At 36.5% G+C, this 82,111-nt stretch carries 82 protein-coding genes, 5 pseudogenes, 1 riboswitch and 1 other annotated feature (1 of these 89 cut by a window edge); of the genes and pseudogenes, 60 read left to right on the top strand and 27 right to left on the bottom strand.

The genetic code is table 11. The features are described 5' to 3' along the window. The 5 genes and pseudogenes from thiO to JCM9157_RS25620 all read left to right on the top strand — a co-directional run. Positions 1 to 128 carry the 3' portion of a glycine oxidase ThiO gene (gene thiO, locus JCM9157_RS02240; protein WP_369384678.1) on the top strand. 769 nt of this gene lie to the left of the window's left edge, so only the last 128 of its 897 coding nucleotides appear in the window; its start codon lies beyond the left edge, outside the window; its stop codon occupies positions 126 to 128. A 59-nt stretch (positions 129 to 187) separates the two neighbouring features. Continuing rightward, complete coding sequence (gene thiD, locus JCM9157_RS02245; protein WP_035661617.1) at positions 188 to 985, top strand: bifunctional hydroxymethylpyrimidine kinase/phosphomethylpyrimidine kinase; 798 nt, start codon at positions 188 to 190, stop codon at positions 983 to 985. A gap of 242 nt (positions 986 to 1,227) precedes the next feature. Continuing rightward, on the top strand, positions 1,228 to 1,809 hold the full coding sequence (locus JCM9157_RS02250) for a hypothetical protein (protein WP_035661619.1): 582 nt from the start codon (positions 1,228 to 1,230) through the stop codon (positions 1,807 to 1,809). Positions 1,810 to 1,847: 38 nt separating this feature from the next. Continuing rightward, positions 1,848 to 2,534 (top strand): annotated as a pseudogene (locus JCM9157_RS25615) (DUF1385 domain-containing protein); the annotation flags it as partial. A gap of 72 nt (positions 2,535 to 2,606) precedes the next feature. Next, a complete protein-coding gene (locus JCM9157_RS25620; RefSeq protein ID WP_035661831.1) occupies positions 2,607 to 2,939 on the top strand; it encodes an MTH1187 family thiamine-binding protein in 333 nt (110 codons plus the stop codon). Positions 2,940 to 3,107: 168 nt separating this feature from the next. Here JCM9157_RS25620 and JCM9157_RS02260 read toward each other — a convergent pair whose 3' ends face one another. From JCM9157_RS02260 to JCM9157_RS02270, 3 genes are read right to left on the bottom strand one after another with little or no spacing between them, the layout of a single operon-like run. Next, on the bottom strand, positions 3,108 to 3,533 hold the full coding sequence (locus tag JCM9157_RS02260) for a GNAT family N-acetyltransferase (RefSeq protein ID WP_035661620.1): 426 nt from the start codon (positions 3,531 to 3,533) through the stop codon (positions 3,108 to 3,110). A 6-nt stretch (positions 3,534 to 3,539) separates the two neighbouring features. Continuing rightward, positions 3,540 to 4,055 carry a YjcG family protein gene (locus JCM9157_RS02265; protein ID WP_035661622.1) on the bottom strand — a complete coding sequence of 172 codons (516 nt, stop codon included), beginning with the start codon at positions 4,053 to 4,055 and terminating at the stop codon, positions 3,540 to 3,542. 12 nt (positions 4,056 to 4,067) lie between these two features. Beyond that, positions 4,068 to 4,799, bottom strand: a complete 732-nt coding sequence (locus tag JCM9157_RS02270; protein ID WP_035661624.1) for an esterase family protein — start codon at positions 4,797 to 4,799, stop codon at positions 4,068 to 4,070. A gap of 190 nt (positions 4,800 to 4,989) precedes the next feature. On the opposite strand from JCM9157_RS02270, the gene JCM9157_RS02275 reads away from it, so the two are divergent. Further along, complete coding sequence (locus JCM9157_RS02275) at positions 4,990 to 5,175, top strand: hypothetical protein (RefSeq protein WP_035661626.1); 186 nt, start codon at positions 4,990 to 4,992, stop codon at positions 5,173 to 5,175. Between the two features lie 55 nt (positions 5,176 to 5,230). Here JCM9157_RS02275 and msrB read toward each other — a convergent pair whose 3' ends face one another. From msrB to JCM9157_RS02290, 3 genes are all read right to left on the bottom strand, one after another. Further along, positions 5,231 to 5,665 carry a peptide-methionine (R)-S-oxide reductase MsrB gene (gene msrB, locus JCM9157_RS02280; protein ID WP_035661629.1) on the bottom strand — a complete coding sequence of 145 codons (435 nt, stop codon included), beginning with the start codon at positions 5,663 to 5,665 and terminating at the stop codon, positions 5,231 to 5,233. A gap of 1 nt (position 5,666) precedes the next feature. After that, a complete protein-coding gene (gene msrA / locus JCM9157_RS02285) occupies positions 5,667 to 6,200 on the bottom strand; it encodes a peptide-methionine (S)-S-oxide reductase MsrA (protein WP_035661632.1) in 534 nt (177 codons plus the stop codon). Positions 6,201 to 6,263: 63 nt separating this feature from the next. After that, positions 6,264 to 6,740, bottom strand: coding sequence for a hypothetical protein (locus tag JCM9157_RS02290; RefSeq protein ID WP_035661634.1), 477 nt, complete (start codon positions 6,738 to 6,740; stop codon positions 6,264 to 6,266). A gap of 272 nt (positions 6,741 to 7,012) precedes the next feature. Between JCM9157_RS02290 and JCM9157_RS02295 the strand changes: the two genes are divergently transcribed. The 12 genes and pseudogenes from JCM9157_RS02295 (at position 7,013) to JCM9157_RS02345 (ending at position 17,917) form a co-directional block, all read left to right on the top strand. Further along, positions 7,013 to 8,731, top strand: a complete 1,719-nt coding sequence (locus tag JCM9157_RS02295; RefSeq protein ID WP_035661637.1) for a BCCT family transporter — start codon at positions 7,013 to 7,015, stop codon at positions 8,729 to 8,731. Positions 8,732 to 8,911: 180 nt separating this feature from the next. Further along, positions 8,912 to 9,265 carry a hypothetical protein gene (locus tag JCM9157_RS02300; protein WP_035661638.1) on the top strand — a complete coding sequence of 118 codons (354 nt, stop codon included), beginning with the start codon at positions 8,912 to 8,914 and terminating at the stop codon, positions 9,263 to 9,265. A 138-nt stretch (positions 9,266 to 9,403) separates the two neighbouring features. After that, positions 9,404 to 9,781, top strand: a complete 378-nt coding sequence (locus tag JCM9157_RS02305) for a spore coat protein (RefSeq protein WP_052012895.1) — start codon at positions 9,404 to 9,406, stop codon at positions 9,779 to 9,781. A gap of 175 nt (positions 9,782 to 9,956) precedes the next feature. After that, the gene (locus tag JCM9157_RS02310) at positions 9,957 to 10,421 is read left to right on the top strand and encodes a spore coat protein (RefSeq protein WP_035661641.1); all 465 of its coding nucleotides are present in this window, start codon (positions 9,957 to 9,959) and stop codon (positions 10,419 to 10,421) included. Positions 10,422 to 10,533: 112 nt separating this feature from the next. Beyond that, complete coding sequence (locus JCM9157_RS02315; RefSeq protein WP_035661643.1) at positions 10,534 to 11,382, top strand: manganese catalase; 849 nt, start codon at positions 10,534 to 10,536, stop codon at positions 11,380 to 11,382. A 144-nt stretch (positions 11,383 to 11,526) separates the two neighbouring features. After that, positions 11,527 to 13,353 (top strand): PAS domain-containing sensor histidine kinase, encoded by a 1,827-nt coding sequence (locus JCM9157_RS02320; RefSeq protein ID WP_052012896.1) that lies wholly within the window; start codon positions 11,527 to 11,529, stop codon positions 13,351 to 13,353. Between the two features lie 179 nt (positions 13,354 to 13,532). Next, positions 13,533 to 13,679 (top strand): hypothetical protein, encoded by a 147-nt coding sequence (locus JCM9157_RS24845; RefSeq protein WP_162831747.1) that lies wholly within the window; start codon positions 13,533 to 13,535, stop codon positions 13,677 to 13,679. Positions 13,680 to 13,980: 301 nt separating this feature from the next. Then, positions 13,981 to 14,772 (top strand): annotated as a pseudogene (locus tag JCM9157_RS23190) (transporter substrate-binding domain-containing protein); the annotation flags it as partial. A 91-nt stretch (positions 14,773 to 14,863) separates the two neighbouring features. Beyond that, the gene (locus JCM9157_RS02330; RefSeq protein ID WP_035661646.1) at positions 14,864 to 15,520 is read left to right on the top strand and encodes an amino acid ABC transporter permease; all 657 of its coding nucleotides are present in this window, start codon (positions 14,864 to 14,866) and stop codon (positions 15,518 to 15,520) included. Next, positions 15,513 to 16,235, top strand: a complete 723-nt coding sequence (locus JCM9157_RS02335) for an amino acid ABC transporter ATP-binding protein (RefSeq protein ID WP_035661649.1) — start codon at positions 15,513 to 15,515, stop codon at positions 16,233 to 16,235. Before JCM9157_RS02330 ends, JCM9157_RS02335 begins: the two co-directional genes overlap by 8 nt. A gap of 160 nt (positions 16,236 to 16,395) precedes the next feature. Next, on the top strand, positions 16,396 to 17,364 hold the full coding sequence (locus JCM9157_RS02340; protein ID WP_035661652.1) for an aromatic acid exporter family protein: 969 nt from the start codon (positions 16,396 to 16,398) through the stop codon (positions 17,362 to 17,364). Positions 17,365 to 17,401: 37 nt separating this feature from the next. Then, positions 17,402 to 17,917, top strand: coding sequence for a L,D-transpeptidase (locus JCM9157_RS02345; protein ID WP_035661654.1), 516 nt, complete (start codon positions 17,402 to 17,404; stop codon positions 17,915 to 17,917). 66 nt (positions 17,918 to 17,983) lie between these two features. On the opposite strand, the gene prli42 is transcribed toward JCM9157_RS02345, so the two are convergent. Next, positions 17,984 to 18,073 carry a stressosome-associated protein Prli42 gene (gene prli42, locus JCM9157_RS24520; protein WP_156321466.1) on the bottom strand — a complete coding sequence of 30 codons (90 nt, stop codon included), beginning with the start codon at positions 18,071 to 18,073 and terminating at the stop codon, positions 17,984 to 17,986. 151 nt (positions 18,074 to 18,224) lie between these two features. Here prli42 and mce point away from each other — a divergent pair, with 151 nt between their 5' ends. The 8 genes and pseudogenes from mce (at position 18,225) to JCM9157_RS02385 (ending at position 26,969) form a co-directional block, all read left to right on the top strand. Next, positions 18,225 to 18,638, top strand: coding sequence for a methylmalonyl-CoA epimerase (mce, locus tag JCM9157_RS02350; RefSeq protein WP_035661657.1), 414 nt, complete (start codon positions 18,225 to 18,227; stop codon positions 18,636 to 18,638). Between the two features lie 73 nt (positions 18,639 to 18,711). Further along, the gene (locus JCM9157_RS02355; protein ID WP_035661659.1) at positions 18,712 to 19,836 is read left to right on the top strand and encodes a M20/M25/M40 family metallo-hydrolase; all 1,125 of its coding nucleotides are present in this window, start codon (positions 18,712 to 18,714) and stop codon (positions 19,834 to 19,836) included. Positions 19,837 to 20,227: 391 nt separating this feature from the next. Continuing rightward, positions 20,228 to 21,417, top strand: a pseudogene (locus tag JCM9157_RS26180) (DNA polymerase IV). Between the two features lie 176 nt (positions 21,418 to 21,593). Continuing rightward, complete coding sequence (locus tag JCM9157_RS02365; RefSeq protein WP_052012897.1) at positions 21,594 to 24,197, top strand: hypothetical protein; 2,604 nt, start codon at positions 21,594 to 21,596, stop codon at positions 24,195 to 24,197. Continuing rightward, positions 24,194 to 24,493, top strand: a complete 300-nt coding sequence (locus JCM9157_RS02370; protein WP_173401243.1) for an EscU/YscU/HrcU family type III secretion system export apparatus switch protein — start codon at positions 24,194 to 24,196, stop codon at positions 24,491 to 24,493. Before JCM9157_RS02365 ends, JCM9157_RS02370 begins: the two co-directional genes overlap by 4 nt. Positions 24,494 to 24,581: 88 nt before the next feature. Continuing rightward, positions 24,582 to 25,004 carry a flagellar export chaperone FliS gene (fliS, locus tag JCM9157_RS02375; RefSeq protein WP_035661660.1) on the top strand — a complete coding sequence of 141 codons (423 nt, stop codon included), beginning with the start codon at positions 24,582 to 24,584 and terminating at the stop codon, positions 25,002 to 25,004. 29 nt (positions 25,005 to 25,033) lie between these two features. Then, positions 25,034 to 26,410 (top strand): flagellin N-terminal helical domain-containing protein, encoded by a 1,377-nt coding sequence (locus tag JCM9157_RS02380; RefSeq protein WP_035661663.1) that lies wholly within the window; start codon positions 25,034 to 25,036, stop codon positions 26,408 to 26,410. A gap of 121 nt (positions 26,411 to 26,531) precedes the next feature. Continuing rightward, on the top strand, positions 26,532 to 26,969 hold the full coding sequence (locus JCM9157_RS02385; RefSeq protein WP_035661664.1) for a YaaR family protein: 438 nt from the start codon (positions 26,532 to 26,534) through the stop codon (positions 26,967 to 26,969). A gap of 88 nt (positions 26,970 to 27,057) precedes the next feature. Here the strand turns inward: JCM9157_RS02385 and JCM9157_RS02390 are convergent, their stop codons facing one another. Beyond that, on the bottom strand, positions 27,058 to 27,663 hold the full coding sequence (locus JCM9157_RS02390) for a CPBP family intramembrane glutamic endopeptidase (protein WP_035661667.1): 606 nt from the start codon (positions 27,661 to 27,663) through the stop codon (positions 27,058 to 27,060). Positions 27,664 to 27,698: 35 nt separating this feature from the next. On the opposite strand from JCM9157_RS02390, the gene JCM9157_RS02395 reads away from it, so the two are divergent. From JCM9157_RS02395 to cysC, 7 genes are all read left to right on the top strand, one after another. Further along, a complete protein-coding gene (locus tag JCM9157_RS02395) occupies positions 27,699 to 28,136 on the top strand; it encodes an SRPBCC family protein (RefSeq protein ID WP_035661669.1) in 438 nt (145 codons plus the stop codon). A gap of 53 nt (positions 28,137 to 28,189) precedes the next feature. Continuing rightward, a complete protein-coding gene (locus tag JCM9157_RS02400; RefSeq protein WP_035661672.1) occupies positions 28,190 to 28,429 on the top strand; it encodes a hypothetical protein in 240 nt (79 codons plus the stop codon). 94 nt (positions 28,430 to 28,523) lie between these two features. Continuing rightward, positions 28,524 to 29,294: a DUF4097 family beta strand repeat-containing protein gene (locus JCM9157_RS02405; protein WP_035661675.1), complete on the top strand. Its 771-nt coding sequence runs from the start codon at positions 28,524 to 28,526 to the stop codon at positions 29,292 to 29,294. A gap of 238 nt (positions 29,295 to 29,532) precedes the next feature. Then, complete coding sequence (locus tag JCM9157_RS02410) at positions 29,533 to 30,240, top strand: phosphoadenylyl-sulfate reductase (RefSeq protein WP_035661677.1); 708 nt, start codon at positions 29,533 to 29,535, stop codon at positions 30,238 to 30,240. 75 nt (positions 30,241 to 30,315) lie between these two features. Further along, the gene (gene sat / locus JCM9157_RS02415; protein ID WP_035661845.1) at positions 30,316 to 31,458 is read left to right on the top strand and encodes a sulfate adenylyltransferase; all 1,143 of its coding nucleotides are present in this window, start codon (positions 30,316 to 30,318) and stop codon (positions 31,456 to 31,458) included. A gap of 18 nt (positions 31,459 to 31,476) precedes the next feature. Further along, a complete protein-coding gene (gene cysP, locus JCM9157_RS02420; RefSeq protein ID WP_035661679.1) occupies positions 31,477 to 32,553 on the top strand; it encodes a sulfate permease in 1,077 nt (358 codons plus the stop codon). Between the two features lie 40 nt (positions 32,554 to 32,593). Beyond that, complete coding sequence (gene cysC, locus JCM9157_RS02425; RefSeq protein ID WP_148296790.1) at positions 32,594 to 33,196, top strand: adenylyl-sulfate kinase; 603 nt, start codon at positions 32,594 to 32,596, stop codon at positions 33,194 to 33,196. Positions 33,197 to 33,291: 95 nt separating this feature from the next. Here the strand turns inward: cysC and JCM9157_RS02430 are convergent. The 3 genes and pseudogenes from JCM9157_RS02430 to JCM9157_RS02440 form a co-directional block, all read right to left on the bottom strand. Beyond that, positions 33,292 to 35,162 (bottom strand): annotated as a pseudogene (locus JCM9157_RS02430) (S8 family peptidase). 313 nt (positions 35,163 to 35,475) lie between these two features. Then, on the bottom strand, positions 35,476 to 36,090 hold the full coding sequence (locus JCM9157_RS02435) for a divergent polysaccharide deacetylase family protein (protein WP_369384679.1): 615 nt from the start codon (positions 36,088 to 36,090) through the stop codon (positions 35,476 to 35,478). 122 nt (positions 36,091 to 36,212) lie between these two features. Next, positions 36,213 to 36,518 carry a MerR family transcriptional regulator gene (locus JCM9157_RS02440; RefSeq protein ID WP_035661684.1) on the bottom strand — a complete coding sequence of 102 codons (306 nt, stop codon included), beginning with the start codon at positions 36,516 to 36,518 and terminating at the stop codon, positions 36,213 to 36,215. A 302-nt stretch (positions 36,519 to 36,820) separates the two neighbouring features. On the opposite strand from JCM9157_RS02440, the gene cobA reads away from it, so the two are divergent. The 4 genes from cobA (at position 36,821) to cobT (ending at position 40,840) form a co-directional block, all read left to right on the top strand. Beyond that, positions 36,821 to 38,269 carry a uroporphyrinogen-III C-methyltransferase gene (gene cobA / locus JCM9157_RS02445; RefSeq protein ID WP_035661686.1) on the top strand — a complete coding sequence of 483 codons (1,449 nt, stop codon included), beginning with the start codon at positions 36,821 to 36,823 and terminating at the stop codon, positions 38,267 to 38,269. 25 nt (positions 38,270 to 38,294) lie between these two features. Further along, positions 38,295 to 39,122, top strand: coding sequence for a sirohydrochlorin chelatase (locus JCM9157_RS02450; RefSeq protein WP_035661689.1), 828 nt, complete (start codon positions 38,295 to 38,297; stop codon positions 39,120 to 39,122). Continuing rightward, complete coding sequence (locus JCM9157_RS02455) at positions 39,119 to 39,748, top strand: precorrin-2 dehydrogenase/sirohydrochlorin ferrochelatase family protein (RefSeq protein ID WP_035661691.1); 630 nt, start codon at positions 39,119 to 39,121, stop codon at positions 39,746 to 39,748. The genes JCM9157_RS02450 and JCM9157_RS02455 overlap by 4 nt, the downstream gene beginning before the upstream one ends. A 72-nt stretch (positions 39,749 to 39,820) precedes the next feature. Beyond that, positions 39,821 to 40,840, top strand: coding sequence for a nicotinate-nucleotide--dimethylbenzimidazole phosphoribosyltransferase (gene cobT, locus JCM9157_RS02460; RefSeq protein WP_052012898.1), 1,020 nt, complete (start codon positions 39,821 to 39,823; stop codon positions 40,838 to 40,840). Between the two features lie 45 nt (positions 40,841 to 40,885). Here the strand turns inward: cobT and folE2 are convergent, their stop codons facing one another. Continuing rightward, a complete protein-coding gene (folE2, locus tag JCM9157_RS02465) occupies positions 40,886 to 41,770 on the bottom strand; it encodes a GTP cyclohydrolase FolE2 (protein WP_035661693.1) in 885 nt (294 codons plus the stop codon). A gap of 196 nt (positions 41,771 to 41,966) precedes the next feature. Here folE2 and JCM9157_RS02470 point away from each other — a divergent pair, with 196 nt between their 5' ends. From JCM9157_RS02470 to JCM9157_RS02485, 4 genes are all read left to right on the top strand, one after another. Then, positions 41,967 to 42,254: a hypothetical protein gene (locus JCM9157_RS02470; RefSeq protein ID WP_035661695.1), complete on the top strand. Its 288-nt coding sequence runs from the start codon at positions 41,967 to 41,969 to the stop codon at positions 42,252 to 42,254. Positions 42,255 to 42,266: 12 nt separating this feature from the next. Then, positions 42,267 to 42,896, top strand: a complete 630-nt coding sequence (locus JCM9157_RS02475; RefSeq protein ID WP_035661698.1) for a YgaN family protein — start codon at positions 42,267 to 42,269, stop codon at positions 42,894 to 42,896. A 314-nt stretch (positions 42,897 to 43,210) separates the two neighbouring features. Beyond that, complete coding sequence (locus tag JCM9157_RS02480) at positions 43,211 to 44,581, top strand: aspartate kinase (protein WP_035661700.1); 1,371 nt, start codon at positions 43,211 to 43,213, stop codon at positions 44,579 to 44,581. Between the two features lie 198 nt (positions 44,582 to 44,779). Beyond that, positions 44,780 to 45,271: a hypothetical protein gene (locus JCM9157_RS02485; protein WP_035661703.1), complete on the top strand. Its 492-nt coding sequence runs from the start codon at positions 44,780 to 44,782 to the stop codon at positions 45,269 to 45,271. A 44-nt stretch (positions 45,272 to 45,315) separates the two neighbouring features. Here the strand turns inward: JCM9157_RS02485 and JCM9157_RS02490 are convergent, their stop codons facing one another. Next, the gene (locus tag JCM9157_RS02490) at positions 45,316 to 46,137 is read right to left on the bottom strand and encodes an ion transporter (RefSeq protein WP_052012899.1); all 822 of its coding nucleotides are present in this window, start codon (positions 46,135 to 46,137) and stop codon (positions 45,316 to 45,318) included. Between the two features lie 181 nt (positions 46,138 to 46,318). On the opposite strand from JCM9157_RS02490, the gene JCM9157_RS02495 reads away from it, so the two are divergent. Next, complete coding sequence (locus tag JCM9157_RS02495) at positions 46,319 to 46,546, top strand: hypothetical protein (protein WP_035661705.1); 228 nt, start codon at positions 46,319 to 46,321, stop codon at positions 46,544 to 46,546. A gap of 206 nt (positions 46,547 to 46,752) precedes the next feature. On the opposite strand, the gene proC is transcribed toward JCM9157_RS02495, so the two are convergent. From proC to proB, 3 genes are all read right to left on the bottom strand, one after another. Next, entirely contained in the window at positions 46,753 to 47,535 is a 783-nt protein-coding gene (gene proC, locus JCM9157_RS02500; RefSeq protein ID WP_369384681.1) for a pyrroline-5-carboxylate reductase, read from the bottom strand. A 62-nt stretch (positions 47,536 to 47,597) separates the two neighbouring features. Then, positions 47,598 to 48,845 (bottom strand): glutamate-5-semialdehyde dehydrogenase, encoded by a 1,248-nt coding sequence (locus JCM9157_RS02505; protein WP_035661707.1) that lies wholly within the window; start codon positions 48,843 to 48,845, stop codon positions 47,598 to 47,600. Beyond that, a complete protein-coding gene (gene proB / locus JCM9157_RS02510; RefSeq protein ID WP_035661710.1) occupies positions 48,842 to 49,951 on the bottom strand; it encodes a glutamate 5-kinase in 1,110 nt (369 codons plus the stop codon). The genes JCM9157_RS02505 and proB overlap by 4 nt, the downstream gene beginning before the upstream one ends. Positions 49,952 to 50,033: 82 nt before the next feature. Continuing rightward, positions 50,034 to 50,237 (bottom strand) — a binding site (T-box leader). Between the two features lie 124 nt (positions 50,238 to 50,361). On the opposite strand from proB, the gene JCM9157_RS02515 reads away from it, so the two are divergent. Both JCM9157_RS02515 and JCM9157_RS02520 read left to right on the top strand, forming a co-directional pair. Further along, positions 50,362 to 51,138 (top strand): SDR family NAD(P)-dependent oxidoreductase, encoded by a 777-nt coding sequence (locus JCM9157_RS02515; protein ID WP_035661712.1) that lies wholly within the window; start codon positions 50,362 to 50,364, stop codon positions 51,136 to 51,138. Positions 51,139 to 51,583: 445 nt separating this feature from the next. Then, positions 51,584 to 52,486 carry an EamA family transporter gene (locus JCM9157_RS02520; protein ID WP_035661715.1) on the top strand — a complete coding sequence of 301 codons (903 nt, stop codon included), beginning with the start codon at positions 51,584 to 51,586 and terminating at the stop codon, positions 52,484 to 52,486. Positions 52,487 to 52,504: 18 nt separating this feature from the next. Here JCM9157_RS02520 and JCM9157_RS02525 read toward each other — a convergent pair whose 3' ends face one another. Beyond that, on the bottom strand, positions 52,505 to 53,233 hold the full coding sequence (locus tag JCM9157_RS02525; RefSeq protein WP_052012900.1) for a polyphosphate kinase 2 family protein: 729 nt from the start codon (positions 53,231 to 53,233) through the stop codon (positions 52,505 to 52,507). A gap of 235 nt (positions 53,234 to 53,468) precedes the next feature. Here JCM9157_RS02525 and asnB point away from each other — a divergent pair, with 235 nt between their 5' ends. From asnB to JCM9157_RS02570, 9 genes are all read left to right on the top strand, one after another. Further along, a complete protein-coding gene (gene asnB, locus JCM9157_RS02530) occupies positions 53,469 to 55,316 on the top strand; it encodes an asparagine synthase (glutamine-hydrolyzing) (protein WP_035661718.1) in 1,848 nt (615 codons plus the stop codon). A 109-nt stretch (positions 55,317 to 55,425) separates the two neighbouring features. Beyond that, positions 55,426 to 56,430, top strand: a complete 1,005-nt coding sequence (locus tag JCM9157_RS02535; protein ID WP_035661721.1) for a DUF3231 family protein — start codon at positions 55,426 to 55,428, stop codon at positions 56,428 to 56,430. 570 nt (positions 56,431 to 57,000) lie between these two features. Further along, the gene (locus JCM9157_RS02540) at positions 57,001 to 58,611 is read left to right on the top strand and encodes a GGDEF domain-containing response regulator (RefSeq protein WP_035661724.1); all 1,611 of its coding nucleotides are present in this window, start codon (positions 57,001 to 57,003) and stop codon (positions 58,609 to 58,611) included. Positions 58,612 to 58,628: 17 nt separating this feature from the next. Next, entirely contained in the window at positions 58,629 to 59,669 is a 1,041-nt protein-coding gene (locus tag JCM9157_RS02545) for a HEAT repeat domain-containing protein (RefSeq protein WP_035661727.1), read from the top strand. Then, positions 59,659 to 61,059, top strand: coding sequence for a glycosyltransferase family 2 protein (locus JCM9157_RS02550; protein ID WP_035661730.1), 1,401 nt, complete (start codon positions 59,659 to 59,661; stop codon positions 61,057 to 61,059). The genes JCM9157_RS02545 and JCM9157_RS02550 overlap by 11 nt, the downstream gene beginning before the upstream one ends. Positions 61,060 to 61,202: 143 nt before the next feature. Further along, positions 61,203 to 61,583 (top strand): response regulator transcription factor, encoded by a 381-nt coding sequence (locus tag JCM9157_RS02555; protein WP_035661733.1) that lies wholly within the window; start codon positions 61,203 to 61,205, stop codon positions 61,581 to 61,583. Between the two features lie 188 nt (positions 61,584 to 61,771). Next, entirely contained in the window at positions 61,772 to 63,268 is a 1,497-nt protein-coding gene (locus JCM9157_RS02560) for a phytoene desaturase family protein (RefSeq protein ID WP_035661735.1), read from the top strand. Beyond that, positions 63,265 to 64,722 (top strand): phytoene desaturase family protein, encoded by a 1,458-nt coding sequence (locus tag JCM9157_RS02565; RefSeq protein ID WP_035661738.1) that lies wholly within the window; start codon positions 63,265 to 63,267, stop codon positions 64,720 to 64,722. Before JCM9157_RS02560 ends, JCM9157_RS02565 begins: the two co-directional genes overlap by 4 nt. Next, positions 64,719 to 65,588 (top strand): phytoene/squalene synthase family protein, encoded by an 870-nt coding sequence (locus tag JCM9157_RS02570; protein ID WP_035661741.1) that lies wholly within the window; start codon positions 64,719 to 64,721, stop codon positions 65,586 to 65,588. The genes JCM9157_RS02565 and JCM9157_RS02570 overlap by 4 nt, the downstream gene beginning before the upstream one ends. An 81-nt stretch (positions 65,589 to 65,669) precedes the next feature. Here JCM9157_RS02570 and JCM9157_RS02575 read toward each other — a convergent pair whose 3' ends face one another. The 5 genes from JCM9157_RS02575 to JCM9157_RS02590 are packed head-to-tail and all read right to left on the bottom strand — an operon-like array spanning position 65,670 to position 69,715. Then, entirely contained in the window at positions 65,670 to 67,136 is a 1,467-nt protein-coding gene (locus tag JCM9157_RS02575; protein ID WP_035661744.1) for a phytoene desaturase family protein, read from the bottom strand. Further along, positions 67,133 to 68,233 carry a glycosyltransferase family 2 protein gene (locus JCM9157_RS02580; protein WP_035661746.1) on the bottom strand — a complete coding sequence of 367 codons (1,101 nt, stop codon included), beginning with the start codon at positions 68,231 to 68,233 and terminating at the stop codon, positions 67,133 to 67,135. Before JCM9157_RS02580 ends, JCM9157_RS02575 begins: the two co-directional genes overlap by 4 nt. Before the next feature lie 12 nt (positions 68,234 to 68,245). Then, on the bottom strand, positions 68,246 to 68,518 hold the full coding sequence (locus JCM9157_RS23195; protein ID WP_052012901.1) for a lysophospholipid acyltransferase family protein: 273 nt from the start codon (positions 68,516 to 68,518) through the stop codon (positions 68,246 to 68,248). Then, positions 68,512 to 68,943, bottom strand: coding sequence for a lysophospholipid acyltransferase family protein (locus JCM9157_RS23200; protein ID WP_052012902.1), 432 nt, complete (start codon positions 68,941 to 68,943; stop codon positions 68,512 to 68,514). The genes JCM9157_RS23195 and JCM9157_RS23200 overlap by 7 nt, the downstream gene beginning before the upstream one ends. Next, positions 68,936 to 69,715, bottom strand: a complete 780-nt coding sequence (locus tag JCM9157_RS02590; protein WP_035661748.1) for a carotenoid biosynthesis protein — start codon at positions 69,713 to 69,715, stop codon at positions 68,936 to 68,938. The genes JCM9157_RS23200 and JCM9157_RS02590 overlap by 8 nt, the downstream gene beginning before the upstream one ends. Positions 69,716 to 69,796: 81 nt before the next feature. Between JCM9157_RS02590 and JCM9157_RS02595 the strand changes: the two genes are divergently transcribed. Further along, entirely contained in the window at positions 69,797 to 70,537 is a 741-nt protein-coding gene (locus JCM9157_RS02595) for an SDR family NAD(P)-dependent oxidoreductase (RefSeq protein WP_035661751.1), read from the top strand. Positions 70,538 to 70,609: 72 nt separating this feature from the next. On the opposite strand, the gene JCM9157_RS02600 is transcribed toward JCM9157_RS02595, so the two are convergent. From JCM9157_RS02600 to sda, 3 genes are all read right to left on the bottom strand, one after another. After that, a complete protein-coding gene (locus tag JCM9157_RS02600; protein WP_035661752.1) occupies positions 70,610 to 72,133 on the bottom strand; it encodes a SulP family inorganic anion transporter in 1,524 nt (507 codons plus the stop codon). 11 nt (positions 72,134 to 72,144) lie between these two features. After that, positions 72,145 to 72,738 (bottom strand): xanthine phosphoribosyltransferase, encoded by a 594-nt coding sequence (locus JCM9157_RS02605; RefSeq protein WP_035661755.1) that lies wholly within the window; start codon positions 72,736 to 72,738, stop codon positions 72,145 to 72,147. Between the two features lie 96 nt (positions 72,739 to 72,834). After that, positions 72,835 to 72,936, bottom strand: a riboswitch (purine riboswitch). 129 nt (positions 72,937 to 73,065) lie between these two features. Further along, positions 73,066 to 73,209: a sporulation histidine kinase inhibitor Sda gene (gene sda / locus JCM9157_RS23790; RefSeq protein ID WP_081734008.1), complete on the bottom strand. Its 144-nt coding sequence runs from the start codon at positions 73,207 to 73,209 to the stop codon at positions 73,066 to 73,068. Between the two features lie 407 nt (positions 73,210 to 73,616). Here sda and JCM9157_RS02610 point away from each other — a divergent pair, with 407 nt between their 5' ends. From JCM9157_RS02610 to JCM9157_RS02635, 6 genes are all read left to right on the top strand, one after another. Next, positions 73,617 to 74,129, top strand: a complete 513-nt coding sequence (locus tag JCM9157_RS02610; RefSeq protein WP_035661757.1) for a PTS sugar transporter subunit IIA — start codon at positions 73,617 to 73,619, stop codon at positions 74,127 to 74,129. Positions 74,130 to 74,306: 177 nt separating this feature from the next. Next, positions 74,307 to 75,158: a BglG family transcription antiterminator LicT gene (gene licT, locus JCM9157_RS02615; protein WP_035661760.1), complete on the top strand. Its 852-nt coding sequence runs from the start codon at positions 74,307 to 74,309 to the stop codon at positions 75,156 to 75,158. Then, positions 75,155 to 76,099: a carbohydrate kinase family protein gene (locus JCM9157_RS02620; protein WP_035661763.1), complete on the top strand. Its 945-nt coding sequence runs from the start codon at positions 75,155 to 75,157 to the stop codon at positions 76,097 to 76,099. The genes licT and JCM9157_RS02620 overlap by 4 nt, the downstream gene beginning before the upstream one ends. A 346-nt stretch (positions 76,100 to 76,445) precedes the next feature. Next, on the top strand, positions 76,446 to 76,976 hold the full coding sequence (locus tag JCM9157_RS02625; RefSeq protein WP_035661765.1) for a DUF8052 family protein: 531 nt from the start codon (positions 76,446 to 76,448) through the stop codon (positions 76,974 to 76,976). Next, entirely contained in the window at positions 76,973 to 78,589 is a 1,617-nt protein-coding gene (locus JCM9157_RS02630; protein WP_035661767.1) for a carbon starvation CstA family protein, read from the top strand. Before JCM9157_RS02625 ends, JCM9157_RS02630 begins: the two co-directional genes overlap by 4 nt. A gap of 149 nt (positions 78,590 to 78,738) precedes the next feature. Next, on the top strand, positions 78,739 to 79,863 hold the full coding sequence (locus JCM9157_RS02635) for a metallophosphoesterase (RefSeq protein ID WP_035661770.1): 1,125 nt from the start codon (positions 78,739 to 78,741) through the stop codon (positions 79,861 to 79,863). A gap of 42 nt (positions 79,864 to 79,905) precedes the next feature. On the opposite strand, the gene JCM9157_RS02640 is transcribed toward JCM9157_RS02635, so the two are convergent. Both JCM9157_RS02640 and JCM9157_RS02645 read right to left on the bottom strand, forming a co-directional pair. Then, a complete protein-coding gene (locus JCM9157_RS02640) occupies positions 79,906 to 80,871 on the bottom strand; it encodes a TIGR03943 family putative permease subunit (RefSeq protein WP_035661773.1) in 966 nt (321 codons plus the stop codon). A 17-nt stretch (positions 80,872 to 80,888) separates the two neighbouring features. Then, positions 80,889 to 81,913: pseudogene (locus JCM9157_RS02645) on the bottom strand (permease). Between the last annotated feature and the right edge of the window lie 198 nt (positions 81,914 to 82,111).

The following is an 82,111-nucleotide window of genomic DNA, read 5'->3' on the forward strand; positions in this document are numbered from 1 at the left end:
TGTTCGCAACAGGACATTATCGAAACGGAATTCTTCTAAGTCCGATTACCGCTGTAGCAGTAGCGGACCTTTTAGATGAAAAACAAGCGTATTCCCCTCTACAATCCTGCAAACCGGATAGATTTTAAACCGAAAAGGTCGAACCTTAGCCTATTTAACTTTTTTATCAGGATGGGAGGAAAGAAAAATGACAATTGCTAAAGCATTAACAATAGCAGGTTCTGATAGTGGTGGTGGCGCTGGAATTCAAGCTGATATTAAGACTTTTCAGGAACTAGATACATTTGGAATGAGTGTTATTACGGCTTTAACAGCTCAGAATACCCTTGGTGTACATGGAGTGTTCCCACAATCACTTGAAGCAATTGAAGCTCAAATAGAAGCGGTTTTATCAGACATTGGGGCAGATGCTGTGAAAACAGGAATGTTATTCTCAGCTGACATCATTGGTCTTGTTGCCCAAAAATTAAAAAAGTACAGTGTGAAAAATATTGTTGTTGATCCTGTAATGATTGCTAAGGGAGGCGCTGCTCTTTTACAAGAAGAAGCTGTAAAAGCGTTGATAGGGGAATTATTACCAATAGCAACTGTAATTACACCAAACTTACCAGAAGCGGCGAAACTCCTTGGACGAGCTGAAATGCAAACGATAGAGGAAATGAAGCAAGCTGCTATAGACCTTCATTCGCTTGGGGCAAAAAATGTTGTTATTAAAGGGGGACATTTAACAGATGGCCCGGCCATTGATTTATTTTATGATGGTATCACTATTTACGAGCTTGAAACCAAACGTATCGAAACAAAACATACACACGGGACGGGATGTACCTTTGCTGCTGCAATAGCAGCTGAATTAGCAAAAGGAAGAACAGCTAAAGAGGCAGTAGAAAAAGCGAAATCATTTATTACAGCTGCTATTACTTTATCTTTAGATATAGGAAAAGGAATAGGTCCAACTAATCACTCAGCTCACCGTCGTCTATGAGGAAAGATTAGAGGCTGTAACATATTAAAGTGTTTAAATGAGCATACGAACGATTCAACCTTAGCGAAGCGACCCTCTTTTCGTTCGGATATTCTCGTTATTTTAAAACTCTTTTGTCCCAGCCTCTTATTTCTAGTATCCCTCATTTAAAGGGCTCTTTCGTTTCGCATACGACAAATATGCGTTTTAATTTGAGTCAATATAGTTTTGCAGAGTAAGTAGTAAGAAAGGAAAGAAAAGCGATGTTTCAAGGGAATAAACTAGTTCTTATCCTACCTGGGATTTTAATGCTTGTCATGTTAGTAGGAGGCTATCAATTTTTACAAGGCTCAGAAGCCATAACTAATGAAGAGCTAAAGGATATGGTTGAATATGAGGCAGAGATTCAAGAGACGGAAAGTGGCCTGTATATAGATGCTAATTGGGATTGGACAATTATGCCAATTGAAGGTTTGTACGGAGAAGATTATCTATCTGTATATTTTATGGATGGTGACAAGGTCAGGACAGATGTTGTAATTGAAAAAGCTGAATTGCAATTGTTACATTCCGATCAAATAATTGAAGTACAAACAGGAGGAAAAGTTGCTAATGGTGTCATTTTTAGCTTTTCGAATAAGATTGTTGAACATGAGAGCTTTGGAAATTTAGGTCAATTACAAGTTGTTGTTAGTGGCACCGACCTGACAGAAAATGATGTTAGAATTCAACTTCTTCATACATGGACTGAACATGCGCCCCTTGAAAAAGAAGATGCTACATTTTCAGCGCCTACTTTCACAAATGCAGCTAACGTACCTTATTGGATAAGAAAATTTCAATAAAAAAACTAACAATCAAGCATTAAAGGAATGATCTAAATTTGAAGATCAGAGGCTTATCCTATCAGAATGGAATTTTCTACATAGGGAAAAACCATGTCGCTTGTGCCTATCACGATAAGGGAGTATTAAATACATGGCTGAAACCGATTTGCGCTTCTACATTAATCCAAATGATGAAGCAAGTAATTTGGTCGATGCCGTTGTGGTATAAACTATTTACGGTCATATATTTGGGGCTCATTTTCTTACCAAAAATAATTGAATTATGGCAACCTTTACCGTGGAGTGGTTTACCGTTTTACACAGTCTTTTATTTAATGTTTGGGACTCATTTCATTTTTCCAAACGAGTTAAAAAAATATCATGGAGCTGAACACAAAGTGTTTAGTGCTAGAGGAGTAATTCGCCGGGCTCGATTATATCAGATTAATAAAGCGAGCATAACGAACAGGCATTGTTCTACTAATACTGTCGTGATTTATTTTATGTGTGTTTTAATAGGCACAAGCCTAATCGTACTTGCAACAAAACAACTCTCTTCGGCACTAGCTATAGCCTCATATGGTAGTTTGTTTGCTATTCCTATTATTCAAAGATTGATGGATGTTAAAGGTTTCGTTTTTTTGCGAAAGTCTATTTTAAGGTTATCGTACTGGTTGCAAATGTATGTTACGACAAAAGAACCAGATCGTATGCATATGATTGCGTCAATTGAGTCTTACCGGAAATTAGCAAAAGAAGAGTTTCCAGAGAGATTAATTGTGAGAAAAATACCATCTAAAAAGGAGGAGAAGCACTTGGCAATCGTAGATGTAACGGTTATTCCGATTGGTACTGAAACGGCTAGTGTAAGTATGTATGTAGCCGAAATGCAAGAAGTGTTAAAAACTTTCGATGGAAAGATAAGCTATCAATTAACTCCTATGAGTACATTAATTGAAGGGGAGTTACCTATTTTATTTGAAGTGATCCAAGCTATTCATGAAGTGCCATTTAAGAATGGTGTAAGCAGAGTAGCTACAAATATTCGAATTGATGATCGAAGAGATAAACATGCTACAATGGCAGGAAAGCTAGAAGCTGTAAAGGCCCATTTAAATTCTACTAATGAAAATGAACTGAATAACTAACGAAAAAAAGCTAATGTGGATTATTACTTCTCCACGTTTAGCTTTTTTTACATTAGGCTGTTTTCGAATCTTTTATTGTTTAGAAATGACGTGTTCGTTCCTTCGATCCACTTCACTAAGAGAAAACAACCATACTCAATTGCAACAAACATTAAGAACGGCTATCCATTAAAATGTTTTAATCATTGTTACATGCGGAATTCCAGCATCTAGAAACTCTTCTGAAACGGTCTCATACCCTAATTTTTGGTAAAATGGTTGAGCTTGAATCTGAGCATTTAACTTTGATTGAGTTGCGCCTTTTTGCTTAGCAACGTTTTCTATCTTCTCCATTAGTAATTTTCCAGTACCGGTTCCTCGTTGATTTTTTTGAATACAAATACGCTCAATTTTTCCGTATCCATCTACAAAACGAAGTCTTCCTGCACCTACAGCACTTTGTTGCTTATCGTAAACAACAAAGTGAATAGCCTCGTCTTCGTATTGGTCAATTTCTTCTTCCATCGGAACTCTCTGTTCTTCTACAAATACTTCCGTTCGTACTTTAAAAGCATCATCTAATTGTTTCTTTGTCTCAACTATTTCTACATACATGTTTAATTAAGCTTCCTTTCCAAGGTGAAATGTTTCATAAACAGTCCAAGAACCGTTCTCAAGTTGATAAAGTAATTGCATGCGATTAATTGTTTCCTGATGCGAAAAGGAACCCATCTTGAGTCTACCTACGACATCTGCATGCTCATCATTCGAAAGATCTTGTCCGATCGTTAGATGAGGGATAAATCCGTATTTAGGATTTGGTTCAAAAGGGTCACTATGTAAGGCTTCATAAAGATTAGTTAATGATACATCCTCTCGTATTTTAAAGAAAATGGTATTAGATTGAGGAGAAAACGTATCAACTTTATAAACTTCTATCAAAGCAGGCTCTGCATTTTTAGCGACCTCTCTAATATTTGCTAGAAGTTGGGGAAGGTCACTGTCATCGACCTCAAACGTTTCTTTTAACGTAATATGAGGTGGAATAAGGGCGTAGTGAGAATCATAACGCATTCGATAAGAGTTTGCTTGATCTTGCAATGGTTTTGATGGAAACAATGCAATTCCGTATTTCACAAATATTCCTCCTTAAGATAAGAGTGTTATTAAACCTCTAGGTAAGTCTTTTTGCCAGTGAGTCCAAGTGTGGTCGCCATCAAATTCAAAAAACGAATAAGTGAATGATTTCGTTCGGATAAGTTCAGACATTTCTTTGTTTGGAGTTATAAAATCTATGATTTGACCATCAGTTGTTTTTACGGCTGTTTCTTTGTTTCCAATTACATGATAGATACTTAGCAACTCCGGTTTCTGACAATCTTTAATTGCTTCTAAAACCGTTTCATTTACAAATGGTGAATGAAGCATAATTTGTCCAAATAGGCTTGGATAGCGTAAAGATGTTAATAATGATACAGTTCCAGCTAACGAATCACCTGCAAGAGTTCGACCTGAGGCTAGCTGGTGAGTTGGATAGGTATCTTCAATAAAGGGAAGAAGCTCATTTGCTAAAAAGCGTATGTAAGCTTCCACTTTTTCTCCATTAGGATGATAACGTTGCCTTCTTTCGCTAACAGAAGGGTAAGGAACACCAATTACAATTGTCTCCTTTATCTCTCCTTCTTCGATTAATTCTTCTATTTGCCTTGGGATTCTGCCGAGCTGAAAGTAATCATTGCCATCCTGACAAATAAGTATGTCATAAGTTTGCAAAGGAGTGAAATTTGGAGGAGTATAAATGAGTAATGACATCTCATCGTTTAGCTCTTCACTTCTAACTTTTTTTTCTGTTATAGCCCCAGCAATAGGTCTTTTAACCATCTTCTCATCCTTTCCTTTAAATCATTGATTATATTTTACCTAATGAATGCTAAGAATGCTATGTTAAGCCATTTTATTCTTGTATATAATATATATATACTAATCTTGAGAAGTAGAGATTTGCTATTTGAGAAGTAGACCATCATTTTGTAATATATCATAAAGGGTCGTCTAGAAAGGTAGAGAGATCATGAAAAAAGTGCCAAAGTGGATTTATTACAAACAAGTATTTCGATCAAAGTTTCAAGCAGGGTGCATTAAAGCTAAGATTGAAGATAATTGGACAAATGGTTATGAGATAGGTCCGTTAGTGGAAATTAAAAGATTACGAACAGACAAGTATGTCGTTCGTTACACGTATGACGAAATTGTGTAATAATGAACGACAAAAATAAAGCAATGTCTCAAGTGTAAAAACTTGAGACATTGTTTTAATCAAATAACTTCTGGTAAAGTGCATATCCTTCTTTTTCTAAGTCGGATTTAGGGATAAATTTAAGGGCTGCGGAATTTATACAATAGCGAAGTTGGGTAGGGCCAGGACCATCGTTGAAAACATGACCAAGATGAGCATCAGACTCCTTGCTTCGAACTTCTGTACGAACCATAAAGTGACTTCGATCTTCTTTCTCTAAAATTTCTTCCTCAGTAATTGGCTTTGTAAAACTAGGCCAACCACAACCAGCATCGTATTTGTCAGTAGAACTAAATAATGGTTTTCCAGAGACGATATCGACATAAATGCCCTCATCTTCTGTCTTATAGTACTCGTTTTGAAAAGGTGGTTCTGTTCCGTTTTCCTGAGTTACATGATATTGCATAGGTGTTAGGCGTTTTTTTAACTCTTCTTTTGATTCTTTGTTCATCTCATTTCCCCCAATATGTATTAATAAAAGCTTCACGTCCAGAACCGGTTTTATATCTCTGGTAATGAACAGGGTTTTTCTTGTAATAATCTTGGTGATAGTCTTCAGCCGGATAAAAAGGTTTTGCAGGCAATATTTGTGTGGCAACAGGTAGTTTAAACTTAAAGCTTTTGTTCAACCTTTCCTTTGATGCTTCGGCTAATTGTTTTTGCTCGTTTGTATGATAGAAAATAGCTGTTCGATAGGAATGTCCACGATCGAAAAATTGTCCGCCTGGATCTGTGGGATCTATTTGTCTCCAAAAAACATCTAGTAAGTTTTCATAAGAGAAAACAGACGGGTTAAAAATGATCTGAACGGCTTCGTAGTGTCCGGTTGTTTCGGAACACACTTCTTTATATGTTGGATTTTCTGTGTGTCCACCTGTATAACCTGATGTGACTTTCTCTATGCCATCAAACTGGTCAAAAGGCTTAACCATGCACCAAAAACATCCTCCAGCAAAAGTAGCGATTTCATAATTTGAATGATCCATATCCTACCTCCTTTAAACTAGTATACCAATTTGTCAATGGAACAAGAAACAAAACGCTTTCAACTATGTTTGGGGATCTACAGGAGAAACCTTAAGAATAATAGCTCTGACTACGATGCCGATTAAGTAGCCGCCAATATGAAAAAGGATTGGAAGCCAAATAACACCAAGGATGTGACCTGATATAGAAACGCTGTGTGAGTAGATGACTCCAACTGTGCCGCAATAGGCTGAAATAGCAAATGGAATTGCAGCATAGCGTACATCTTTTCCTCCAGCATCACGGTAAGCATCCCACATAGAAAATAAATAAATACATGGATAGAACATGATCCATTGATAATTTACTATTTCATTTGCAACATGCCCTTGTCCATAGAAACTAGGAATTATTGCTGCGTTTAAACGCGCTTGTACATTCACAATAATTTCCAATATAATGAAGACTAGGCCTTTCCCATATTTTTTATTTAAAAATTGACCAAAACCAGGGAAAGCAATACTCCAAAAAATGGCTTCGGTTTTACGCTCACGTCCCATTGACAACAACCTTTCAGATGATCATTTCATTTCATTTTGGTTTACTTTTTAAAGAGCTAACGAGGTTATTTAACTAAATGTAGGATACTTTTGTATCATGTAGTTTACCTTTCAAAAGAGGTTTTTACCCATAAAGTCTCAATAATTAATTCAACAACTTAATTTGCATATTTTTAGCAGCAATAAAATAAGATAAGGTTTAATTAAGAAGAAAAGAGGGAAGACATTACAGATAAAAGTTGCTGTTTGGTTATGAGGAAAGGAAGGTAGAAATGAGTCAAGTACATAATAACAATAAACCGGGTATGGTCCTCATCATCTCGGCTATTTTAGTTGGGATTTTCGTTTTATGGGGAGCTTTAGCACCGGGATCATTAAATGCAGCTGCAGGAGAAGGACTTGAATGGATGTTAAATAACTTTGGCTGGTTTTATATGCTTTCGACTGCTTTTTTTGTATTATTCGTTATGATCTTAGCGATTAGTCCTTTAGGAAAAATTAGATTAGGAAAACCAGATGAACGCCCAGAGTATTCATGGTACTCATGGATCGGAATGTTATTTGCGGCTGGGATTGGAGTTGGCTTTGTTTTTTGGGGCGTAGCAGAACCTGTCCTTTATTATTTCGATACTCCTATGGGAATCAATCCCGAAACACCAGAAGCTGCAGTGGCTGGATTACGTTACGCTGTTTTCCATTGGGGTTTACATCCTTGGGCCATCTTTTCAATCGTAGGGCTAACTTTAGCATATGTTCAATTTAGAAAGGATCGTCCTGCATTAATCAGCTCTGCTTTTTATCCGATCATCGGAGATCGAGTAAACGGCTGGGTAGGCAAATCTATTGATATTCTAGCTGTAATCGCAACGTGTACGGGTGTAGCAACGACATTTGGGTTAAGTGCTCTTCAAATAACGGGGGGGCTTTCTTATATTTCACCAATTCCAAATACGATTGTGACACAAACAACAATTATTGCAATTGTAACTTTTCTTTTTATGTTTTCGGCAGCAAAAGGTGTAGACAAGGGAATTAAACGCTTAAGTAATATTAATTTAGCAGTGGCTGGTATTTTGTTAGTATTTGTCATTGTAGTTGGTCCAACTTTATTTATATTAGAGAGTTTTGTGACTACTTTAGGTGGATACATCACGAACGTGGCTGCAATGAGTTTAACGATGACCCCTTTCACTGAAAGCACTTGGCTTGGAACGAATACGATTTTCTTTTGGGCTTGGCATATTGCCTGGGCTCCGTTCATGGGGATATTTATAGCCAGAATTTCTAGAGGACGTACAATTAGAGAGTTTATGGCTGGGGTTTTATTAGTACCATCTTTACTAGCTGTGCTTTGGTTTACTACGTTTGGAGGAACAGCTTTAAATTTGGAAATTGCAGGTGTTGCTCCAATTGGTGACTTAGTCATGAGTAATGTTGAGCTCGCTCTTTTTGCGACGCTCGGAGAACTTCCGTTAAGTGCTATCACAAGTTTTATTGCAGTCGTTTTAATTTTAATCTTTTTTATAACGTCTGCTGATTCAGCTTCTTATGTCTTAGGTGCTATGACAACAAATGGTAGCTTAAATCCTAGTCTGTTTGTAAAGATGTTGTGGGGACTTCTAATAGCAGGGACAGCAAGTGTTCTTCTCATAAGTGGTGATGGAGGATTAGGAGCTCTACAAACAGCTTCAATCATTGCCGCATTGCCTTTTGCTATTATCATGACAATTATGATTATCTCTATGTTAATGATGCTAGGAAAAGATTATCAAGCAGAAGGAAAGAAAAGAAAAAGGAAAAACCGAAAAGAGATAAAAGCAGAAATAAGAGAAGAAATGTATCAAGAAATTAAAGAAGAAGTATTAGAAGAAATGAGAGATGAAGTAATTGGAGAGATGAAAGAGGAAGTTTTGGAAGAAATAAAAGATGAGATTAAAGATAATCTGATTGATGAATTGAATCAAATGCAAGAAGATCAAAAGAAGAAATAAAAAGAAAATTTACGTAAAAGTGCTCCTAAAAAGGGCACTTTTTTTTGGACCTTTTGCTGTTGTTATTAATAATTTAAGATATAAACTGCCTAATCTCGCAAAACATTTACACAACACAAGCGCTTGTATCATAGTCTAATAATGCCATCAGGCTAGACTGAGGAGAAAGGATGCATTTAGATGAGTAATTATCAGCAAGATCTAATGGATATAATGGTCAAGAAGATTCTTAGCAAGCATAAAGTGAACCCTGCTTCAGATTTAACTGACGATGATAAAGAAAAAGTAAAGAAAGTAGTTGGAGAATTGCAATCAGAAGTGGAGAGATTCCTTGATAATCAGAATAAAACATTGAGTGAAAATGACTTTGCACAAACGAATCAAACTGAAGCAATTGAAGCAACTGAAGAGAATGCAACAGATAATACAGCTTCGAAGACAAATCCGGTAGTGAAAGAATCAATAAAAAAATTGATTGAAGGAAACAATGACTTACAAAAAGTGAAGACATTTATTAACAAATTAAATAAGTAAAACGTTGTGATGGCTTTTTAAAAAGCCATCACTTTTTTGTGTGAAATACAAATTAGGCGTTTTTCTTGGGACAAATGACCAAACATAATTTCAAAAAAATAATAAGGTAAATTAGAACCGTAAAGGAGGAATGGAAAAATGAGTCAAGTATTTACTCAAGAAGCTGATCAATTAAATAAAACATTACAGCGATCTGAGGAATTAATAATGGTGAAAGATTCTTGTGATGTTACAGTTAGTTCAACAGATACAAAAGCTGCTGTTTCACTTCAAGCCTCTTTACAAGCTGCGATTGCGTTAGTCATTAGCGTGTCAGTGGCAAGTGCAGATCAAGCAGAAAGAATTACTCAAGAATTGTTACAAACAACTAAAACGAAACAAGTTACAATCCAGAAAACAGTAATTGAAAATTCTAAGAATGTTGATGTTACAACTACTGATACCCAAGTAGGGGTGAACATCCAATTACTATTACAAATTCTTTTAGCTTTATTAGTAAACTTGGATGTTTTATAAAAAATTGAACGGAAAAAGTCGTTAGGGAGGGAGGTGACTTAAATAAGTCACCTCCTTCTTTTTTATGCTATTTATGGGACAAATAGGAAAATTAGGCGTTTTACCTGAGGCAAACGACCAAGCAAATCTGAGTACGATACATAGTGTAAATTAGAACGGAAAGGAGGAAATGAAAATGAATCAAGATGTATATTATTCAACGAAGAAGGAAGAAACAGCGTGGTCTGCTCTTGATCCAAAAGCATGCCATCCAACATCAGCAGGTAATGAGGACGTAGTACAGGAGGCTGGTCAAGTAGATAAAACTTTACAATTCTCAGAGGAGTATATCTTCATTAAAGATTCTTGTGATGTAACGGTGAGCTCAACAGATACAAAAGCGGCGGTGTCTTTACAAGCTTCATTACAAGCAGCGATCGCTTTAGTAATTAGTATTTCTGTTGCAAGTGCGGATCAAGCAGAACAAATCACTCAAGAATTATTACAAAGCACAAAGACAAAGCAAATGAACTACCAAAAAACTGTAATTGAAAATTCACGTAATGTTGAAGTAACAACAACTGATACACAAATTGGTGTTAACATTCAACTATTACTTCAAATTCTTCTAGCGCTACTAGTTAACTTAGATGTGCTTTAAACGGTAGAAGAAGGCAGGGCAGGGTCCTCTCTGCCCTTTTTTTTGTTCAGTAACCAAACGGAGGTCAGCTGAATAGATTAGCTATGTACGTATAATTAAAGGAGTTGAAATTATGTTTTATCATGTCGACCAATTGCAGTACAATGCTAAACCGACTAGACCAGATGCCGTCTACGCAAAGAAGCTACAAGAAATATTAGGGGGCCAATTTGGAGAAATCTCAGTTGCTCTCCAATATATGTTCCAAGGCTGGAATGTTCGCGGCGAAGAAAAATATCGTGATCTATTATTAGCAACAGGTACAGAAGAGATGGCTCACGTTGAAATGTTAGCTACAATGATTGCGCGTTTATTAGATAATGCTCCTGTTGGCGATCAAGAAGCTGCAGCTCAAGATCCAGTGATTGGAGCTGTATTAGGGGGGATGAATCCACAACATGCGATTGTTAGTGGCCTTGGTGCAATGCCAGCTGATAGTGTTGGAAACCCATGGACGGCAGCATATATTAATGCTAGTGGAAATTTGTTAGCGGATTTCCGTCTGAACTTAACGTATGAATCTCAAGGTCGTTTACAAGCGGTCAGATTATATGAGATGACAACAGATCCTGGTGTTAAGGATATGCTTTCTTTCTTAATTGCTCGAGATACTATGCATCAGAACCAATGGTATGCTGCTATTTGCGAACTAGAAGAAAAAGAAAATATTGTTGTCCCTAGTACGTTCCCACGTGAATTAGAAAAGTCAGAAGTAGCTTATGATTACTATGATTTATCTGGAGGAACTGCTTCTAAAGAGGGACGTTGGGCTTACGGGCGTAGTATGGATGGATTAGGTGAATTTAAGTATTACCACAACCCTAAGCCTTTTGGAAAAATACCTAAATTACGTCCAGCACCATTATATGTTCACAATACAGTGTTACCAAAAGGTCCACACTTACCTCCTAACATGGGGTAACGCTAGAAACGAGCTCCTGCTTATCAGTTAAGTGGAGTTCGTTTTAATACCCAACTCTAATTACATAATAGTTTGAAAATAAAAAGGGTTTTTGAGAATTTTGCAGAATTTTATCGGATAATAGAAAGTGTTAGGAGAATGTGAATGAATGGTTCTGTTTTTTCTTTATGTCTTGAAGCATCACTACAGGGACAAGCAGTAGTTAATAAAAAAGGAGAGTTTTTATTTGTAAATCAAGCATTTTGTGAACAATTAGGTTACTCAAAAAAAGATTTATTATTGTTATCTCTTGAATCTTTTATCATTAATGACGTTGAAGACGAATTATTGAAAGAAGAACCTATGCTGAAGAAAGGTTTTTACCAACAGCAACTCGAAAGAACGTTACTTCATGGCGCTGGTTATTTGCTTACTATATTATTTACTGTTACAGATGTAACTACGAATGACACGTTAACCTTTCATGTGCAACTGGATAAACTTAATACGAAGATTCAAAACAGGAACTATCCATTATTAAAAGCGAAGTTACATGAACGTGATGAGATTAAGATACCAAGGAAGATTTTAGACGGAATAAAAGATGCGATTATTGCTATCCGTTTAGATGGGCAATTCATTTTTGCAAATACAGAAGCAGAAAGAATTCTCACGCGAAAAGGTGAAACTTTAACAAACTGTGATTTCTGGTCAATTTTAAAGAAAAGTAATAGTGAAAAGTTGTTTCAAAAAGTGTATCAGCTGTTAGCTGGGGAAGAATATACGGAACTAGAAATCTATAAAGAAAGTTTTGATGAGTGGTATGACGTTAGAGCCTATCGTTCAGATAATCAAGTAATTATCTATTTTATAAATATTACGGTTAGAAAGAAAATGGAAAAGAAACTCAGAGAAAATGAAATGAAGTTTAGAAGTTTGGTTGAAAATACGCCCGAAACCATTTCTATTCATGATGGGAAGAATCTTATTTATATTAATCCTGCTGGAAAAAAACTTTTTGGTATGGATGAAGTGAATAAAGCTGGGTTAATTTTTAAGGCCATCGTAGCAGAAGATCATAATCGAGCGCGAGAAAATATTCGCTTACTCCTTAATCGAAAAAGAAAAGTAACCAGTTCAATTTATACTTTAACAAAGTGCAATGGAGAAAAGTTAGAAGTGGAAACAACGACGACACTTATTATGTATAAAGGGAAAACTGCATTTAGAACAATATTAAAAGATATATCAGAAAGAAAAAAGATGGACGATATTATTAGAAAATCGGATAAATTACAAGTCGTTGCTCAACTTGCTGCAGGAGTAGCACACGAAATAAGAAACCCTCTTACAACAGTAAAAGGTTTTTTGCAGCTATTTCAGAAAGAACAAAGCTACAATCCTGTTTATCTTAGTCTTGTTTTAGAGGAATTAGTTCGTGTTGAGTCAATTATCTTTGAATATTTAACGCTTGCTAGACCTAATTCTGAGCAGGAATTCAAAGAGATTGATGTTCATCAGCTAGTAAGTCAAGTATTGACGTTAACAAAAGCTCAATCAAATATGAATAATGTCACTGTTGAATTTGAGTATGAACAAGTACCAAATATTTATGGTCTAGAAAAGAAATTAAAACAAGTGGTAATTAACTTACTGAAAAATTCAATTGAGGCTTTTCAAGAATATGGAACTATTCATGTGAGGATCTTAAATTATCCAGATAAGCAAGTGTGTATTCAAGTCGAAGATAACGGGTGCGGGATTGCTCATGAGCGAATTGAGCGACTCGGAGAACCGTTCTATTCAACCAAAGAAAAAGGAACGGGTTTAGGTTTAATGGTTTGCCTTAAAATTATAGAACATCACAATGGGGTATTAAATATTTATAGTAGAGTAGGAATCGGAACTAGAATGGAAGTAATCATTCCTGCTGACAATAGATATGGCATCTCTGAAAATATAAAGAGACCGTATCAGCAAAGTGAAATATAAAAATGTATGAGTTCAAATATTGAAAAGTAACTAGTTCGATTGTGATAATGTCAAATCAATTTGTGAAAATTTGTAAAAGGAGAAGGATATCTTCTAACCTAGGTAGGAGTTTAGTAAGATGAGTACAGTTGGAAGCACAACAAGAAAAATCCAACTCAACTTTAAAGGAGGAATTTACGATGAGTAAGAAACTACTTTATACGATTTTAGCAGGGGCATTATCTGTAAGTGTTTTAGCAGCTTGTGGAGAGCCAGTAGATGAAAATGCACCAGTTGAGGATCCAGCTGTAATTGATGAGCCAGCTGAAGAGGAAACAACTGATTAAGAAGTAATGGGATAACAAGAAATATACTTAAGTAAACTGACTCGGTATTTTATGAACTGAGTCAGTTTTTTTCATTTTTTTTGAAGTGTAAGAATAAGATAGATATATACGAATATTATACAGAAAAAGCAAAATAGTCTGACAGAAAATATACATAACTAGTTGAAGGAGATCAACTGTTCTGCTATAAAATAATAGAATAAGATTACTAAAAAATGTTTCCATTCATAATAAGTATGTGTTAATATGCATGTACAAGAATAATTATTATATTAATAGAGAATATATGGGGGTATAAGTTATGAAAAAGAAATGGTGGAAGTTAGGGTTGTCTGCAGTTTTATCAGTAGGTTTATTAGCAGGATGTGGTGGTGACGATGCCGATCAGCTAGTAAGTTTTGCTATACCGACTGAAGGTGAGTTAGGATCTGCGATTGCGTTCCCTAAAGGCAGTGAGCTTGTTGAACCGTTTAATGAAAAGTTAAATGAGTTAGTTGAAAGTGGTAAAATGGATGAGCTAATTGTACAGTGGTTTGATGCTGGTGAGGCTGGAGAATCGGATGTAGCTGAGCCAACAGAAGGGTCAACTACTTTAGTGATGGGGACATCAGCTGATTATCCTCCATATGAATCTATTGATCTTGCAACAGGCGAAATTATTGGTTTTGATATTGATATTGCTAAGTACATTACAAGTGAATTGGGTTATACGCTACAAATTGAAGATATGGACTTTAATGCTTTAATTCCGGCTATGGAAGCAGGTCGTGTTGACTTTGTTTTAGCAGGGATGACACCAACAGAAGAGCGTAAAACTAATGTGGACTTTTCCGATATTTATTATGAAGCTGTAAACTTAATTGTTACCAAAGAGAAAACTAATGTTTCTACTCTTGAAGATTTAGCTGGTTTAAAAGTTGGGGTTCAATTAGGTTCGATTCAAGAAGGCGAAGCTGAAGAACTAGCTGAAGAGTATGGTTTTGAAGTGGTGAAGTTAAATCGTATTCCTGAAATTATGCAAGAATTAAATGCAGGAAGAATTGATGCAGTTCTTATGGAAGATACAGTAGCAGAAGGTCACTTAAATTCAAACTAATAACATCTCTAATCATACCCGCGTGCATATTTTGCCGCGGGATGTGTTATGTTTTAATAAGAAATAAAACAGGAAGGATAAATCGAACATGAATTTGGACTTTAGCCAAATCGTTCCCCATATTCCTTTTTTACTACAAGGGATAGGGGTCACGTTACAATTCGTATCAGCGGCATTAGTGTTAGGTCTCGTTTTGGGAATCATCTTGTCGATCTTAAAAATTGGCAGGTTTAGAGTGTTGCGCTGGTTTGCAGATGCATATACATCTGTTTTCCGTGGAACTCCTTTAATTTTACAATTATCTATTATTTATTTTGGAATACCGCAATTTGGGTTTGATATTTCAGCTTATGTAGCTGGGGTTCTTGCTTTTGGTTTGAACTCTGCAGCTTATGTGTCAGAAATTATTAGAGCAGGTATTCAAGCAGTTGATAAGGGACAAAAAGAAGCAGCTGAGGCTTTGGGAATTCCTTATCGCCCAACAATGTTAAGGATTATTCTTCCTCAAGCTTTCCGCAACATTTTGCCTGCGCTATTTAATGAGTTTATTAATCTTACGAAAGAATCAGCAATTGTTTCAATTATTGGGGTCATGGACTTGATGCGTCGTGCTCAAGTATTGAATGCACAAATCTACCGCTATTTTGAAGCTCTTCTTTTCGTTGGGTTAATTTATTACTTACTTGTAATGGTACTTACCATTATCGGTCGTCTCATTGAGAGGAGGTTGCAACGAAGTGATTAAGGTTGACGAATTGCATAAATCGTTTGGGAAAATTGAAGTATTAAAAGGAATTTCAACAGAAATAAAAAAAGGTGATGTTGTGGCCATTATTGGACCATCTGGTTCAGGGAAATCAACGTTACTTAGATGTATGAATTTACTTGAGAAACCTACCTCAGGAAAGATTTGGGTAGATGGTGATGAGTTAACAAATCCTAAAACTAATGTATTACGTGTACGTCAACAGATTGGGATGGTGTTTCAACATTTTCACTTGTTTCCTCATATGACGGTTTTAGGTAATTTAACTTATGCACCAATGACTGTAAAAGGAATTTCTAAGCAGGAAGCGACAGAGAAAGCTGAAAATTTACTGAAAAAAGTGGGACTACTTGAGAAACGTGATGAATACCCAAGTCGTCTTTCTGGAGGGCAGAAACAAAGGGTTGCAATCGCGAGAGCTTTAGCCATGGAACCTGAGGTTATGTTGTTTGATGAACCTACATCCGCGCTTGATCCAGAGATGGTAAAAGAAGTTCTTGAAGTTATGAAGAATCTTGCAAATTCTGGTATGACGATGGCCATTGTGACTCATGAAATGGGCTTTGCTCGTGAGGTCGCTGATCGTGTGCTATTTCTAGACCAAGGTATTTTAATGGAAGATGCGCCACCAAATGAATTCTTCTCATCACCAAAATCCGAACGTGCAAAGGATTTCTTGGAAAAAGTATTATAGATATGGTGTTAAAACAACGAACTAGGCGTAAATGGAAAACACATATTTTGTTCTGGGATTATCCTGAAGGTCAAAGGACTTTTAGGATAATCCCTTTTTAGATTATAGAGAATTAAGATTCATGATAAACTAAACAAAAGTTCATTTTATGGGGGAGTCTATGTCATTTAAAATTGGGTATAGAACACTAAAGACGGCCGTCGGTGCAGGCTTAGCTGTAGCCATTGCTCAAGCCTTAAACCTTGAATTTTATGGTTCAGCAGCTATCATTACGGTTCTTTGTATATCTGTTACACGAAGGGATTCACTTCAAGTGTCTTGGGCTCGGTTGGTAGCCTGTTTCATTGGAATCGCAATTAGTGGTACTTTATTTGAACTTATTGGTTATCACCCCTGGACATTAGCCCTTATTATATTACTGTTTATTCCTATTGTCGTTATGTTGAAAATGAATGCTGGAATTGCAACAAGTTCTGTTATTATCCTCCATCTTTACACAGTTACAGAAATATCTTTTGCTTTAATAGTTAATGAAATTTTATTAATTATTATAGGAATAGGAGTAGCCCTTTTAATGAACCTATATATGCCAAGTAGTGATTTGGCTTTAAGGCATTATCATCAAGAGATCGAAAACCATTTTAAAACGATCTTGTTTGAATTATCGGTTTACCTAAGGAAAGGAGAAAGTGAATGGGATGGGAAGGAGATACCGGAAACTGTAGATTTATTACAAAAGGGAAAGAACTTAGCCATACAAAACATTCATAACCATATATTGCGGTATGAAGACCAATATTATTATTATTTTAAGATGCGTGAAAAGCAGTTTGAGATTTTAGAAAGATTAATGCCATTTGTTTCAAAAATTCATCATACAGTAGAACAAAGTGAGACTGTTGCTAATTTCTTGGAAGAATTAAGCCGTTCGGTAAGTCCAGCAAATCGTGTTCCATATTTTTTAGAAAGACTAAGGTTAATGAGGAAAGGGTTTGAAGACATGCCTTTACCGACAACAAGAGAAGAATTTGAAGTGCGGTCAGCTTTGGTTTATATCATGCATGAACTAGAAGAGTATCTACATATTAAAGACAGATTATGGAATGAAGCGGATAAAAAGAAATTATAAGGAGAAACTAACAAAAAAGTTAAGGGAGGAATTGTTTATGAAACTCACACTCTTATCTTTGTTAACCATGTTAGTTGTCTCTCCTATCTGGCCACTTGGAGAAAATCCAACAGTTGGAGATCCATTTTTAATCGTAAACGTTGAGTCCAATGAATTAGCTTACATTAACGATGGTGATATTCAAGAAGTATACAAAGTAGCAACGGGTAAAGACGGAGACGAAACACCGACCGGTACTTTTTCAATCATTGTTAAAGCTAAAGATCCTTATTATCGAAAAAAAGACATACCTGGAGGAGACCCTAATAATCCATTAGGTACAAGGTGGATCGGTTTTAATGCCAATGATACGGATGGCCGAATTTTTGGGATTCATGGCACGAATCGTCCTGATTCAATCGGCCAAGCAGTTACAGGTGGGTGTATTAGATTACCTAACGAAATAGTTGAAAAGCTTTTTGATGAAATTCCACTAGGCACTAAGATCTACATCACTAATAAAGAGGAAACATTTATTGAAGTTGCACAATCTTTTGGAGCGATTGAATCTTAACGTGGAACGTAGAAACCCCCTGGTTCTAAATGAACCAGGGGGTTATTTCATTAATCAATCATTTTTTTAGAAGAAAGATACACCCATTAAAAGGGTACCAAGAACCATAGTGATAATCATAAGATAGATGACTGCTTTTTGAAATTTACGTGGCATAAGAAACCCTCCTTATTAATACCTTACTCTATTTTACTTGACTATTTGCTATAGGACAAGTGCTTATTATAAATACCAAATAAAAGCAGGAGATTAGTTGTTAATTAGAGAAAGATAATTGAATTAACTAGTTGTAAAAGGAGAGAGATCTTTGAGTAATAATAATCCGAAAAAAATCGACCATATTGGAATTGCAGTTATATCAATCGAAGAGTCGCTACCATTTTATACGAAACAATTACATTTACCTTTAGTTGCAATGGAAGAAGTTCATTCGCAAGGTGTGAAGGTAGCTTTTTTACAAATAGGAGAATCTAAGATTGAATTGCTAGAACCTTTGAATGATCAAAGTCCAATTGCTCAGTTTATAAAAAAAAGAGGAGAAGGCATTCATCATGTAGCATTGGGAGTGAACAACATCGAGGAAAGAATTGCGGAAATAAAAGAGTTCGGGCTTCAGATGATTCATGAAAATCCAGTAATAGGAGCAGGTGGAGCAAAAGTTGCTTTTCTTCATCCTAAATCAGCAAAAGGCGTATTGTATGAATTTTGTGAAAAGGAGTAAAAGCTTCTTCTTGCTTGCGCTTTCTAAATAAGACAGTTACCATTTAGTATGAGACTTTAATTGGAGGCCAATTATGATAAATGAAAAACGTTTAGTAGAGGAATTTCTTGAACTAGTTCAAATTGATTCAGAAACAAAGTATGAAGACATAATCGCACCTATTTTAAAAAAGAAATTTGAAGACTTAGGTGTACATGTCATAGAAGACGATGCAGCGAGCAAAACAGAACATGCTGCTGGTAATTTAATCTGTACCCTTGAAGGAACGTTAAAAGACACAGTTGATTCTATTTACTTCACTTCACATATGGACACAGTTGTACCAGGTGTTGGAGTTAAACCTTCTATTAAAGATGGATATGTTGTAACGGATGGGACTACGATTCTTGGTGCAGATGATAAAGCCGGAATAGCTGCCATGTTTGAAGCGATTCGTGTGTTAAAAGAGCAAAATATTGAGCATGGTACGATTCAATTTATTATTACAGTAGGAGAAGAATCAGGTTTAAATGGGGCTAAAGTTCTTGATCCTACACTATTAAAAGCAAAATACGGTTTTGCACTAGATAGTGACGGTTCTGTTGGAAACATTATTGTAGCAGCGCCTACTCAAGCTAAAGTTAAAGCAACAGTTCTTGGAAAGACCGCTCATGCAGGTGTTGCTCCTGAAAAAGGGATCTCCGCTATAACAGTTGCTGCAAAAGCAATTTCAAAAATGCCACTTGGTCGCATTGACGAAGAGACAACAGCTAATATTGGTCGCTTTGAAGGTGGAACCCAAACGAATATCGTTTGTGACCATGTTGCGATTCTAGCAGAAGCAAGATCATTGGTTGCTGAAAAAATGAATGCGCAAGTGGCTAAAATGAAAGAAGCATTTGAGTCTACAGCCAAAGAAATGGGTACAACGGCAGAAGTGGACATTGAAATTATGTATCCTGGTTTCAAGCTCGGTGACGGTGATGAAGTAGTAGAGGTAGCTAAAAAGGCTATGTCAGCTATTGGGCGAACTCCACAACTGCTTCAAAGCGGTGGAGGAAGTGACGCAAATATCTTTGCCGGACATGGAGTTCCGACTGTTAATTTAGCAGTAGGTTATGAAGAAATTCACACAAAGAATGAACGGATGCCAATTGCTGAACTAGTAAAACTATCTGAAGCAGTCGTTGCTGTAATAAAAGAAGTTGCTCAAAAATAAAAGTAAAGGTTATCTCGAAAGTCAGAAGACTTTCGAGATAACCTTTTTTATTTCAGTCAGGTTCAGTCATTAATGAATGGGCTTATACATTTGGTAGCGTCCATATTCCATGCTTTCTAAAAATATGTTCCTCGGGAGTCACCCGTTATTCCTGAGATTTCAGAAATAGTTAATGTTTTATTGTTTTTATGATAATGATTATGAATAAGTAAGATATGTTTGTATAAACCAGAATAATGGATAGACCCTTTTAGATCTTTTCTATTCCTTATCTCACTTCCTTTACTTTGACTTAATACAAACTTACTTTAAGGAACACAAGATATCAACTGTACACATCTTTTGTTATTAAACGTACGCTAGTTATAATAGTAGATGAGGAGGGGGAAGGATGAGTCACGTACGAGTAATCTTTCATTTAGATATGAATAGCTTTTTTGCCTCGGTTGAAATTGCTCATAATCCTACCTTAAAAGGAAAACCAGTAGCTATTGCTGGTAATCCAGAAGAGAGAAGAGGAATTATAATAACGAGTAGTTATGAGGCAAGAGCAAAAGGTGTAAAGACAACGATGCCACTTTGGCAAGCAAAAAAGCTCTGCCCTAATTTAATTGTACTTAAACCAAATGGTGATCGTTATAGAGAAGCTTCTAACGCGTTATTTAGTATTTTATTTTCGTATACTCCTTTAGTTCAACAAGTCTCGATTGATGAAGGGTATTTAGATGTTACATCTTACTTAAAAGAAATACATCCGGTTAAACTCGCTGAAGCGATTCAAGAAAGAATATCTTCTGAGCTAAATTTACCGTGTAGTATTGGGATTGCGCCAAATAAGTTTCTAGCCAAGATGGCAAGTGATATGAAAAAGCCGAATGGAATAACGATTCTTCGGAAAAGAGACATTGATAAGCTTCTTTGGCCCTTGCTATTCAAGAAATGCATGGAATTGGGAAAAGGACTGTTGATAAATGGATTAAAAATAATATTGTAACAATTGGTGATTTAGCAAGAGCTAGTGATGAACTGCTTAGTAAAAAGTTTGGAGATCGTGCGATGGAACTGAAAAGAAGAGCGAATGGTCATGATGATCGACCGGTTAATCCACATGCTTATTCAGATTATAAATCAATTGGGCATTCAACAACCTTAAGGGCAGATACAAACAATATGACGTTAATTCAATCGACTCTTGAGCAATTAGCAAAGCGTGTCCAAACTCGGTTAAGGAAAAAGGATCTCTTTGCTGGTGGGGTACAACTTACGATTCGTTATCACAATTGGAAAATGATAACCAAAAGTCGCAAGCTACTGAATCCAATCCAAAATGAAGAAGAGTTATTGAGAGAAGCTAGACTATTATTTAACAAAGCATGGAACGAAGAAAAAATAAGACTGTTAGGAATTAGTACTTATGATCTGATTGAAAAAAAACACGCTTATAAACAACTGGATCTCTTTACATATAAGGAAGATGAAAAAAGGCATGAATTGAATGAGACAATGATCAAACTTCAAGAAAAGTTTGGTGAAAACATTGTTCATAAAGGTTGGAAGAAACAAGAAGAGGAAAAAGGTTAACAAGTAAGTCATTCGTACCGATAATATCAGTAATAAGAAATACGGGTGCAATGATTTTCTCAAAAAAGACCTATGATTTGTAAAATAACTACTCTAGGACTTAATAAGGGATCGCTCATTGCATGTTCTTGGTAGAAGAACTTTAACAAGATTGAAAGAGCGGAGCGTGAACATACATGCAAATTCAACATCATCTTCACACATCTGGACAGCCAATAGATAAGCTACAACAAGTTAAGGATGGAGAAATATACCGAGCTACAGTGAAAGAACAAACGGGGAAAGATGAAGCAGTTCTTTCGATTCGTGGCCGTGAAGTCAATGTGAAGTTTGACGGTGAATTTCCTAAAACAGATAGGATATCCATACAAGTAGTAAACGCATCTAATGATGTAGTAGTAGTAAAGGCGATTGAAGAAAGTCGATCAATTCCTCAAGCACAGAAGATAGACCGGGAAAGTGTCAGTCAAAGTTTACGTTCATTGGGTGTGCAACAACCTACGACAGAATTGCGTCAAGCCGTTGCAATGATAATGGAAAAAGGAATGCCACTTTCGAAAGAGGCTGTTTCAGATCTACAAAAATTTCTAAATGAGGGAAAAACGGAAACACGTCTTCAAACTGTACAAGCAGTTGTGAATAAGCGTCTTGATATAACCCCGACTATTTTACGTAGTGTTCATGAATCGTTACATGGGAGACCTTTGAATGAAGTATTAAACGATCTTGCAAAAGAAATGGATCGAGATTTTAAAGTAGAAGCACCTGTTAGAGAACGAACGAATCAATCATCGGATCTGGTAAATGTTACTGACAGAAATCAGTCTAATAATAGAGGAAGTCAAGAGTTACAAGTCTCATCAAATGCACGTCAAAATCAAGTAACTAGTATACAAGATCAATTGAATCAAGCTAAAGATCTGATTATAAAAGATCCATCTGTTTCAAGAGCTGCTGATCGCGTTCAACAAACAATGAATAGGTTAGATCCGGATTCTAATCGTGTAATCGAGCGAGCAGTTACGGAGTCTAAATATCTTGATCAAGTATCAAAAGACAGAGTATTGCAGGTACTAAATCAAAGTGTTGATAAAACTAACCCTGTTGAGCAGGGGATTGTAAAAGAGGCAAATAAGTTAATTCAAAGAGAAGGATTAACTCAACCTGTTCGAGATCAGATTGATAAATTAACACGTGAAGGATTCGCTAAGGATATTCAAGAACAAGTGAGTAAAGTATTAAAACAATCAGAACAGTTGCAAGAGAATGCCAGAACGAGATTAGCTCAGGCAGTAAATCAAGTTACAACTAATTTAACTTCTAATGTGGTAGAATCAACTGTTTTACAGGAAGCAATAACAGAAAGTAAAAATGTTTTACAAAAAGAGGCGAATTATGAGAAAGCAGTTCAGAAGATTGATTTGTTGTTCAATACTCAATCTGGAAGTGTTAAATCTGAGTTGCTTCAAGTGTTAGAAACGGCAAAAGAGTTTCAACAACAAGGAAGGGAAATCAAAGCGCGACAAGAGATTGCTGCTTTTATTAATAGAGTCGAAGAGCAAATTAAATCGACAGAAGTAAATCGTCCACAAATGGATAATAATGCTTATATTAATAATGAATTGTTTCAAACGAGTGTAAATATGAGTAGTAAGTCAATTGCTGTTACAACGGTAACGGAGAAATTAGCTCAAATGACATCCGATTTCAAACAATTACAACGAGAAATTTCTAGAAATCTCGACCAAGTTAATAGACAGATTGAACAATTTCGCAATTTGGCACAGCCAGTTGCAAAACCACTATTAGAAACGACTATTAAAAAGTTAGATCAAGCGATTTTAAAAAGTGAAATGATGCAGTTAGCAGATATGAAAACGGAAAAGCAATTAATGGTTGCAAGTAGTCAATTAGCAGAAGCTAAAAAATTACTTTCACGTGGAAAGCATACAGAGGCAAATCGAATTGTCCAGGATGTGAAACAACTAGTCGATAAACTTATTTTTCAACCTTCAGATACAAAGGTGAAGCATTATACAGCTGCTAGTGAGAAAGCATTAAGTGACATGCAATTACCTAGACAAGCTTTTGCAAGTCAATATAGTGATTTGGCACGGGGACCAATACAAGAGGGGTCGCCTAGAGCCATGTTTGAAATGGTCAGAACGGCAGGCTTAAACCGTGACAGTGAATTAGCTCAACTTCTTGTTTCTAACAGAGAGCTTCAAGATTCGAGTGAACGAAATCTTAAATCGACTTTGATGCAATTAGCACGAGGTGAAGATGAAGGATCAAGAGCTCAACAACTTGCTTCACAAGCGCTATCTAATGTCACAGGACAACAATTATTAAGCCGATCAGATCAACAAGGTAATTTGCAGAGTATGGTTCTACAACTACCTTTTCTATTAGAAGACAAAGTCGAAAACCTTCAAGTGTTTGTTAATTCCAGAAATGAAGGCCAACAAGTGGACTGGGAGAACTGCAGTCTTTATTTTCTAATGGAAACCCCGAAAATGGGAGAAATAGGAATATCGGTATCGGCTATTGAAAAGCAGTTATCGGTTACCATTAAAAATGATAACCAGGATTTTCAATTCAAGATGGCTCCGCTTGTACAAATGACCGTCGAAAATTTAACAGAAATCGGTTATAGCATAAATGGGATTAAGTATGCCCAGCTAACAACAGAGGAAAAAATGCTGAATAACGAACAGCAAGAGCAAAAACTTCGTCAACAACCAGTATACACGGAGAAAGGGTTTGATTTTAAAATATGATGGTTACTAAACACTTTAATCATAAAGTACGAAAACAAATCAATGGACCAACAGCAGCAGTCATTCGTTATGACGAAGAAAATGGTGGTGCACCGAAAGTAGTAGCTCAAGGTAAAGGGCACGTTGCCAATCAGATTATTGAGTTAGCTAAAAAAAATCAAGTTCAAATGCAAGAAGATCCGTTGCTCGTCGAAAATCTACTTGATATGGATTTAGGGGATAATATTCCTCCACAACTATACTCAGTTATGGCTGAAGTTCTTCTTTTAATTGAAGAAATGGAAAAAAAGTATTAAACATTATCTATTACTCTCCGATACTATTAATAGAAGTTCTAAGAAGTAAAAAATACATGGAGTTTAATAATAGCTGGAGGTGGACGGTTTGACCACGTTCCTGACGAACGAAGCGCTTCATCAAAAAACATCACAAGAGTTAACCTCTTTATTATACGAAGCGTGTCTAACCAATTTAGAAACAGCAATCATTGAGATAAACAATAAAAATTTTATAGAAGTTAACGAGAAATTAAAAAAAGCAATCGACATCATTCATCGACTTGGTTCCGGCCTGAATTATGAAGCGGGGATTATTGCTGATCAATTAGATCAAGTTTATAACTATATCGCTGATAAAATCATTGAAGCAAATTTTACAAAAGATGCGAGCATTATTGAAGAAGTGATCAAGCTTGTGACGATGTTAATGTCTTCTTGGAATGAAGCAATGAAAACTAAACGTGATAGTTTGACGCAAGCGACGAAAAGAAAAGCTTTAGCTTATGAAAGTAGCTCCGTTTACGAATAAATAAAAAATGTTGAAGGGATGTCCTCTACGTGAAAATTAATAATAATATTCAAGCATTAAATGCTTACCGTAACCTACATCAAAATCAATTTAATACTTCCAGAAATCTTGAAAAATTATCTTCTGGATTACGTATCAACCGTGCTTCAGATGATGCGGCAGGACTTGCAATTTCTGAAAAAATGCGTTCACAAATCCGCGGCTTAAAAATGGCTGAGAGAAATGCAATGGACGGAATTTCACTTATGCAAACATCTGAGGGTGCGATGCAAGAAGCACACACTATGCTTCAACGTATGCGTGAATTAGCTGTACAAGCAGCAAATGACACAAACACAGCTTATGATCGTGAGCAAATTCAAAAAGAAATCGAGCAATTGAAATTAGAGATTGATGATATTTCAGAAAAGACGGAATTTAATACTCGTAAATTGTTGAATGGTTCTAGTGCGGTGTTGACGTCGATAAACGTTGATGCTGATAATGTGACAAAGGTAATGGGAGTGCCAAAAGTACTTGATGCTAATTTAAAAAGCGGCGAATATACTGTAAATGTTGTAAATAGTAGAGAAGTCGTTAAGATAAATCAACCGGTCGCTGGCTTAACTAACCCAGATTTTATAAAATTAGCTGAACCTAGCACTTCGCAAGCATTTGGAGAATACACAATTAACATTCGTGAGTTTGCGACTGACAACGGAGTTACCTCTGCTAGAATTGAAGTTGTCGGACCGGATGGATTATCTATTGAAACTAAGTCGGTGAATATGCCGACAGAACCAACTTTTGATACTATTGGTGGAGTTGCGATAGACATCTCAAGAGTGAATGGTAATGGAACAGTAAAGGTGTCGATAGAGCAAGAGGCGAGTTTAACTATCTCTAAAGATGGAAGTACTTTAACTGCTGCCAAGACGTTGACGAGTAACAACGGTGTTTTTCGTCATGGAGGAATGGAATTCTCATACAATAATGATATTGTCGATGGAAATACAAAATTCTCCCTAACAAACAACGCGCTAGCATTCCAAATCGGACCGAATACAAACCAAAATGTTATGATTGACATTCCTCGTATGGATGTTGTAACACTTGGAATTGAAGCGGTTGATGTTACAACAAACGACGGAGCAAATAAAGCCATTTTCCAACTAGATCAAGCTATTAACAGAGTATCTGAAGCTCGTGCAAAACTCGGGGCTGTTCAAAATCGTATGGAACACACAATTAATAACCTACAAGTAACTCATGAGAACTTAACAGCTTCTGAATCTCGAATTCGTGACGCTGATATGGCGCTTGAAATGACGGAATTTACTCGTAACAACATTTTGAATCAATCCGCTACAGCTATGTTAGCTCAAGCGAATCAATTACCTCAAGGCGTGTTACAACTTCTACAATAATATGAATGACGAGAAGAACCAAATTCTTCTCGTCGTTTTTCAATTTTAGCTTATTTCGGTTTAGATTATAAATTTGTGATACACTACAGTCAAAGATCGATATTTGAAAGAAGGTGTGAAAATGGATGTCCAACGAATAGGTAAAACAGGGTTGAATCGTGTTGAAAGCAAGAAAACAGGACCTGAAGCAAAAGTTTCCTTTCAAGAAGTGATGGGAAAGCAACGAGATGAAAAGGCATATGAGCGCTTGGCTCAATTGATGCATAAAATAGACGACCAAGGCAAAGTGTTAGCTGAAACAAGAACCGTTGATGAGCTTAGAAAGTACAAGCAGCTCGTAAAAGAGTTTATGGAGGACGCTGTTCAATTTGGCTTAAGCCTAGAGGAACGCCGTGGGTTTAATCGAAGAGGCCGTACAAAGATTTATAAAATTGTTCAAGAGGTAGATCGTAAGTTATTAGATTTAACGGATGCCGTCCTCGAGAAGCAAAAAAAAGGATTGGATATTTTAAATATGGTTGGTGAGATTAAAGGCTTGCTCGTAAACATATATGCTTAAAAAGGAGACTCAAACATGCATGAGTCTCCTTTTTTATTGAACGGATTGTAATGCTTCATATTACTAAATAAAAAAGTGCGAAAACCTATTAAATTAGAGGAAATAAAATTAAAAGCAATAAGTTAAACGTTACATGAGAAACAATGGGTACCCAGATGTTGTTTGTTTTTACATAGAGGAAACTCCAAATTAAACCTGCGATTAAGGCAGCTAATACAAGTAATAGACTTCCTGTGACTAAATGACAACCTGCATAGAGCAATGTCCCAATTAAAGCAGCGTGAATATCAGATGTTTGGTTCATTAATCTTTTAACGATAAAGCCTCGCCAAAACCACTCTTCTCCAGGTATGATAATGACAAATAAGAAGAGAAAGTTAAGAAAACCGGTTGGCTGCACTAATTGATAAAGAGTTTCAAGTTCAGTCAATAAAGGAATACCATTATAGAGGAGAAACCACTTACCAAGTGCAAAAAGACCATATAAGGCTAAACCTGTGCCCAATGCAATTGTAATCAAGGAGATTCTTGGAAAAGTTATATTATGCTTCTCAAAAATCCAACTCCAAATGGAGAGAAGGGAGAGTGCTATAGGAAAAGTAGTCCAAAACGCATTCAAGGTCAAATTAAAGCTTAAAGTCAATAATCCTAGTGCAAGAAGAATACCAATATAAAAATAACGATCTTGTTTCATGTTATCCACCTTTAGTAGTGAGTGAGGAGAGAGAAATGAGAAATTCTATTAATTTTACTTATACAACAAAGATTAATGCGCCAATCGAAGAGGTGTGGAGCTTTTTTTCTTCAGCTACTAATTTATCAAAAATAACGCAATTTCCGCAAGTAAACATTGTTTCCGATCCTAGAACGATGGAAGGAAATAAAATCGAAATGGTGCTTTCATTCGGTTGGATTAAAATGAAATGGGTCTCACTTATTAGAGATGTCCAAAAGCCTAACCAATTTGTTGATGATGGAATCAAGCTACCTTTTCCATTTATTCAATGGTCACATGTTCATGCATTTAGTCAAACAGGAAATACAACGCTTATGGAAGACCATGTCGTGTGTAAATCAGTACTCCCTAATTTTATGATAAAGCCTATTTTAAATGGAATGTTTAAAGGAAGGGAAAAAGCATTGCATACCCATTTTAAGTCATTTTAATCGTTTTAATCTAACTCTATCTGGTAAAGCTAGAACCAGAAGGAGTGGCTCTTATGCATTCAAAACAAACCGTAAAATATGTATGTAAATCTTATCCGTCAGGTAATCAATATTACTATAAGCTTGAGGTAATCACCCATGACTCTTGGGAAAAAATTGAATCCTTAGACTGGTCAGCACCAAGGCCAATATCTAAAAGTACGTTTGAAAAACGCCAGAAAGAAGGCTATAAAGTAGAATATATTAAAATGAGTAACCCTCCTGCAGAAGTAATTCCTTTTATTAAAAAGTGACTAAACAGTGAATTCCTTCTGTTTAGATAGCATCCTGTACTTATTTTCGATACACTAAAGGATATGTAACAAAAGACAGGAGAGAAACAAACTGATGAAACAAGTTATAAGTGGGTTACTAGTAGCCTTTAGCCTAATTGCTCTTACTGGCTGTAACATTATTACAGAAGAGTATGAGCAAACCTATACATTAGATGCAACGGACCTTATTGCCATTCAAATTAACCATGATGAGGGTGACGTTCGTATTACCGGGGGTGAGTCTGATCAGATTTCGGTTACTGCTACTTTCACAGCATGGAGCGATGAGAGCGCTGAACACGCACAAGATTTTATAAAAGAAAATCTAACCGTTGACTTAAGTGCAGATGGAAGTCAAGCTGTACTGAAAACTTCCGTTAAGCGGGGGAATAACCCAGAACAAGGTTTTATACACCTAAACATAGAGATGCCTAATAATTTAGTGGTAGATTATCGTCAAAACGAGGGTCAATTAAGAGTAGAATCTATGCGCTCTGATCTGAACATTCAACATGGAACGAATCATCTTTTTCTAAATGATATCATAGGGAATATAAAGATTACTGATGGAGCAGGGGATGCAACGCTAGAAGAAGTTGTCGGAGACATGATCATTAACAATAATGCTGGAATAACAAAGCTTGTCCAATCTGTAGGATCAGTCAATCTTATTGCAGGTTCTGGGCCGGTAGATATAGAAGAGCATGAAGGAGACATCACGGTAAGAAGTGGTGTTGGTAATATAAATATAAATCAGGTTATTGGAAATGTTACGATACTAGAAAGTCGGGATGGAACAGTAAATATAGATAATATTATAGCACCATTAGCCAACCGTAATTGATAAAAAAGTGTACAGGTTTGATCTGTACGCTTTTTTCTTATTTTAAAACTTCTTTATAGAGTGGAAACTGTATTGACTTTTTTGAATAGGATGGATAGAATACTATTAAACTAATAAAACATATCAAATTACATGGAATTAAAATAAATGTAAACTAAAGCAATATTAGTACGTATTAAGTTATTGTCGAGTATTTGACTCTGAATTAAAAATTTACAACGAAAAAAGGAGTGAAAGTATGAAGTTAAATTATAACAGCTTACAAACTGAAGATTACCAGGCTATTAATAAAGAACTAGAGAGAAAAGATTCATTAGAAGTTCTGAAATGGGCATATAACTCATTTGGAGATAAGCTTGTTTATTCCTGTTCGTTTGGTGCGGAAGGAATGGTATTAATTGATCTAATTAGCAAAGTAAAAAAGGATGCTACTATTGTCTTCCTTGATACAGACTTTCATTTTAAAGAGACTTATGAACTAATTGATAAGGTGAAGGCCCGTTATCCTTCGCTAAATATTGAGTTAGCTAAGCCGGAGATAACTCCTGAACAGCAAGCTGAGAAACATGGTGACCGTTTATGGGAACGTGACCCTGATGCCTGTTGCAATGTTAGAAAACTTGTTCCGCTTCAGCGTGAATTAGATAAGTATAATGCTTGGATTTCAGGTTTGCGCCGGGAACAATCTCCAACTAGAGTGAATACTCAATTCGTTAATCAGGATAACCGTTTTAAGTCGATAAAGGTTTGCCCACTGATTCATTGGACCGAGGAAGAGATCTGGATGTATATTAAACTGCACAAGCTTCCTTATAATGACCTGCATGATAAAAGCTACCCAAGTATAGGTTGTGAATATTGTACGAAGCCTGTTGCTGAGGGAGGAGATCCGAGAAGTGGTCGCTGGGCTAACTCAGAAAAAACAGAATGTGGTTTGCATAAGTAACGCTCACTTTTAGGAGTGGGTTTACATAAATAGATACAGCTATTTGTGACAAAATTTCATATAACTGAAAGGAAGATGATGATGATTCAAGCACATGGAGGTACATTAATAAACAAGTTTGATGCTAATTATGATTTGACTAATGTAACAAAGGAGATTGAGTTAGATGCATTCTCTCTATCTGACTTAGAACTCATTGGAATTGGAGCATTTAGTCCTTTAACTGGATTTTTAGGAAAAGAAGACTATGAATCAGTTGTACAAAACATGCGATTAGCAAACGGAACGGTCTGGAGTATTCCAGTTACACTACCGGTTACAGAGGAAAAAGCAGCTGAGCTTGTAACAGGAGAAAAAGTTAAACTAACATTCAATAATGAAACATTTGGAGTGATTGTTGTTTCTGATATTTTTACTCCTAATAAACAAGTCGAAGCAGAAAAAGTTTATCGTGCAAATGATGACGCTCATCCTGGTGTTAGTAAAATGTTTGAGAGACCTTCTGTTTATGTAGGAGGAGAGATCACCCTTACGAAACGAGTGAAGCATGAACGTTTTGAATCCTATTACCTTGATCCAGTAGAAACACGTGCTAAATTTGCAGAATTAGGCTGGAAACGCATTGTTGGATTTCAAACTCGTAACCCAGTTCACCGTGCACATGAATACATTCAAAAATCAGCACTAGAAATTGTTGACGGTCTTTTCTTAAATCCGCTTGTTGGCGAAACGAAGTCTGATGACATTCCGGCCGATGTTCGAATGGAAAGCTACGAAGTATTGCTTGAGAAATACTATCCTAAAGATCGAGTGTTTTTAGCTGTTTTCCCTGCTGCAATGCGCTATGCCGGACCACGTGAAGCTATTTTTCATGCGATTGTTCGTCAAAATTATGGATGTACACATTTTATCGTTGGTCGTGACCATGCAGGTGTTGGTGATTATTACGGAACATATGATGCACAATTAATTTTCTCCGAATTCGAAGAAGGAGAATTAGCAATCGAGCCGCTTTTCTTTGAGCATAGTTTCTTTTGTAAAGCGTGCGGAAATATGGCTTCAACTAAAACATGCCCACATACTAAAGAAGATCATGTGGTTTTATCTGGTACGAAAGTCCGTCAGATGTTATCTGAAGGGGTAGTACCACCACCTGAGTTCAGCAGAAAAGAAGTTGTGGAAGTATTAATTCGTGGTATGCAGAAAGTTCATGCCTAATAGGAAGGAAGATAAAATATGTTAACCATTGTCGCAATTATCATTGCTTGTTTCTTTGCAATGAACATAGGAGCAAGTGGAACAGCTGCGGCGATGGGACCTGCCTACGGTAGCGGTGCGATTCCGAAAAAAAGAAATGCAATGCTTTTAGTTGGTGTTTTTGCTTTTCTAGGTGCGCTGGCTGGTGGTGAGGTAGTTCGAACAATAGGAAGTGGGATTATTCCCACTTCCATTGTTGATGTGGAAATAGTTATTATTATTTTAGCTGCTGCTTGTCTTTCTTTATTTATAGCTAATTTATTAGGAATTCCTTTGTCCACTAGTGAAGTAGTGGTAGGAGCTATTGTAGGGGCAGGAATAGCTTATCAAAATCTCTTTTTTGATAAATTGATTGTCATTGTTTCTTTTTGGGTAATTGTCCCGATCGTTGCTTTTTTATTAGCTTATGTGTTTGGACTTTTAGTTAGGAAATTAGAAAAAAAATACCCTGATCTAACAGGGAAGGGAAAATGGAAAAAGCCACTAGTAATCCTCTTAATCATAAGTGGTTGTATGGAAGCTTATGCTGCAGGAATGAACAATGTTGCAAATGCGGTAGGTCCTTTGGTTGGAGCTGGACTTCTGGACATAACCCCAGCTATATTAATGGGTGGCTTCTTTGTAGCAATTGGTGCTTTGTTATTAGGAGGACGTGTGCTTGAAACGAATGGAAAGCGTATTACGAAATTAAGTCTCTTACAAGGCAGTACAGTTTCTATTACCGGAGGATCTTTAGTTATTACTGCCTCTATTTTTGGTTTGCCAGTTCCATTAACACAGGTAACTACTTCAGCCATTATCGGAATAGGTACTGTTAATGGTGGGCTAAGACTTTGGCAAAAAAGCATTCTAAAACAGATCATTAAAGTTTGGGTTGTTTCTCCTTTGTTTTCACTTGTTTTATCTTATGGACTCATCTTGCTCTTTAAACAAGGAGATTATTACACTTTGTTTGTAGTTCTAAGCGTTTTAATTGCTACAGGTGGTGCATATAGCATGTATCAATCTGCGAAACAAGAAAGAAGATCTACCTTTGATGATGGAGGCGGAATTTAACCTGATTGTCAGTATAGATATCTATTTATAATAAGGGGGAATTACGGTGTCAAAACAAAACATTGTATGGCATGAAACAACGATTAAAAAAGAAGAGCGTCAAGAAAGAAATGGTCACAGCAGTGTTATTCTTTGGTTTACTGGTCTTTCAGGTGCAGGGAAATCTACTTTAGCAAATGCGCTTGAACAGCAGCTATTTAACTCAGGAAAACACAGCTATGTATTAGACGGAGATAATGTTCGACACGGATTAAATAAAGGACTTGGCTTTAGTGATGAGGATCGAAAAGAAAACATTCGTAGAATTGGAGAAGTCGCAAAACTTTTCGTTGATGCAGGAACGATTGTTTGTACAGCTTTTATTTCACCTTTCAAAGAAGATCGTAATCGTGTTCGTGAGCTTGTGGAAGACGGTGAGTTTATTGAAGTCTATGTACGCTGCTCGTTAGAAGCTTGTGAACAACGTGATCCAAAAGGATTATATAAAAAGGCAAGAGCTGGTGAAATTCCTGAATTTACAGGAATTAGCTCTCCATATGAGGAACCAGATGCACCTGAGTTAATTATTGATTCAGATAAGCAAACGGTCGAGGAATCTGTTGAAACGATCATTGCCTACTTGAAGGAAAGAAAAATTCTTTAATACTTAAGTAGGATGTTACCGTATAGAATATGCAAAAAAGCGCAATAAACCAGCCTTTAGTCAAAGGCTGGTTTATTGTTTTTAACGAATTAAAATTAATTAGCAATTGACCTTAACGCAGCAGCAATGTCAATTTCCCCAAAACCATAGTACACATCATGTCCTTTTGTTCCTAAATCTTTTGCTGTAGATCTCATTACTTCGTACACTTCTTCATTCGATAAGTCTGGTCTTAAAGAACGAATAAGACCGGCTAAACCAGCTACATGTGGAGCTGCCATGGACGTGCCAGACATGACCACATAATTATTGTTTGGAAACAAACTTGGGATATGCTCGCCTGGTGCTGTTACATCAACGTGCTGTCCGTAATTAGAGAAAAACGCTCGATTTCTAGCATCATTCACCGCAGCGACAGTAAACACTTCATCGTAAAATGCAGGGTACATCGGATCTTCAACATTGTCATTTCCAGATGCTCCAATTAAAATAACGTCTTGTTCATAAGCGTATCTAATCGCATCATAAAGTAAATCAGACGGGTAATAATCACCTAGACTCATATTAATTACATCTGCACCTTGATCAACAGCCAATAGATGCCTTTTGCAACTTCATAAGAAGAACCTTCGCCTTGATCATTTAGCACTTTTACAGGCAAGATTGTGCTATTAAAAGAGATTCCAGCAATGCCCGTTACGTTGTTGGTCAATGCAGCAGCAACACCGGCGACATGAGTACCGTGACCGTGAGCATCGGAGAAATTAGCTGAATCGTCAATAGCATTATAACCAGGTCCAAGCTTTTCCTTGATATCGAGATGTTCAGGGTCTACCCCAGTGTCAAGAACTGCAATTTTTACGCCTTGTCCACTAGTTAGATTCCAGCCATCACTAATTTCTATTTGATCTAAATTCCATTGATATGGCTCAAAGAATTCATCATTTGGCAAAGAGGTTAATACGGTTTGTTGAGTGTGTTGTTTCTTTTTTTCTACATATTTAGGTGGTTGCTCTCTTGTATCATTTGGTACGGTTGAAAAAATAGTTACCTGTTTTGAAATGATGAAATTCGGTTCTACGATTGCTAAATCATAGTCACGTTTTAATCGTTGAATGAGTTGTTCCGTTGATTCTGTCTGCGATTCAACTACATATAATGGGTTATTGTTTTCCACAATTTTTAAGTCTTGATGATCTAAAAACCATGTTTCTGCTACTTGTGGATGTTTAAATTTTATAACAGCTTGATTTTCATGATATGGTTGCTGTAAACTTTCAGGTTTAGGTTCGTTTGAATGAACGACTATTTGCCAGCCAAGCTCAGGTACGGTTTCCGACTGCAAGTTTTCTGGTAGATCCTCGGTAGTCTCCCATTCAACTTCTGGGTTTGCTCCAGAGACGAAAAAGGTACCATTTGCATCGGCAACAGAGGCCATATCTTTTACAAATGATTTGACAAAAGTTAAATCGACCTCGCCAACAACCATTCGACCATCAGTTAGCTGTTCACCGATTAACATATATTGTTCGCCATTAACTGTGTAAGGGTCTGAAAAGTCACTTTTCATATGATGATGTGTAAGTTTATCTAAAGATAATCTGTTTATATCTCCTACTTGTTCTACAACTTCGTCACCTTTCATAATAGCAAATCCATTAAAGTGCGGGTGTTCTTGAAATTCTTCCTGAAAACGAGACCTCATTTCATCAGTATTTAAATCAGCCTCGGCCCAACGTTGCATCTGAGCAGAAAGTTGTTTTAAAAACATGGAAGTTGTTAATGACAAATCTTCAGCCATTAAATGATCCATTGCTGATACTTCAAGTTGCTTCGGGATATGTTTTGTTTGAATTGAATAATGATTATCATCAATTAAGGCGCGACCAATTATCGCTAGTCCAATCCCAACAAGGCCAACGATTAATACGGTTTTAGCCATTCTCCATAACATTGTTCGTATCATCCTTTCTTTCTAAAAATGCGATAAGTAGATGGTTTCATTTTCCGAAGTTATTCCAGATTCATTATTAATGCTGCTTAGCTTTCTACGTATCGAGTTATTTTGTGGCGAGCTTATTCTGTGGGCTCTTTTTTCTCTTTAGGTTTCCAAAAATCAGAATGATCCTTGTCTACGTTTGTATCTAACAAATGTGATATAGGAACAACGGCAACCTTTTCTTTTTGGAATAAGGATAAAGTATTTTCAATTCCAGCAAATGTTTCGTGTCCTTTAATACCGACATGACCAATGGCAATTGCTTTTTTATTTTTTTTGGCTAGCTTAATAGTGACCCCATTTGTTTTTGAACGTGTTGCCTTGATGAAAGGGTATCATCAAGAAATATACTTCTTGAAGCACAAGGGATATCAAGTTCGTTTGCCAACCTAGTTATAACAGAGTTTGGGCTTGTACCACTATCGACGATATATAACCCATACTCGGCACAAACTTCTAGAATCACTCTGATAATCCGTTCATCTTCCACAATTTTAGATCCCATGTGATTATTAATTCCTTTTGCATGAGGGACGTTTTCGATTGCCTCTATTACTCTTTTCCTAATTTCCTCATTTGATAAGTCACTTGTAATCGCTTTTGGTCCTAACCAAGATGCTTTTCCTTTTTTAGGTTCCATTGGCATATGAATCATGACTTCTAAACCAGCTTCATGAGCTTTCTCAGCTTGAGCCGTCGAGTGCTCCATAAAAGGCATAACCGCTACTGTTATTGGGATGGTTCCAGTTAGAAAAGAATCTACACCTTTCACTTCTCCACCAAAATCATCAATGATTATGGCCACTTGTTCTGTTTCATTTGCTATAACGGAAGAACTAATTAATAATGCAACAAAAAAAACGAGTAAGGGACATAGTATTTTTTGAAAACTCATATTCCACCTCTTTAATTTCAACTTGTTCCTTTTAGTTTGTCAAAGCGGTCCAAGTTCTATGTTAGAATTCCCCTTTTAAACAAAAAAAACATGTGCAACGAGTTTTTCTCGTTATACATGTTTTATTTGCGAATATTAAAGGCTGCGTTAAGCTGTCCACGTAACATGCGATCACGCACTTCTTGCTTTTGCATTTGCTTCTGTTCCATCTTTCGGATTTCGAAAGTTTGCATCCCATCTTCCATTTTGTTAGCGATATCTAGTAGTCGTTCAACATCAAGGAATGAGTATTTTCGAGTTCCACCTTTAGATCGTTCAGGATAAATTAATTTTCTTTCTTCATAATAGCGTATTTTTCTCTCTGATAAACCAGTTAATTCACTGACAATTCCAATAGTTATCACTTTTTTATCTTTGTATGATGACACCCATTCCACCCCTTGTTGTTAAGTTAGAATGTTCAGATCTTTTCTTAATGATAGCATAGCTTCCGGTGGAAAACGACTGGAAATGTCAGATAATCTTACATGGTTTATTGAATGCTTTACATGACTTAATGTAAAAGAAAAGTCCGGATTGTGATATAAATAATTGTGATTGTGATGAAACAGCACTTATAATATAATTGATAAAACATATCAAAAAACTCGGATTATAGATTTGACTTAAGCATACAAGAATTATGTTGTAAAATGTTAATAAACGATACAAGATTGAAGGAGCAGAAAAAATGAAAAAGGGGTATGTATATTTAGTAGGAGCGGGACCAGGAGATATTCGGTTACTCACCGTGAAGGGCGAACAGTGTTTAGAGTCTGCTGATGTGGTTTTATACGACCGCCTCGTAAACCCGTTACTTTTAGAAAAAACAAAACCTGGGGCCGAGTTAGTATATTGCGGCAAACTTCCAGACAGGCATTTACTAAGACAAGAAGCGATTAATGATTTACTCGTTAAATATGCGCTAGAGGGAAAGCAGGTAGTCCGTTTAAAAGGGGGAGACCCGAGTGTGTACGGACGTGTTGGCGAAGAAGCAGCTGAGTTAGATAAATTCAACATAGATTATGAAATTGTCCCTGGTATCACTGCAAGCATTGGGGCATCAACCTATGCAGGTGTTCCCGTTACTCACCGCGATCACGGTGCATCTTTTGCCATTGTCTCAGGCCATGATAAGTCTCCTGAAGGACAACCTTTAATTGATTGGGAAGGACTTGCTAAAGGAATTGATACGATTGCGTTTTACATGGGGGTAAAAAACTTACCTTACATTTGTGAACAACTTTTAAAAAATGGTCGAAAAAAAGAAACCCCTGTTTTACTCGTACAATGGGGCACTCTAGGGAAGCAAAAAACATTAAAAGGTACATTAGAAACAATTGCCCAATTAGTAAAAGAGCAGAAATTTTCAAACCCTGCTATTACGATCGTTGGGGAAGTAGCGAAACTTAGACAAACTCAAAGTTGGTTTGAGCGTCAGCCTTTATTTGGAAAACATGTTCTGTTTGCTAGAACTTCAGAAGGAAAAAGTGAGATTGCTGAAGAATTAACTCGACTCGGGGCAGATGTGTTTGAATATCCGAGGTTTCAGACGAAAAACCTAGACAAAAGCCAATTAGATCTAACGAAATATGATCAAATTATCTTTCATTCTCCTAAAAGTGTTGAGTGGTTTTTCAATCAGTTAAAACAGGATCGTATAGATATAAGAACAATTAAATCTAACTTCTTCGGTGCTTCGAAGAAATCAATACAAACGATTGAATCTTTTGCTTGCAACGGGTTATCGTTAAAGCAACTGAGGGAAGGCAGCAAGCTTGTTATAGGTCCGCTTAAATGGGGAGAGCTAGTCGATAAAAGAAATTCTCTCTACGGACAACATGACTTTGTAGCTTCTCATAAAGAAGAACTTGTTGTTCAATCTAATTTCACATGCCAACGAATTCTAGATGAAGATCGCGTCGATACAATTGTGTTTCCGAGTGCAGAATCAGTGAAGGCTGTGACAGAGCAGATAAAAGCTTGTAACGAAACTCCAGAAACATTGTCCCAAAGAGCAACGATTATTTGCTTTGGTCCAGCAACACAAGAGGTTGCTTTAAGTTACGGGTATGAAATTCATGCTATTTTAGAAGAACCAAGTCAACAAAGTTTAATAGAGGAACTACTAAAATTATAATGAGATGATAAGTAGGTGAGGTTAGATGCAAGCAATCTTATATATTGGTCATGGATCAAGAGTGAAAGCTGGTAATGAGGAGTTAATGGCTTTTGTTGAAAAAGCTAAGGCAAAACATCCTAACATCAACATTCAGGAATGCTGTTTCTTAGAACTGGCTGAACCAACTATTCAAGATGGTGTCGAAGCTTGTATTAATAAAGGTGCGACGAAAATTGCTGTTGTTCCTGTTTTATTATTAACGGCGGCACATGCAAAAGTAGATATTCCAGAGGCAATAGATGAAATGAAAAAAAGGTATCCAAGCATATCATTCAAATATGGTCGACCAATCGGAATTGAATCTACAGTTATAGATATTATTAAGAATCGTTTAACAAAAGCTGGTTTTGAAATGCCAGAGGGCAGACCAGAATATGAAGACCGAAAGGACGTTTCCATTCTTTTAGTCGGAAGAGGAAGCAGTGATCCTGACAACACGAGCGATCTAATGAAAATTGCTCGTTTAGTATGGGAATTTACTCCGGTAAACGATGTAGATGTTTGTTTTATTGCAGCAACAAGACCAAATGTAAATGAAGGTTTTGCAAGAATGGACAGATTACCTAATAAGATAGTTTACGTCGTGCCTTATCTTCTTTTCACAGGGGTATTGATGAAAGGCCTTCAAAAACAAATAAATGAATGGTCTGAACAAACGGATAAACAATTTATACTATGTGATTATTTAGGGTTTGATGATCAATTAATATCAGTGTTATCTAGACGAGTTCAAGAGATATTAGATGAAGAAGTTATCGTCAACTGTGATACCTGTCTTTATCGTACGGGGTTTAAAGGAATAGAAGCATGACTTCATTGCCTATTATGCTAAATGTGAAGGATAAAACCGTAGCAGTTATAGGAGCTGGCTCTGTTGCAATACGACATATTCCAAAACTGATTCATGCAGGGATGAAGGAAATCAATGTTTATGCACCTTATCTTCAGGAAGATTTAATTAAACATATAGAAAATGGGTCTATTTCATGGATTAATAAAACAGTGACAGAAGAAGATCAATTTACTGAAGACCTTATTTTATTAGCAACAAACAACTCTTCTCTTCATCTAGCAATCTTAAAAAACAAGCTATCAAGGCAACTTATTTATATGGCAGATTCTGTGGAAAAAAGTGATATTCACTTTCCGATGACAGTAGAAAAAGGATTAATGGTCCTTGCTCTGTCTACTAGCGGAGCGAGTCCGACCTATAGCAAACGATTGATGAAAGAGCTAGATCAATTTCTAGGAGACTCTATTGAAGATGATTTAGATTTTTTAGAAAAAGCAAGAAAACAAATTAAAACAAGCGGTATTAACCAATCAAGTAGACGACAAATCCTAGTACAAATAGCTTCTAGAGAATTTCTAGACCTACCAGACCGAGAAAAACAAGTTCAACAATTAATAACTATGCATCAGGAAAAATCGACCTAGAAGGTCGTTTTTTCGTAAATTCACTTTATACATTATATGAACATATCTCTAGCAAAGAGGAGAGTAAAAATAGTGCCAATAAAAGAGTTTAATCCAACCATTCTAAACCAAACACAAGACCGACTTAATCAATTAACTAAGCCACTTGGAAGTCTAGGACGCTTAGAACAATTAGCGATTCAGTTAGCGGGTATAACGGGACAAGCCTTTCCGGTGGTCGAGAAGCCTGCTATCATCGTTGCAGCTGCTGATCATGGAATTACAGTAGAGGGAGTTTCAGCATTTCCACAAGAAGTAACAGCGCTAATGGTAGAAAATTTTGCACGAGGAGGTGCTGCAATAAATGTGTTTGCCAAACAAATAGGAGCAGAAGTAGCAGTTATAGATGTTGGTGTTAACGCAGATATTAGTTCACAACCAATTGTTCATGAAAAAATTAGATACGGAACCAGAAATTTTCTAGTTGAGGACGCAATGACCGAAGAAGAGGCATCAGCAGCAATTATAGTCGGGAAGAAAACGGCTAGTGATTACATCGAAAGAGGCCATGGTCTTTTAATTACTGGGGAAATGGGAATCGGAAATACAAGTGCTTCTAGCGCTGTAATAGCAGCGTTAACAGGTGAGCCTGTCGAAAAAGTGGTAGGGATTGGTACTGGTTTAACAGAGCCAGAAAGACTAAAAAAAGTAAATGTAATTAAGCAAGCAATAGCAAATCGAGAAATAAAGAAAAACACCTCTCCACTTTCTGTTTTAGCCAAAGTAGGAGGGTTGGAAATTGCTACATTAGTTGGTGTTATTTTAGAAGGAGCAGAAAAGCAGAAACCTGTTCTAATTGATGGCTTTATTTCAACTGCGGCTGCTTTAGTAGCTTTGAAACTTGAGCCAGCGATTCAACCTTATTTAATGATAGCTCATCAATCGGCTGAAGCGGGTCATGAATGGTTAGTGAATTATTTACAGGTAAATCCTATTTTAAAACTTGATTTGCGTTTAGGTGAAGGGACGGGTGCTGCTTTAGCGTATCCAATTGTTGAAGCAGCTTCTAGAATTTTAAGAGAAATGGCAACATTTAAAGATCTAGGGCTATAAATCAAAAAAAGGCAGATGAAGGTTTCCCTCACTGCCTTTTAACTATTATTTCGTATAAGAAAGTTTTGCAATTGCATCGTGCTGATGGATCGACTCTTCATTCCTACACTCCACTGTGAACGATTGAACTGCATCGTTCTCGTATAAATCTGCGGAAACAAGTCGAACAAGATCTTCTACAAAACGTGGGTTTTCATAAGCACGTTCAGTAACAGCTTTCTCATCTGGACGTTTTAGAACTGGATAAAGAATAGAACTTGCGTTGCTTTCTGCAGCTTCTAATAAAACCACTTTCCAGTCAGCCGCTTGTCCCTCATCAACAGTTACGGTCATCGTAACGAAGCTACGTTGATTATGAGCACTATATTCGCTAATTTCTTTTGAGCAAGGACAAAGAGTTGTGACTGCACCTGTTAAAGAAATAACAGTTGTATAGCCTTTGGTCTCATCAAAAGATACATCATAAGTGACTTCAGCATGTGCCATTCCCTCTTTTTGTAAGGCTGGACTTGTTTTAGTAAAGAACCATGGAAATGTTACACGTACATTAGCAGCTTTTTGGTTCATCTCACGAGCTAAAATGGCAGTAAATTCTCGAAGTGTTTCGTCTGTTAATAAATGGGTTTGGAAAAACAGATGTAATTGTTCGGTTAAACGACTCATATTAATACCTTTAAAATCTTGTTCGAGGCTCGTTGTTAAAGCAAATGTTGCTGTTGTTGTTTGAGTAGTTGGTGCAATTAGAGATTCAATCATAACTGGGTACTTTACATCAGAAATCCCAACTTGTTGAATTGGAAAGTAAAAGTCAGCCGGTTTATTTTGCAGATCAGGCATTTTTTCTTTGTCAGTTGGTTTTGAACCTATGATTGGGTCGACAGTCCCAAAATGACGGTGACGCTCAGCCTTAGGTGGTAATGAACGTTTCATTATATTAATCACTCCTGAAAGTTAATCTATATGTTATATGCATAACCGTTATAAAAAAGATATACACAACCTAAATGGTTGCGAGTTATGCTTTCTCCATATTACACTACAAAGGGAAATGTAGACAAGGAAGTTGTCTGTTGGACACCCATTTTTAAAAAATAAGTCTTATTATTGAAACGAAAGTAGGTATATGATGAAAAAAGGTGCCATTATTTGGATTATTATTGCTATTGGATTAGTTGTGATTGGCTTGATTGTACCTGTTTCTACTAAGCCAGCGGATGAAACTAGGGTTATTATTGATCATACGAAAAACGTGTATAGTTCGCCAGCTTGTTTTGATCAAGCCGGTTTAACGAACAATTTAGAGGAAACAACTTTTGGCTATGCGATTCAAATAGGGTATGAGAGTGAATCTAGTTGTACGGAGACAGAGTATTTCGGTAAAAGAAAACCTTTTTTACTAGCGATATTCGAATAAGGGGGACTTTCCGTGGAAAAGTGGCTAATTGCGTTTGTACTCATTTTATTACCTGGCTGCGAAGCTTTAACATCTGAAGCAGTTAGCGAGACAGAAGAAATTAGAGAAATTCCACTTTCAGAAAATGAAAAACTACTTTTTTCAATGTTAGCTGATGAATGGTTTTATATTGACTATCATAATTCTAGCGAAACATTCAACCTTGTTGAAGTAGGAGTAGAGCATTACCATTATGGGAGACTAGTTGAATCAAATAAAATGTTAACGAAGCATCATCAAATAAAAGAGGTTAATGATAAACGATTTCGTTTATTGTTAACGATGGAAGCTGAAAAGATAATGGAAGAGGAGTCACTTTTGTTGCATGGAGGTTTCAACGTGATGTACGAAAGTCTGCCAAAAGAAACGAGTAACTTTGAGTTTCTCCGATCACAACCAAAGCGAGATGTTCACTCATCGGGTTACCTTGTTGATGAAATAAAGGGAATTCACTCTGGTGAGAAAGTGTATGTCGCATATATATCTGAGTACGGTGATATGGAAACAAGGGGGAATTTTGATCAGAAAAGAGCGATTCTTCCAAATGATGAGTATGAGCATGTATATATGTATTATCTGATTATAGATAAAGAGACCTTGTAAGGGTTATTTCAAAAGGTTTAACTTAAATCTTTTGGAATAACCCTATTCTGAATCAGGCGATTGAAAAAAGGTGAAACCCGTACCTTTTTCAGTGGTCATTTTGAATTGAGGAGTGATTCTCACTATTTCTAACTGATATTATGGAAGATAGTGGTGAGTTTCTCTCAGGAAGAATTAGGGGATATTGTCAGCGAATAACGCTATACAATCGCTTTGCACAAGTGATTTGGTTATGCTATATTGAGAATGTTCTAAAAACTTATATTCGTTTTATGTGAAGAGAGAATGAAAGATGAGGGAGCTGGAGAAGACAGATGAAGGTAGCGAAATTTGGTGGGACATCAGTCGCGAGTGCGGAGCAAATTAAAAAGGTAGCTGCCATTGTAGCAGAAGATAAAGAACGAAAAATAATAGTGGTCTCTGCACCAGGAAAACGCAACAGTGAGGATACGAAAGTCACCGATCTACTTATTAATTTAGGAGAAACCGTTTTACAAGGGAAAGAAGCCGAAGAAGAACTTCAGAAAGTCGTAAAGCGTTACGAAGATATTGCAGACGGTCTAGGACTAGGGAAGGATATCATTGCAACAATTGAAGCGGATTTACGGAAAAGACTTGAATTCGACTTAAACCGTCCTGATACTTTTATGGATTTAATGAAGGCGAGTGGTGAAGATAATAACGCTAAATTAATAGCAGCTTATTTTCAACAAATAGGCTTGAATGCAACTTATCTAAATCCTCAAGATGCCGGTTTATACGTTAGTGATCAACCCGGGAACGCTCAAGTATTACCGGAAGCTTACGAGCATTTAGTTAAATTGCGCCAAACAGATCAAATTATCGTATTTCCAGGATTTTTCGGTTATTCAAAAGAAGGAACTCTGGTCACGTTTTCACGAGGTGGATCTGATATAACGGGCTCTATTTTAGCGGCAGGTATTAAAGCCGATTTATATGAGAACTTTACGGATGTTGATTCTGTCTTCGCGGCAAACCCAAAGATTATTGATAATCCTGTTAAAATAAAAAAAATGACTTATAGAGAAATGCGTGAATTATCTTACGCTGGTTTTTCTGTGTTTCATGACGAGGCACTGTTTCCGGCATTTAGAAATGATATTCCCGTTTGCGTAAAAAACACAAATAATCCATCCTCTTCTGGGACGATGATTATTGCAGAGAGAGAGTACTTTTTAAATCCCGTTATTGGAATAGCGGCAGATGAAGGCTTTGCAACGATTTATGTTCGTAAATACTTAATGAACCGTGAAGTGGGCTTCGGGCGTAAACTTCTACAAATTCTAGAAGATGAAGGCTTATCATATGAGCATATGCCATCTGGAATTGACGATACATCAGTTATTTTGCGCCAAGATCAATTAACGTCAGCAATAGAAGAAAGAATCGTTACAAGAATTAGCAATGAGTTAGCCGTTGATGATGTATATGTGGAGCGAGATTTTGCCATGGTCATGATTGTCGGAGAAGGAATGCACAATACAATTGGAATTTCGTCTCGAGCAACGGCAGCTTTAACACGAGCTAATGTAAATATTGAAATGATTAACCAAGGTTCTTCTGAGGTAAGTTTAATTTTAGGCATTCATGCTTCGGATGCGGATCGAACAGTAAGAGAGCTGTATCAGGAATTCTTTGGCGGAGCAGATGATACGGTCCAATAAAAAGTAATGTTAACTAAAGTTTTGTTTTTCGAGGTTATTTCAAAGGGCAGTAGTTGTCTTTTGGGGTAACTTTTTTTGTGTGAAAAAATAAATTTGAAATTAATTGAAATTGAAAATTTTATTAGTCTCAAAACAGCTTGACTAAAGGAAAAAAGTAGAAAATAATAGTATTATAATCCAATAAATGAGGTGGGAACGATGATTATTAGTGAATCTAGCACGAATCTACAATCTAAGAAACAAATTAATCCTTATCGTTCTAATATCTACGGTGACTTTCAAATCAGATTACGTGAGCAGAAGGTGATTGAACAGTTACGGAAACTAGAAGAAAACAAGGAAAAGCCTAAAGTAAATCAACGTGATTCATTTTCAAGTGATGAAGAAGCACAACCTATGAAGCAGGATGTAACTGTGCGACAGATGAAGGAATTTCTTTCTTCCTACTACATTGAAGAAAACAGTGGTGACCATAATTTTGTCAAGATCGTAAATCGCATAGAAGATTTGACCAAAAAGTTAATTTCTCATCAAATTAATGGGGATAAACAGCAATGGGAATCAAAACTACATCAATTTAAATTAGAAATAACTCTTGAAGCTTACAAACGATATCATGATAGCTTAGAAGCAAAGAGAATAGACAGGTTTCAAGAATATCGAGAGAAAATGTCAAAGTCTATAGATTAAAAGAAGAGTCCGCCTGCTTTAAAATCAGGCGGACTCTTCTTTTTTTATAATTTATCGGTTAGCTTTTGTAACATGGTTTTCATTTCAGCTAATTCAGTTCTTAATTGCTTCATTTCCAAAGCCGATTTTTCCTCTTCTTCTTCTGCATTTGCCTTTTCTACATTACTGACAATGACCCCGATAAAGAGATTAAAAACGATAAATGTTCCTACTAGAATAAAGAGTACAAAATAGATCCAAGACCAAGGAACTTCTGCAAATATCGGTCTCATAACTCCGCTTGCCCATGACTCTAATGTTACAACTTGAAATAAAGTTAACAAGGAAAGTTGTAAATTGCCGAAGTACTCCGGGGCAACACCTGCGAATAACATCGTTCCCATAACAGCAAAAATATAAAAAATAATGCTCATCAGAATCATAATATTACCTAATGCTGGTATGGTCATTAGCAAGGCATCAACTAAACGACGTAATGATGGGATAACTGAGATTGCTCGAAGTACCCTTAGGACACGAAGAATACGTAATACTGTTATAAAGTGAGCTCCAACAAATAAATGCCCAGATGCAACAATTAGAAAGTCAAACCAATTCCAACTACTTTTAAAAAAATCCTTTGTTGGGCGGGTAGCAATAAACCGCATAGTTATCTCGATTGTGAAAATCCACAATAAGATGTAATCAGCGAGGAAAAACCATTCCTTATATGTAGTATAAATGTTTGGATAGGTTTCAACCCCAACGAGTATCGCATTTATAAGAATGAGTGTAATAATCGTAGTTGTAAAACCACGATGAAACACGATTTGTTGGATAAAACGAACAAATTTATTAGTAGATAACTCTTTATTAGCAAATTCCATAATGATCTCCTTCAAAAACAATCTATTATCTATATTACTAGATCTTCTAGCAGGAAAAAAGGATAAAATAAAATAAGAACACTTGTTCTTGTTTAATGTATGTTAATCGTATATGATGTAAAAAAGAAGACGATATTCTCGTTTAATGACGATAGCTAAAAAGAAATAAGGGGGAGTTTTTTTGGAACGGTTAATAAAACAAAGTTTAAATGACGGATTGAAATTAGAAATGATTTATCAAGCAAATAATGGAGTTTTTTCGCAAAGAATTATTACCGTAAAGTCTTTTAATGATCACCATATCATTGCGTATTGTTTTTACCGAAAACAAACCCGAATGTTTCGACGTGATCGGATTTTTTCACTCTTTTTCTGCAATCGTCAGCATTCATCAGTTAAGGCAACATGACTCGTATGAAAAAGATTACACTAAAGTTTTACGAAACGGCCAAACCAAAAAGAAGCTAGGACAAAAGACGGTTTATTCAGAAGAAATGCGAATGTAATGATTGTTCATGGCACAAATCTCTCCGAATACATACTTCGATAAAGTTTGTGCATAGTTCGCATACTCAGTTAAACACTTCAGTTGTGTCCTAGCATCATTTAAGTTGATTATTTTTTTGTGTCTATAAATACTTCTCCAAGTTCTTTGGAGCGAGAAATAGCTCGTGTCACAGCTTCTGTCATTGCTTCTTGGACGTTTTTTTCTCGTAATACATTAATTCCTGCTTCTGTGGTTCCGTTTGGACTCATTACTTCTTCATACAGTACTTTGGGTGATTTAGTCGTTGTTTCTAATCGTTTCCCCACTCCAACAATGGTCTGTGTAATGAGGGCAGATGATTCTTCCTTTGTAAGACCTGCTTGTAGAGCTGCGCTTTCCATAGCTTCAACGAGAAAATAGAAGTAAGCTGGGCCGCTCCCGGCTAATCCAGTTACAGCATCTAGTTTTTCTTCACTTACAACGGTGACTGTACCAACAGAAGAGAAAAGTTTTTCTGCTTCTGTAAGATCTTGTTCGCTTGCGAATGTGCCTTTACAGATGGCTGTTGCTGAAGCGCCAACCTTGGCAGATGTGTTAGGCATTGTTCGAATAACTCCAGCCTTATGACCTAGTAAATCTTCAATGTAGGTTGTTGGAATGCCGGCCAACACTGAAATAAATAACTGTGATTCAGAAGTGCTTTGCCAAATATCATCTATCGCTTCTTTGATGTGTTTTGGTTTCATTGCTAGTATGACGATGTCTCCTGAGGCTACAGCGGCTAGGCGGTCACTCATTGTTTGAATTCCGTACTCATGTTCTAAATATTGTAACTTCTCTTGATCTCTTAAGTTAGTTGCAATGATCTGTTTTGGATTAACAACTTTTAATCGGACTAGTCCACCAATGATGCTTCAGCCATCGAGCCCGCTCCTAAAAAGGTGATTGTTTTGTTTTCGAGCATATTTGCCACCTAACCTTTCACTTGCCCTGTACCATGCACGATATACTTTGTTGAAGTTAAAGCTTCAAGTCCCATTGGACCTCTGGCATGTAGCTTTTGGGTGCTTATTCCTATTTCTGCACCAAAGCCGAACTCAAATCCGTCTGTAAAGCGTGTTGATGCATTGTGATAAACAGCAGCAGCGTCAACTTTATTTAGGAAACTTTCAACATTTAAAGCATCTTCACTAATGATTGATTCTGAATGCTTTGTGCCGTAAGTGTATATATGTTCAATCGCTTCATCGACAGAATTAACCACTTTTAAAGCTACTTTTAAATCGAGGAATTCATCTTTCCAATCTGTTTCTGATGCAAGTTCAATACGACTGTCTAATGCTCTTGTTTTTTCATCACCAACAAAAGAAACTCCTTTTTCAATGAGTGCAACTAGAAGGTCTTCAAAATGAGTAGAAGCCCACTTCTCATGAATTAAAATGGTTTCAACGGCATTACACACAGACGGTCGCTGTGTTTTTGCATTTACTGCAATAGAAATGGCCATCTCTGTCTGAGCTGTTTCATCTATATAAAGATGACAATTTCCTACACCTGTTTCCAGAACTGGAACTGATGCATTGTTTACAACAGATTGTATAAGGGATGCTCCTCCTCTTGGAATTAAAACATCTAAATATTCATTTAAAGTAAACATTTCAGTAGCTGTTTGACGACTCGTATCTTCAATTAACTGTATTGCTTCTACAGGAATGGTTGTTTTATCAAGAGCTCGTTGTACGACTTGTACAAGGGCTATGTTAGAGTGTATAGCAGAAGAACTCCCTCTAAGAATCACGGCATTTCCTGCTTTTAAACATAAGCTAGATGCATCAATCGTTACATTAGGTCTTGCCTCATAAATCATTCCAATTACACCAAGTGGTACGCGGACTTTGTTGATGTTTAATCCGTTAGGTCGGGTAATGGATGTAAGTATTTCTCCTACTGGATCGGGTAAAGAAGCAACTTGTTTCAAACCTTCTGCCATATCTCTTAGTCGCTCAGCGTTCAATGTGAGACGATCAATAATCCCTTCATTAGTTCCGTTGTTTCGAGCTTCGATGATATCTTTTTTATTTTCTGTAAGCAGAAATTCTTCCTCGATTAAAAGTTGCTCTGCTATTAATTGTAAAGCAGCATTTTTTTCCTCTGTTGATATTGTTGCAAGGATACGTGCACATTCATTTGCTTTTCGGGCTTTTACAAGTAATTCGCTCATCGTTTCATCGTCTCCTTTATATATGGAACCCATTCATTGCGATGGATTACTACTGGTTGTTTATGATTATCTGTTTTTTGCTTTTGATAGTCGTGTAGTTTAAACAGGTCCATTGAGGCTTTTCCTTTGCCAAGTACATGACCATTCTTATTGCAAACTTCAATTACATCACCGGTTTGAAAGGTACCTTTAACTGAAGAAACGCCGACAGGTAATAAACTCTTACCCTTGTAAAGAAGTGCATGTTCAGCTCCTTCGTCAATTGTAATTTGAGCTGAAATAGAAGAATGAAGAGCAATCCATTGTTTCGTAGTAGGCATAACAGATTCATGTTGAAACGGTCCAATATATGTACCGTCTCCTTTACCTTTTAAAATATCAATAAACGTTTCTGGCTGATCACCTTTTCCGATAAAAACATTGACCCCTAGTGTAAGGGCCGTTTGAGCTGCACTGACTTTTGATTTCATCCCTCCTGTTCCAACTTTCGAATTAGAATCTCCTGCTAAGGCAAGAAGTTCCTCTGTTAGATAAGGTAGATAGTGAATTTTCTTGGCGTTAGGATTTTTCTGAGGATTATCATCGTATAGTCCATTAACATCTGTCATAATACACAATGTATTTGCATGAATTAAACCACTAACTAGTGCTGAAAGCATATCATTATCCCCAAATGTTAATTCTTCAATCGAAGTTGAATCATTCTCATTGATAATTGGGATTGCACCTCTTTTTAGTAATTCGGTCAATGTAGAATAAGCATTGCCATAGCGAACCTCGTCGGAGAAGTCCTGTCTAGTTAACAGAAGTTGAGCTGGAATTAGTTTGAAAACAGCAAATTGTTCAATGTAAGCTTGCATTAGCATAGCCTGACCAACAGCAGCAGCAGCTTGTTTACCAGCAATGGTTATCGGACGGCTAGGGTAACCAATGGCCTTAAAGCCAGCCGCAACTGCCCCTGAAGAAATGACGATTATTTCATGTCCTGCTTGTTTAAGATGCGCAATCGCTTCAACGAATCGAGTGACTTTCTCTATACTCAAAGCTCCTTGATTGGTCGTCAATGAACTGCTGCCTATTTTTATTACAAGTCGCTGTCGACTCATGTTTTTCGCTCCTTTATTTAATGTTCTATTTATTTTTTACGGAATATTAGTGAAGAAAATAAAAAAACTCTTCCATCCTTCATATAAGGACGGAAGAGTTATATCCGCGGTACCACCTTAGTTAGCAATCATTGCTCCCTTTAACCCGTAACGTGGGGGACGGTTAACTATTCGTTAACTAGCTCCAGGGTAGGTTCAACAATTTAGGGGTGGTGACCTTTACAGCCTGTGAGGTCACTCTCTGTGCACATAAAATTTGTTTACTAATCCCTTTCAAAGCCATTTACGTATTGTTTTTACTATTATATGAGTGAGAAGGTAGAGAGTCAACTATGAATTATCAGAAAACTAGTTGTTCAGTCATATTTCTTGTATGATTACTTTAGAATTAAAAAGGAGAGAGACTTTTAATGAAGAAAACGATTTGGATTACGGGAGCTTCAAGTGGCTTAGGGTGGGACTTAGCGCTAGAATCTGCTAGAAGAGGCTATCGAGTTATTTTGTTAGCGAGAAATACTAAGAAACTAAATGATTTAAAAGAAGAGATAGAACAATCAGGTGGAGAAGCATCTGTTTACTTTTTAGATATGAGTGATCTGAAAGAGATTGATTTAACGGTAAAGCGTATCATCTCTGAGCAAGGTTCAGTTGATGCTCTCATTAATAATGCTGGGTTCGGAGTTTTCGAGAAAGTAATAAACACTAAGACTTCTATAGTAGAAGAAATGTTTACTGTAAATGTAGTCGGTTTAATCGCCTTAACTAAGGCTGTCCTTCCTAACATGCAAGAAAATAACAATGGACATATTATCAATATTGCATCTCAAGCTGGGAAATTATCAACTCCAAAATCTAGTGTCTATGCAGCAACAAAGCATGCCGTTCTCGGTTTTACAAATGGCTTGAGACTAGAATTGCATGATGAGAATATACATGTAAGTTCAGTTAATCCAGGTCCTATTCTGACTCCTTTCTTTGAAAGAGCTGATCGAGGAGGTGGATATGTGAAAAGTGTAGGAAAATGGATGTTGGATTCAAAAAAGGTAGCAATAGCCACAATTCAACTCATCGATAAACCGAAAAGAGAGCTAAATATGCCAGGTTGGATGAATCTAGGATCGACGCTGTATCAGCTAATGCCAAGTGTTATAGAACGTATCGCAAGGAAAAAGTTAAGTCAAAAGTAAAAGGAGAGTTAGATGCAAAATCGTTATCATTGCTGTGCGACATGCCGTCATTTTTCTGCAACAAAAGAGAGTGGGGGAATGAAGTATTCCTGTATACGGCTTGGTTTTGAAACTAAGACTACTTATACGTTTGATTGTTGGGATCCCAAAGATAACGTTAAAAAATTAATACAGAAAGAGGGTTATTCCTCGTCCTCATCTTGACCAAGGGATAAAGGTACAGAATAAATATCTTAAATCTTTCTCTTTTTCTCAATTTTATAGCTGTTAGGCCAAATATCATAAACCGTTTGACCAAGGAGAAAAGTTTGCTTACAATAAAACTAACAATCTTATATATCTAAAACCCTGTTAAATAGGGAGTGGACTTTTCTAGGATAGTTTCTATTTTCACCACACGTCATTGATAACGTGTGGTTTTTGCTGTGAGAAAGGAAGTATGTGAATGAAAACAAAAACTTGGCATTATGCTGCACTTGTATTTTTAGGTGGTTGTTGTTTCGGTATTCTTTCAACATTTGTTAAACTTGCATATAGTGCGGGCTTTGCCACTGCTGAGGTGACAGGTGGGCAGTTTCTGCTTGGAACATTTGTCATTGGAGTTTTAGCTTTATTTTCAAAAAAAGGTAAATTGTCTATGCTGGTATGTTTTAAATTAGTAATCGCCGGTATACCAATGGGATTAACGGGGATTTTTTATTATCTTTCTTTGCAAACACTTGAAGCCTCTTTAGCGATTATCTTTTTATTTCAATTTATTTGGATTGGGGCAGTTCTTGAGTGGCTGCTTGAAAAGAAAAAGCCTACAAAGATTAAACTTGCATCTATAGGGATTTTACTTAGTGGGTCTATTCTAGCGTCGGGAGTTTTCTTTATGGAATCGAGTTTTTTTTCTTTAAAGGGGGTATTGTGGGCTAGCTTAGCCGCAGGCATGTTTGCCTTATTTATTTATGTAAGTGGAACTGTGGGGAGAAGTGTGCCGTCCATTCAAAAGAGTTTCCTTCTGTCATTAGGGGGACTTATAATTGTCCTCATTTGGATGCAACCCAATTTTCAACTACCCATGTCTTCTTTAATTGAGTTATCTTATTATGCTTTAATTCTTGGAGTATTTGGTGTTGCCCTGCCTCCATTATTATTTTCGATTGGAATGCCACAAATAGGTGCTGGGTTAGGTACGATTTTATCTGCATCAGAATTACCAGTGGCAGTTATTCTCTCAGCTTTGGTTTTAAGAGAGTCAGTCAGTTGGGTCCAGTGGCTAGGTGTTACAATTATATTAGCCGGAATCGCTGTTGGAAACACTAAAAGTCGTGATATAGCAATGAATTTGGAAAAATCAACTTAGAAAATAAGAAGGCAGGAGCTACTCTAGTTCTCCTGCCCATTTTTTAAACTCTGTTATCAATATGTCTAGAACAGAAATACGAGCTGATTTCTTATTATTACTATCTATTACATACCATTTGGAGCTCTCATAATTTGTTTTATTAAACATTTCCCTAATGGCTTCCTCATATTGCTCCCACTTTTCTCTGTTTCTCCAGTCTTCTTCAGTCAATTTCCAGCTTTTAAATCGGTCCTTCTCTCGTTCTTTAAACCGAAGGAGCTGTTCTTCTTTTGTAATCTGTAACCAAAATTTTACGATTATATGTCCAGATTCTGTAAGCATTTTCTCGGTTGAGACAATTTCATCGTAGGCTCTTTGCCACTCTTTGTTAGTTGCAAATCCCTCAACTCTTTCTACTAAAACCCTTCCATACCAGGAGCGATCAAAGATACTAATCTGGCCTTTTTGCGGGAGGTTTTTCCAAAATCGTCTTAAATAGTGATATTTTAGTTCGTGCTCATCTGGTGCTGAAATTCCATAAACGTTGTAGCCTCGTGGGTCTAATTTTTCGGTAATACGTTTAATGGCTCCACCTTTACCTGCCGCATCCCAACCTTCAAAGATTAGAATAACTGGAATTTCTAATTCATATAATCGTCTTTGTAAAAGAATTAATTCTAACTGCTTCTTTTTTAATTGTTGTTTATATTGTTTCTTTGAAGAAAAAATGTAGGATTCTTGGCTTGCTGGTTCCGTAAGAATCACCTCTGATCTTTAAATTTATGTGTTTCGATTATTCGTTTATTTATAAGTATGAATTTACCAGAAAAATAATCAGAAAGAAAATAACCATCACATCTGCCTACAAGTTGAATAGAATAGTTTATGGATAGAGAGCCTAGCACGGGGCGAGAAAGAGAGTTAACAGAAAAGGAGTTGAGGTGAGCAGCTAAATCACAAAACTCCAACAGAAAACTTCCCAAAAGGGGCTGATGAATACATGTGTGGTATTACAGGGTGGATTGATTGGCGTCAAGACTTACGAAAAGAAGAGAAACAAGTGAAACAAATGGCTGAAACTTTAAATCGTCGTGGTCCTGATGATATGAACGTTTGGACAACAACTCATGCTGCTTTCGGTCATGCGCGTTTAGTCGTCGTTGATCCGGAGAATGGTGTTCAACCAATGAGTCGTACTTATAAAAATAAAACGTATACGATCGTATATAACGGTGAGTTATATAACACCGAGGAGATTCGGAAAGAACTTCTTGCGAGTGGTCATGATTTCAAAGGTCATTCAGATACAGAAGTTTTACTAAAATCCTATATACAATGGGGTTATCAATGTCTAGAAAAATTAAATGGAATCTTTGCTTTCTCCATTTGGAACGACAAAGATGAGAGTTTGTTTATGGCTCGTGACCGATTAGGTGTAAAACCTTTGTTTTATACGGTGCGCAACGGGTGTTTATTATTCGCTTCTGAACTCAAAGCGTTGCTAGCTCATCGTGATATTGAACCTATTGTTCGAACAGAGGGGTTAGCAGAAATTATGGGGCTTGCTCCATCGCGTACACCTGGGCATGGCGTTTACGATGATATTCATGAATTAAGACCAGCCCATATGCTAATTTATGACCGGAACGGAGCAAAAATTAGCCGTTATTGGACATTAAAGAGCAAAAAACATGAACATAATGTTGAAGAAACAGCTGAGCACGTTCGATTTTTACTTGGAGATGCTGTTGAACGTCAGTTATTTGCAGATGTACCAGTTGGCATGTTTCTTTCAGGTGGGGTTGACTCTAGTGCATTAACTGCATTTGCAGCTCAAGTGGCATCAAAACAAGGTAATGGCCCAATTAAAAGTTATTCGATTGATTATGACGAAAACGATAAGTACTTTAAGGCAAATGATTTTCAACCGAACGCGGATGCTCCTTGGATTAAGGTCGTTTCAGATGCACTCGGCACAGAGCATCACAATAAAGTAATATCAATTGATGAATTAGCTAACCGTTTAAAAGAAGCAGTTGATGTTCGTGATTTACCTGGTATGGCTGATATTGATTCATCTTTACTTTGGTTCTGTCATGAAATTAAAAAAGATGTAACGGTTGGATTATCTGGAGAATGTGCGGATGAGATATTTGGAGGCTATCCTTGGTTTCATAAACCGGAAATTATGAATATTGATGGCTTTCCTTGGATGCGTTCGATTGGTGAACGTGAAAATCTACTTAATGACAAATGGAAAAAGAAGTTGCAATTAAAACAATATGTTTATGATCGCTACAAAGAAACAATTGCTGAAACACCAAGTTATGATGGAGATACTCCCGAGGAAGCAAGAAGAAGAGAAATTTCTTATTTGAACATAATTTGGTTTATGACCAATTTATTGGATCGTAAAGACAGAATGAGTATGGGAGCTAGTTTGGAGGTAAGGGTTCCTTTCTCTGACCACCGTCTTGTTGAGTATGTCTGGAACATTCCGTGGGAAATGAAACAGTTAGAAGGACGTGAAAAAGGAATACTACGAAAAGCTCTTGAAGGTTTGTTACCGCATGATATTCTTTATCGTAAGAAAAGTCCGTATCCTAAGACTCATCACCCTGCTTATACAGGGGCAGTACAAAAGGGAATGCAGGATATTCTTGCAAAAAAAGATGCGCCAATTTTCGAGTTTATTAATAAAGATTCATTAAAAGAAATTGCAGATTCAGGAGGATTTCCTACTGGGCAACCTTACTTTGGTCAACTAATGGCAGGACCACAACTTCTAGCTCACTTTATACAAATGGATTATTGGTTAACGAAATATAATGTAAAAATAAAAGAATAGGGAACGACTAGAGCCGACTTTATTAAAGAGTCGGTTCTTTATTTTGGGATAAAAAAAGAAATAAAGTGGGTAAGATAAAAACAACTAATTAATAGGGGGAATATTTAAGATGGCAACAAAGCCTGCGTTATCTGCCTCGGAGCTCGGTACACTTTGGATGACCTATCAACAAAAAACAATGGTAGCACGGATGCTTGATTACTTTATTGAGAAATCAGACGATGATAAAGCAAAAGAAATAATGGGTAATTTACAAAATGACATACAGCTGTTTATAGACAAACTAATAACATTATTTGAAGAGGAAAAAGCAGTCATCCCAGTGGGATATACAAAGTCAGATGTTCATGTTAACGCACCAAAATTATATGATCAAGATTTTGATATTCACTTTGTCAGAGTTATGAAAGCTATTAGCATGGGAATGCATTCTCTCCATCTTTGTATGGGGTATCGACCTGATATTATGCAGTTGTATCTAGACCTTACAGCAATGACACAAAAATATTATATTCAAGCCACAACATTCTTGCTTGAGCGTGGAACTTTAATTAAACCACCTCATATTACGATGCCAAATGAAGTAGAATTTGCAACAAATCAAGATTATTTAAGAGGAATTAAAATAATGGGGGATAAGCGTCCTTTAAATAGTGTTGAGGTCGCTCATTTATATCACGCAATTGAAAATAACATTGTTGGAGCTAATCTTATTATGGGCTTTGCACAAGTGAGTCAAAATAATGATATCGAGAAGTATTTTAATCGTGGGAAAGATTTAGCGAAAAATTTAGTTAAAAGTTTCACGAAGATTTTAGCAGAGGATGAAATTCCGGTACCAGCTGCTGAAGGCGGAACAATAACAGATTCAACTACGCCTCCTTTTTCCGATAAAATCATGATGTATTGCACAAGTCTGCTGTGTAGCTTTTCACTCGGTAGTAATGCGTTTGGAACTTCCTTTAGTTTACGCAATGACATCCCCCCATCTGTTTTTCTAGCATTAAAGGATGTTTTTGATTACGCAACAGATGGAGCTAAGTTAATGGTTAAGCACGGCTGGTTGGAAGAGCCTCCACAAATGATAGACCGTAAAAAAATGATTTCTAAATAATATAGTCATTCTGACTTGAAATATGTGTTTAAACTTTTGGTGAAGTGGAGATGAAGTCACTCCACTCCAATGGCCTTCTCAGATAAACGAGGGACTCAAAAGAGGAAATTATCCCTTTTTTGGTCCCTTTTAAGCATGTTTTAGCTTCATTTAAGCTAATATAGCTCAAAAAAAGCTTTAACTCTATATAGAACATTATGCCGTACCGCCAACCTCGCACCTCCCCTCACACCTCTTCTTTTTTAATATTTAATAAACCAATTTAATTCCTTCTTTTACTTGTTGTAAAAGCTTAGAATCCTCTTTATGTGTTTTGTCTTGATTAGAATGTTTGATGCAAAAAATAAGGATACTTGCAACAAAAAAGCAAAAACTAGTTAAAGCAAATGAACCAGTAAATCCCAAGGCATAATCATAGCAATCACAAAGTTTTCTTCTTTGAAAATAGACGGATCATTCCAATGCCTGTCAATTGTTTTTTAATAAACATTTTTGAGAAAAGTATCGAATTTTGTAGAATATCAACTATAATGGTTGTATAAGTCTGACCAGTTAATAAAGGAGACTCATATGGAACGGTACCAACAAAAATTTATTGAAAGAATCATTGAAACGACAGGGAAATGGAAAAATGAAAAAGTGATTTCACATAATGCGGTTGTAAGATTTTTTCATACCGTCTTAGGAACTGGAGCAACAATAGGACTACATGAATACGCTGATGCAGCGAGAGTGCAATTAGAAAAAGTAAAAAAAATGGATAAAGAAGAAGGTTGGACTTTCGAGGAATTAGCACCTATGTTAGTTGACTTTCCATCTCAGAAAGTAGATCAAAAAAGTGAAGAGATAGCAAACATCACGCAACCTACCTTACACGAAGAGTTAAAACCATTAGTTCTTTTAATTGATGATGATCATGATTTTGTCGATTATACAAAGAGAATGTTAGAAAAAGAAGGTTATTTGGTGCTTGTCGCATTAACGGCTCAAAAAGCTCTTGAACTTTATATGAACCAACGCCCAGATTGCGTTTTATTAGATTATGTTATTCCTGGTGTCGATGCTTTTCATCTACTTGAACAGGTGCTGGCAAAAGCTAAAAATGAGTTCATCCCTGTAATGATGATTAGTGCTGAAAGAGATTATAATGTTGAATTAGATGCTTATCGCAAAGGAGTAACGGACTACTTTCACAAGCCGATAAATGAGGAAATTTTTCTTGTTCGACTGAAAAATAGGTTAACTTTAAGAAAGACAATTCAAAATTCAGTTATGATTGATGAATTAACTAAAGCTTTTTCTAGACGGTTTTTAGAAATAGAAGCAAAGAGATTAATCGAATCCTATCACCGTTACGGTGAGGATTTTTCCTTAGCTATTCTGGATTTAGACCATTTCAAACAAGTGAATGATACATATGGTCATCCAATAGGAGATAAAGTATTAGTAGAATTTGTTGATTATCTAAATCGCTCTAAACGAAAGCTTGATATGGTATTTCGTTTAGGGGGAGAGGAATTTTTAATGCTGTTTCCTCATACGACAAAAGAACAAGCACAGAAGACATTAAACCGCTTTTTGGACGGTTTTCATAAAATTCTCTTCACAGAAGGAGAAGCTAAGTTTCAAATTACGTTCTCTGCTGGTTTAACAGATATGCGTGATAACTTGCAGAATATCCAACCTTTAATAGAAGAAGCCGATCAAGCATTATACGAAGCAAAAGGTAATGGACGTAACCAAGTCGCAGTGTACCATAATAATTCGATTAAAAAGATTCATAATCAAGTGCATATCTATATCGTCGATGACGATCCTATTATTCGCCAAGTATTATTGGACAATATCAATACGTTAAATATTAATGGCGTCGCAATCCATACGGAAAGTTTCCGAGAAGGCGAATCGTTTCTCACTTCTGATTGGTATAAGCCACGAGAACGTCACATTATCATTCTCGATCGCATTATGCCGCGGATTGATGGACTCGAATTGGTATCTAGAATTAGAGAGAAATACCCGCAAGGAAAAGTTGTTATTATGATGTTAACTGGTAGAAACAACGAAAAAGAAATCATTCGTGCACTTGATCTCGGAGCAGATGATTATGTAACAAAACCATTTAAATTAGATGAATTATTAGCTCGAGTAAAGAGATTAATTTATAGGTCGTTTATTTAATATAGAGGGGGGAATTTATGACATATCTAGTTGTGCTGGTTGTTCTTTTAATCTTTCTAAATGTCTCGCTCCTCATATATTTACTAGTAAGTAAACATTTAACTCAAATTAGAGAAAAACAAAAACGAGAAATTGAAGCTGAAATTCTTCAAGCAGTTGAAGAAATCATTAAAGGTAAGATGGCGAAAATACCCAAATTATTTAAGAGAAATAGGTTGTTTTATGAAGTGCTTGAGGAAACGTTAAGTCATTTTATACTATTATTTAATAGTGAAGAAACGATCACTATATTAAGAAAAATTGCGGAAGATGAATTAACAACTCGGTATCAAAGTCAGTTGAAGAAGGGTAAATGGAGTAAACGGATGAATGTCTTATACTATATTGAAGATTTTGAAATGAGTTCTCTTCAAGATAGCCTTTGGAAATACTATAAAAATAGAAAACATTCGGAAGCAGAGAAACATCAAGTAATTAGAACATTATCCACCTTAAGAGACGAGAGGATATTAAAAGAGATAAAGAGATCACCAGATTGGCCATATTTCTTGCTTAAAGAGTGTTTTAGGAGGTTTGGTCTCGCTTTTTTACATGAACTTATTTATCATTCCCTATCCGAACTAACTGAGGAAGTCCAAGTTGCCTTATTAGATGTAGTCATTGAAGCAAAAGATCATACTGCTGGTCCTTTATTCGATGCTCTTCTGTTTTCTTCATCCTTAGAAATACGTATTAGAGCTCTTAAAGCTATATATCTATTTGGGTCTAGTCAAAAAGGAAATGAATTACTGTCATTCCAGCATTCGGAACATTGGGTGGAACGAATGTTTTTCGCTCGAATTGCCGGTAAATTAAAAAAACAACGTTATAGTCAGGCTCTCATACAATTATTATCTGATGCTAACTGGTGGGTTAGGCAAGCTGCTGCGGAATCATTATCAAAGTATGAAGACGGGTTGCTTTTACTAGAATATGTGTACGCGACAAGCAAGGATCAATTTGCACGAGATACGTCATCTCAATGGCTAGGAGAGGCGGTTGGGCAGAATGATAAATAATTTGTTTGATTATCTTGGACTAGCTATTTTCATTTATATGATAGGAGCATCGGTGTTTTATTTAGTTTTATTCATGTTTTCTTTTCTCGTACTACGTAAAGAAAGAGGGCTGAATAAAAAAGTACCGTACGAAGACCTTCTTGTTAGTGAAGATACAAAACCGATTTCAATTTTAGTTCCAGCTTATAATGAAGAAACCGGTATTGTAAGTAGTGTTCGTTCATTATTAAGTATGAACTATAAAGAGTATGAAATTATTGTTATTAATGATGGTTCAAAAGATGAGACATTAGAGAGAATGATTGAAGCATACCATATGGTTGAAACAACGATGACGATTCGTAAACAGGTTCCATCTAATGAAATTAAAACGGTTTATCGTTCGAAACTATTCGATAACTTAGTTCTAGTTGATAAGATTAACGGAGGTAAATCAGACGCTTTAAATGCAGGAATAAACACTTCTCGTTATCCCTATATATGCACACTAGATGGAGATTCTCTTCTTGAGCAAGATGCTCTGTTAAAAGTAATGAAACCGATCATTGATTCAAATGAGCAGGTTATTGCAACAGGAGGGAGCGTAAGAATTGCTAATGGTTGTTTAGTTGAAAGGGGAGAAGTGATGAATGTAGGTCTCCCTCGTAACCCTATTGTCATTATGCAGATCATTGAGTACTTAAGAGCTTTTTTAATCGGGCGTATTGGTTTAAGTCGTCATAATTTACTGCTTATTATTTCTGGTGCATTCGGAGTTTTTAATAAATCTTGGGTTATTAAAGCAGGTGGCTATGAAAGAGGAACTGTTGGAGAAGATATGGAACTAGTCGTTAGGTTGCATAAGTTGATTGCCGAAGAAAAATCGGATAAACAGATGCAGTATATCCCAGATCCTGTTTGTTGGACGGAAGCGCCAGAGTCTATTTCGATTTTAAGTAGACAAAGGACAAGGTGGCAACGAGGTTTATTTGAAACATTACGAAAACACAAAGATATGATGATGAATCCAAAGTTTAAAAAAGTTGGTCTTATATCAATGCCATATTTTTTATTAATTGAATTGTTAGGAGCTTTTGTTGAAGGATTAGCTTATGTTTTTATTGTTTCTGGCCTTTTCTTTTCGCTCATTTCGATTGAACTTACTATTTTATTATTTTTAGTGACTTGGTTTTATGGATGTTATATTTCAATGTGTGGTGTTTTATTAGAGGAATGGAGCCTAAGAAGATATCCTAAAAAGAGGCATTTACTCATCCTCTTTTTCTATGCAAGCACAGAGATGTTTTGGTATCGTCCCTTGACAGTGTGGTGGAGATTAGAAGGAGTATGGCAAGCATTTCGTAAAAAAACGGAATGGGGAGTTATGACTAGAAAAGGAGTTTCTAAATAAAAGGATGTCTTGTAGAAAACGTTTTTCATCTCTTAGCGAAGCGGTTGTAGCGGATTGTAACGAAGAACTTACTTCTGTCTTAACCATTTTGTTTACAAAGTATGGGCAAACCCATTAAATACAAATAGGGAAGGAGTTCTGATTTGAATAAATTATTAGTAACAGATGACGAGGAAATATTGAGAATGCTTATTGTTGACACTCTTGAAGATGAAGGGTTTGATATTGATGAGGCATCTGATGGCGAAGAAGCACTTTCGTTTCTTGAGCAAAAAGAATACGCTCTTCTCATCTTAGATTATATGATGCCTAAGTTAACAGGTCTTGACGTATTGAAAAAGGTAAGAGCGAATCCTGTAACTAGCAATCAAAAAGTTCTTATGCTGACCGCAAAAGGGCAAGCGCAGGACAAGCAAGAAATGCTTGATAACGGGGCCGATTCCATTCTTATTAAACCATTTAGTCCAAAGGAACTTGTTGAAACGGTAAAAGATTTAATAGATGCTTCACAAAACGAGAGGTAGAACTTAATGTTCTGCTTCTTTTTTTGTATTTAGTCAATAGAGTAAGAGTGTGACAAGCTCACTTCAAAAAGAAAGTTAGGTGAAAGTAGTTAAATTTGCAAAAATCGTAAATGCCGAATATACTTTTTGTATAAGTTTTATTTACTATACGTTCAACGTTTTTATAATAAATTTCGATGGAGGAAACTATGCCTGCCAAAAAAATATACATTATCGGTGCAGGGCCGGGGGGACTAGCAGCAGCAATGCTTTTAGCGGGAAATGGTTATCAAGTAGAAGTATTTGAAAAACAACCATACTTGGGCGGAAGAACCTCTGCGCTAAAGCGAGATGGCTATACATTTGATCGCGGTCCAACCTTTCTTAGTATGCCCTATATTTTAAGCGAATTGTTTGAATCTGTTGGAATAAATATGAACGACTATTTACAATTAATCGAATTAGATCCAATGTATCAACTGAAATTTCCCGAATACTCCTTTTTCCCTTCTAGAAACATTGAGCTGACGTATCAGCAAATAAAGTCATTATTTCCGGGGAATGAGGAAGGCTATATTCGCTTTATGAGAGATACAGAAAAGAAGATGAATGTTTTAATGCCAATTTTACAAAATCGCCATAGTTCACTTTTAGATTACGGCAGATGGCGAACGTTACGAGCCTTACCATCTTTATCACTGCATCAATCACTTTATCAAGTACTAAGTTCTTATTTTCAAGATGAGAATTTAAAGATAGGTTTTACGTTTCAATCAAAATATTTAGGTATGTCACCATGGGAATGTCCGGGGGCATTCAGCATTTTATCTTTCATGGAACATAAATACGGTGTATTCCATCCTCGTGGTGGACTAAATCAAATACCAGAAGCATTAGCTAAGGTTACCAGGGAATTTGGTGGAAAGATCCACTTAAATACAGGAGTTAAGAAAATCCTAACGAATAATCGCGTAGTAAAAGGTATTGAGTTAGATAATGGTGAGAAATTAGCCTGCGATGAATTAATCATAAATGCTGATTTTGCTCATGCGATGACGACATTGTTAGATGATGAGTTAAAGCATTACTCTAAGAATAAGCTTGAGAAAAAAGAGTATTCCTGTTCAACATTTATGATTTATGCTGGGGTAAAAAAAGAATTTGAACTACCACACCATACCATTGTATTTTCCCGAGATTATAAGAAAAACGTAGAAGAGATTACGAAAACAAAAACAATGTCAGATGACCCATCTATCTATATTCAAAATGGCTCTGCTACAGATTCTAGTCTTGCTCCAAAAGGTAAATCTTCTATGTATTTGCTAGCACCAGTACCTAATAACTTTAGTTTATTAGATTGGGAAGAGCATAAAGAAGAGTTTAGAGATTTAGTCTATGAACAAATTGAGACAAAAACAGATTTTAAAAACTTGAGAAGTTATGTAGAAACAGAAGAAATTATAACACCTTTAGATTGGGAGAATAACCATGCTGTGTACAAGGGGGCAACTTTTAATCTCTCTCATCGTTTAAAACAAATGATGTATTACAGACCACATAACCAATTTCAAGAACTTAAGCATTGTTGGCTTGTAGGAGGAGGTACTCATCCTGGGAGTGGACTACCAACGATTTTTGAATCTGCACGAATTACAGCTAACCTGTTAATGGATGCTGATAAAGGAGTGAGAAGAATCAAGTGAAAACAATAATTGTAGGTGGTGGCGTGGGAGGATTAATAACTGCACTTTATTTAAGTCAGCAAGGAGAAGAAGTGATCATTTATGAGAAAGAAAACCGTCTAGGTGGTCGATTAACTTTTGTTGAAAAGGATGGTTACCGAATAGATCAAGGACCGACAATTGTCCTTCTCCCTGAGATGATTACATCTATTTTGAATGAAGTGGATATATCCCCGAAACAGTTAGATTTTATTCAAATAGATCCTTTATATAAAATGCAGTATCCCGATGGTACTGTTTTCTATAAATGGAGTGATGAACAAAAGCAGTTAGCAGAAATATCTAGATTATATCCAGGGGAAGAAACAGGGTTTTTGAGGTTTTTGCACGAAATGAATGAAAGGTTTGAAAAAGGGAAAGGAGCTTTTTTAGAGCGATCATTTTTAAAAAAACATACCTTTTTTTCTCCAAAGTCTCTTAAAACACTATGGGAATTAAAAGCTTATCAGACTGTACAAAAGCAGATTCAAACTTATTTCTCTAACAAAAGATTACAAGAAGCATTCACATTACAAACTCTTTATATTGGTGGAACTCCATTCCAGTCACCTGCACTTTATTCACTTGTATCTTTCAGTGAACATCAACACGGTATTTGGTACTTGAAAGGCGGCTATGCCAAGCTTGTAGATATACTGGAAAAGAAGTTAAAAGAAAATCAAGTAACGGTACATTTAAATCATAAAGTAGAGAAGGTAGATACCATTGGAAAAGAGTGTAAGGGGTTATGGGTCAATGGTAAATATGAACAGGCTGATAGAATTGTCTTAAATGGTGATCTTCCGATTATGAAGAAGTTATTAAATCAGAAAAATGAAAAGAAAACGTATGTAGCTTCATCAGGATGTTTACTTCTATATATCGGCGTAGATCATTTATATACGGATGCAGAGGTACATCAATTTTTAATGACCGATGACTTAGAGCAAAATATGGATGATGTATTTAAGCATAAGAAACTTTCAAGTAAGCCTTCTATGTATATTTTTAATCCTTCCAAAATTGACAGTACTCTAGCTCCGGTAGGTAAAAGCGTACTATATGTTCTAATCCCAGTACCATCTGGAAATGAAGTTGACTGGAACAATGTTGAGCCATTTATCAATCAGTGTTTAGAGGAGATGGAAAAAAGGGGTTTTAGTCTTTTAAGAGAGCATACAGAATGGATGGAAGTTAGAACACCAGCTGATGCAAAAAAAGATGGATTGTATCAAGGGGGGAGTTTTGGGATTGCTCCGATTTTAAGTCAATCTGGTGTGTTTCGGCCACAATTAAAACCTTTTGGTTTTGACAATGTGTATGCAGTTGGAGCATCGACTCATCCTGGGGGAGGAATTCCTATCGTTATGCAAGGAGCTAAAATCTTAGCCGATCATTTGAAAGAGGAGAGATCAAAGGGGGATAAGAAAAAATGACGGAATTAGAAAAAGCATATCATGATTGCTATTTAACGATTGCTCATCATTCAAAGACTTTTGCAAAAGCATTTAGCATTTTACCTGCTCCAAAAAGAAATGCCGTCTGGGCGGTTTACTCTTTTTGTCGTGAAGTTGATGATATTGTTGATGAAGGGGAGAATCCTAAACAGCAACTCATGGAATTCGAATCTCTCTTTACTCAGTTCTTAAACGGAAGCTTGCAAACGGATTCTTCACAATGGATTGCTCTCCAAGATGTATTTAAAAACTATGAAATGGACGAAACAGCTTTTTGGGATATGATCACCGGTCAAAAAATGGATTTAATTAAAAATCGCTATCAAACCATGGAAGAACTTGAGCAATATTGTTATCATGTTGCAAGCTCAGTTGGTTTAATGTTGTTACCAATCTTGGCACCTCATACACATGAACAACTTCGAACTGGGGGAATAGCATTAGGGATTGCGATGCAAATCACTAATGTGTTAAGAGATGTTGGAGAGGACCTTCAGCGAAACCGTGTGTATTTGCCACAAGAAATTTTAGATCAGTATGGGGTTACAATAGAAACTTTAAAAGAACAAAAAGTTACTTCAGGTTTCGTTGAAGTATGGGAGCATTTAGCGAAAAGAGCAGAACAGCTTTTTGAAGTAGCATTAGATTCCATTCATGCCTACCCCGCCGATGCAAGGATACCAGTAAAAGGAGCGGCCACTATGTACCGCGCTATCCTTGGGAAAATTAGACGCAATCAATATCAAGTATTTAATAAAAGAAACTATGTAACGAGTGAAGAGAAAAGAGTGATTCTGTCAAAAATGAAGTTTGACACAAATAGCAACAAGTTGCATAAAGTATAACAGAGAGCTTGGGTGTGGCCGCATCCACTTTCCCCTAGGGATTAAAAGCGATACAGTTCATATGACTGAATCGCTTTTTAGTTATTTACTCTGAATGATATGGTTGGCGACATTCATTCCACTCATTGTGACCATTGGTGATCCGCCACCAGGATGTGTGGAACCGCCAACAAAATAGAGGTTATTAATATCTTTAGCTTTATTTGAAGGTCTAAAGAAAGCATCTTTTACGCGGTTTGCCGAAGGACCGTATAAAGCTCCATTAAAAGAATGAAATTGATGGGAAATATTTCTCGGACTTATAATCATATCTTCGACAACGTGTTTTTGAACTGGAAATCCTTTTAATGAAAGTGTATGGTATATTTTCTGCTTTTGCTCTACTAATTGATCAGTTGATTCTATAGTTGTAGCCGGAGCGTTGATAAGAATCATTAAATTGTCTCCATTTGGAGACATCGCTTTCTCGGTATAAGAAGAATTACAAATATAAATGGTAGGATCACTTGGAAACTGTTTCTTTTGGAAAAGCTCTTGAAATTCTTTATAATAATCAGAACTGAAAAATACTTGGTGATGCTTTAATCCTTCTACTCGCTTATTTAAGGAAGCGAGTAGAACAAAAGCGGACATTGTCGGCTGATAAGATTCAACATGTTTAGTTTGGAAAGAAGGACGGTCCCTGCTTTCGACGAGATCAGGATACACTTTTAATAGATCACCATTAATAATAACAGTATCGAATTTCTTTGCCTCTCCGTTTGATAAATAAATCTGTCTAGCTTTTCGTGACTCTACAGATATCTTTGTAACCTCAACCCCATAATGTATTTGGACACCGAGTTCTGTAGCTCTTTTTGCAAAACCATCAGCAATGGTAGGATTTCCTCCATTCACATAATACACGCCTTGAATCATCTCTAAATAAGCAATCATAGCAAAGGTAGCTGGTGTTTCATATGGAGAAGACCCGACATACGTTGCGTAGCGGTTAACCATTTGTAAGAGTCTAGTATCCTCGAAATACTGTTGATTAAATTGATGCAAAGTCTGAAGTGGTCGCACTTTTACTAATGCTTTGAGAAGGTTAAGAGAAAGAAAATCCTGTTTTTTCATAAAAGTCTTCCGAAAAAAGTGTTGTTCAGATAAGGTATACAATCTTGTAATCTCTTTTATGTAGCCCTCAAATTTTTTATAAGCAAATGGATCAAAATTAGAGAGTTGTTCTTTGTTAAAAGTTTGATCTGAACTTAAATCAAAATAAGAACCGTCTGCAAAGTGATTTCTCGTATGCACTTCCAAGCGTGTAAATTGAAAATAGTCATCTGGGACTGCTCCAGTTTGCGCAATGACTTCTTGAAAGACAGAAGGCATTGTAATTGTGTTCGGACCAAAATCAAACTGACTTGATCCAAGTGAATAGCGCCGCATCTTCCCGCCTGGATAAGTATTTTTCTCATAGATATGGACTTCAAAGCCAGAATGAGCTAGAAGAATAGCAGCAGATAAGCCTCCAAGTCCTGCTCCGATAATGCCTACTTTCATCATTGGTATCGACGTCCTTTCCATTCAAAACCTTTCTTTCTTAAACCGAGATACATGGAGTAATACATGATGACTAATAGCATTAAACAAGAAATAGGCATGAGGAGCCAAGTCCATCTTTCTTGTTTCGTAAATTGGTCGATGACTAATCGTATTAAAAATGTAAGTATAAGAGGTAAGCAATAAAGAATTGTTCCAGTGATCAAACCATAGAATAAGAGAAAACAAGGTACTAAAAACACGCTTATATAAAAAAGAGTAATTAATAAAACAAGTGAGACAGATCTTCCTAATCCGGGAAATATATTTTTAGAAAAACCGTTCCACACTTCTTGATTTGTTTCATACATAAAACAGGTAACAGCTCTAGTTATGTTTGCTAAACATACCTTATGTCCGCTTTTTTTAACGAGTCTGGTTAGGTGAACGTCCTCAACAAGAGAATTCTTTACTGCTTGATGCCCTCCACTATCTTCGTATGCTTTTTTCGAGAAAAACATAAATGAACCATGAGCAGCCGTAAAAGCTGGATTAGAAAAATGATTTGCTACAAACAATGGTAAGTGTAGCAGTACGACCACATGTTGCATGGGAACTAATATCTTACTTAATATCGTTTTAGTAGGAAACCGAGGAAATCCAGTTAAAAGCCCTACACGCTTTTCTATCATTAAATGTAAACAACGTTCAATCGTGTCTGAATTCAGGCGAATATCTGCATCAATGAAAAGGAAAAAAGAACCATATGCATGTTGACTTAATTGGTGGCAGGCATGAACTTTCCCAACCCAACCAGCAGGAAGGGTTTCTCCGTTAATAATGTGTGCTTTTTTTAACTGTTTCACATGCTTGGTTAATAATGATAGCGTTTGGTCAGTAGAACCATCGTTTAAAAAGTAAAAAGAAAGATTTGGATAAGATAATTGACTAAGGCTTTCAAGCAGCGCTGGGACATGTTTTTCTTCGTTACGTAGAGGGACAAGAACAGCAACCTCTGGCTGAATGGAATCGCTTGTAGTTGAGTATAAGGATGGCATAAATAGACGATTTATCCAAGTCCATAAAAGTATGATTAGTAAAAAGAGAATGTAATAAAACATATGGACTCCTTCCTATTGTTGGCTGTCAATAAAGTCGCTAATGGATCGTTGTCCGTTTATAAGGAAGCGATAATGATCTAAACGCTCTAGTTTAATTTCATCTCTTTGTTTGTCTAATTGTTGAGTAATAATTTGTTCAAGTTCTGCTGTCATTATAGATCTTTTCTTAAGCGTTAGTTGAAAGGGTTTGCCAATCTCAATAAATAATTCAGGCTTTTGTTCATGTAAAAAGGTATAATAGTAAGTAACAGGAATAATGAGTACTTCAGGTACTTGTTCTAGCAAATAGCTGCACCAGATTGAAAGCGTAATGGACGTAATTCAGTATGTTGCTCTTTCCCTTGAGGAAACATCCATATTGCTTTTTCCTGTTTTAATAAGGAAACAGCATAATGAAGCGAGTTTATCAGTGAAGATTTACTGTTTGTTTGAATCGAAAAAGCGCCGATTTTTCGAAAAAAGGGAAAGCGCTTTAATCCAGGTTCGCCCATCATGGCATAGCTGTCTTGAGTGAGTTGAGTCTGGCTTAAATAAAAAGATACTAAGCCATCCCACCAGCTACTGTGATTGACTAGAACAAGAGAGGCTGTTGCTTGACTTGGAAACTTTCCTTTCAATCGAACAGAGTTGAAGGATCTTCTTAGAAGCCAATTCGTATTATACATATGGAAGATAAATCGAAATAGATAACTCTTTTTCGCTTTAATCATAGTGAGACTCCTTTTTAGTGTTATAAAGAATAAGCATTGGTACAACTAAAGTTACAGTAATAATGGGAGCGAAAAACAATCCGTTGTTTAACGCGAGAATGGTAAACATCATAATCATTAACACATAAAGAATAACCATGCGTTTTTTCCAATACGGATTTTGATTAAATTCCCACTTAGTTAAAAGCAGTAAATAGATGATAAGGTGAATGACAAAAGCCAAACAAAACCAACCGGCAAAATTAGAAAAAGGAATTCCGTAATAAATTCCATCAGTATTCCAAATCCAGTATTGTTTGACCAAATATGCGACAGGATCTAATATTAAATCCATGATCACCGCAGCCAAAGCACCTACAAAAGCAAAAGCTAGAAATCTTAATTTTACTAGGTGGATCGTCAATTGCTTGGCAATTACATGTGTCGTTGCAATCACCATTAACCAAGCAAATCCAATGGTAAGAGGCAAATCAAAGATAAAAAGTCCAAAGTCTGGATTATAATAATAATGCCCAAAAAATAACCCGTATGTAACACCGACCCATTCTACCAATATCGTAAAGATAATGATAAAGAGAGAAATGCAAACTCCTGATACGAATCCATAGTTGCGAATGAAGTAAGTTCCACCAAGTGTGCCGGCTAAGATTAGAAAAATGGCATTAGCCCATTCAAGAGCTGGAGGGAGAATGGAAAAAGTAAGTAAAATCACACCACTAACATACCAAAAAACAAATAGCCGAAATAATATCAGGTCAAACGTATTAGGCATAACTAAAAGCCTCCTTTTTGATAATTATATTCGGTTTTAAATATTTGTACAACAAATGCATAACTAGAGAGGTAGGATCTTATGAATGAACGAATAGTCATAGTGACAGGTGCAGGACAGGGAATTGGCGCTGCGATTGCAAAGGAATATGGAGCAAATGGAGACATAGTAATTGTGACTGATTTAGATGAAAATAAAGCAAGAGCAACTGCAGCCCAAATAATAAAAAGCGGTGGTGAAGCGCACGGTTTACTTTGTGATATTCGAAAACAAGACCATATCCAAGAGGTAGTGACACATATTGAACAACAATTTGGTCGGATTGATATCCTGATTAATAACGCTGGTGTTTCTAGGTTCAAGGATCTCTTTGATTTAAGCGTTGAAGAGTGGGACGATGTTCAGCATACAAATGTCAGAAGTGTTTTTCTTTTTTCGAAAATGGCTGCAAAGATCATGAAAAAAGAGAAAAAAGGGTCGATAGTAAATATTGCTTCTACACGTGCAACCATGTCTGAACCAAATTCAGAAGCATATGCTGCTTCTAAAGGGGCGATTGTTGCCTTGACACATGCCTTAGCTGCTTCACTTCAAGATTATCACATTCAAGTAAATACGATTAGTCCAGGTTGGATTCATACAGGTGGGAAAGAAGAACTTCGTGAGATCGACCATGAACAGCATTTCTCTAAAAGGGTCGGTGAACCTGGAGATATTGCTCGAGCATGCCTTTTTTTAACCGATGAAAAAAATCAGTTTATTAATGGTGAAAATTTGATAGTAGACGGTGGAATGACCCGTAAAATGATCTATGAACATTAAAGGTTGTTTTGTTTAAAATAATAAGTAGATAAGGGACCTAATCACAGTGATTAGGTCCCTTGACATTGATAGTTAAGAAGCTATCTTTTTATTAGCAGATGTTGAAGCAGGAAGTTGTGTAACAGAGCGTTCTTTAAATAAAGCATAAACAAAGAATACAGCAACAAGAAGATATCCGATCGTAAAATCAGGTGCAGCATTTAGCGCTAATCGAGGCGCATGCATGAAACCAACAAATGATAATAAAGAAGCGATGAGCGAAAATACAATGGCTTGTTTAAAGTTTTTATCAATACTTGCCACTGTTATGGCGCCAAGTAAAATAGCCGTAAACATCGCACCTTGTCCGAGTGGAACGATTCCAGCAGATATGTTAGCAACGACCTCACCAGCTGCATTATTGAAACGAGTCATAACGTAATTTGCTAAATAAGGCAGCATAGCAATTGCAACAGCAGGGTAGTATTTCTTATCATTAGATAAGAAGGCAGTACCAACCATTGACATTCCGACAAAAACTAGAATTGGAGCAACTGCAGCTAATGGAATAATCGCAGAGAAGGCAGCGATCACACCTGTCATTGCTGCTAATCCAAATACGATTGCATTTAAGATACTATACCCACGTCCAGCACCCATTTGCTTTGATCCAACAGTAGCAATATAAACCGTTGTGGGAAAAAGTCCACCGAAGAAAGCGCCAATCATCGTACCGACACCATCAACCGCTTGACATTCTCTGACGTCATAAGAGTCACCTGCTGCAGCCATTGCATCAACATTATTCATGGTTTCAATGGCGTTATAAAGAGTAATTGGAATAAGAACAGCTAAAATACCGATAAGAGCACCAAATAAATAAGTCAGGCCTTCAAATGGAGCAAGTGTTGGTAAGATAGGGTAAAATCCAATGTTGGCTAAGCCTTCACTAATTTGTCCGGGTGATTGATAACCTAAAGCAAATGCTAATATTGTTCCTGCTAGGACGGCAAAAAGAGAAGCAGGAATTCGGAATGGCATAGCAACTTTAGCGACAATCCCTACAAGGATGATAGCTAGGGATACTAGGCCAACAACAGGAATAGAAAACGTATTAAAGAGCATTTCTCCAGCTACAAATGTTAAAGCAACACCAGCTATTGCACCGAGCATAGCTGCACGTGGCAGACGGTCACGCACCCAGTTTCCACTAAAGCTTACTAATACTTCGACTAAACCACTTAATAAAGCTGCAGCAACCCCGATTTTCCAAGCGAGTTCAGGATCACCTGTTAGAGCATTTGCAGGAGCAAGGACACCAAATAAAAATACAAACATAACAGGAGTACTAATTCCATATGAAAGGGCAGTAACGTCTGTACGTCCTTCTTTTTCAGCTAGTCGTTTTGCCATATAAGCATAATATAAATTACCAACCATAACAGCGACTGCTGCACCTGGAATGACTTTTCCAAACACAATACTAGCCGGGAAGCCCATTCCAAGCATTGTAACGGCAATTACCACAAAATTAGCTAAGTTATTTTGAAATAAAGCAAAGAAAGCATCTGTATCTTCTTTTTTATATAATGGATAATGAATGGATTTTGAGTTCATGGTGTCTCTCCCTATAAGTTGTTTGAAATTAGTTCATCAACGAATGTGACTTGCCCGTTTTCTAGCGAGTGGACTCTTGCTAATGATTCTACTCGATATCCTGCTTCTTCTAATTTTGACCGACCATCTTGGAATGATTTTTCAATTACAATTCCAATGCCAGCTACTTTTGCACCTGCTTGCTTAACAATATCTACTAGCCCTAGGGCAGCTTGTCCATTTGCTAAGAAATCATCAATAATAAGTACGGAATCTCCTGGTAGTAGGAAGTCTTTAGAAACAGTAATTTCATTTGTTTCTTGTTTAGTAAATGAATAGACTTTGCTGACAAAGACGTTATCGTTCATCGTTAAAGATTTCTTTTTTCGAGCAAAAATTAAAGGAGTTCCTAAAGTAGATGCCGCCATAAAGCTTGGTGCGATTCCTGAAGATTCAATTGTGAGTACTTTTGTGATCTTTTCATTTTTGAATAAGTGTGCAAACTCTTGACCGACAGCAGCCATTAAATTGACATCGACTTGATGATTTAAGAAAGTGTCAACTTTAAGAACATTGGATGAAAGAACCTTTCCGCGGTCTCGAATTGCCTGTTTTAACTGTTCCATACTTTAACTCCTTTATTCAAATGTAATAAAAAACCCGGATATCGAGTTCACTAAGAGTGACCTTGATATCCGGGTTGCATGTAAAATAAACAACACAAATAATCAACTATCACTCGTAGTCAAGCCATTTACGGCAGCTTGGTAGAAACTTTCGGGCCATATCCCCGTGATTATACGAGTTATTATTAAAGTTTTATTTATACGGGTTAGTATAGAACAATAATGATGTAAATGGAAGGGTTTTTTGAGAAAAAAACGAATGAAAAACATTAAAATCGGAAATTTGTTCGTTTTGTAGATGGCATTCGAGTAGGAATTAGGGGGTTTTTAACAATTTTGTTCGAAAAAACCTCTTGAAAGAAGTTCATTTTGTAAGAGGAAGATAAATTCCTCTTCTAGATTTAATTCAATAGATCTGTAATAGGTCTCTAAAATAAAGGTATCGTCAAATAAATGTAGCATACTCTTCATTCCTTTCTATAATATATAATGGATTAATCGTATTCTACTGTGAATTCTTTTTCTTTTATAGGTATAATGTCTGGATTGTTAACAAACTTTTTTTGAATTTGGTAAAATTATTTTGTTTTATAGTTCTTTTTAAGGCGACTATCCTTCGCTAGCTTATGTATTAGGATGAGTAAGTAGTAGTGATCAAGTGATTGGGGTTTAATCAGATCATTTAAGGGAATAAAAAGAGTAACCCCTTTGATTGACTTTGTATATAGGCCGGCTTAAAATAAGGTTAAACGTATAGTATCGGATTGTTACTGAGTGAGATCAGGCAAGACTTAAATCAAAGGGGACTTTTTTAGTGAAGTTTTCTTTGTATTTAGGTCTTTTTTTTCGATATTAGCGTATTTGAAAGGAGATTGAACATGTTTAAAAAGCTATTTGGATTAGATAAAAAGGAAGCATCACCTATACAACCGACTGAAGAGATTATTCATTCTCATTTAACGGGTAAACTAATTCCAATTGAGGATGTCCCTGATCCAACTTTTGCCCAAAAGATGATGGGGGACGGATTTGCTGTTGTGCCTACTGAAGGAAAAGTGTTGTCACCTGTAAGTGGCGAAGTTATACAAGTTTTTCCAACTAAGCATGCAATTGGCATTAAAACACCTGGAGGATTAGAGTTGTTAATTCATATAGGACTTGAGACGGTTAACATGAATGGAGAGGGTTTTACTACTCATATTAAAGAAGGTGATCGTGTAAAGGTTGGCGATTTGCTTGTTGAGTTTGACTTAGCGTTAGTTGAAGAACGAGCAGCAAGCACAATTACTCCGTTAGTAATAACAAATATGGACCAGCTTGATAGCATGACAAAAGAAACAGAGGATACTGTAATTGCTGGTGAAACACCGCTTTTAAATGTGAAATTTTAATGTTGAATTGAAATACACATAGGGGCTGGGATTAAGTGTTTAATTTATGAGAAGCCGAATAACCATAGTTGATGTATATCATTCGCTGTGCAAATATCCTTCGCTAGTTGTGGGAGGTTCAAGTTCTCAGCTAAACATTTAAGTATATCCTAGCCTCTTACTGTTGGGAGTTAAGGTATGAGGATTAATAGGATTTTAAATAACAATGTGGTAGTTGTTAAAGAAGGTGACGAAGAAATAATTGTCATGGGTTCAGGCATTGCTTTTGGAAAAAAGAAAAATGATGTTATTGTCGTTGATAAAGTTGAAAAAGTATTTGTCATGAAGGATAAGAGTGAGTATGAGAAGTTCACTCAAATCATTGATCAATTGCCTGAAATACATATTGTTATTGCTGAGGAAATTATTTCATGGGCTGAAAAAAAGCTTAAAACAAAATTACACGAACATATTCATGTTGCTTTAACTGATCATATTTCATTCGCTATAGAACGTCATCAGCAAGGATTCCAACTTCACAACAAATTGTTAAATGAAATTCGAGTCCTTTATGCCAAGGAATATGAGATTGGCTTATGGGCGATCAATCATATCAAAAACAGGCTCTCTATTAGTTTGCCTGAAGATGAAGCGGGTCATATTGCCCTTCATATACACACAGCAAAAATGGAAAGTTCGACGATGACGCAAGCTGTAAATACAACAACATTATTGAATGAATTAATTGAAATAATTGAAAAAAAACTTGAAGTCAAACTTGATCAAGACTCGATTTCATATCAACGGTTACTCACTCATTTGAATTTTGCTTTAAGACGAATGGAAGAAGGGCAACCTTTTCAAGATGTAGATGAGGAAATGCATCAATTAGTACAAGAAAAGCATCGAAGTTCTTATCAAATCGCAGAGCAACTTAAAGAATACTTAGCTTCTTGCTATCAGTACGAGTTACCTGTTTCTGAACTAGTTTATTTAACTCTTCATATTCAACGAATTAATCGAAATAAATTAAAAGAGGTGGAAGAATGAAAGGAATTATTAGTTTAGGAGAAGCCTTAATAGACTTTATTCCGTTAGACCCTAACAACATAACCTATCAAAAAAGTCCAGGTGGTGCACCAGCGAATGTTGCTGTTGCATTAGCAAAACTCGGAGCCAAATCAAGTTTTCTAGGGAAAGTGGGAGATGATGTCCTCGGAAGATTTTTAAAGGACACATTAACTAGTCAAGGTGTTGATACATCTGAAATGATGTTGACGGATGAAGCGAGAACAGGAGTTGTGTTTGTCACTCTAGATGAAAAAGGTGAACGAAATTTTAGTTTCTATATAGATCCAAGTGCAGATCGTTTTTTGTCAAAGGAGGACGTAAAGCCAGCTTTATTTTCAACAAATCGTATCCTTCATTTTGGCTCCATCTCGTTGATTAGTGAGCCAAGTAAATCTGCAACGATAGAAGCGGTTAAACAAGCCAAAGAACAAAATTTAATTGTGTCTTATGATCCTAATTTACGTCTGGGCCTTTGGCCAACAGAGGCGCAAGCAAAAGAGACAATACTTTCAATTATGTCAGAGGCAGATGTAGTGAAGATCTCAGAAGAAGAGTTGGAGTTTCTAACAGGTGAATCAGATCTAGACAGGGGAATAGAGAAACTTGCAAGCTATCAGATTCCGGTACTTCTTGTTACTTTTGGGGGGGAAGGAAGTTATCTTCATCTCAATGGCCAAACGGTCCATGTACCAGCAATGAAAATACAAACCGTAGATACAACGGGTGCCGGTGATGCATTTGTTTCTGGTATTCTTTATCATTTAAATGAAGAAGATCGCTCTTTAAAAGATATTCCTATGGAACGTTGGCAAGAAATTGTTCGATTTGCTTCCGTCTCAGGAGCAAGGGCTGCATCTACACATGGAGCAATGACCGCGCTACCAACCTTGCAAGATGTTGAAGAATGGTTAGCCAAGTAATAGAATCACATGGTCTGCTAATCTAAAACCATTACTGCGTTTCTAGCTTAAAAGTCCTTCATCGGGTTGATGAAGGACTTTTGCTTTTCAATTGCTAGCTTTTACAAGATATAAAATAAAATTTCAATTTTAATTTTGTAAAAAGGAAGGAACAGAATAGTTGTATATTAAAAGAAAATATGTATAATTAATGTAAGAATTATGTGACAATTTCTACTAAAGAACTTGACAGATGAATAGAATATAGTCAAGGAGGGTGAATGGCTACTTAGCAAATAAAAGAACTAAGGTTTAAATTAATTAGTCGGAATTTTCAAAGATATCAGAAGAGTAGGGTGTGGCAAAAATGACTGGAACAAAGATAGAGAAATTTATGAACGAAATCGCCAATCGGTATACGATTCAATTTAATGTGTATCGAGATGAATGCATTGGTACGATTCCTTTAAATTTCTATGCAGAGTTTCAGAGGCGTGACGAAAAGTATTTAATGAGTAAGTCTATAAAAGTATGGGGAGTAGAGGTACAGCAATATGCTTTTGTAACGACACAGGAAACTGTAAACAGACAATTTCTAGACGATTTTGCTAGGCAGATTGACGACCAGATACCTTCTTTTGTTTCTAGTAAGCAGGATCATATGACCACATACTTTGTTGGCATTATTGTGACAAACGAATCAGTTAGTAAAGAGATCCAAAAACAAATAAAACGACTTAGAAAAATTAAATTTTTAAGATACGGTTTACATGGTTGGGCAGACAGATATATGGCAATTGTAAGTTTAAAAGATAAACAAGTGTATGTGCACAACAAAGGGAGAGAGTTTCTTACGGGATTTGAAGCCGCGCTAGAAAAGGAGGAAGCGAAGTTATGAACTTTTTAACATTACTATTAATTTGTGGAGTTATTTTATTGCTAGCTTATCGTATTTATGGAAAATTTCTTGAAAAGGAAATGCAAGTGGATCCTAATCGAACAACACCAGCAAATGAAATCAATGATGGTGTTGAGTATGTACCTGCAAGGAAGCCCGTTCTTCTTGGGCACCATTTCGCAACAATTGCAGGTGGAGGTCCAATTACAGGCCCGATTGCTGCTGTTGTATTTGGGTGGTTACCGGCTGTAATTTGGATTATCATCGGTAGTATTTTTATTGGTGGAGTTCATGATTATACGTCTCTGCAGGCATCAATCAGACATAAGGCACAGTCCATTGGTGGAATTATTAAGGAGTATATGGGTGGTCGTGGTCAGGTCTTATTTTTAACTTTTTCAATAGCTACTCTTATTCTCGTTGTGGGCGTTTTTATGATTTTAGTTGCCAATACTTTTGTTTCTGTACCTGAGGCTGCTACTGCATCTATTCTATTTTTAGGAATTGCCATCGTTTTTGGTTTCCTAGTGAATCAACTACGTATGAATTTGGCTGTTGCAAGTGTTATTGGGGTTATTGCCATGCTTGTTTCAATTTGGATTGGTATTAACTTTCCGATCCACTTAAGCGCGACAACATGGTCGTTAATTTTACTTGGTTATGCTTATGCAGCATCTGTTATGCCTGTATGGCTTTTGCTTCAACCAAGAGACTACTTAAATGCCTTTTTATTATATGGGATGATTATTGGTGCTGCAGTAGGAATCATCATTGCATCTCCAACTATTCAACTCCCTGCTTACACTGGGTTCAGACATGAAACGATGGGCTTTTTATTCCCGATCCTGTTTATTACCATTGCTTGTGGAGCTATTTCTGGTTTCCACTCACTTGTTTCTTCTGGAACTACAGCGAAGCAACTTGATAATGAGAAAAACGGAAAGTTTATTGCCTATGGTGGAATGCTACTCGAAGCATTTTTAGCAATTATTGCTATCGGTTCGGTAGCTTATTTAACACAAGCTGATTTTGCAGCACGCATGGATGCATTGGGTGGACCAATTGGGACCTTTGCTGCGGGAATTGGTTATTTTATGTCATACTGGGGAATTCCAGAGTCAACTGCTATTACCTTCACTGCTTTAACAGCTTCTGCTTTCTTGTTAACAACACTAGATTCAGCTACTCGTTTAATGAGATATGCGGTGCAAGAAATTACTCAAGATCGTGCTCCTAAAATGTTTCAAAATAGTCATGTAGCGACAGCGACAGGGTTAATCGGAGCTGCGGCTTTAGCTTTATCAGGAACGTGGTCCCAAGTATGGCCGTTATTTGGTTCGGCCAATCAAATGCTTGGAGCATTAGCGCTACTTGCAGTTGCTGTTTGGCTTAAGAAAACGGGTGCTAGAACATTTTATGTTGTTATTCCAATGATTTTTATGTTTATTGTAACTGTAGCCGCACTTGGGGTATTAATGTACAATAACTTTGTTGCTGGAAATTGGTTCTTGTTCTGTTCGGCATTTGTGCTATTTATTCTCTGTGCCTTCCTCGCTATAGAAGGTTGGAGATCCATGACTGAAGACGAGCGCGATAGTACGGTCAAAATGTAATACAAATAGGAAAAGTGACGAGCTAATTTCGTCACTTTTTTCTATTGCATCATCCCATTGAAAAAACAAAATATGTGTCTTCGCATTTATTTAAAAACGAGGTTGTATGCTATAGTTAAAGCAAAGATGATATAAAAGGAGTTACACCATTGAACGTACGAGTAATTCTATCTAGTTTAGTATTTATTTTTGCTTATAACGCTATATTATTCTATATTGGTTGGAATGGGTGGGTTTGGTTAGATACCGTGTGGCCACAATGGATCGAGCTGAATCTTTTTGTTTATAACCTCGTGATCATATTTCTTGGCTACTCCTACTTATTTGCCCGTTTCTTGGAGAAAGTCTCTTTTCTTAAAATAATAGGAGCTTGTTGGTTCGCTCTTATTCAATATGCTCTTTTACTTCTTCCTGTCGCTAATCTAATTGTTTATGTTCTGAAGTCAGCAGGGGTAGAGAGCGAGTTGGCTGTGTTCTATACTGGAATAACCACAATAGTACTGTTTATTTTCATTTTTACACTTGGGTTAAGGAATGCTTATAGCCCAATTGTCAGGACGTATAAAATCTCAATCTCAAAACACGTTGAGACCAGATCAAAGCTGAAAATTGCTGTTGCTAGTGACATGCATTTCGGAACGTTATCAGGAAAAGGTCATCTTAGTAGGATGATCAAACTGATAAAAGAAATCAATCCTGATTTAATTTTACTTCCAGGTGACATTATTGATGATAATCCGAGACCGTTTGTTGAAAAAAAGATGGATCAGATGATGAAAGACTTAACAGCACCTTTAGGGGTTTTTGGAGTACTTGGAAATCATGAATACTATGGTGGTCAAATACGAGAATTTACGAAAATTATGAAGGATATAGAAATTAATATTCTTCAAGATGAAGTGATCTTAATAGAAAATCAATTGTATCTTGTCGGGAGAAAAGACAAAACTGATAAGAAACGTCAGTCTATCAAACAACTTGTTCAAAGTCTAGATCGGAACAAACCAATCTTTCTAATCGATCATCAACCAACTGCTTTACAAGAGGCAATGGAAAATAAAATTGATCTAAGTGTCTCAGGTCACACGCATAGGGGGCAAATGGCTCCGAATCATCTGATTACCAAGAGAATATTTGAACTTGATTGGGGATACAAACAAAAAGAACAACTGCATGCTTTTGTTTCTTCGGGATATGGATTTTGGGGTCCACCAATTAGAATAGGGAGCCGTTCAGAGATATTGCAAATAGAAGTAGAATTTAAAAAAAGCTAGTGTTTCATGATTGAAACACTAGCTTTTTTGTCATGATATTATCTAGAAACTAAAGCGTGGGAAAACATAAGGACTGTCAGGCTGTTCAACTAATTCAATTTCTCGCAACTTCACAAGTGGAATACGGAACTCGTAATAATCGGTTTGATCGAGCACTCCTGTAACTCGAACCCAAGTGTCATTTTCTAATTGACTAGCTTCATCTGCCTCAATCATTGTCCCAAACACAGAAGCATCGGCGACGCAGCAAGTCATTCCGAAACGTGCAACAACGAGTTGGTTGTCTTCAAACTCGGGTTCGCGGTAGACAAAACCGACAATTTCAATCGTTTTTCCGATAAATCGGTCAAGTTGTAAATCAAGCACAGTCATCATATCAAGATAGTTCTCTTCCGTAACTATGATGTGGTCTTCGGCTAAAATTTGTTCAGCTAATTCTTCATAATATTGATTAAAGCCTTCTTCCGTATAATACTCCTCAACAGAGATTTGATCGTCTGTTTCGAAGTTTGAATCCGAGCCGTTTTCTAGGTCAGCAATATATCCATCAGGATCATTAAGGAAAGCTTCAGCCCTAGAGGTAGAACTAGCGGCTTCAGCTTCGGCTTTTGCTTGATCATTTAAGATACCAGAGCCAAATTGAATTCCACGATTAGCTGCGACAGAGCTATCTAGTAATTTATCGGGCAGTACAAAACCAAAAATGATGGGTGTTACAAAAATACCATAGATTAATAGCTTCGTTATAGGAGAACCCGAGATATTGTGATCTGTGCCGCAATCACAGAGTTCTTCTTCTTCTTGCCCCTTCTTAGTACTTCTAATAATCTGAATAATCCCGAGCAATAAGAAGACTCCTGTTGCAAAGTAAATAAATGGCATCATCGTTGGGGCAATATAGTAAGTAATATTGCCTGTAATAATAAACGCGAGTTTAAGTAAGGCAAATCCTATCAAGATAATTCCGCGAATATAGGCGTGGAAACCTATATCTGATTTTTTCTCCATTCTCATTTCTCCCTTCGTTAAATGATGGCGAACAGTTGCAACATAACGACAGCTAAAAACACAACTGCTGTCACAACACCGATAAACATGATCACAAACTTAGCTTTGAAGAATGCAAACAACATAATTGTATTTTTTAAATCAATCATTGGACCGTAAACTAAAAAGGCTATGAGGGAACCTGTCGTAAATGTATTACCAAACGAAGCAGCAACAAATGCATCCGCTTCAGAACATAGCGATAGCAAGAAGCAAAAGCCATCATAACTGCAGTCGAACTCCATTCATTACTTCCGATTGCTAGTAGGATACTGCGGTCAAGAAATGTTTGAAATAACGCGGCAACAAATGCTCCTAAAATTAAAAATTTACCCATTAAGAAAAATTCATCTGCAGCGTGATAAAGAGTTTGTTTCAAACGATTCATTTTCTTTGGAGCATTTGTTGTATCAAGCACAATTTGCTGACCAACTAACTCCTCTTTTGTCCATTTTAGTTGATCACGATTTTTAAAGACAAGATATAGAATTCCGCCAATAATAATCGAAAGGACAAAGGCTAGTCCCATTCGTGCATATAAAACCGTTAGATCCGTCCGAAAAGCAAAAAAGGTTGAAGCAGCTACAACTGGATTTAAAATAGGAGCTGCTACTAGAAAAACGACTCCAACATGTAGAGGCATTCCTTTTTTTATTAGGCGACGAACAATTGGGACAATTGCACATTCACAAATTGGAAAGATCGCTCCTAAAATAGCTGCTGGTAGAAGAGCAGCATAGGCATTTTTCGGTAAAAATCGGTGAATAGCTTCTTCTTTAACGTATATTTGGATGAGGGCGGATACAAATACCCCAAGTAAAATAAAGGGAACGGCTTCAATGACGATGCCAAGAAAAATGGTATTTACATTCAGCCAAGAATCTGGAACTGAGAATCCAGCTTGTGCATTTTTAAATGATTCAATATTAAAAAACAAGACTAAGAAAAGCAATAATAATATAAAACCTAGGAAATCTTTTCCGAATGATAGAACTTTAGTCATCATTTTCTCCTTTGTTTATCTCTTAAAATACCTTTTGTTATTTTAACATAGATTGTGTGAGTAAAGTGTGGAGATTGTCTATGTAAAACGATTGAAAAGTTTGGAAGAATTACAAAAAAACAATCTCCGAATTAGGGTAGCATCAAACCTCTTTTCCTGTTACACTACGGTAGTTATCTCAGATTGAAAGTTGGTGTA

Origin of the sequence: Halalkalibacter akibai JCM 9157 (assembly GCF_000513135.1) — a bacterium.
Classification (GTDB): domain Bacteria; phylum Bacillota; class Bacilli; order Bacillales; family Bacillaceae_D; genus Halalkalibacter; species Halalkalibacter akibai.

What these genes read in the sequence shown, in the direction of transcription:
- thiD (WP_035661617.1), top strand. Translation starts at nt 188, where the DNA reads ATGACAATTGCTAAAGCATTAACAATAGCAGGTTCTGATAGTGGTGGT.
- JCM9157_RS02250 (WP_035661619.1), top strand. Translation starts at nt 1,228, where the DNA reads ATGTTTCAAGGGAATAAACTAGTTCTTATCCTACCTGGGATTTTAATG.
- JCM9157_RS02260 (WP_035661620.1), bottom strand. Translation starts at nt 3,533, where the DNA reads ATGTATGTAGAAATAGTTGAGACAAAGAAACAATTAGATGATGCTTTT.
- JCM9157_RS02270 (WP_035661624.1), bottom strand. Translation starts at nt 4,799, where the DNA reads ATGGTTAAAAGACCTATTGCTGGGGCTATAACAGAAAAAAAAGTTAGA.
- JCM9157_RS02275 (WP_035661626.1), top strand. Translation starts at nt 4,990, where the DNA reads ATGAAAAAAGTGCCAAAGTGGATTTATTACAAACAAGTATTTCGATCA.
- msrB (WP_035661629.1), bottom strand. Translation starts at nt 5,665, where the DNA reads ATGAACAAAGAATCAAAAGAAGAGTTAAAAAAACGCCTAACACCTATG.
- msrA (WP_035661632.1), bottom strand. Translation starts at nt 6,200, where the DNA reads ATGGATCATTCAAATTATGAAATCGCTACTTTTGCTGGAGGATGTTTT.
- JCM9157_RS02290 (WP_035661634.1), bottom strand. Translation starts at nt 6,740, where the DNA reads ATGGGACGTGAGCGTAAAACCGAAGCCATTTTTTGGAGTATTGCTTTC.
- JCM9157_RS02295 (WP_035661637.1), top strand. Translation starts at nt 7,013, where the DNA reads ATGAGTCAAGTACATAATAACAATAAACCGGGTATGGTCCTCATCATC.
- JCM9157_RS02300 (WP_035661638.1), top strand. Translation starts at nt 8,912, where the DNA reads ATGAGTAATTATCAGCAAGATCTAATGGATATAATGGTCAAGAAGATT.
- JCM9157_RS02305 (WP_052012895.1), top strand. Translation starts at nt 9,404, where the DNA reads ATGAGTCAAGTATTTACTCAAGAAGCTGATCAATTAAATAAAACATTA.
- JCM9157_RS02310 (WP_035661641.1), top strand. Translation starts at nt 9,957, where the DNA reads ATGAATCAAGATGTATATTATTCAACGAAGAAGGAAGAAACAGCGTGG.
- JCM9157_RS02315 (WP_035661643.1), top strand. Translation starts at nt 10,534, where the DNA reads ATGTTTTATCATGTCGACCAATTGCAGTACAATGCTAAACCGACTAGA.
- JCM9157_RS02320 (WP_052012896.1), top strand. Translation starts at nt 11,527, where the DNA reads ATGAATGGTTCTGTTTTTTCTTTATGTCTTGAAGCATCACTACAGGGA.
- JCM9157_RS24845 (WP_162831747.1), top strand. Translation starts at nt 13,533, where the DNA reads ATGAGTAAGAAACTACTTTATACGATTTTAGCAGGGGCATTATCTGTA.
- JCM9157_RS02330 (WP_035661646.1), top strand. Translation starts at nt 14,864, where the DNA reads ATGAATTTGGACTTTAGCCAAATCGTTCCCCATATTCCTTTTTTACTA.
- JCM9157_RS02340 (WP_035661652.1), top strand. Translation starts at nt 16,396, where the DNA reads ATGTCATTTAAAATTGGGTATAGAACACTAAAGACGGCCGTCGGTGCA.
- JCM9157_RS02345 (WP_035661654.1), top strand. Translation starts at nt 17,402, where the DNA reads ATGAAACTCACACTCTTATCTTTGTTAACCATGTTAGTTGTCTCTCCT.
- prli42 (WP_156321466.1), bottom strand. Translation starts at nt 18,073, where the DNA reads ATGCCACGTAAATTTCAAAAAGCAGTCATCTATCTTATGATTATCACT.
- JCM9157_RS02355 (WP_035661659.1), top strand. Translation starts at nt 18,712, where the DNA reads ATGATAAATGAAAAACGTTTAGTAGAGGAATTTCTTGAACTAGTTCAA.
- JCM9157_RS02365 (WP_052012897.1), top strand. Translation starts at nt 21,594, where the DNA reads ATGCAAATTCAACATCATCTTCACACATCTGGACAGCCAATAGATAAG.
- JCM9157_RS02370 (WP_173401243.1), top strand. Translation starts at nt 24,194, where the DNA reads ATGATGGTTACTAAACACTTTAATCATAAAGTACGAAAACAAATCAAT.
- JCM9157_RS02385 (WP_035661664.1), top strand. Translation starts at nt 26,532, where the DNA reads ATGGATGTCCAACGAATAGGTAAAACAGGGTTGAATCGTGTTGAAAGC.
- JCM9157_RS02390 (WP_035661667.1), bottom strand. Translation starts at nt 27,663, where the DNA reads ATGAAACAAGATCGTTATTTTTATATTGGTATTCTTCTTGCACTAGGA.
- JCM9157_RS02395 (WP_035661669.1), top strand. Translation starts at nt 27,699, where the DNA reads ATGAGAAATTCTATTAATTTTACTTATACAACAAAGATTAATGCGCCA.
- JCM9157_RS02400 (WP_035661672.1), top strand. Translation starts at nt 28,190, where the DNA reads ATGCATTCAAAACAAACCGTAAAATATGTATGTAAATCTTATCCGTCA.
- JCM9157_RS02405 (WP_035661675.1), top strand. Translation starts at nt 28,524, where the DNA reads ATGAAACAAGTTATAAGTGGGTTACTAGTAGCCTTTAGCCTAATTGCT.
- JCM9157_RS02410 (WP_035661677.1), top strand. Translation starts at nt 29,533, where the DNA reads ATGAAGTTAAATTATAACAGCTTACAAACTGAAGATTACCAGGCTATT.
- sat (WP_035661845.1), top strand. Translation starts at nt 30,316, where the DNA reads ATGATGATGATTCAAGCACATGGAGGTACATTAATAAACAAGTTTGAT.
- cysP (WP_035661679.1), top strand. Translation starts at nt 31,477, where the DNA reads ATGTTAACCATTGTCGCAATTATCATTGCTTGTTTCTTTGCAATGAAC.
- JCM9157_RS02435 (WP_369384679.1), bottom strand. Translation starts at nt 36,090, where the DNA reads ATGAGTTTTCAAAAAATACTATGTCCCTTACTCGTTTTTTTTGTTGCA.
- cobA (WP_035661686.1), top strand. Translation starts at nt 36,821, where the DNA reads ATGAAAAAGGGGTATGTATATTTAGTAGGAGCGGGACCAGGAGATATT.
- JCM9157_RS02450 (WP_035661689.1), top strand. Translation starts at nt 38,295, where the DNA reads ATGCAAGCAATCTTATATATTGGTCATGGATCAAGAGTGAAAGCTGGT.
- JCM9157_RS02455 (WP_035661691.1), top strand. Translation starts at nt 39,119, where the DNA reads ATGACTTCATTGCCTATTATGCTAAATGTGAAGGATAAAACCGTAGCA.
- folE2 (WP_035661693.1), bottom strand. Translation starts at nt 41,770, where the DNA reads ATGAAACGTTCATTACCACCTAAGGCTGAGCGTCACCGTCATTTTGGG.
- JCM9157_RS02470 (WP_035661695.1), top strand. Translation starts at nt 41,967, where the DNA reads ATGAAAAAAGGTGCCATTATTTGGATTATTATTGCTATTGGATTAGTT.
- JCM9157_RS02480 (WP_035661700.1), top strand. Translation starts at nt 43,211, where the DNA reads ATGAAGGTAGCGAAATTTGGTGGGACATCAGTCGCGAGTGCGGAGCAA.
- JCM9157_RS02485 (WP_035661703.1), top strand. Translation starts at nt 44,780, where the DNA reads ATGATTATTAGTGAATCTAGCACGAATCTACAATCTAAGAAACAAATT.
- JCM9157_RS02490 (WP_052012899.1), bottom strand. Translation starts at nt 46,137, where the DNA reads ATGGAATTTGCTAATAAAGAGTTATCTACTAATAAATTTGTTCGTTTT.
- JCM9157_RS02505 (WP_035661707.1), bottom strand. Translation starts at nt 48,845, where the DNA reads ATGAGCGAATTACTTGTAAAAGCCCGAAAAGCAAATGAATGTGCACGT.
- proB (WP_035661710.1), bottom strand. Translation starts at nt 49,951, where the DNA reads ATGAGTCGACAGCGACTTGTAATAAAAATAGGCAGCAGTTCATTGACG.
- JCM9157_RS02515 (WP_035661712.1), top strand. Translation starts at nt 50,362, where the DNA reads ATGAAGAAAACGATTTGGATTACGGGAGCTTCAAGTGGCTTAGGGTGG.
- JCM9157_RS02520 (WP_035661715.1), top strand. Translation starts at nt 51,584, where the DNA reads ATGAAAACAAAAACTTGGCATTATGCTGCACTTGTATTTTTAGGTGGT.
- asnB (WP_035661718.1), top strand. Translation starts at nt 53,469, where the DNA reads ATGTGTGGTATTACAGGGTGGATTGATTGGCGTCAAGACTTACGAAAA.
- JCM9157_RS02535 (WP_035661721.1), top strand. Translation starts at nt 55,426, where the DNA reads ATGGCAACAAAGCCTGCGTTATCTGCCTCGGAGCTCGGTACACTTTGG.
- JCM9157_RS02540 (WP_035661724.1), top strand. Translation starts at nt 57,001, where the DNA reads ATGGAACGGTACCAACAAAAATTTATTGAAAGAATCATTGAAACGACA.
- JCM9157_RS02545 (WP_035661727.1), top strand. Translation starts at nt 58,629, where the DNA reads ATGACATATCTAGTTGTGCTGGTTGTTCTTTTAATCTTTCTAAATGTC.
- JCM9157_RS02550 (WP_035661730.1), top strand. Translation starts at nt 59,659, where the DNA reads ATGATAAATAATTTGTTTGATTATCTTGGACTAGCTATTTTCATTTAT.
- JCM9157_RS02560 (WP_035661735.1), top strand. Translation starts at nt 61,772, where the DNA reads ATGCCTGCCAAAAAAATATACATTATCGGTGCAGGGCCGGGGGGACTA.
- JCM9157_RS02570 (WP_035661741.1), top strand. Translation starts at nt 64,719, where the DNA reads ATGACGGAATTAGAAAAAGCATATCATGATTGCTATTTAACGATTGCT.
- JCM9157_RS02575 (WP_035661744.1), bottom strand. Translation starts at nt 67,136, where the DNA reads ATGATGAAAGTAGGCATTATCGGAGCAGGACTTGGAGGCTTATCTGCT.
- JCM9157_RS02580 (WP_035661746.1), bottom strand. Translation starts at nt 68,233, where the DNA reads ATGTTTTATTACATTCTCTTTTTACTAATCATACTTTTATGGACTTGG.
- JCM9157_RS23200 (WP_052012902.1), bottom strand. Translation starts at nt 68,943, where the DNA reads ATGATTAAAGCGAAAAAGAGTTATCTATTTCGATTTATCTTCCATATG.
- JCM9157_RS02590 (WP_035661748.1), bottom strand. Translation starts at nt 69,715, where the DNA reads ATGCCTAATACGTTTGACCTGATATTATTTCGGCTATTTGTTTTTTGG.
- JCM9157_RS02595 (WP_035661751.1), top strand. Translation starts at nt 69,797, where the DNA reads ATGAATGAACGAATAGTCATAGTGACAGGTGCAGGACAGGGAATTGGC.
- JCM9157_RS02600 (WP_035661752.1), bottom strand. Translation starts at nt 72,133, where the DNA reads ATGAACTCAAAATCCATTCATTATCCATTATATAAAAAAGAAGATACA.
- JCM9157_RS02605 (WP_035661755.1), bottom strand. Translation starts at nt 72,738, where the DNA reads ATGGAACAGTTAAAACAGGCAATTCGAGACCGCGGAAAGGTTCTTTCA.
- sda (WP_081734008.1), bottom strand. Translation starts at nt 73,209, where the DNA reads ATGAAGAGTATGCTACATTTATTTGACGATACCTTTATTTTAGAGACC.
- JCM9157_RS02610 (WP_035661757.1), top strand. Translation starts at nt 73,617, where the DNA reads ATGTTTAAAAAGCTATTTGGATTAGATAAAAAGGAAGCATCACCTATA.
- licT (WP_035661760.1), top strand. Translation starts at nt 74,307, where the DNA reads ATGAGGATTAATAGGATTTTAAATAACAATGTGGTAGTTGTTAAAGAA.
- JCM9157_RS02620 (WP_035661763.1), top strand. Translation starts at nt 75,155, where the DNA reads ATGAAAGGAATTATTAGTTTAGGAGAAGCCTTAATAGACTTTATTCCG.
- JCM9157_RS02625 (WP_035661765.1), top strand. Translation starts at nt 76,446, where the DNA reads ATGACTGGAACAAAGATAGAGAAATTTATGAACGAAATCGCCAATCGG.
- JCM9157_RS02630 (WP_035661767.1), top strand. Translation starts at nt 76,973, where the DNA reads ATGAACTTTTTAACATTACTATTAATTTGTGGAGTTATTTTATTGCTA.
- JCM9157_RS02640 (WP_035661773.1), bottom strand. Translation starts at nt 80,871, where the DNA reads ATGGAGAAAAAATCAGATATAGGTTTCCACGCCTATATTCGCGGAATT.